At 50.3% G+C, this 115343-nt stretch carries 112 protein-coding genes and 2 pseudogenes (1 of these 114 running past the window's edge); 42 read left to right on the forward strand and 72 right to left on the reverse strand.

Annotation, left to right across the window (positions count from 1 at the left end):
- Positions 1 to 879, forward strand: partial view of a LysR family transcriptional regulator gene (locus HV346_RS11815; protein WP_181619548.1) — the 3' portion only. Its footprint begins 30 nt before the window's first position; the window shows 879 of its 909 coding nt (coding positions 31-909); the start codon falls outside the window, past its left edge; the stop codon is at positions 877 to 879.
- Positions 880 to 945: 66 nt separating this feature from the next.
- Here the strand turns inward: HV346_RS11815 and HV346_RS11820 are convergent, their stop codons facing one another.
- Both HV346_RS11820 and HV346_RS11825 read right to left on the reverse strand, forming a co-directional pair.
- Complete coding sequence (locus tag HV346_RS11820) at positions 946 to 1536, reverse strand: nuclear transport factor 2 family protein (protein ID WP_220131470.1); 591 nt, start codon at positions 1534 to 1536, stop codon at positions 946 to 948.
- Entirely contained in the window at positions 1523 to 3016 is a 1494-nt protein-coding gene (locus HV346_RS11825; protein WP_249415074.1) for an aldehyde dehydrogenase family protein, read from the reverse strand. Before HV346_RS11825 ends, HV346_RS11820 begins: the two co-directional genes overlap by 14 nt.
- A 106-nt stretch (positions 3017 to 3122) precedes the next feature.
- Here HV346_RS11825 and HV346_RS11830 point away from each other — a divergent pair, with 106 nt between their 5' ends.
- The 4 genes from HV346_RS11830 to HV346_RS11845 all read left to right on the forward strand — a co-directional run bounded on the left by HV346_RS11830 (position 3123) and on the right by HV346_RS11845 (position 6889).
- Positions 3123 to 4019, forward strand: a complete 897-nt coding sequence (locus HV346_RS11830) for a LysR family transcriptional regulator (RefSeq protein ID WP_181619550.1) — start codon at positions 3123 to 3125, stop codon at positions 4017 to 4019.
- A 234-nt stretch (positions 4020 to 4253) separates the two neighbouring features.
- Positions 4254 to 4940, forward strand: coding sequence for a heavy metal response regulator transcription factor (locus HV346_RS11835; protein WP_181619551.1), 687 nt, complete (start codon positions 4254 to 4256; stop codon positions 4938 to 4940).
- Between the two features lie 13 nt (positions 4941 to 4953).
- Positions 4954 to 6330, forward strand: coding sequence for a heavy metal sensor histidine kinase (locus HV346_RS11840; RefSeq protein ID WP_181623759.1), 1377 nt, complete (start codon positions 4954 to 4956; stop codon positions 6328 to 6330).
- A gap of 157 nt (positions 6331 to 6487) precedes the next feature.
- On the forward strand, positions 6488 to 6889 hold the full coding sequence (locus tag HV346_RS11845) for a DoxX family protein (protein WP_181619552.1): 402 nt from the start codon (positions 6488 to 6490) through the stop codon (positions 6887 to 6889).
- Between the two features lie 49 nt (positions 6890 to 6938).
- Here HV346_RS11845 and HV346_RS11850 read toward each other — a convergent pair whose 3' ends face one another.
- Positions 6939 to 7196 (reverse strand): DUF1471 domain-containing protein, encoded by a 258-nt coding sequence (locus HV346_RS11850; protein WP_181619553.1) that lies wholly within the window; start codon positions 7194 to 7196, stop codon positions 6939 to 6941.
- Between the two features lie 226 nt (positions 7197 to 7422).
- Positions 7423 to 7818, reverse strand: coding sequence for a hypothetical protein (locus HV346_RS11855; RefSeq protein ID WP_181619554.1), 396 nt, complete (start codon positions 7816 to 7818; stop codon positions 7423 to 7425).
- 358 nt (positions 7819 to 8176) lie between these two features.
- Here HV346_RS11855 and gspG point away from each other — a divergent pair, with 358 nt between their 5' ends.
- The 14 genes from gspG (at position 8177) to HV346_RS11925 (ending at position 21395) form a co-directional block, all read left to right on the forward strand.
- Positions 8177 to 8551 (forward strand): type II secretion system major pseudopilin GspG, encoded by a 375-nt coding sequence (gene gspG / locus HV346_RS11860; protein WP_249415077.1) that lies wholly within the window; start codon positions 8177 to 8179, stop codon positions 8549 to 8551.
- Between the two features lie 2 nt (positions 8552 to 8553).
- Positions 8554 to 9000 carry a lytic transglycosylase domain-containing protein gene (locus HV346_RS11865; RefSeq protein ID WP_181619555.1) on the forward strand — a complete coding sequence of 149 codons (447 nt, stop codon included), beginning with the start codon at positions 8554 to 8556 and terminating at the stop codon, positions 8998 to 9000.
- A 92-nt stretch (positions 9001 to 9092) separates the two neighbouring features.
- A complete protein-coding gene (locus tag HV346_RS11870; protein WP_249415078.1) occupies positions 9093 to 10181 on the forward strand; it encodes a type II secretion system F family protein in 1089 nt (362 codons plus the stop codon).
- The gene (locus HV346_RS11875; protein ID WP_220131471.1) at positions 10181 to 11806 is read left to right on the forward strand and encodes a GspE/PulE family protein; all 1626 of its coding nucleotides are present in this window, start codon (positions 10181 to 10183) and stop codon (positions 11804 to 11806) included. Before HV346_RS11870 ends, HV346_RS11875 begins: the two co-directional genes overlap by 1 nt.
- A complete protein-coding gene (locus HV346_RS11880) occupies positions 11790 to 12500 on the forward strand; it encodes a hypothetical protein (protein ID WP_181619557.1) in 711 nt (236 codons plus the stop codon). The genes HV346_RS11875 and HV346_RS11880 overlap by 17 nt, the downstream gene beginning before the upstream one ends.
- Complete coding sequence (locus HV346_RS11885) at positions 12497 to 13000, forward strand: hypothetical protein (RefSeq protein WP_181619558.1); 504 nt, start codon at positions 12497 to 12499, stop codon at positions 12998 to 13000. The genes HV346_RS11880 and HV346_RS11885 overlap by 4 nt, the downstream gene beginning before the upstream one ends.
- Positions 12984 to 13502, forward strand: a complete 519-nt coding sequence (locus HV346_RS11890) for a hypothetical protein (RefSeq protein WP_181619559.1) — start codon at positions 12984 to 12986, stop codon at positions 13500 to 13502. The genes HV346_RS11885 and HV346_RS11890 overlap by 17 nt, the downstream gene beginning before the upstream one ends.
- A complete protein-coding gene (locus tag HV346_RS11895; protein WP_181619560.1) occupies positions 13499 to 14014 on the forward strand; it encodes a hypothetical protein in 516 nt (171 codons plus the stop codon). Before HV346_RS11890 ends, HV346_RS11895 begins: the two co-directional genes overlap by 4 nt.
- Before the next feature lie 192 nt (positions 14015 to 14206).
- A complete protein-coding gene (locus tag HV346_RS11900) occupies positions 14207 to 15889 on the forward strand; it encodes a secretin N-terminal domain-containing protein (RefSeq protein WP_181619561.1) in 1683 nt (560 codons plus the stop codon).
- 4 nt (positions 15890 to 15893) lie between these two features.
- The gene (locus HV346_RS11905; RefSeq protein WP_181619562.1) at positions 15894 to 16364 is read left to right on the forward strand and encodes a type II secretion system protein; all 471 of its coding nucleotides are present in this window, start codon (positions 15894 to 15896) and stop codon (positions 16362 to 16364) included.
- A complete protein-coding gene (locus HV346_RS11910; protein ID WP_181619563.1) occupies positions 16351 to 16716 on the forward strand; it encodes a prepilin-type N-terminal cleavage/methylation domain-containing protein in 366 nt (121 codons plus the stop codon). Before HV346_RS11905 ends, HV346_RS11910 begins: the two co-directional genes overlap by 14 nt.
- The gene (locus tag HV346_RS11915; RefSeq protein WP_181619564.1) at positions 16697 to 17194 is read left to right on the forward strand and encodes a type II secretion system protein; all 498 of its coding nucleotides are present in this window, start codon (positions 16697 to 16699) and stop codon (positions 17192 to 17194) included. The genes HV346_RS11910 and HV346_RS11915 overlap by 20 nt, the downstream gene beginning before the upstream one ends.
- A gap of 232 nt (positions 17195 to 17426) precedes the next feature.
- On the forward strand, positions 17427 to 19367 hold the full coding sequence (locus tag HV346_RS11920) for a S8 family serine peptidase (protein WP_181619565.1): 1941 nt from the start codon (positions 17427 to 17429) through the stop codon (positions 19365 to 19367).
- 216 nt (positions 19368 to 19583) lie between these two features.
- A complete protein-coding gene (locus HV346_RS11925) occupies positions 19584 to 21395 on the forward strand; it encodes a lytic polysaccharide monooxygenase (RefSeq protein ID WP_181619566.1) in 1812 nt (603 codons plus the stop codon).
- Positions 21396 to 21504: 109 nt separating this feature from the next.
- Here the strand turns inward: HV346_RS11925 and HV346_RS11930 are convergent, their stop codons facing one another.
- Both HV346_RS11930 and HV346_RS11935 read right to left on the reverse strand, forming a co-directional pair.
- Positions 21505 to 22251: an A24 family peptidase gene (locus tag HV346_RS11930; protein WP_181619567.1), complete on the reverse strand. Its 747-nt coding sequence runs from the start codon at positions 22249 to 22251 to the stop codon at positions 21505 to 21507.
- Positions 22252 to 22444: 193 nt separating this feature from the next.
- On the reverse strand, positions 22445 to 22993 hold the full coding sequence (locus tag HV346_RS11935; RefSeq protein ID WP_249415079.1) for a cytochrome b/b6 domain-containing protein: 549 nt from the start codon (positions 22991 to 22993) through the stop codon (positions 22445 to 22447).
- 514 nt (positions 22994 to 23507) lie between these two features.
- On the opposite strand from HV346_RS11935, the gene HV346_RS11940 reads away from it, so the two are divergent.
- From HV346_RS11940 to HV346_RS11950, 3 genes are read left to right on the forward strand one after another with little or no spacing between them, the layout of a single operon-like run.
- Positions 23508 to 24104, forward strand: coding sequence for a response regulator transcription factor (locus tag HV346_RS11940; RefSeq protein ID WP_181619568.1), 597 nt, complete (start codon positions 23508 to 23510; stop codon positions 24102 to 24104).
- Between the two features lie 16 nt (positions 24105 to 24120).
- Positions 24121 to 27513 carry an ATP-binding protein gene (locus HV346_RS11945; RefSeq protein WP_181619569.1) on the forward strand — a complete coding sequence of 1131 codons (3393 nt, stop codon included), beginning with the start codon at positions 24121 to 24123 and terminating at the stop codon, positions 27511 to 27513.
- Between the two features lie 55 nt (positions 27514 to 27568).
- Complete coding sequence (locus HV346_RS11950) at positions 27569 to 28255, forward strand: response regulator transcription factor (protein WP_181619570.1); 687 nt, start codon at positions 27569 to 27571, stop codon at positions 28253 to 28255.
- Between the two features lie 47 nt (positions 28256 to 28302).
- Here HV346_RS11950 and HV346_RS11955 read toward each other — a convergent pair whose 3' ends face one another.
- Positions 28303 to 30249 carry a TonB-dependent copper receptor gene (locus HV346_RS11955; RefSeq protein WP_181619571.1) on the reverse strand — a complete coding sequence of 649 codons (1947 nt, stop codon included), beginning with the start codon at positions 30247 to 30249 and terminating at the stop codon, positions 28303 to 28305.
- Between the two features lie 302 nt (positions 30250 to 30551).
- Here HV346_RS11955 and HV346_RS11960 point away from each other — a divergent pair.
- Positions 30552 to 31663 (forward strand): IS3 family transposase gene (locus HV346_RS11960; protein WP_181619572.1). Its coding sequence is split into 2 segments (ribosomal slippage): positions 30552 to 30813 and positions 30813 to 31663, totalling 1113 coding nucleotides; the frame shifts between segments, so codons are not numbered across the junction.
- A gap of 222 nt (positions 31664 to 31885) precedes the next feature.
- Positions 31886 to 32287 carry a DNA-binding domain-containing protein gene (locus tag HV346_RS11965; protein WP_181619573.1) on the forward strand — a complete coding sequence of 134 codons (402 nt, stop codon included), beginning with the start codon at positions 31886 to 31888 and terminating at the stop codon, positions 32285 to 32287.
- Between the two features lie 64 nt (positions 32288 to 32351).
- Here the strand turns inward: HV346_RS11965 and HV346_RS11970 are convergent, their stop codons facing one another.
- The 42 genes and pseudogenes from HV346_RS11970 to HV346_RS12170 form a co-directional block, all read right to left on the reverse strand.
- Positions 32352 to 32831, reverse strand: coding sequence for a hypothetical protein (locus tag HV346_RS11970; protein ID WP_181619574.1), 480 nt, complete (start codon positions 32829 to 32831; stop codon positions 32352 to 32354).
- A 39-nt stretch (positions 32832 to 32870) separates the two neighbouring features.
- Positions 32871 to 33362, reverse strand: a complete 492-nt coding sequence (locus HV346_RS11975) for a hypothetical protein (RefSeq protein ID WP_181619575.1) — start codon at positions 33360 to 33362, stop codon at positions 32871 to 32873.
- A 207-nt stretch (positions 33363 to 33569) separates the two neighbouring features.
- A complete protein-coding gene (locus HV346_RS11980) occupies positions 33570 to 34892 on the reverse strand; it encodes a VasL domain-containing protein (RefSeq protein ID WP_181619576.1) in 1323 nt (440 codons plus the stop codon).
- A 22-nt stretch (positions 34893 to 34914) separates the two neighbouring features.
- A complete protein-coding gene (gene tssE, locus HV346_RS11985; protein WP_181619577.1) occupies positions 34915 to 35364 on the reverse strand; it encodes a type VI secretion system baseplate subunit TssE in 450 nt (149 codons plus the stop codon).
- Between the two features lie 70 nt (positions 35365 to 35434).
- Entirely contained in the window at positions 35435 to 35686 is a 252-nt protein-coding gene (locus tag HV346_RS11990; RefSeq protein ID WP_181619578.1) for a bacteriocin immunity protein, read from the reverse strand.
- 145 nt (positions 35687 to 35831) lie between these two features.
- Complete coding sequence (locus HV346_RS11995; protein ID WP_181623763.1) at positions 35832 to 36098, reverse strand: bacteriocin immunity protein; 267 nt, start codon at positions 36096 to 36098, stop codon at positions 35832 to 35834.
- A 67-nt stretch (positions 36099 to 36165) separates the two neighbouring features.
- Positions 36166 to 37142 (reverse strand): annotated as a pseudogene (locus HV346_RS23535) (S-type pyocin domain-containing protein); the annotation flags it as partial.
- Positions 37143 to 37144: 2 nt separating this feature from the next.
- Positions 37145 to 38157, reverse strand: a pseudogene (gene vgrG / locus HV346_RS12005) (type VI secretion system tip protein VgrG); the annotation flags it as partial.
- A complete protein-coding gene (locus HV346_RS12010) occupies positions 38158 to 38874 on the reverse strand; it encodes an Imm52 family immunity protein (protein ID WP_181619579.1) in 717 nt (238 codons plus the stop codon).
- A complete protein-coding gene (locus tag HV346_RS12015; protein WP_249415084.1) occupies positions 38871 to 39626 on the reverse strand; it encodes a Tox-REase-5 domain-containing protein in 756 nt (251 codons plus the stop codon). Before HV346_RS12015 ends, HV346_RS12010 begins: the two co-directional genes overlap by 4 nt.
- Positions 39626 to 39928, reverse strand: coding sequence for a hypothetical protein (locus tag HV346_RS12020; RefSeq protein ID WP_181619580.1), 303 nt, complete (start codon positions 39926 to 39928; stop codon positions 39626 to 39628). The genes HV346_RS12015 and HV346_RS12020 overlap by 1 nt, the downstream gene beginning before the upstream one ends.
- A 35-nt stretch (positions 39929 to 39963) precedes the next feature.
- Positions 39964 to 40467, reverse strand: a complete 504-nt coding sequence (locus tag HV346_RS12025; protein ID WP_181619581.1) for a DUF4123 domain-containing protein — start codon at positions 40465 to 40467, stop codon at positions 39964 to 39966.
- Entirely contained in the window at positions 40464 to 42785 is a 2322-nt protein-coding gene (gene vgrG, locus HV346_RS12030; RefSeq protein WP_181619582.1) for a type VI secretion system Vgr family protein, read from the reverse strand. The genes HV346_RS12025 and vgrG (HV346_RS12030) overlap by 4 nt, the downstream gene beginning before the upstream one ends.
- Positions 42786 to 42789: 4 nt before the next feature.
- Positions 42790 to 43287, reverse strand: a complete 498-nt coding sequence (gene tssJ / locus HV346_RS12035) for a type VI secretion system lipoprotein TssJ (protein ID WP_181623765.1) — start codon at positions 43285 to 43287, stop codon at positions 42790 to 42792.
- 78 nt (positions 43288 to 43365) lie between these two features.
- Positions 43366 to 44100: a hypothetical protein gene (locus HV346_RS12040; RefSeq protein ID WP_181619583.1), complete on the reverse strand. Its 735-nt coding sequence runs from the start codon at positions 44098 to 44100 to the stop codon at positions 43366 to 43368.
- A complete protein-coding gene (locus tag HV346_RS12045) occupies positions 44084 to 44539 on the reverse strand; it encodes a hypothetical protein (protein WP_181619584.1) in 456 nt (151 codons plus the stop codon). The genes HV346_RS12040 and HV346_RS12045 overlap by 17 nt, the downstream gene beginning before the upstream one ends.
- A gap of 56 nt (positions 44540 to 44595) precedes the next feature.
- Complete coding sequence (locus HV346_RS12050; protein WP_181619585.1) at positions 44596 to 45405, reverse strand: hypothetical protein; 810 nt, start codon at positions 45403 to 45405, stop codon at positions 44596 to 44598.
- 38 nt (positions 45406 to 45443) lie between these two features.
- Positions 45444 to 45929 (reverse strand): DUF4123 domain-containing protein, encoded by a 486-nt coding sequence (locus HV346_RS12055; protein ID WP_181619586.1) that lies wholly within the window; start codon positions 45927 to 45929, stop codon positions 45444 to 45446.
- The gene (gene vgrG / locus HV346_RS12060) at positions 45922 to 48252 is read right to left on the reverse strand and encodes a type VI secretion system Vgr family protein (RefSeq protein ID WP_181619587.1); all 2331 of its coding nucleotides are present in this window, start codon (positions 48250 to 48252) and stop codon (positions 45922 to 45924) included. Before vgrG (HV346_RS12060) ends, HV346_RS12055 begins: the two co-directional genes overlap by 8 nt.
- A 4-nt stretch (positions 48253 to 48256) precedes the next feature.
- On the reverse strand, positions 48257 to 48781 hold the full coding sequence (tssJ, locus tag HV346_RS12065) for a type VI secretion system lipoprotein TssJ (protein ID WP_181619588.1): 525 nt from the start codon (positions 48779 to 48781) through the stop codon (positions 48257 to 48259).
- A 35-nt stretch (positions 48782 to 48816) separates the two neighbouring features.
- Positions 48817 to 49899, reverse strand: a complete 1083-nt coding sequence (gene tssG / locus HV346_RS12070; RefSeq protein ID WP_181619589.1) for a type VI secretion system baseplate subunit TssG — start codon at positions 49897 to 49899, stop codon at positions 48817 to 48819.
- Entirely contained in the window at positions 49863 to 51632 is a 1770-nt protein-coding gene (tssF, locus tag HV346_RS12075) for a type VI secretion system baseplate subunit TssF (protein ID WP_181619590.1), read from the reverse strand. Before tssF ends, tssG begins: the two co-directional genes overlap by 37 nt.
- Positions 51633 to 51665: 33 nt before the next feature.
- Positions 51666 to 53273 carry a type VI secretion system protein TssA gene (gene tssA / locus HV346_RS12080; RefSeq protein WP_181619591.1) on the reverse strand — a complete coding sequence of 536 codons (1608 nt, stop codon included), beginning with the start codon at positions 53271 to 53273 and terminating at the stop codon, positions 51666 to 51668.
- Positions 53270 to 54289: a hypothetical protein gene (locus HV346_RS12085; protein WP_181623866.1), complete on the reverse strand. Its 1020-nt coding sequence runs from the start codon at positions 54287 to 54289 to the stop codon at positions 53270 to 53272. Before HV346_RS12085 ends, tssA begins: the two co-directional genes overlap by 4 nt.
- A 2-nt stretch (positions 54290 to 54291) precedes the next feature.
- Positions 54292 to 57663 (reverse strand): ImcF-related family protein, encoded by a 3372-nt coding sequence (locus HV346_RS12090; protein WP_181619592.1) that lies wholly within the window; start codon positions 57661 to 57663, stop codon positions 54292 to 54294.
- Positions 57656 to 58864 (reverse strand): hypothetical protein, encoded by a 1209-nt coding sequence (locus HV346_RS12095; RefSeq protein ID WP_181619593.1) that lies wholly within the window; start codon positions 58862 to 58864, stop codon positions 57656 to 57658. The genes HV346_RS12090 and HV346_RS12095 overlap by 8 nt, the downstream gene beginning before the upstream one ends.
- 2 nt (positions 58865 to 58866) lie before the next feature.
- Positions 58867 to 59130: a PAAR domain-containing protein gene (locus HV346_RS12100; protein WP_181619594.1), complete on the reverse strand. Its 264-nt coding sequence runs from the start codon at positions 59128 to 59130 to the stop codon at positions 58867 to 58869.
- 62 nt (positions 59131 to 59192) lie between these two features.
- Positions 59193 to 59594 (reverse strand): lysozyme inhibitor LprI family protein, encoded by a 402-nt coding sequence (locus tag HV346_RS12105; RefSeq protein WP_181619595.1) that lies wholly within the window; start codon positions 59592 to 59594, stop codon positions 59193 to 59195.
- 119 nt (positions 59595 to 59713) lie between these two features.
- Positions 59714 to 60136: a hypothetical protein gene (locus tag HV346_RS12110; protein ID WP_181619596.1), complete on the reverse strand. Its 423-nt coding sequence runs from the start codon at positions 60134 to 60136 to the stop codon at positions 59714 to 59716.
- Positions 60137 to 60143: 7 nt separating this feature from the next.
- Complete coding sequence (locus tag HV346_RS12115; protein WP_181619597.1) at positions 60144 to 60500, reverse strand: hypothetical protein; 357 nt, start codon at positions 60498 to 60500, stop codon at positions 60144 to 60146.
- Positions 60490 to 62838 carry a hypothetical protein gene (locus HV346_RS12120; RefSeq protein WP_181619598.1) on the reverse strand — a complete coding sequence of 783 codons (2349 nt, stop codon included), beginning with the start codon at positions 62836 to 62838 and terminating at the stop codon, positions 60490 to 60492. Before HV346_RS12120 ends, HV346_RS12115 begins: the two co-directional genes overlap by 11 nt.
- A 15-nt stretch (positions 62839 to 62853) precedes the next feature.
- On the reverse strand, positions 62854 to 65211 hold the full coding sequence (gene vgrG / locus HV346_RS12125; protein ID WP_181619599.1) for a type VI secretion system Vgr family protein: 2358 nt from the start codon (positions 65209 to 65211) through the stop codon (positions 62854 to 62856).
- Entirely contained in the window at positions 65208 to 67880 is a 2673-nt protein-coding gene (tssH, locus tag HV346_RS12130; protein ID WP_181619600.1) for a type VI secretion system ATPase TssH, read from the reverse strand. The genes vgrG (HV346_RS12125) and tssH overlap by 4 nt, the downstream gene beginning before the upstream one ends.
- 164 nt (positions 67881 to 68044) lie before the next feature.
- Positions 68045 to 68536, reverse strand: a complete 492-nt coding sequence (hcp, locus tag HV346_RS12135; RefSeq protein ID WP_090087170.1) for a type VI secretion system effector Hcp — start codon at positions 68534 to 68536, stop codon at positions 68045 to 68047.
- A 2-nt stretch (positions 68537 to 68538) separates the two neighbouring features.
- Entirely contained in the window at positions 68539 to 70218 is a 1680-nt protein-coding gene (locus HV346_RS12140) for an OmpA family protein (protein WP_181619601.1), read from the reverse strand.
- The gene (gene tssL, locus HV346_RS12145; RefSeq protein WP_181619602.1) at positions 70218 to 70907 is read right to left on the reverse strand and encodes a type VI secretion system protein TssL, short form; all 690 of its coding nucleotides are present in this window, start codon (positions 70905 to 70907) and stop codon (positions 70218 to 70220) included. Before tssL ends, HV346_RS12140 begins: the two co-directional genes overlap by 1 nt.
- The gene (tssK, locus tag HV346_RS12150; RefSeq protein WP_181619603.1) at positions 70904 to 72253 is read right to left on the reverse strand and encodes a type VI secretion system baseplate subunit TssK; all 1350 of its coding nucleotides are present in this window, start codon (positions 72251 to 72253) and stop codon (positions 70904 to 70906) included. Before tssK ends, tssL begins: the two co-directional genes overlap by 4 nt.
- A gap of 12 nt (positions 72254 to 72265) precedes the next feature.
- Positions 72266 to 73813 carry a type VI secretion system contractile sheath large subunit gene (tssC, locus tag HV346_RS12155; RefSeq protein ID WP_181619604.1) on the reverse strand — a complete coding sequence of 516 codons (1548 nt, stop codon included), beginning with the start codon at positions 73811 to 73813 and terminating at the stop codon, positions 72266 to 72268.
- Positions 73814 to 73848: 35 nt separating this feature from the next.
- Positions 73849 to 74346, reverse strand: a complete 498-nt coding sequence (tssB, locus tag HV346_RS12160) for a type VI secretion system contractile sheath small subunit (protein WP_000785632.1) — start codon at positions 74344 to 74346, stop codon at positions 73849 to 73851.
- An 862-nt stretch (positions 74347 to 75208) separates the two neighbouring features.
- Entirely contained in the window at positions 75209 to 75535 is a 327-nt protein-coding gene (locus HV346_RS12165; RefSeq protein WP_181619605.1) for an AlpA family phage regulatory protein, read from the reverse strand.
- 58 nt (positions 75536 to 75593) lie between these two features.
- Positions 75594 to 75770, reverse strand: a complete 177-nt coding sequence (locus HV346_RS23300) for a tyrosine-type recombinase/integrase (protein ID WP_220131472.1) — start codon at positions 75768 to 75770, stop codon at positions 75594 to 75596.
- A gap of 14 nt (positions 75771 to 75784) precedes the next feature.
- Entirely contained in the window at positions 75785 to 76426 is a 642-nt protein-coding gene (locus tag HV346_RS12170; protein WP_220131473.1) for an integrase arm-type DNA-binding domain-containing protein, read from the reverse strand.
- Between HV346_RS12170 and HV346_RS12175 the strand changes: the two genes are divergently transcribed.
- The gene (locus HV346_RS12175) at positions 76400 to 76627 is read left to right on the forward strand and encodes a hypothetical protein (RefSeq protein ID WP_181619606.1); all 228 of its coding nucleotides are present in this window, start codon (positions 76400 to 76402) and stop codon (positions 76625 to 76627) included. The genes HV346_RS12170 and HV346_RS12175 overlap by 27 nt on opposite strands.
- A gap of 23 nt (positions 76628 to 76650) precedes the next feature.
- Here HV346_RS12175 and HV346_RS12180 read toward each other — a convergent pair whose 3' ends face one another.
- On the reverse strand, positions 76651 to 78267 hold the full coding sequence (locus tag HV346_RS12180) for a peptide ABC transporter substrate-binding protein (protein ID WP_181619607.1): 1617 nt from the start codon (positions 78265 to 78267) through the stop codon (positions 76651 to 76653).
- Between the two features lie 183 nt (positions 78268 to 78450).
- Between HV346_RS12180 and mpaA the strand changes: the two genes are divergently transcribed.
- Positions 78451 to 79164 (forward strand): murein tripeptide amidase MpaA, encoded by a 714-nt coding sequence (gene mpaA, locus HV346_RS12185; RefSeq protein WP_181619608.1) that lies wholly within the window; start codon positions 78451 to 78453, stop codon positions 79162 to 79164.
- On the opposite strand, the gene ycjG is transcribed toward mpaA, so the two are convergent.
- Positions 79155 to 80120, reverse strand: a complete 966-nt coding sequence (gene ycjG, locus HV346_RS12190) for an L-Ala-D/L-Glu epimerase (RefSeq protein WP_181619609.1) — start codon at positions 80118 to 80120, stop codon at positions 79155 to 79157. The two genes, mpaA and ycjG, sit on opposite strands and share 10 nt — an antisense overlap.
- 104 nt (positions 80121 to 80224) lie before the next feature.
- Here ycjG and tpx point away from each other — a divergent pair, with 104 nt between their 5' ends.
- Positions 80225 to 80731, forward strand: a complete 507-nt coding sequence (gene tpx / locus HV346_RS12195; protein ID WP_181619610.1) for a thiol peroxidase — start codon at positions 80225 to 80227, stop codon at positions 80729 to 80731.
- Between the two features lie 336 nt (positions 80732 to 81067).
- Positions 81068 to 82276 carry an aldose 1-epimerase family protein gene (locus tag HV346_RS12200; RefSeq protein ID WP_181619611.1) on the forward strand — a complete coding sequence of 403 codons (1209 nt, stop codon included), beginning with the start codon at positions 81068 to 81070 and terminating at the stop codon, positions 82274 to 82276.
- A gap of 38 nt (positions 82277 to 82314) precedes the next feature.
- Here HV346_RS12200 and tyrR read toward each other — a convergent pair whose 3' ends face one another.
- From tyrR to pspA, 10 genes are all read right to left on the reverse strand, one after another.
- Positions 82315 to 83856 (reverse strand): transcriptional regulator TyrR, encoded by a 1542-nt coding sequence (gene tyrR / locus HV346_RS12205; protein ID WP_181619612.1) that lies wholly within the window; start codon positions 83854 to 83856, stop codon positions 82315 to 82317.
- A gap of 96 nt (positions 83857 to 83952) precedes the next feature.
- A complete protein-coding gene (locus tag HV346_RS12210; protein ID WP_181619613.1) occupies positions 83953 to 84615 on the reverse strand; it encodes an alanyl-tRNA editing protein in 663 nt (220 codons plus the stop codon).
- On the reverse strand, positions 84612 to 85532 hold the full coding sequence (locus HV346_RS12215; protein WP_181619614.1) for a pyridoxal-phosphate dependent enzyme: 921 nt from the start codon (positions 85530 to 85532) through the stop codon (positions 84612 to 84614). The genes HV346_RS12210 and HV346_RS12215 overlap by 4 nt, the downstream gene beginning before the upstream one ends.
- A gap of 25 nt (positions 85533 to 85557) precedes the next feature.
- The gene (locus HV346_RS12220; protein WP_181619615.1) at positions 85558 to 86259 is read right to left on the reverse strand and encodes a PAS domain-containing protein; all 702 of its coding nucleotides are present in this window, start codon (positions 86257 to 86259) and stop codon (positions 85558 to 85560) included.
- 144 nt (positions 86260 to 86403) lie between these two features.
- Positions 86404 to 87453 (reverse strand): YcjF family protein, encoded by a 1050-nt coding sequence (locus HV346_RS12225; protein ID WP_181619616.1) that lies wholly within the window; start codon positions 87451 to 87453, stop codon positions 86404 to 86406.
- A complete protein-coding gene (locus HV346_RS12230; RefSeq protein ID WP_181619617.1) occupies positions 87450 to 88847 on the reverse strand; it encodes a YcjX family protein in 1398 nt (465 codons plus the stop codon). The genes HV346_RS12225 and HV346_RS12230 overlap by 4 nt, the downstream gene beginning before the upstream one ends.
- Before the next feature lie 115 nt (positions 88848 to 88962).
- Entirely contained in the window at positions 88963 to 89181 is a 219-nt protein-coding gene (gene pspD, locus HV346_RS12235) for a phage shock protein PspD (RefSeq protein WP_181619618.1), read from the reverse strand.
- Between the two features lie 12 nt (positions 89182 to 89193).
- Positions 89194 to 89553, reverse strand: coding sequence for an envelope stress response membrane protein PspC (gene pspC, locus HV346_RS12240; protein ID WP_181619619.1), 360 nt, complete (start codon positions 89551 to 89553; stop codon positions 89194 to 89196).
- Positions 89553 to 89777 carry an envelope stress response membrane protein PspB gene (gene pspB / locus HV346_RS12245; protein WP_181619620.1) on the reverse strand — a complete coding sequence of 75 codons (225 nt, stop codon included), beginning with the start codon at positions 89775 to 89777 and terminating at the stop codon, positions 89553 to 89555. The genes pspC and pspB overlap by 1 nt, the downstream gene beginning before the upstream one ends.
- Positions 89778 to 89831: 54 nt before the next feature.
- Positions 89832 to 90500 carry a phage shock protein PspA gene (gene pspA / locus HV346_RS12250; RefSeq protein ID WP_181619621.1) on the reverse strand — a complete coding sequence of 223 codons (669 nt, stop codon included), beginning with the start codon at positions 90498 to 90500 and terminating at the stop codon, positions 89832 to 89834.
- Between the two features lie 166 nt (positions 90501 to 90666).
- Here pspA and pspF point away from each other — a divergent pair, with 166 nt between their 5' ends.
- The 10 genes from pspF (at position 90667) to pdeR (ending at position 103427) form a co-directional block, all read left to right on the forward strand.
- A complete protein-coding gene (pspF, locus tag HV346_RS12255; protein WP_181619622.1) occupies positions 90667 to 91644 on the forward strand; it encodes a phage shock protein operon transcriptional activator in 978 nt (325 codons plus the stop codon).
- 88 nt (positions 91645 to 91732) lie between these two features.
- On the forward strand, positions 91733 to 93373 hold the full coding sequence (gene sapA, locus HV346_RS12260) for an ABC transporter substrate-binding protein SapA (protein WP_181619623.1): 1641 nt from the start codon (positions 91733 to 91735) through the stop codon (positions 93371 to 93373).
- On the forward strand, positions 93370 to 94335 hold the full coding sequence (sapB, locus tag HV346_RS12265) for a putrescine export ABC transporter permease SapB (protein WP_181619624.1): 966 nt from the start codon (positions 93370 to 93372) through the stop codon (positions 94333 to 94335). Before sapA ends, sapB begins: the two co-directional genes overlap by 4 nt.
- On the forward strand, positions 94322 to 95212 hold the full coding sequence (gene sapC, locus HV346_RS12270) for a putrescine export ABC transporter permease SapC (RefSeq protein WP_181619625.1): 891 nt from the start codon (positions 94322 to 94324) through the stop codon (positions 95210 to 95212). The genes sapB and sapC overlap by 14 nt, the downstream gene beginning before the upstream one ends.
- A complete protein-coding gene (gene sapD, locus HV346_RS12275) occupies positions 95212 to 96204 on the forward strand; it encodes a putrescine export ABC transporter ATP-binding protein SapD (RefSeq protein ID WP_181619626.1) in 993 nt (330 codons plus the stop codon). Before sapC ends, sapD begins: the two co-directional genes overlap by 1 nt.
- 1 nt (position 96205) lies before the next feature.
- Positions 96206 to 97012, forward strand: a complete 807-nt coding sequence (sapF, locus tag HV346_RS12280) for a putrescine export ABC transporter ATP-binding protein SapF (RefSeq protein ID WP_181619627.1) — start codon at positions 96206 to 96208, stop codon at positions 97010 to 97012.
- 124 nt (positions 97013 to 97136) lie between these two features.
- Positions 97137 to 97925, forward strand: coding sequence for an enoyl-ACP reductase FabI (fabI, locus tag HV346_RS12285; protein WP_181619628.1), 789 nt, complete (start codon positions 97137 to 97139; stop codon positions 97923 to 97925).
- A gap of 154 nt (positions 97926 to 98079) precedes the next feature.
- Complete coding sequence (locus HV346_RS12290) at positions 98080 to 99087, forward strand: CMD domain-containing protein (protein WP_181619629.1); 1008 nt, start codon at positions 98080 to 98082, stop codon at positions 99085 to 99087.
- 88 nt (positions 99088 to 99175) lie between these two features.
- Positions 99176 to 101110: an exoribonuclease II gene (locus HV346_RS12295; RefSeq protein WP_181619630.1), complete on the forward strand. Its 1935-nt coding sequence runs from the start codon at positions 99176 to 99178 to the stop codon at positions 101108 to 101110.
- A gap of 325 nt (positions 101111 to 101435) precedes the next feature.
- Entirely contained in the window at positions 101436 to 103427 is a 1992-nt protein-coding gene (gene pdeR / locus HV346_RS12300; RefSeq protein WP_181619631.1) for a cyclic di-GMP phosphodiesterase, read from the forward strand.
- On the opposite strand, the gene HV346_RS12305 is transcribed toward pdeR, so the two are convergent.
- Positions 103424 to 104293: a crotonase/enoyl-CoA hydratase family protein gene (locus tag HV346_RS12305; RefSeq protein WP_181619632.1), complete on the reverse strand. Its 870-nt coding sequence runs from the start codon at positions 104291 to 104293 to the stop codon at positions 103424 to 103426. The genes pdeR and HV346_RS12305 overlap by 4 nt on opposite strands.
- 193 nt (positions 104294 to 104486) lie before the next feature.
- On the opposite strand from HV346_RS12305, the gene HV346_RS12310 reads away from it, so the two are divergent.
- The 3 genes from HV346_RS12310 (at position 104487) to osmB (ending at position 105943) form a co-directional block, all read left to right on the forward strand.
- Complete coding sequence (locus HV346_RS12310; protein ID WP_181619633.1) at positions 104487 to 104672, forward strand: hypothetical protein; 186 nt, start codon at positions 104487 to 104489, stop codon at positions 104670 to 104672.
- A gap of 44 nt (positions 104673 to 104716) precedes the next feature.
- Positions 104717 to 105469: a DNA-binding transcriptional regulator YciT gene (locus HV346_RS12315; RefSeq protein WP_181619634.1), complete on the forward strand. Its 753-nt coding sequence runs from the start codon at positions 104717 to 104719 to the stop codon at positions 105467 to 105469.
- Between the two features lie 255 nt (positions 105470 to 105724).
- Complete coding sequence (gene osmB, locus HV346_RS12320; RefSeq protein ID WP_181619635.1) at positions 105725 to 105943, forward strand: osmotically-inducible lipoprotein OsmB; 219 nt, start codon at positions 105725 to 105727, stop codon at positions 105941 to 105943.
- Positions 105944 to 106048: 105 nt separating this feature from the next.
- Here osmB and yciH read toward each other — a convergent pair whose 3' ends face one another.
- The 5 genes from yciH to pgpB all read right to left on the reverse strand — a co-directional run bounded on the left by yciH (position 106049) and on the right by pgpB (position 109698).
- On the reverse strand, positions 106049 to 106375 hold the full coding sequence (gene yciH, locus HV346_RS12325) for a stress response translation initiation inhibitor YciH (protein WP_181619636.1): 327 nt from the start codon (positions 106373 to 106375) through the stop codon (positions 106049 to 106051).
- The gene (gene pyrF, locus HV346_RS12330) at positions 106375 to 107112 is read right to left on the reverse strand and encodes an orotidine-5'-phosphate decarboxylase (protein WP_181619637.1); all 738 of its coding nucleotides are present in this window, start codon (positions 107110 to 107112) and stop codon (positions 106375 to 106377) included. The genes yciH and pyrF overlap by 1 nt, the downstream gene beginning before the upstream one ends.
- Positions 107113 to 107297: 185 nt before the next feature.
- On the reverse strand, positions 107298 to 108467 hold the full coding sequence (lapB, locus tag HV346_RS12335) for a lipopolysaccharide assembly protein LapB (protein WP_181619638.1): 1170 nt from the start codon (positions 108465 to 108467) through the stop codon (positions 107298 to 107300).
- Positions 108468 to 108473: 6 nt separating this feature from the next.
- Positions 108474 to 108782 carry a LapA family protein gene (locus HV346_RS12340; RefSeq protein WP_181619639.1) on the reverse strand — a complete coding sequence of 103 codons (309 nt, stop codon included), beginning with the start codon at positions 108780 to 108782 and terminating at the stop codon, positions 108474 to 108476.
- 148 nt (positions 108783 to 108930) lie between these two features.
- Positions 108931 to 109698, reverse strand: coding sequence for a phosphatidylglycerophosphatase B (gene pgpB / locus HV346_RS12345; RefSeq protein ID WP_181619640.1), 768 nt, complete (start codon positions 109696 to 109698; stop codon positions 108931 to 108933).
- A gap of 196 nt (positions 109699 to 109894) precedes the next feature.
- Here pgpB and ribA point away from each other — a divergent pair, with 196 nt between their 5' ends.
- The gene (gene ribA / locus HV346_RS12350; protein WP_181619641.1) at positions 109895 to 110485 is read left to right on the forward strand and encodes a GTP cyclohydrolase II; all 591 of its coding nucleotides are present in this window, start codon (positions 109895 to 109897) and stop codon (positions 110483 to 110485) included.
- 46 nt (positions 110486 to 110531) lie between these two features.
- Here ribA and acnA read toward each other — a convergent pair whose 3' ends face one another.
- The 5 genes from acnA to cysB all read right to left on the reverse strand — a co-directional run bounded on the left by acnA (position 110532) and on the right by cysB (position 115235).
- Positions 110532 to 113207, reverse strand: a complete 2676-nt coding sequence (gene acnA, locus HV346_RS12355) for an aconitate hydratase AcnA (RefSeq protein ID WP_181619642.1) — start codon at positions 113205 to 113207, stop codon at positions 110532 to 110534.
- Positions 113208 to 113373: 166 nt separating this feature from the next.
- Positions 113374 to 113490, reverse strand: coding sequence for a small membrane protein YmiC (gene ymiC / locus HV346_RS23420; RefSeq protein ID WP_239006444.1), 117 nt, complete (start codon positions 113488 to 113490; stop codon positions 113374 to 113376).
- A 119-nt stretch (positions 113491 to 113609) separates the two neighbouring features.
- On the reverse strand, positions 113610 to 113780 hold the full coding sequence (locus tag HV346_RS12360) for a hypothetical protein (protein ID WP_181619643.1): 171 nt from the start codon (positions 113778 to 113780) through the stop codon (positions 113610 to 113612).
- A gap of 2 nt (positions 113781 to 113782) precedes the next feature.
- Positions 113783 to 113923 (reverse strand): YmiA family putative membrane protein, encoded by a 141-nt coding sequence (locus tag HV346_RS12365; protein WP_220131474.1) that lies wholly within the window; start codon positions 113921 to 113923, stop codon positions 113783 to 113785.
- 337 nt (positions 113924 to 114260) lie between these two features.
- Positions 114261 to 115235: an HTH-type transcriptional regulator CysB gene (cysB, locus tag HV346_RS12370; RefSeq protein ID WP_181619645.1), complete on the reverse strand. Its 975-nt coding sequence runs from the start codon at positions 115233 to 115235 to the stop codon at positions 114261 to 114263.
- Positions 115236 to 115343: the final 108 nt, after the last annotated feature.

Genomic DNA, 115343 nt, shown 5'->3' on the forward strand with positions numbered 1-115343 from the left:
CAGCACTTGCAGATCCTGGTTGCCCTGGCAGAACAGGGTAATCTGACGCAGGTTGCCCGGATGATGAATATCACCCAACCTGCGCTGTCAAAATGGTTAACACAGTTTGAAAATGACGTCGGTGTCACGCTTTTTGAACGTCACAGCAAAGGATTACGCCCCTCCGAAGGGGGCAATCTATTGTTGCAGCATGCCCAGCGACTCCTGAACGACCTTGAACGTTCACAGTATGAAATGGCGCGTTTTAAGCAGGGTGGACTGGTAGGAAGTCTGAAAATTGGCTGTTCCCCGGTGGCTACAGACTGTGTTTCTCAGGCTATCCTCAGCTTGCTCAGCGAAATGCCTGGCCTGCATCTGGATGTCGAAGAGAAAGTGATGACCCCACTTCTGCAGGATCTTCTTGCTGGCGTGGTCGATGTGGTGGTGGGACGGGTCGGCGGACGAGCGTTAACCCTTCCACTGAATTACCAGGTGTTATACACCGAGCCCGTCTGTTTCGTTGCCCGCCCGGATCATCCCCTGGCAGGACATCACACGATCTCGTGGGAAGACCTTATGTCATGGCGCTGGATTATCTGGCCAACCGGAACACCCATTCGTCTCAGCATTGATAATGCGCTGGCCGATAACGGCATTATGCTACCGGACAATATCATCGAATCCGCCTCAATGAACGTCAGCATAAACTTACTGCAAAGCAGCGATATGATATCAATTCTTTCTCTGCGACTGGCTAAGCGCTATGCCGGCCAGGGACAACTGGTCATTCTGAACTTACCGGAAATTGAACAGAAAGGCAGTGTGGGCATGTTCTGGCGTAAAAACGAAATCCCCTCCGTTGCACTGGAGCGTTTTTTACATTTTCTTATTCAGGTGTAATGGCTCGATAAATAAGGCACAACCCTGTACCCAGATGAATACAGGATTGTGCTGCAAAAACAGGTGCTATTCCCCCACACGGTAAGATGCACCGTCAGGGTCCGTCTTCACTTCCCAGTCCCCACTCACCCGGAATGAACTGGCCGAAGCATAAGTATCTTCCATAAACTGAAAATAGGTAATTTTTCCCGCTTTCACTTTGGCATGGATGGAAAATGGTGAGTTAAATTGCTTACCAATGCCTGTCGAGCGATAAGTAAAGTTCCCAAACACGGCCACATTGTCTCCACTGGCGAATATATCCTCGACAGTGAAGTCCACTATTTTCCAGTATTTCGCCACACGGCTAAACGTACTGACAAAGGCTTCCGGACCTTTTGACGTTCCCGCCCAGGGTTCAATTTTCTTCAACTCTGGGTTGTTAAAATTCAGCGAGATATAAGTCGCATCGGGTGCAACCAGTTGCTGTGCTGCTGATGAGACTTTATCCGGTGCGGTGTTCATTAAAAACGCATTGACGACATCCAGCGGTTGACGGGTCTTCAGCGCGGTCGATATAGCCTGTTCTGATGTTTGCGTCTGTGCACCAACAGGTAAGACGACCATTGCCAGCAACCCCACCAGAATCATCTTCACTGAACGGCTATTGATGCTCATTTTCCACCTCTGTCTCTTTCTGGCTCATTGCGCCAGGTTGTAAAACGATATGTTTGTACTCCACAAAATCATCCAGTTGCGCTAAACCACGTAACCGCCCTTGACCACTTTGTTTATATCCCCCCTCCTCAAACTCATCCCGTATCGTTGCCCAGTCATTAATCCAGACCGTTCCTGCATCGATATGCGCGGCAACTCGCAATGGACAATTAAGGTCAGATGACCAGATGCTGGCAGCCAGGCCGTACTCGCTTTGGTTTGCAAGCGCCACCGCCTCTTCTTCTGTATCGAACACCTGAAGAGTCAACACCGGGCCAAAGACCTCCTCCTGCACAATGGCTAATGCCGAAGAGTCGACCTCCAGAAAAGTAGGAAGGTAAAACGCCCCCGAAGCTAATGGCCCCTCCCTGACAGGACCGCCGCGTACCAGTGCCACAGCACCGTCTTGCAATGCACGCTCAACCATGACGTCCACCCGCTCAACGTTGTCTTTATCAATCAACGGTCCCATTTCACTGAAAGCCTCGCTGGCAGGCCCTACTTTCAGTGTGGACAAGCGTGCAATCAGTCGTTCACGGACCCGGTTGGCGACGCCACGTTGCACAAGTAAACGGCTGCCTGTCATGCAAAATTGACCGGCAAAGGTCGTGAGTGCTTTCTCGGTTTTGAGCAGTGCCGCATCCAGATCGGCATCATCAAAAATGATGATCGGGGTTTTTCCGCCCAACTCCAGACCAAAGCGTTTCAGGCATGCCGCACCTGCCGCCTGAATTGCCCTGCCAGTCCGTGTACTGCCGGTAAAACTGATCACCGGGACATCCGGTGATTCCACCAGAAAACTGAGCACGTCCTTTTCACCGGTCACCATGTTGACCACCCCCTTCGGGAGTAAAGGTGAGCTGCTGATGATGCGCGCAATCAGTGCGTTGACTTGCGCCGTCTGCCCTGGCATTTTTATGACGACGGTACATCCAGCCGCCAGTGCAGGTGCAAGTGAGCGACTCAGCAGTGCCACTGGCGAATTCCACGGAACACTGATACCCGCCACACCGACAGGTTCGCGGATCACCAGCGAAAAACGACCGTTACCCCACTGTGCCGCGCGCCCTCCATCCTGAAAAACAAGCCCCGCGCAGTAACGCAGGCCGGGGGCCACCAGTGATATTTCAAAGCGGGCCTCTGGTAAAATTTTCCCATTTTCCAGGCTTAATAACTGCGCCAGTTTTTCGGCATTCGCCTCAAAACGGTCTGCCAGATCGTGCAAAACCAGGGCCCGACGTTCGCGGTCATGTTTCCAGTTGGTATGGTTGAAGGCGTAGGATGCCGCCGTCACCGCCGCCCTGGCAGTATTCATATCACCAATGGCATAATCGCCGATCTTTTTCCCTGTTGCAGGGTTGATACTTTCACCATGCTGTTCGCTGTCCAGCCAGTTGCCGTTGACCCAGTGCAATGCGCAAGAAGCCTCTGTCTGTTGCATATTCATTACCTATCTATCAATGTAAACACAATGTGACATTACGCCCTTTACCCCGACGGATTAAGCTACTAATGTGGAGAATACTGTTCCCCTGATGGAATAATTCATGTCTCTCAATCCCGGTGATTTATTGCTGTTTGTGCGCGTTGTTGAAGAAGGCACTTTTACCCATGCTGCAGAAAAAATGGGGCTACCAAAGTCGACGCTTTCCCGACGCATATCGCATCTGGAAAATGCTCTGGGTGAACTGTTGTTACGGCGTTCAACACGTAAACTTTCGATCACCGATTTTGGTCATGAATTTTATTTGCAGGCTAAACGCGTCGCTCAGGAGCTGGATATCGCCTCTGCCATGGGCGATCAACGCCAGTTACACCCCACAGGCTCATTGCGTGTTTCGATACCGGGAGATTTTACCGGCGATATGCTAGGGCATTTTCTGACAGAGTTCGTGGCACGCTATCCTGCAATTAGACTGGATATTGACGTGTCTCAAAGGCGTGTTGATTTACTGGGTGAGAATGTCGATGTGGCAATAAGACTGGGGGCACTCATTGAAGATTCAACGCTGATTGCACGGCGCATTGCGACTTTCCAGCCGGGTTTATTCGCCTCACCCGCGTGGCTGGCGATAAATGGCGAACCGCAGACACCAGCCGCACTGCTCAACCACCCGGTCCTTGCACTTTATATGCATACCAGCAGTTCTCCACCGTGGGAATTAACGCACAATAACGAACGCTGGCAAGGTTCTCCTCCGCTACGAATTACAGCTAATGCGCCCGGTATTCTCAGGTCTATGGCCGTTGCCGGAGCCGGAATCACCTGTCTTGCACGACATTTTGTCCGCCAGCAGGTTGGCGAGGAAAAACTGAAACCGCTACTGGAAGACTGGAAAATGGCGGGAATACCCGTTTGGGCCGTCTTCCCCGATCGGCGATTGCTGCCTGCCCGCACCCGCATATTTATAGATGAACTGGAACATCATCTACGTCACATCTAATATAAAACGCTGTTCAGACTGAGCGCTTCCGCCACAAAAGGCGGAACGGTGGCAGCCTGCATACTGTATTACATGAGTTGCAAGGTAATATCCTCTGTATTTCTAAAATTCATTTCACTCGTTGAAAATTAATCGGGCTTTCTGACAAATTTGTTAGTGAACAGTCAAATTATTGACAGCTGTTTTTGTTTACAGTAAGGGAAAATATACGGTATGTAATAGGAAGGATAACCGATGAAACTTCTGTTAGTAGAAGATGAGGAAAAAACCTCTTCATATATCAATCTGGCGCTTAAAGAACAGGGATACGTGGTAGATATAGCGTCAGATGGACGCGAAGGATTATATCTTGCCACCGAATTTGATTATGACGTCATTATTCTGGATATCATGCTCCCTTACCTGGATGGTTACCAGTTACTTGATAATCTTAGAAAATCGAAACAAACGCCCGTACTCATGCTTTCAGCGAGAGGAAGTCTGGATGAGAGGGTCAAAGGCCTTAACCTCGGTGCTGACGATTATCTTGCCAAACCCTTCTCGTTAATTGAACTGAGTGCACGGATCCAGGCTCTTCTTCGCCGCCGGGCGATTGACAACCAGGGGATCTCCCTCTTCCAGTTGCACGATCTACAGATAGATCTTTTATCCCGTAAAGTTACTCGTAGTGGCGCACGACTCGATTTAACGCAGAAGGAATTCGCATTGTTGAGTTTGCTTGTCCGGTATCAGGGGCAGATACTCTCAAAAATGATGATCGCCGAACGAGTCTGGGACATGAACTTCGAGAGTGATGCCAACGTTGTCGAAGTAGCGATCAAACGACTCAGGACTAAAATTGATACTCCCTTTCCCGTCAAACTCCTGCATACCGTCAGAGGTATGGGATACGTGCTGGAGCTGCGCCCTGAACATGATTAGGAAAGCAATAGCCTTGTTGAGAGGTTCAATTTCGCGAAAACTGGTCATCATGTTTGGTCTTACGACACTGAGTATAGCGCTGACCTACGCTGTTTGTTTACGTGAATCACTGCGGGAATCCCTGAACAAACAAATGCATAACGAACTTCAGTTCCGTTTTACACTGATGGAGCCGTTAATTACATCCAGAACAGCGCCAACAGAATGGTCTCAGTTGGGTACGCGTATGGCCAGCCTGTCTACCACAGAAGGTGGGCGCGTTCAGTACTGGATCACCAGTTCGGATCCTGCCTATCACATCGGTGGCCCGCCACCGCAAGGAATTACATTATCGCAACTCAAAGATGGGTTTAGCAAAATCGCCAAAGACAATCCCGCAGAGTGTCCACTTTATCTTTTAACAAAAACCATTCCTGCCCATGGCATCATACCCTCATTGCACTTTATTGTTGCTATAGATTCAACACCTTATATAAATACTCTTAATGAATTTACGCGGGTTTTAATTTTTATCACTACCTCAGGTGTACTACTGGTGACAGTATCAGGTTACATTATTTCGCGAAGAGGCTTGCGGCCTGTCGAATTACTCAGTAAGCAGGCCAACCAATTGGTACCTGGTGTCGATGGGCAGCGATTAAACACGCAAACCCTTCCCTGTGAACTTCGCCCACTGGCAGTGGCATTTAACGGGCTATTGGCTCGTCAGGATAAAGCCTGGTCTCAGCTTGAATGCTTTAACGCAAATGTCGCACATGAGCTAAAAACCCCCCTGACCAACCTTATTGGACAAACGCAATTTTCACTCTCACGAAGAAGAACAATAGAACAACTTGAAGATGCGCTTGAGTCCAATCTGGAAGAAATGTCCAGAATGGCTTCTATTGTCAATGATATGCTTTTCCTATCCCATGCGCAGACAGGGAAATTTACCACGCAATGTGAAAAAATATCCCTCAAAACGGAAGCAGTCAAAACAGTAGAATACATTGAACCTATTTTTTCAGACAAAAATCTCCACCTGAGCATTGAAGGTGAAGCAACCGTATTTGCCGATCGTCGTTTGTTCAATCGGGCGCTGGCAAATTTACTTGAAAATAGTGCCAGGCATGCTTTTGTTGATTCCATGATCACCATCAGATTAAGCGAAAAAAAAGATACGGTCTATATTTCAGTAGAAAATGCAGGGGAGCAAATAGAATCCCATCATCTTGAAAGGCTCTTTGAACGTTTTTACAGAGTCGACAGTTCAAGAACTCAAAGTGATACCAATCATGGATTAGGCCTTTCGATAATAAAAGCCATTGCGTATATCCATGGAGGCGATGTTTTCGCGACCAGTTCTCATGGCATTAATACCTTCGGGTTTACCATAAGCAAAAAATCGTAAAATCACCGTCAGCTATAATGATTAATTTATCGTTATCAGCAGAAAACTGACGTAAATAACGGAATAATGTCAGCTTCCTGCCAGTTTGTATTGATATAGTCACATCGTAATTACACCAATTACCTGTTTTCTATTCCTATAATCAGGAGAATAACTCATGCAAGAACGTACAGTTATGCTTATTGCAAGAATAATAATGACACCACTCTTTATCTACAGCGGATTTAGCAAGATATTTAACCTCACAGATAATGCACTGAAAACACCGTTTGGTGACACGTTGCCAGGCGAAATGATGATCGTTGTAGCCATCATTATTGAAATTGGAGGGAGCCTGGCGCTGATCATGGGATATAAGATGAAGGCAGTATCATTACTGCTTATTTTTTATGTATTACTGACGAGTATTATGTTTCATCCGTTCTGGTTTTATACAGGTACACAACGAACCGGACAAATTATCCAATTCACAAAAAACCTGAGCATTTGTGCGGGATTAATCTATTTCTGGGTCTTTCAATCAGGGGCGGAAAAGAGTCCGCCGTCTGCCGAGAGTTAATCGACCGCAAGGTGCCTTAAAAAGGCACCTGATTAGCAGACGATGGTGTTTATCGATATATTACTGCAGTTCCATATAATCGGTTATCACCGCTGGCAGACACTATTTTAAAGTATCTGGCATTGCGTTGTTCTGCTTTTGCTTTCAGCAAAGATTCAAGATCGCTTAGCGTACTTGCATTAGCAACAGAAATCATCCCTAATCGTTCAAGCCCAGTGACATCCCGAACCGGTTCGGCGGCTGATGCACTCGCGACTCCCCCCAATAGCAGGGGAAAAATGAATACAGCATTCAGTATGACTTTCATAAAACCTCCTCGTGTATGTTCCATCTGTACAAATAACAACCTCGAGGAAGTATTATATTAACGGTCCCTGTCCACTTACTGTCAAAATAATGACAAGACCGTCATTAACATGGCATTTACATTACTTTAGCTTACCCTACGCTAACTGAATAAAATAAGGCAAGCCAGGTTAACTTATTTTTTATTCGTTATAATTGCATCTTTCCCACTCACTGTTCCATTTTCGTTAATGTTGCAATGGCAACACCTGAGCCGGAAGAGGATGCTTATCCTCAGCCAGAGGCGTAATAAGAACCTCTTTTTGCGCAGGCAAATGTTCAGGACATGCACCATAAACCTCTAGCGTTTCTCCCGGCAAAATCGTTGTTTTCCGTAACGACACCACCATTTCATCAGGCAACAGGATGAGATCTGTTGCTATCTGCACGGCAACCGTTCCCGTATTAGTCACCGTCAGTTGGTCTTTGGTCGCCTTCCAGAGCAGTGAGTGCCAGGGACGATGAGTCTCATGCGTTAACCCCGACGCGCGGGGCTGCACATTTACGATTTCAGCCCTTACCGGGTAAGTTGATACCACCAATAACGCTAATATCCCGGACAATAATTTACCAGAAACGCTCATTTACTCCCTCCTTTCTCAGACTCTTGCCATGTGCATATCCGTCTGGTTGTGCGTATGACATTGTTGTCGATGCGCAAAACCCTCAGTTTTTAAATATTGAAAGACACTATATATCTTGTGATTTATTTCAGAAGCCAGCAGAACACCCGAGCAAACACACCAGACCAACACACGCATGAACAAGAACTTTCTTAATCTGAATGCCGTATTTCTCATCTACAGCAAGATTATCAAACCTGTTCACCGCTCTGATTTTATGGACAATATCGTCAGGCAAATTACCCGAATTTAAAAAGGAATTTAAACTGTGGGAAAACACAATCACCTGTCTTCACCAAATTATCAGCAAGGATTCACATTGCTGGAACTGCTGGTGGTTCTTATGATTATTGCCCTGCTGGCTGGGTTCGTTGGCCCAAGAATTTTTTCAAACGTCGATTCCGCAAAAGAGAAAACCGCATTGCGGCAAATGCATTCTCTTGCCGATGCGTTGGGGCAATATCGACTGGATACAGGCAGTTATCCCACTGAATCCCAGGGACTTAACGCACTCACGGAGCAACCGTCAGACAGCACGTCCTGGCACGGGCCTTATTTAACGCAGCAAGTGCCGCTGGATCCATGGGGAAACCCTTATCAATGGCATAATCCGACAAGAGAAAAAAACTCAGTCAATGAAGTGGACATTACCTCTGGTGGTAAAGACGGTAATAGCATTGTTTATGGTTTTTAATAATGTACCGCTTATTCTTATTGCTATTGATACCATCATTCCTGACACATGCACACTGTTGGAAGGTAGCGGGCGATCGCTATGGTATTGAGCCAGAACTTTTGCACGCCATTGCTATGGTAGAATCAAATGTTAATGCACAAGCAACGAATAAAAACAATGACGGGACAGTTGATGTTGGCTTGATGCAAATAAATAGTCGCCATTTCGCATCCTTGCGTAAATTTAACATCCGCAAAAGTGACTTACTGAATAACACGTGTCAGAGTGTCATTGTCGGCGCATGGATCCTGGCAGGTCATATCCAGCGATTCGGGTATACATGGGATGCAGTTGGTGCTTACCACTCTGGTTCGTCAAATAACCCCATGCAACTAAGACTACGTAAAAAATATATTCACAAAGTTGCTCCCATCTATTCCAGGTTGAAATCATCACAGCCACAATAATATTAAAACCTATGAAACAATTCATTATTACATCTCTTGAAAATGGAAAGCGCGTAACAAAATCTTATATGGCGACCTCTGCGCAGGAAGCCATGTTTCGTGTAACAGGAAAAGGCGTTGTTATTCTGAAGATTATAGAGACGCCGACACAACGCGAAAAATGCTTTCCCCTTTCTCTTTTTTTGCAAGAACTGATTGCATTACTTGAAGCCGGACTGGTGGTCATTGAAGCCATAGAAGCACTCCGGGACAGCCAAAGAGATAAAATGTCGCACCTTGTTTTGACCACGCTAACCCAGAAACTTTATGAAGGTGCGCAATTGTCGCAGGCAATGAGCGCCCTGCCGACAATTTTTCCACCGCTACTCATTAATACGGTCGCCTCATCAGAACAAACCGGACACCTGTCCACCGCGTTGTCACGCTTTCAGTTCTATGAGTCCCGGATGGAGGAATTACGAAAACGGGTGAAGTCGACACTGCTTTATCCAATGATCGTCCTCTCGGCTGGCGGTGTCATAATGTTCTTTTTACTCGGCTTCATCATTCCCCGCTTCTCCGTGGTATTCGAAGGTATGAAGCATCCTTCCGACAGCGCCCGTTTAATTATGTGGTGGGGAAAACTCACGCAAACGCACGGAACGCTATTGCTCACCGGCTGCGGCATAACCATTTTTGCCATCGCAATGGCGGTGCGTTCTGCGCACTTTCGTCAGGGCGTGATGAACATCGTGTTGGCTATCCCACAACTTCGCCAACAGCATCATCTTTCTGTGCTGGTTCGTTTCTATCGCACTCTCGGCCTGCTGCTACAAGGCGGGCTTGCCGTCCCTGTGGCGCTGGCGTTAGGCCGCGAAATTTTACCTCACAGCTACCAGCAGCACCTCGAAGCGGTGATCCGTGATGTCAGTGCGGGTGAATCATTCTGCCAAACGCTTGTACAGCACAACATGACCACGCCAGTCGCGGCCCGCCTGTTACACGTTGGCGAACGTGGCGGCGAGCTTGCGACCATGTGCGAACGCATCGCCGCGTTTTATGACGACGCCCTCGACAGAGCGATCGAGAAATTCAGCAAAATCTTTGAACCCGTACTGATGATGATCGTCGGTGGCCTCGTAGGCCTGGTGGTTTTTCTGCTGTATATGCCTATTTTTGAACTTGCTGAAGGGGTGCAGTAATGACCGATTCACTCGCTGAGTTTATGTATCAGTTAGAAACGTACCTGCCCGAAGCACGCTGCGAAAAACTGACCGAATGGCTGGAACATGCACCGCTCACTCTTGAGTGTGTTGCGCAGAGACTGGGGCTCACGCCGCTGTCTGCTTCTGACTGCACTGAGGAAAATGAATACTTTAAGCAAATTCCACTGACAGTTGCACTGAATCAGCGCGTTCTGCCTTTTCTGCTCGCGGGCAAATGCTATATCGCGCTGGCCGACCCCTTCTCTCTGGCAATCCGTCAGTGGGCCTGGAGTGTCAATGCCTTGCCCGCATTAATGCCATTAGCAGCCCTCAACGCCCGTTTGCAGGTATTGGCAAAACAGCAACGAACCCTCGATCAATTAGAACAACTGCAAAGTGACGACAGCGCAGAGATAAAATGGCTTGAAATTACGCCCGCCTCCATTAACAGCGAGCCTCACGCCGTCGTTAAGCTGGTCAACGCCACACTCTTCGACGCCTTACAAAGCCGCGCCAGCGATATCCACCTCTCTGCAGTCTCTGATGGATTAGTGGTGAAATACCGGATCGACGGCGTGCTGCAAAGTATTCGCTTTTGCCCAGGCATTCAACATGCAGAACAGGTCATCTCGCGAATCAAAGTTCTGAGTTGCCTGGATATTTCTGAGCGAAGGATCCCACAAGATGGACGCTTCAAAGCCATTATTTTACAACGACCTGTGGATTTTCGTGTCTCCATCATGCCCAGTGTGCATGGCGAAGATGCGGTACTGCGCGTCCTGGATAAATCCCACGATCAAAATTTGCGCCTTGAAATGCTGGGCTTTGATGACCATACACAACGCGCTATTCGCCAGCTGACTCAGTTGCCTCACGGTATGGTTCTGGTTACCGGGCCTACGGGGAGCGGAAAATCCACCACCCTCTATTCAGCGCTCAGTGAGCTCAATAAGGGTGAAAGTAAAATCATCACCATTGAAGACCCGGTGGAGTACCAGCTCAATGGCGTTCTGCAAATCCCGGTCAACGACAAGAAGGGACTGACATTCGCTCGTGGGCTACGTGCGATTCTTCGCCACGATCCTGACATCATTCTGGTTGGAGAAATTCGTGACAGCGAGACGGCAGGTATTGCCGTTCAGGCCGCACTGACCGGGCACGCCGTTCTCTCATCCGTTCATGCCAACGATGCGTTTAGCGTACTTGAACGTTTTCTGTATATGCAGGTGGAATCCGCCAGCCTGATTACCGCATTAAACGGCGTCGTCGCGCAGCGTCTGGTGCGACGAGTATGTCCTGACTGCGCTATTCCGGTTGCCCCTGAGAACACGGTCACAGAAGCCTGGAAGGCGAGCCCTCTCCATCATCTCCCCATACGCTGCCACAAAGGAATGGGCTGCGAGGCCTGTCGCCAAAGTGGCTATCGCGGAAGGCTGGCGCTTGCTGAAGTCCTTCATTTCAACGATGCAATCAAAGAAGCGATGCTGGCCCGGGTATCTTTGCGCCAGTTGCGGGAGGTTGCACTCAATAGTGGCTTTGTGCCGCTGACGGTTGTTGCTTTGCGAGCAGTACTGGAAGGACAAACCACCTGGGAGGAGATTACCCGTGTTATTGCACATTAACATCTGGCAATGCGATATCTGGCCACACATGATTCGGATCCGCAGAAACAGCCAGACTCTTACCACACATACCCGACTTGTTGGCGAAACGCTGGAAATGTCTCTCTCCACAGTACTGGAACAATATGCACCGGCCATTCCCTGGCGCGATGCGGTCGCGTTTTATCTGGATACTCAGGAGATTACCTTTCTGGTTCAACCCTGGCAGGACGGAATCGCCTCACCGACTGAGTTACGTCGCCTTGCTCACTATCGGGTTGCAGAACGCTTCTCGCAGAATGCGCATCCCGATGTCGATCAAATATTGCAATTAGAAGCCTATGCCTGGCAGCGTACGGCACTGGTCGCGAGCCTGCAACAACGCTGCTGGCAGACGCTCATCGCTGTCGCACGTCGTTTGCGTTTGCGTTTTTCCGGTGTGATTACGCCCTTTCAGTTACTTTTGCAGCCGTACAAGAAAGCGTTACCCGAAATGGCTCTGTTCGTTTGCCTGAGTCAACAGCACACACGGATTGCCATTCGGCGAGAAAACAACTGGCTGGATGCCTGTACGCTTAATCTGCCCAACCCGACGCGCACGGCGAAGCTCGAGATTATCTCTCAACTTAGTGGAATGAAAAATTGCCCCTGCTATCTCCTTGATATGCCAGAAGATAAACCCATCATCACTCATTTATCAGGCCTGCACGAATGACACCACTCTTTTCTGTACAAGCTCGGTGGGCGAACAGGACGCTTCTCGGTATCCTGCTGTTATCCCTTCCACTTATAGGGTTTATCATCAATGAAAAGCTGACTCAGCGAGATATCAGCATGCAACTTGATCTTGCTCAGCGGCAACTCACAACTCAGCAACGCCTTCATCAACAATGGCTACATGCCCGGCCACAAAAATCGCCGTTTCAACACAATAGACCCTGGGCGCTGATTATGCTCGATCGTCTTGGCTCGGTTTTGACGTCAGAGATTTCCCTGTCAGCCATCGATGTGGATGCGAAAAAAAAAGAGATGAGACTCAGTGTAAAAGCGACATCGCTCACATCGCTTCTGACGTTCACCGCGCATTTACAGTCACTGGCAACGGTCACGCTGGAAAATCATCAACAATCCGCTGACGACAATCCTCTCTGGCCACTCACAGCCGCGGTCACATTACATTTTGACGCGGAGAAAGCAGATGTCCGTGCGCATTAATATTCCATTGATCCGTTGGCGCGTCGCCGAATTAACAGAACGTTGCGGCCGGATACCCTTATTCCTGTGTCTGCTACCCTGCGTACTGGTCATTTTTTGGCTTTCCGTCATGGTTCCATCTACTGCTGCGCAGTATAAAACCCTGTCCGACATCCATGCACAATTGAAAAAGATGCTGCCAGTCGAGCGTCTGCACCCCGATCTCAAAACACATGTCACTACCAGCGAGTATCAACAAGTCAATATTCTGTTTGACCAACTCCAGGAGCATCATCTACGGATTCGGGCCAGCCAATATCAACGGGATGAAAAAGCCGGTGCGGAATCTCTGGTGCTGGATATTCCCGCTGAAGGCGAATACCTCCCGCTCGTGGACACACTTTGGCAACTGCAGGAATCGTTGCCAATTGATATCGAAAATATCACGCTGCAACGCACTGCTCCTCAGGGAACCTCCCTCGCGATAACCCTGCGCATCCGGCTTCGTAAGGAGGGGCAATGATCGTCCCACGTTATCTCCAGGTGACTTTGGCACTGACTCTCGCATCCGTTATCTGGAGCGTGGTTTCCGGTGATGAGCGTGATGATGCCCCAGTTCGTCCCGTTGCTCCGGCCCACAACCAGCCTACTGCACATCGAAAATCAGCAGATTCGGTAATGGCTGTACACAAAGATCTCTTCGCGTTATCTCATGCAGACAAAGAAAATCCCGCGACAACTCAGGCAAAGGCTGAACCGCCCCCTCCACAACACATAACACCCGCACTTCCCCTTTCACTGCTGGGCATCTGGTGGGAAGGACACCAGCGGATCATTTTATTGACTGATGGTCGAGATACCTGGCCTGTCTGTCATCACTGCCGCGCGGAAAACGCCATCTGGATTGGCAATGAGCCTGTCGAAGGCTGGAAGCTGAAAGCGGTAAATAAAGATGACCTGTTGTTTGAATGGCAACTCACTCATACGTCACAGCATCTGGAAATTAGTGATTTACAATCGGAACCGACACAGTAGATGAACCTGAAAAATACTCTCGCCTTCACATTATCATGTACGCTCCTGGGGGGATGTGCACAAAAGAATATTGCCCCACCCGAACCGGTTCGGTCAGATACGCCCCAGGCGATAATCAAACGCTTAAATGAGATTGATCAAGCTCGTACCACCCGTCCGCAGAGTATTGAACTGCGCGCTGAACAGGCGCTTTTGATAAAGAATCTGGTTAACGACTATCTGCGAAAGGCCGAACAGGCCAGTAAGCAGAATAATTACACCCGTGCCGCAGACATGTGGCGTAGCGTATTGCGCTGGGAACCCGGTAACCTGCGGGCACAGCAAGGGCTCCGCAAACTTGATGCCCGCTACGCACTGGAAACCCTGTATCGTGAAGCGGTTTCTGAAAGTCATCATGATCCCGAGCAGGCGTTAGACACTATTCAGAAAGTTATTGAAGAAGATCCTAACTGGCCACAGGCACGTGCCTTACGCGACCATTTACTGCGCGAAGCTGCAGTATTTAATCAACCGGAAACCCATCTTAAACGCGAATTGCAAAAAGCGGTCTCCGTCAATTTTCGACAGCACAGTATCTTCGCTATTTTCAATACCATCAGCCAGTTAACGGGCGTTAATTTCATTTTTGATAAAGATGTTCCGGACAGTAGCGCCAGTCTGATCGCCAAACATACCACTGCAGAAGATGCGATAAATCTCCTGTTAATTTCCAACAATCTGCGCAGAAAAGTACTCAACAAAAATACGTTATTAATTTATCCCGCCACACAGCAAAAAGAGAAACTCTATCGTGACATTGTCGTAAAAACGATTTTTCTGGGTTATGCCAGAGCCAAAGAGACCAATGTTGCTCTGCGCAACATGATCAAGGTTAAGGACATCCACGTTGATGAGCGCACTAATTCCATCACGCTACGTGGACCGAAAGAAAATGTCGAGCGCGCAGAACGACTGCTAATGACCCTTGATCGCCCCGAAGCTGAAGTGACGCTGGCTGTCGAAGTTCTCGAGGTTAATTCAAGCGACATTGAGGCACTGGGGATCAATATGCCGCAAAAAATCAGCATGGGCTTTGGCAAAATTGACGGTGAAAAAAGTGAAGCTGGCAGTATTCCTTTGAATAACATTAATTCCAGCCATATCCTTGTGAATACTGATAACCTTTCTCTTGATCTAAAAAAAGTATTGGCGAATGCCAAAGTGCTCGCCAACCCACGGATCCGGGTCAAAAATAATAAAAAAGCGATCATCGAAATCGGGGAAACTATTCCGGTATTAACCAGTAATGTGTCCGATGGAATCTCCCAGCAAAAAGTTGAATATCAGGATGTCGGACTGAAGCTGGAGGTCATACCGGAAGTCAGTATGGATGACAATATTTCCATGGATGTTAAGTTCAAACTTAGCAGCCTTGGTGCGCCAGAAAAAGGTGAAAAAGGAACGGTTTATTACCGCACAAATAAGCGTGAAGCCAACACCACGCTCAGCAGTATGAATGGAGAAACACAAATGCTGGCTGGCCTGATAAAACAGGATGAAACCCGTTCACACAGCGGTGTTCCATTACTCAGCGATATTCCCGGTCTGGGGCGACTTTTTAGCAGTAAATCAGACAATAACCAGCGTACAGAAGTCATTCTTCTGATTACACCCACAATTGAACGCAACCTCGACCTTCCGGGAAGCCATATCAGCACCATTGACATCGGCAGCGATGAGGTTACCGGGGACAACATTCAGTTACATGACGCTGACCATGATGATACGAAGCAAAACTTCAGTGCCCCACCGCTTGCGCCCCCCGCTCAACTTCCCGCAAGAACCGCGGTATTACCGCCGCCAACGCTGGATCCTCTCCCTCAAATAACGGAGTGAGCCGATGAAGAAGAATGGGTTTACGCTAATCGAAATGATGGTGACATTAGTGCTGCTCAGTACGCTGGCCGCCGCCGTTGCGCCACTGGTGCAACGCTACCAACAGCGTCAAAAAGAAGAGCAGCTTCGGGAAGCGTTGCGCGATATTCGCAGCGCTATTGACCGCTATAAACAAGCGAGTAGCGAAGGACGCATTGAGAAGAAAACTACAGAATCGGGTTATCCCCCCTCCCTTAAGAGTCTGGTTGAAGGCGTTCCTGATGAAACATCACCGAACCATAGCCAACTCTATTTTCTGCGTCGGATCCCACGTGATCCGATGTGCGATTGTGCTTCCCGGCCTGCTGACCAGACCTGGCGTGTCCGTTCGTCCACACAGGCATCGGGGGAATTCGACGGTGGGAAAGATCTCTTTGATGTCAGCAGTAGTAATAATGACAGCGGCTTAAACGGGATCCCTTATGCGCAGTGGTGAAAAGGGTTTTACCCTGATTGAATTGCTGGTCGTCATGGCGATCATTGCAACATTATTGACCCTGGTCGCCCCGCGTTTTTTCCCACAAGTGGACAAGGCGAAGAAAGTGGTGCTTGAACACAACCTGCAGACCCTTCGTCAGGCTCTCGATTACTTCCGACGCGATCGCGCAGAGGGCCCCAATCACCTCGATGAATTAGTTGATGCTGGCTACCTCAGGCAATTACCGCTGGATCCAGTCAGCAATAAGCGCGATGACTGGCAAGTCATAACAGACGACACAGGGCAAATTATTGATGTCAAAGCTCCCTCACCGCGCACACAGGCAGAAAATGATGAGTCTGAATACTGAACATCAGCAGGGTTTTACCTATCTGTTGTTACTCATTGTACTTACCGTAATGTCTGTATTTCTGCTGAAATCCAGGGAAGGACAAGAGATGTCTTTCCGCGCACAGCAAGAGAGCGAATTACTGTTCCGGGGGGAACAAATCCGTTCAGCAATCGCGTCGTACCGGGAAAAAAGTGGCGTCTCCGGCTGTTTTCCCGTCAGCTTCGAACAACTACTGATCGACAAACGCGGTCTGACCCCCTCTTACCACTTACGCCAGTTTTACCCTGATCCACTCACCGGAAAAAAAACGTGGGGCATGATCTACGATGCAAAGGGGCGCTGGATTGGCGTATACAGTCTGGGTACAGGTATCCCACGGCGGAAAAGTGGATTCCTGAGCGATAGCGAAAAATTTAAAAAAGCGACCCGTTATCGCGACTGGGCATTTCAGGTTGAGGGGGATCCCCTTGCCCCGCTACCTACCGTTTGTCGGTAATAATTGTCTGAATAATATTACTTGTCTTGTGTGCTTCACCCTAAGACTGCTCTCGGCCAGCAGGGAAAACCTGCCAACTATTCACAAACATTATTTATAGATATTTCTGATAAGCCTGTAGAATATTCCTCCCTCTACGTATAGCTTGTCTCATTTATTCTTTTATTCATTAGAATATTATTGATTCTGTAACATTTTGGAATATTAATTATATTTTAGGGACTTTGTGATCATGAAAAAAACGTTACTGGCACTCTTTGTCTGTACTGCAGTTTCTTTTTCTGCGCATGCCACTGTCAACGACTATGCCAGAGAAGGAAACACTTACCTTTCCGTTATTATAAAATTCAAAGCTATCCCATCATTATTAAAATCAAATTCACAACAACTCCTTAATGATTCTACCTTAACGAACAAGCCGTTGTTCCACCCTAATCGTTTACGTAGTACCGAATTAACGGAACTTACTGAGCTAAACCAAAAATACGGATTTGATCGTTATCAGCGTATTACGTTACCGTCAAGTAAAAGTCACGACATTAGATATATTAACAACATCATCAATGAACTTAACAAAAATCCAGATATCGAAATTATTTATCCTGAAATACAACCAGCGTCCTTAGAGTTTTTCAACAATGAAAAACACAATGCCAATAACAATTTAAGTTATTCATTCTCTCATGATGAAAATGGCATTATTCCAGACTTCCGCCAACTACAGGATTATATGAAATCTCCGGATGATAAACGTCCAGGCTATTATATGGGAGGGGTAAACCGTGATGCTGCTTACCAGTACAATGGTAATGAGGGGGACGGAATATCTATTGTTTCCATGGAGAATGAACCCTGGAATGAGCAACATGTCAATTTACCTGAAATCAGTTTTCATGAAGGCAACAAATACCACCGAACCGATGATCATGACACCAGTTCAGTCGGTATCATGGCAGCAAAAGACATTGGAACAGGCGTCAGAGGTCTTACGACAAGAAGTCGCATTGGTTTTACCAGTTGGCAAGCTAATAACCTCTATAACATGATCCCCCGTCTAAAAGCAGGCGATGTTGTACAAATGGGTATGCAGACGGGTGGCGGTGAGATTACAGGGTGTAAAACAAGTTGCTTTGTTCCACAGGAAAATGCTCCAGATTATTACGATCTCATTAAGGCGCTGACAGACAAAGGTGTATACGTTATTGAAGCTGCAGGAAATGGTAACGTTAATCTAGACCATCCGGCGTTTAAAGGTAAGTTTGACGTTAATAAACGCGACTCCGGCGCAATTATTGCTGGCGCCTTCTGCGCAAAAGAGGGAAAAAAAGCGTACTTCAGTACTTACGGTTCACGTGTAACCAGTTCTGCGTGGGGGTGCTGGGACGTCGTGACAACGGGTACGGGCGATTTATATAACGCGAAAAACATGGAATATACCGCCTCTTTTGCCGGAACATCTTCAGCGAATCCGATTATTGCGGGAGTTGTCGCCAGTTTATCGTCTATTGCTAAAGCGCATAATATCCATGTGACACCGGCAAAAATGCGTGAAATTTTGCAACAGACAGGTACTCCGCTGGCGATGGGGGATTCATCACGTGTTGGTACGCAACCTGATATGGAAAAAGCTGTCGCCAAAATTCTTGCGCTTAGCGACGAGGATGATCGCCCAGCAGCCCCCGTCGCGGATGCGGGTGCTGACTTTACCGTCGAGGGAACCACCGATATTGCCCACGCCTGGCCACTTGATGCCAGCGCAAGTCAAAATGCTTTGTCATATACATGGACGATCGCTGAAGGAAGCGGCATCTTCTGGTTACAAGAGAAACAAGGAGGCCATGCTGTTAAGAAAGTAAACGGTCCAAAAGCCTTTGCCTTTATTCCCGCGAATACTGAAGGAAAGGTAACTTATCTCCTTACCGTAAAAGGTAAAGATGGTCAGGTTTCGCATGATGAAATAACCGTCACCATTACAAAAACAGAAAAGCCGCTTGATAATATTGAACCTTATGACGGTATGAATTCTTACCCTATAAAATGTACTGCAGTATCCCATAATGGGAATATTTGGTTTAACCAGTGGTACGTAGATGTCATGCAAGAAGAACCAGGAACAGGAGGTAAATGGGGCGCATGGCGTGAAAAAAATGCGTCCAATAATAACTGTCGCTAGTTAATTAATAACGAGCCAAGTTTAACAACACCAATGTTATTCTTGCTTAATATTTTAATGACAGATAGATATATTTCAGTCAAGCAATTCTGAGAATTACTACATTTAGAACAAGGAGACATGTTCATGTTATTTCCACAAAAAAGAATACTCGCTATTTTAATTGGGAGTTCCCTTTTCTCTTCATTACCAGGAACAGTGTTTGGACATGGCGCAATGGATTTCCCCAAAGCACGCCAGTATGAATGTAAATCACAAGGTAATCACTGGACTCCGGCTACCATGAAGAGTGCGGCTTGTCGGGCTGCGCTGGAAAATAGTTCCGCAAAACAGGCTGCTTTTGATAACTGGAATGGTTATACCGGTTTTGCCATGGCGCCACACAGTCAACAGGATGCCCGAAAAGCAGTACCTGACGGCATGCTTTGCACCGGAAATCACCCAGAATATTCAGGCTTCAACCAGCCACGATCTGACTGGACCACGACGACATTGCAACCAGACAGCAGTGGTAAGGTCGGCATGAAATATTACTACACAGCACGGCATGCCCCCTCATTTATTGAATTTTATATTAATAAAAAAAATGTCGATCCCACTAAAAAAGCACTCGGATGGGATGATGTTGAACTACTAAAACGCTTCGAGATCGAGCCAGGTGATGCCAGCTCAACCCATACCGTCAATGTCTCTATCCCCTCAGATCGAACAGGAAAAGCGATTATTTTCACCCGCTGGCAACGTTATGACGCCGCCGGTGAGGGTTTCTACAACTGTAGTGATGTGAATATCAAAACCCGTGATGGTTCGGAAATCCCGGATGAAAACGGTACAGGAGATGACGATCAGGTCTCCGGATGGGTTGATAAAGGTGCTTTCATCACCACGGCTGATAATCCGGCTGTCGGCGAACAAGTTCGCTTTCGTTTGATGGGGGGCACACGCGGCGACAATATTGTCGATGTGAGTCTCGCTATCTCCGCTGCGAATGTTGCTAACAATAAATGGATTGTCGAACTCGGGCAGTTGCTGAATCGCGAGCACAGTAATTTACTGCAAATTGGGCAGCAGACCGCAGATGAAACGATCACTTTCAACGAACAGCAACCGCGACTGAATCACGTTTTCCTCAGTGACCAAAGTTATGGTTACGCCGTTGAAATTGTGAAAAATGCAGAAACGCCGGTGATCGTCCTTGATAGTTATACGCTTGAACCCATTGCGACTCTCAGCACGACTTCTGGCTATCCAGTGACCGGTAGCAGCAAATCGGAAGTAAACTGGCAATGGAAACGTATCGCAGGCGATAGTCGTATCGTTGCAGCCCCAGCCAATCAGGCGAAAACCGAGATACGCATACCTGGCGGGGTTCGGGGTGGAACCGTGGCGACATTTGAACTATCAGGAACCAGTCCTAAAGGTTCTGTCGGTAAAGCAATACTGAAGGTGAACGTACTTGCAGCAGAAGTTATTGCGACTGGACCAGTCAGTATTGCGGCGGATAAAGGCGGTCAATATCGTGCCAGGGCTAATTTTGACAACAACAAAGGGGAAGTCACATACCTTTGGTCTCTGCTGAAGAATAGCACTGAAGTTTCCGGAGGTATTGATAACAGAGGCAGTATAAAAACGGGCTTGCCTGCCGGAGACTACCTGGTAAAAGTCGTTGCAGAATCTTCTGATGGGGAACGTAAAGCAACCCGCACCTCAGCGCTAAAAATAACGGCGAGCGATGACAGTGACAAAACGGGTGACTACGAGGGATGGAAAGCCAGTAAAACCTACACAGCCGGAAATACGGTGACCTGGAACGGGGTGAACTATATCGCCCGAAACTGGACCAGAAGTGAACCCGGGAAAGGTGGCGACTGGAAATTGCATCATAACCGGGTTGCCGTAGAGTGGCAGTCAACGATGGTTTACGTTATGGGTAATGTCGTCAACTATCAGGGGCAGGAATATAAAGCCAGCCAATGGATCTCACAGAATAATGTACCCGGTGTGAGTGTACTCTGGAAATTGCAGTAAATGATCTGCTCCACCCGTTGTGGTGGAGCGTTCAGAATGCTTAATAATAACAATACGATTCGCCCTCTATTTTTTATGCCGGACAGGGAGGAGGTCTGTCCGGTTTTTTTTACATGATTGAGGAATGAATTAGCATCCAGCTAATTGCTGCGATCACAGGATAAGGGCCGAAAGGAAATGGCTGGCTGGGCCTGGTTTTCAGCAAAACTAAAGCTACCAGCAGTGCTGAGACTGAAGACCATAATATAATATCCAACAACGCCTGAGGTCCCAACCAGGCCCCCAGGCCTGCAAAAAGTTTCATATCCCCTATTCCCATACCTTCCTTCCTGCATAAACCACTATAAATACGAGCAACAAACCAGGGGATGCCAAAACCAGAAATCGCGGCAATAAATGCCTGATGGAATTCCACTACAGATCGCCCACTGGCCGAAAAGGCAAGTGCAAGGAGCAAAAAAGGTAATGTCAAGCGATCAGGGAGTAACATTGTATCAATGTCGATAAAGAGAAGCGGTATTAACATTGCCACAGCAAACAAGTCAAAAGTGCTTTGCCATGTTATTCCCTGTTGCCAGATAATAATAGTAAACAATAGTGCCATGGTTATTTCAACCGTCAGATAACGCCAGGAAATTGCCCGACCGCAGCACGCACTACGTCCCATTAGCATGAGCCAGCCCAGAATGGGGATATTGTGACAAATTCTGATCCGCTGCCTGCAACCAGGACAGTGGGAAGGCGGCCACGAGAGAGTGAACTCTTCACCGTTAAGCATTAGGGGTAAACGATAAATCACCACATTACAGAAACTGCCAATAATAGCCCCCGTGAGGGTGAAAAAGAGAATAACCATATGATATGTTAGCCTTTGATTTAAGCGTATGAACGATCGTCAGCAGGAAAAAACTGTCTGGCAAAATGAGGATAACGTGACGAAGCGTTTTCTCTGAAGAGAGGAATAACTTCATGCGACTTACTTCTGATTCAATATATTCATGGCGAACGTATCTGATTAACGGAGCCCACCATGAATATTTTATCAGGCATTAAATCATACGATGAAGAATATCACGAGAACCACCTTTCACATGATGAATTACAGCAGTGACATGTATCAACAAAATAGCCCCTAGCACAATACAACTAATACGGTGCAACTTAAAAAAGAATTCGTTAACTTCTACTGTTTTCACGGGATGCGTAATATGAACCAAGCCGAATAAATTATAATCACTTTGCAACATCAAAAAACCACTGATTAATACAATGAAAATCGCAAGATAAAAAATCTCATGAACAAATACGACAATTTGTTTTTTACGCACGCCCAACCATGCAGGATAGGGAACAGATTTACGAAAAAATCGCCAGACAAAACGCACAATCATGACAGGTGTTGCAATCGTTCCTAACGACATATTTAAGACGGAGAAAAAGTTGAACCATCGCGTTCCTTCTATGGCGTGTAAAATATAACCCATCGCCATTGCATAAATAATCACGATGGCGACTAACCAGTGTAATACTCGAGTAAAGATATCGTAACGCGTATTTCCCTTACAATTCATATGTTCCTCCGCTCTCATTTTATACATTCCATTGCTTCCCTGAATTAGACAACATGATCTATTATCCATGGAGCCCCAGGCATTGCTATAAGATTACAATACAGCGGATCAGAGAACTGTCTTATGATATATTATCGTAATAGTTTATGAAGAATCATTCATCAAAATTATGATTGGCGATATTAAAAACAACCGAGCAGTAAAGATTTTTCTTATGACCTGCAGAAGGTTCCTGGAGAATCACGCAATTTCGATATAAAACGCCAGAACATTGCGCAAGTAATTTCACGTTATTTATCCTTATCATCCCTATCCCAGTTGCGCAGGCATGCGTTTGCGCAATCAGGTATTACCCACAAAATTTTCACATCGCTGTCTTTGTTAATAAACAGAAAAACAATTCATGATCCCCTCATTTGTTACACCTGTACAGGCGGCTATTTTTGCCATATCATTATTAATTCATACGAATATCCGATGAGTAAATCCTTTCAATAGGGTCTTCTCATTAAAAAATAAGCGACTCGCCTGATCGAATACCATGCAAAAAACCATTCTTATTGCTGATGATCATCCCGTTTATCTTTTGGGATTACGTACGTTATTGCAAACACGTAGCGATCGTTATCGCATCATTCATGAAGCGCTCAACGCCGATGACATGATGGACAAACTGGCGCAGACGCCTGTAGACATTATCATTACCGACCTGAGCATGCCCAGTCATCGTTACCCTGATGGCTTAACAATGATTCAATTACTCACCCGCCGTTATCCTGAAAGCACCATTGTCGTAATCACCATGATCACCAATCCAGATTTGCTGGCATGTTTGCGCCGCTGTGGTGTTAAGGCCGTACTGAGTAAAAATAGCCTATCATCCACATTATTAAACAAACTACATGGCACAACGCAGGGGGCAATACCTGCAGAAATACCGCAACTCCGGCTTACATTGCGTGAAATTGAAGTGACACGTCTATTGCTGCGTGGCATGACCGTCAATCAAATTGGTGAACATCTCAATCGCACCAAACAAACAATCAGCGCGCAGAAAAATAGCGTGATGCGTAAACTGGGTGCGTCCAGTGATTTTCAGCTATTTCAATATGCACAACGGCTGGGACTGGACAACTGACAGGCGAAATTAAAAAATGAAATATCCATTTCCGCTGTTGCGATATCAGTTCATAATATTATTAATTATTGCCCTCAGTCCCATAATCAGTACCGCCACGACATTACGTATAGGTTTAATCCAACCAGAATCGTCTGTTTTTAAACAAGGTACTATCCCTGCTATTCTCAGCGATCAAATACAACTTATGTTCACTACCCCTCAGCAAAGTGAGTCATATCAGTTTGGTTCGACAGAACTGGCACTAAAGGCGTTAAATGATCGAAAAATAGACCTCATTATTACACCTAAATTACCCGTAAATACTCTTCATGCAAGCATCCCATTACTCCGTTTATCTCTGGCAGAGGTACAAACGCGAGGGAATACCGGTGGGACTCTCTGTTCGCCGGAAATATCAAAAGACATGATGGTTGCATGTAATAAATACGGATCAACCTCTCTGACAGGAAATATTCAGCGACTTATTCGTGGTGAATATCATAGATTTATTGCTCCCGAGTACCTTCTTAAAACCTGGTTTATTCATGCACCCGTTACGACATTTACGTTCACACCGCTGCAGAACATTGCACCTGTGCATTATTACGCGTGGGCGCTGCCCGATCGCCAGGATATTATAGCCGATATTAATACACATATTCTCTCGTTATCGTCCAAAGATGCCCGTTGGCTGGAACAGAAATGGTTTCTACCTGCAGGCAGCGTCTATAGCGCAGACGACCTACCGGCAAGTAGGTCAGGATCAAAAACACAAATACAGGTACTTTTACCATTATCCCCACCACCATTTGTCCAGATTACTAAAAGTGGACAGATCCACGGTGTCTGGCATGATTTACTGATGCATCTTTTTCCAGCTAACCGTTTTGATTTATCTTTCACACAATCACCAGACATTAACGCACCTCCCCCGCAGGGCCATCAAATACAACTGCGTATTATTGCAAGCAATATCTCTCCCTCGACAGAGGCGTTAGCTTTTGACTCGCTGAGTTGGGGGCTTGTCAGCCCGACCTATCACCCCTTAACGGGTGATCTACAAAAACTACAAAATACACGCATTGCGGTAAAACGCACTTCAGCAATAAATTCACTTCTTCACAAATGTATTCCCGCAAAAAATTTGCTGCCTGTAAGCAATCTTGAAGAGGGTATTGAATTAGTCAAAACCGGAGGGGCTGATGGACTGGCAGGTGACGCGTTTTCATTGCACACATTACTCAAACAAACGAATAGTCCGTCACTGCAACTTACACCGCTGAGTATTCCCGATACTACGTTATGGTTTAGCGTTAACAGTAAAAACAAAGAGGAATTAGCACGAGTCAGATCCATATTAAAGTCTGTTACGCCGGGAGATATTTATACCCATCGAGTCCAGTTGAAATCTGGTGTTCCTGTGTCGCCCCCCCCATCAGAAGGATCATCGTGGCCTCTTTTACTTAGCCCTCTATTGATATGTGTCATTCTCACCGTTGCTTTCGCTTATTTCTATGCTTGTGCACAGCGACGTCAACGAGAACAGGATACATCGGCACTTACTAATACGCTTTCACTATGGCAAACATTACTGAATAGTGCGCCTGTCCCGCTTTTTATATGCGATGTCGCAGGAAGGCTAATCCGCTTTAATGAGGCATTCGAACAATCGCAACAATGGGATCGAATACTAAAGGAAGGCGCCTTTATCGGTCGATTGCCGCTCAACGAGTTGGCATTGCAGTTTCGCCTCCCGCAGCGGTTGGCACTCCTCAATACGGAGAGCCCCATTACCGGTGAAGCCATCCTCCGCCACAATGTGACTATTTACTGGTGGTTATGCAGTTACACGGATAAGTATCAGAAACCCTGTGGCATTGTTGGCGGATGGGTGGATATCAGTGAAAAAGCGGCACTGACCCTGGCGCTGCATAAAGAGCTCAGCAAGGCCGAACACGCCAGTATGGAAAAATCAAATTTTCTTGCACGCATGAGCCATGATATTCGCACACCATTAAACGCCGTATTAGGGCTGCTGGAAATGGAACAGAGTAAAAGTAAATCGCTCAATATTGCCTGGCAAGCTGCAGTGACACTACAGGATTTAATTGGCGAAACACTCGATTTATCGCGTATTGAAGCAGGCCAGTTACAACTGGATCTCAGATGGCATAATCTTTATGACGTGCTGAATACTAACGCGAATATTTTCTGTAGCTATGCGGCTACAAAAAATCTGGACTGGCGCTGTACGCTGGAAATACTGCCAGAAAGCCAGTTTTTTTTGGATAAAATACGTCTGAACCAAATCATTGCAAATTTACTTGGTAATGCAATTAAGTACACTGCTCATGGTGAGATTGGTTTCACTGTCTACTACCAACACAATCACCTTTTTATTTCGATTACCGATACAGGTATTGGCATTCCTCCAGATGCACGCGCACATCTGGGAAAACCGTGGTTTCAAATTAACCCTGCAGCCCAGCAGGGTAGCGGTCTGGGTTTAGCCATTTGTTACCAGTTAGTCGGACTGATGAAAGGTACTATCAGCATTGATAGCCAACCCGGCACAGGCACTCAGGTACTTGTCAAACTGCCACTGGAGCAGCAAACTTCAGACAAGGATTTTTCAAATAATGGTGATGTGCAGCACCCTGTACTGCTACCCAATCTGCGAGTGCTGGTTGTCGATGACTTGCACGTTAATCTCTCCGTTATGACGCTACAACTTGAAAAAATGGGGCTAAACACCGTTTGTTGCAGTGGTGCTCAAATGGCTCTGGAAATAATGAAGAAAGAGCAATTTGACATCTTAATCGCCGATTGCCAAATGCCTGAAATTAATGGGTTTGAATTCGTGCGAAAACTGTTATTTCTGGATCTATACGGGCAAGTTTGTGCTCCCCCACTTATTGTCGGCAGCACAGCCTGCGCGTTACCAGAAGAAGAACAACGAGCCATTCACGCCGGAATGGATTGCTTGCTGAGAAAACCGATAACTACGCAACGACTGAATGACATCGTATCCCAATTTTGCAAGTCAATCTCACAAGAAGGGCCTGATTTCAGTGAGATTAAACGTCTGTCCGATTCCCGCCCAGAAATTATGATATCAATGCTTCAGCAGATCTACGAGGTCATCGCTCAGGATATCCACCAGGTGAGGGGGACTAAACCGTCACTTGCCGCAATTGGCACAATCGCGCACCGACTCAAATCGTCCTGGAGTCTGGTCGGTATGCAAAGCGCCGTCAGAGGATGCTTAGTGCTGGAAACACTGGCGGAACCCTCTCCCCCTGAGTTGCTGAATGAGGACGAGATCGCCACCCTGCTCGCACGCTTTGTCATAAGCATGCAAAGTCACCTGGAGACTCTTGAACGTTATCGGCAGAATTATCTGACAAGTACTAAAGAAAGTACTTAGTTAGGTAGGTATGATTCTCTACAGCAGACAATGCAAACATATGGAGAAGGTCATAATGGAAGTAAGAATTGCTATTGCGGATGAATATACCTTGATTCGCCGTGGCGTGTTATCAATGATTATGAATATACCTGCAACGACAAAATCCACATATACTGATACAAAATTTACCGTTACCGGCGACGCCTCTACCCCCACGGAGTTGCTGGTATTGCTGTCAAAAAATGCAATTGATATTTTGTTTCTCGGGTTTTCATTGGCCACGTATCAAAGTCCAAATCCACTGAGTGGCATGGATGGTGTATTACTTATAAAATGGCTCAATCATAAATATCCCAAACTTAAAATTGTGGTGCTGTCACCTTATAAAAATAAATTATTGGTTCGTATGGCAATGGAGGCCGGAGCAAAAGCTTATATCAGTCGTGATATTTGTGAAAAAACACTTTGGCGGACCCTTATTTCAGTTACCAATGATGAAGTTTATATAGAACGTGAATTGATGAATTCACTTTTTCGTAACACAAAGCAAGATAATCAGGAACTTACTCCCCGAGAAATCGATGTCCTAAGAATGTTATGCAAGGGTCTGAACCTGACTGATATCGCTCAGCAGATGCATTTAAGTAATAAAACAGTGAGTGCTCATAAGTTACGAGCAATGGAAAAACTGGGGGTTCAGAGTGATTGTCAACTCTATTGTCTGATGGCCAAAATGCAAATGTTCGATATTGCCATTTAACGGAAGTTGCACCCATACTCCAGATATTCAGGCGCATGGGTGCAGAATTAAAATGCGTAGCTCGCTTCCAGCCACCAGGTTCTTCCTGGCTCCGCTATTTTTTCATGCGTAGAGTAGCCAAATTGTTTAGCACCTGCCAGGTTCAGATGCTCGCTATAATATTTATCAAACAAGTTATCAATACCAGCACTCACGGTTAACTCTGGCGTAATAATATATTTCGCATTCCATGATAACACGCCAAAACCTGCCGCTGGCCCCAAATCTTTCCCAGTGACATTTCCCTGATCGAGCGCAACGCGATACTGACTGGCTACCATCCGCCAAATCAGTCCAGTGTTCCATAAGGCATGAGAATAGTTGATACCAAGACGGCCTTCCAGAGGAGGCATCTGCGGTAATGCCTGATCGGCGGTTGTATTCTCTCCCCAGCTATAATTAAGGCTGCCTTCCAGCATCCAGTGCGCTGAGACATGCCAGTTACCGCCCAATTCTCCACCCCACGTGGCAGCATTGACATTGTATGCGCTTGACTGATCATTAGTATAATCAAACAGAATATAGTTGATTATCCTCGCCGCATAGACGGAAGCCCAAAAACTGGCGTTTGGGCCATTCATTTGCAGACCGCTATCCCACTGGAGCGTTTTTTCTGGATTAATGCGATTAAAGCTATTTTTACCCGCTTTTCCGGAAAAGAGTTCCCAGTAATCAGGAAAACGTTCGGTATGCCCAATACCGCTATACAGCATCAGGGGCATATCAGGGAAAGTATATTCATAACGCGCAAATACGCCGGGTAAATTACTTTTGCGGGCCATGCCAGACTCGGCATTTTTATTATCAACATCGTAATGATCTATACGAACACCGGTGATAACCGTACTTGCCCTGCTTATCCCTTGCCGTAATTCACTGAAAATGCCAATTTGCCTGAATACGGCGTCATCCTGCCAGCTTCCCGCTTTTTTTTTCCGGTGCGTCTTGTGCATAAAGTCCGAACCTGACGTTAATACTGTGGCATCTTTTTCCCATTCCAGACTTAAACGACTTCCCCATGTTACTCCACCGACTTCGCTTTTTCGGTCCGGGCCTGAGACATCACGTAATGTGTAATTGTCCATCACATGATCGGTATCGTTATAATAGCCTTGCCAATTTAGTTGTGAAATATGTTCGCTGAGGTGATATTTTTCCAGTTTGAATGTTGTACTTTGCCGGGCAAATCGACTGCCATCCATCATTCTCCCGGCATAGCGGGCCTTACCATTACCGTCCCCCGCCCCCATTTCTATCAGGGTATCGTCATCCGGTGTTAAGCCAAGGACGGCGTTACTGCTCCATTTTCGCCACAACCCTGGCACTCGTTGACCATGGCCATCCTTGTAATCATCAGCAATGGAATTGTTGCCATCAAGACGGATATAACCGTTCTCATTGCCAAACGCGGTATTCAGGTTCTGGTCAGAACGGCCATTAGCCCCTTGCAATAAGTCAGCATTGCCCTTTATTCCGGGCGTAGAAAACGTCTCAGGCTGGCGTTCAAAGCGCAGCGTTCCCGCAGAGCCCATCGGCCCCCACAGAACCGTTTCCGGACCTTTTACAACAGTCAGAGTATCAAAGCTTTTGGGGACGATATATGACGTTGGCGTATCCATGCGTGAACCACATCCCCCCTGAATGGAAGCACCATCCGCAAGGATATTAAGCCGGGAACCAAACATGCCACGCAATACTGGATCGCCATTACTCCCGCCACTGCGCAGCACGGAAAAACCCGGAATGGTCTTCAGCAGGTCGGCTCCATCGCTTGCCGGAACGGGCTGACGAGGCGACCAGGTTGAGGTCACGATCTTACCGGAATTATTCTCAGGTGCTGTTACGGTCATTACTTCATCAGCCTCTACAGAGCCAACAAAAATACAGCATGTAATGAACAGCAAGGGGGGGAATACCACACGGGAACAAACGCCATACCCTGGACTCACAGACATTCTTAAATTCCATTTAATGTACAAAAGAAATCGAGATGTCTATTTTTATAAAGGTTTTATCAGGAATACATTCCTTACTCATGAGAACGCCACAGCGAGCATTAAGATTTATCTGCTTGTAGTGCTTTTGCTGCTCATCCAAGCGATCATGGAATCTAAGCGCATCACTGAGTCTACTGCTGAAACCTGCTGCCTCACGCTCCCGTCGTCATCATTCCGGGAATGTAAGCATCCCGGTAAACCGGACCATTCACATTTAGAGATCTTCCGGCATACTGAATATGTCCCCGGAGGAGATCGCCATGCGCAAAGTCCGATTCACCGAACACCAGATCATCGCCGTTCTGAAGTCTGTCGAAGCCGGACGTACCGTCAAGGATGTCTGCCGCGAAGCCGGTATTTCCGAAGCCAGCTATTACAACTGGAAAGCGAAGTTCGGCGGTATGGAAGCCTCTGATATCAAAAAGATGAAGGACCTTGAGGATGAAAACCGCCGGCTGAAACAGATGTTTGCGGACCTGAGTCTCGAATGCCGCGCCCTGAAAGACGTTATTGAAAAAAAGCTTTAAAACCAGCGATAAAGCGTGAGCTGGTCAGCTATCTGACCGCACAGTTTGCCATGAGCTTACGTCAGGCCTGCAGGACGTTATCGCTGAGCAGGACGGTATTTCGTTATCAGCCGGATACGCGACGTGATGAGCCGGTGATTATGGCGCTGACCGTGGCGGCTGAACGCTATCCGCGATACGGATTTAAAAAGCTTTTTCAGGTACTGCGCAGGCAGGGCAACGCCTGGAACCATAAAAGAGTTCACCGTATTTACTGCCTGCTGAAACTGAATTTTCGCCGTAAGGGAAAACAGCGCCTGCCGGTGCGCAATCCGGCTCCGCTGGCTACACCAGAGGCGATGAACCAGAGCGGGTCCATCGATTTTATGCACGATGCGCTGGTGTGTGGCAGACGTTTCAGGACCTTCAACGTGGTGGATGATTATAACCGGGAAGCGCTGGCGATCGAAATTGACCTGAATATCCCGGCGCAGCGGGTTGTCAGAGTGCTGGACAGGATCGTGGCAAACCGCGGATATCCGCTGAAGATGCGGATGGATAACGGTCCGGAGCGGGTCTCGCTGACGCTGGCACAATGGGCAGAAGAGCATGGTGTGATGCTGGAATTTATCAGGCCCGGCAAGCCAACACAGAATGCCTTTATCGAACGATTCAAGCGGACGTACCGGACAGAAATACTGGATTTTTATCTGTTCAGAACCCTGAACGAAGCACGTGAAATTACAGAGCGCTGGCTGGCTGAATATAACAGCGAGCGCCCCCATGAATCCCTGAATAACCTGACGCCGGAAGAATACCGGCTGATGGCTGAAACCCCGGAAATCTCAAAAAGTGCGTGGAACTAAAACGGGTGCGCTTACAATTCCACTGGCTGGACGCCAGGCACACCGCTGACGCTACTGAAGCTGTCTCCCGCCACCCTCTGGCCGGACGTTTTGCTGCGGCCTCACGTCTTTCAGGGGGAAGTCATTCCGGAAATGGTGTCCGGCAATACGAATGGAAATACTGACAATGATTGCGAGCCTCTCCCGCAGGAAGCGCCAGCAATACCAGAACAGGGGGAAAATGTGACAACGGAGAATCCCTTTTTCGCCAGGCTCAAAGCCGGGATCGCCACCGGCTCGCTCACACTGAATGCCGCTCGTTCACTGGCGCATCTTGTGGACGGTAAACTGTTTCTGGTGTCGCCAGGTATTTTTAAGCAGTACCATAAAGAAACCTGCGGCGATGCGGGCGATAAATGGACACAGACGCAAAAAGACTTTCAGAAACTCAAACTTCACCTGCGCGGCGAGGACGGTATCAATATCTGGAACTGTACTGTCAAAGGTCCGAGAAGCACGAGAACTCTCCGGGGATACCTGCTGGGCGACACCGCGACAAAAGAACTTACGGAGTCCGCACTGATCGCAGATAATCCGTTTCTTCGTCTGGAAATTACTCTCTTTCAGAAGACGTCTGGAATTTGATCATGTAAAACCATCACATCTGTCACCCCGGGTAATTTCTCACAGGCATTCACATGCAACATCTTCAGGCCAGCTTGTCGATAGCCCGAAAAAAAATGGCTTCCGTCATGACGGCCCTTTCTTTTGCGCTCTGGTGCTCCCCGCGGATAAACCAGCAGGTTTCCGGCGCCATGCTCAGGTCAAACACCTGGCGGATTCCGGGCGCCTCAACGCGCATTGCCACACATCCGGTTTCCGTTCCCCGGCACAGTTGCTCAGGCGTGATAGTGACGCGGCGATCACCATTCTGCAGACGAATGACAGTGATGTCATACCGGCATATGCCGCTGCTGAGGCTGTAACCCACGGTACTCAGATCATGAATGTGTTTTGTTGATAACGCCACCTCGATGCCGGAGCCCGCAAACCACTCACAAACCTGCTGCGCCAGCTCATCCATTCGCGAGCAGAACGCGCGGATTCCATCTTCTGCCGTTTTCTGGCCGGACGGTATACCAGCAGTGTTTTGCTGCACTTTCCTGAAAAACCGTTCTCTGGCTGTCATATTCTCATCCCTGCCATCCTTTCATCGGTTGAACCGCCCTCATCCCGCCCTGCGTAGGGCAGCCATTTTATTCTTTCTTCTCAGCCGCTCCCTCGCCTTCTTCACCGACAGCCTGCTCCGGTGCGGGAAGAGTTTCAGCAGCTCCGCAAAGATCAGATGGTCATTCCGGGCAAGGCACATCTGCTCCTCCCGGCTCCACATCTGCTGGCCTGTGTATTCGCCGCCCTGGTATTTTACACCCATATCGCAGGCCTTAATCTTCACGGCTTCTGGCGTACGTCCGTATAACTGCCCTGCCACCGCTGTGCCCAGTGCCGGATACCCGGCTACCAGAATCAGCTCCTCTTCCGGCGTCCAGCTTCTGGCGCAGATCACCCCGAGTTTTCCCGCCATCCACTGGATGGTACCCCGCGTGCGGTCTGGCAGCAGCGCCATTACGTGCGCATAACCTTTTTCATAGTGTGTGCGGACAATCTCTTTTTCTGCCTCACTCCAGGTTTCTGAGGGCTTATTGCCGGACGAGCAGCCCATCGCATGCGCTGCGCTCCTGACAGAGGTGGGGTGCGCCCGATTCGCTCTGCTATCACCACGGACGCCATGCTGCCGTAGTGCTTTTCAACAAAATTCAGCTCGCGAGGGGCCATCGTGCACGGTGGTTCCGGTAACGGGAAGAATGACTCATCTGAAGCGGGTTCGTATTGTGGCCTGTGAAAATACTGGCTCAGAAATATAGCAGAGCTACTCCGGTGTTTTTTGACGCAGCAGGGTGTAACGGGCAATAAGCTGCTGTAGGTGCTGCTCCGTCTGGCTCTGCCACGCTTCGGGTCGGGGTTGCCCTTCCGGTATGGCGGCTAACTGCCGAAGCTGCTCCTCCACCGGAATGGCACGGTTAAACGACTGCGTCACGGCAAACACCTGCGATTTCAGTTCACTGACCGTCATATACTTACCGCGCTTTTCATCCAGCGCGTTCAGCTGGTTCGCCAGTTGTTGCAGTTGCGCCATTCCCTGGTGCCAGCCGGTGAGATTTTCCACCGGTAGCGCGGCGCCTGCCACTTGCTGCTGCCACTGTTGCGCCAGCAGTTTTGCCTGCTCCGGCCACAGCGCGAGGGCCTGCCGCACCAGGCCGTCGCCGTAGCGGAATGGCTGGTCGGGCGCTGACTGTGAGAGTCGTTCCAACTGCTGCTGCGTCTGGCGGATACCTGGCTCCGATGGCAGCGGCTGTTGCCGGAGCGAGCGGAGCTGTTCAGCAGACAGGGCGGCGGGTAACGGTGCGAGGGTTGCCGCAAACTGCGCCTGCGCCGGGTCTTTCTGGCGCATCATCTGCCATCCCCATCCCGCAGTGCCTGCCAGCACCAACATGGTCAGCATCCCGGCGGCAAACGGCTTCCAGGGTTTTGCGGGCGGGGCCTGTTCCGTCACCACCGTCACCTTCGGCTGGGGTTCAGGCAACGCCACGTACACCCATTTCACCGGCTCAGGTGGCTCAATGGTGCTGACCTCCCCCGGTATTGTCACCCCGGTCTGCGGCGTGTTATCGCTGTTTTCCAGGCGTACTGCCGCGTTATGCATCAGGGTGCACAGGGCATCGAGCTGGCTGGCGTGCTTCAGTTCCAGCCGCTGTAACAGCTCGCCCAGAGTGTTCAGATGCGCTTCCGCCTGGTAAAGCTGGCTCAAACCGGCATACGTCAGGGTCAGCGTGCGCATCGTCTGCTGCAGCCGTTTACTGAGCGCGCTGAGGATTTCCATCCGCGCATGAACCGGTTGCGGCCACAGTGCGCCCCACTGCCGGGATACCAGCGCTTCCAGTATCGCCAGCCCTTCGTTCAGGCCGTACAGCCCGGCGAGCTGTGTGCGGGCAAGCGTATACCAGGCCGCGGTCTGCAGCTCCACGCCGTTGTGCTCAAACAGCGACAGGCAGAGTTTTTCCGCATACTCCCAGTTAACATCCGGGCGCGCCGGATGGGTCAGTTTGTTCATTTCATCGCGAAGGCGGGCGTAATCCGTAAGCAAACGCGGGTCACCGCCGGTTTTCAGGTGGCGTTCAGAATGTGTTGTCATGGTGATTTCTGTGTGTGAAAGCTTAGATGGTGGCGCGGGTGTCGAGGTACTGCTGCTGTTTCAGGTGGCGGATAAGCACCCGGCCTTCGGGCATAAAGTCGGTGCCGTAGCGTACCAGGCCGATACCCTTCAGTTCTGCGTCAATGGCGTAGCGCAACTCACCTGGTACTTGCTGTTCGAGTAGGGTCACATTGAGTGACTGCAAACGAGGTTCATACTTGAGCAGGACACCGGCCAGCGTTTCGATCAGCTCGTGGGCTGTCCCGGGCATGCCTTGCAGAATTTTGGTCATATCCGGCAAACCATAATCTGGGAGATGGGATAGGGTCCCGGCCCGGGCGTTCAAAATACTCTGGATGTTATCCAGCACGGATAAAATGACCTGGTCTTCTTCGTTTACAGCTTCAAGGGGAAGGTCCCCTGTAAAGTTGCCAGTAAGTATTTCATATAAAGATGGGGATTTACGGTCCATAATAATAACCTAATTTGCATTGCCATCATGTTAAAGTCTAACTTAAGGCTGCTATGCAGCAATCATGATCTTATTCTATAACCCAGGAGTCTTTAAATAATGGAAGCCCTTGAGATTCCCTCCATTTAATTATCTCATTCAATGCGCCTTCAGGTGAATCATTTTCAGATGTATCTGGATAGTATATAAAGTCACTGACTCCTCCAGTTCCAACCAGTACAGCCAGAATATCTAGAAGATTATCCAAATAAATTTCTAGCTCGTCACTAGTAGTCGATGGCGATGATCTATGCTCTGAATAAAATTCATTCAAGATTTCCATAAATTCATTTTTGGTATAACCTTCCAGGTTATCTTTACACAATTAATGTCAATCATAATAAACTTGGCATTCCTCATAATGTTCGAGCGGAAATGTTAGGTTATATTGCCCATCGTACAGTTACATTGAGTTCTGGCATTGATTTCTAACTATCTTTAAAAAGCGGAAGCCCTTGCGATTTCCTCCACTCCTTCACAATTTTAATAATATTCTTTGGTTCCCTAGCTTCTGGTGATTCAGGATAGGCTATTAGGTCTCCTTGCTTAGGGTGCTCAGTAATAACTATAAAATGGTCCATGAACTTATCTAAGTAAGTATCTAATTCTTTCCCTTTTAGAGAATTATTCTTCCTGGTTGCTCGTCTGAATTCATGCAAAAATTCGATGAATTCATCTTCAGTATAATCGTTAATTGTTAATTGTTAATTGTTAATTGCTAATTGTTAATTGTTAATTGTTCTTTTAAATTCTAACATCATCTTACCTTCTATAGTGAATTTCATCATGCAATCGCGGTGTAACTATTCTTAAATTATCAATGTCATATACACCGCCACCATTTTCTATGGTTTTATCATGATGTATCTGAAATTTTTTCACAACTTCATTTGGACCATGATAATATCCAGCAGAAGGAACCCATGGAGCTAAACCGCCACTAATTCTTTCTTGGTTATCCTCTCCAAATTGAGCCATGAGCTCTGGGTCATTGCTTATCTCTATCCATATGTCTTCGCGTAACCCATTGAAAGAAGCATAATTCCTTCCTCGTAATTTATCAGCAATATGGGCCGGGATTTTCGCACCTTCTCCGCTATTGGTAACTGATAAATCGAGCCAATTTTTCCCATTTTCAATTTGAGTACCAGTCCCAGTTGCTGTTCCCGCTGAGTCCTCGGATCATCCTTCAGATAAACATAAATCGGCTTAATCCCGGAGTCCGCAGGGAATACCAGAATGTAATCGTTAAGATCGCGTTCTTCCGGCACCGGGAATGGTGGTGTCGTGTATTCATCCTTACCGTCAGGAATTGGCGTGACGAGTATTGTAGCCTGGTCTATTGGCTTGATGTCGCTGCCGGTATGTGAGAGAAGGTCACTGCCTTCTGGTCTCTCAGGCGTCCAGGTAATCAGCGGACCATCGGCACCGTGAGCTGGAGTGAACTCATATTGATTATGTTCACTATCCCACACCATGTTTGCCGTACGGACACCATCATACGGGATACCTTCACCCGTATGGACGCCATAGACCCGCATGTTGCCCTGCTCATCCTGGCGCCAGAAGAATCTCACCCGGGTTGTCGCTTTTACCCCGGTGATGGCTTTCTGCCGCAGCTCTTCCTCGTATCAGAATTCATCCCGGCCAGGAATCCTGTCACTCCCCTCGCCCGCAGATGGAACGTAGAGCGCGGACATCATTGCTCCGACATACGGAATTCCCCGGGCCGCGCCCAATTTGAGTTTGCCGGTGTCCGAAGGATGTTCCGGGTGTGATTGTCCCGGTTCACAAGGTCGGGATGTCCGGAGTCATGTAATGCATAGGCGATGTACGGCAGATCAATATCGCCATTGCTGTACGCAATCGCCACTTCGGTGCCATCGGTGAGCGGCGTATGCCAGCCCAGCGTTTCACCGGCATAAGGTTTCGCCATCCGCAGCCACAGGTAACCGTAACCGGGTTCCGTCCCCTCCCGGTCGAAGTCCAGCTTCACCCGGTAGCGGCCCTGCTCGTCCAGATGTGCGTAGATATCATTTTTTTCGCGACTTTCGATCCGGGCCGGAAGCGTACCCGGGATGACCGGGCGAGGGACCTCTACCGGACGGAAGCAGTAACGTTCGGTGTAAGGCAGTCCCCAGACCGACACATGCAGACGGGAATCACGCGCGCCACGGAAGGTCACCAGCGTGAGGAGCACACCCTCTTGCAGGGCCGTATGACGACACCCTGTGGCTCCAGCACCTGCGCGAGGTGGGCCGCATTGCTGAACAGGTGAATGCGGGCCGACCTGTTGAGCTCCCGCTCGTGGTGAAGTCGGGCCCAGAACGCACCAGATTCGGTTTCCGGCTGCGGACTGGCATCATCACCTGCTTCACGATAAGGCGCTGCGTAACGGTAATGCTCTCCGGTGGTGACTGCATTATTACGCACACTCACCGCCGCATCCATCGGCGTGGAGGCTGTCCGGTAGTTGTAATCCCGCGTGGTGACGGTGCCGGTGGCAATGTTGTGCCAGGTCCGCACATCCCAGACCGATTCTGCCGCGCCGTCAAACAGGCCTGATGGTTCGCTGTACGGCAGGCGCACGTCAAACCGGTAGTTAAGCTGGCTGTCAGCAAAAATGTACGTATCCAGACCGCGCACATCGTCCATCATCGTGCGCCAGTAAATCCCCACCTCAGACAGAATGCGCTGGATGAACTGCAGATCCGTCTCCTGCCACTGAGTGATAATTTCACGTGGTGGGTAGGATTAAAGCTCCGTCATCAGAGGTAGCAGCCCAAGATCCAGAAGCCTTATTTCGATGTCATTAGCTTTGCCAATGTGATCTTTGTTGTTTCCATCGAATATTTCTTCGGTTGAAACAACAATAGTTCCCTTTTGCTTCTCACTATCGAAAATCGGTACTATTTTTGCGGCTTCTGGGATTAATTCTGGTAATATTATTGCAGGTATGTAAATCATCCACCCCACGCAAATTCGATCAGGGAAAACATTGCATTCATTATTCCAATAGCCATTCGTATTTATGGATGCATATATTCGCCCCTTATCACAAACTAGAGATGTTAATAAAGCAACAACTTTGTCTATACTTATGTCTGTTTCATTGCAGGTAATGCTAACATCCAAATTTGTTTTTTTGATATTGTCAACATGTTTTTTTATATAGTTAATTGAGCATATTTTGCTGTCAACTTCTCCATCCCAGACACCTTCTATAATCAGCGGATGATTTTTTTTTACTTGACTGCGCCATCTTTCAATGACACGCGGCTCGGCTTTTTTATGATTAAACACTATATGATCAAGTGCTTGCTTCCTTGAATATCCTTTCTCATACCACTTCTTCTTTGTTCCTAACAACACATCAATCAACTCGGAAATATAAAAAAGCTCATCAAGACATAACTCAACGCTAGGAGTCTGAGTATCTTCATAGTAAGCATTGGCTGATATTCTTATCATGGCACCCACCTTGTGATTATATCCTTAAAGTCTTTAAACATTTTTGAAAAATACCGATAACTCACTGGTTGCATAAATATCCACACAACTTTTAAAGGTTGATTAACTGTCGCAACAGCCTGATGTCTTCCAGCTTGACTCAAGCCACTTTTGTAGCCTTTCCACCAGCCTTTAGGATCACCAAAAGCATCAAAAAACTGATCATATCTCGCTTTAGCTTCCCAGAACTGACACAATTTGTCTTTCCAGCCATCAAACGATACGCCACAATACTTAAATTCCTTTATCTGTTTAGTTTTTGGATTATAGAACGTGCCACATATTCTCGTCTGGTAACTAATCGTCACCTCACTCCAGCGCGAACAACGCCTCACCATCGGTATCACTTTTCCTTCTGCTGGGCAGTTCTCACAGGTCTTTTCATCTGTTTTCGCCTGTGCTCCTGCCCTGGTCTCGACTCCCTCATAACTTACCGTTTCTGAGTGATCCATATCGTCTTCCCAGAAATCACCGTGTGTCTCCGCGCTGACGGCCATCGGTTCATTCAGAATGGGATCATACTGTTTTCCTTGATAATCAAATCCTCCCTGACTCCGGGACTGCGCACTCCCTGAACCCGGATAAGACATATCATCTTCTTCCCAGCCTCCATGATTTCCAGCTCCGGGAAAGGTTGCTGTTCCGCTTGAGCCACCGGCCACACCGACACTTCCGGCTGCGGCCCCGCCCATTCCCCCTGTTACCACCACCATCAGAGCCCCCTCCTTTCCCCGTTTATCATCACATGCTTATAATCTTCAACCCGCTGCTCAACTGAATAACCATTCGGTATTCTCAGCCATTTATCCACTTCGGACTTCAGATAAAAACCAGGCCAGAACGCCTCCAGGAACAAAAAATCCCGCTTCACATTCTTTTCTTTCAGCGGGAGCATGTTTGCGTAATCCAGTGCTTTTCTCAGGCGAACATGGAACGTTTCATTCGGTTCAGTAATTCCCGGAAATTTCTTCTTCAGTCTCTGCGCGCTATCGCGGACAAAATCATCATCTTCCATTTTGTCCACTCCGGCGCACTGTTCTTCAGACAGCTTCAGCATATGAATTCCCTTTGTTTAAATGACCAGACTTTTCCGTCCACTGTTGTCAGCCATTCACGCATTAAACCTGTCATTTCACGGTGCTGCTGACAGTTCAGCATCGTCCCCAGACGGACCTGAACCCGCGGATCCTGAACACGCAGTAAAGCCGCCCGTCCGTCCGGAAGTTCTGCGTTCATATATCGCTGTAAATGCGTAACCAGCTCCTCCGGCATGGAGCCTGACACTATCCAGGATACGCCGGGTAATGCGGTTTCCAGGGCTTCCAGTTGCTCCCTAATTTCCATTGTTTCATTCATCCTGATTAGCCACGGTCTGGCAAAGGCAATACGCGAATCCGGCCAGCTATCCAACAGGGGGATCGCCGTCGATTTTTGAGCTGACAGTTCTTCACCGAAATACCGCTCATATTGCAGCCCATCCACCAGAGCAAAGACTGAAACGTCTGAGGAATGAATCAGGTGTTGCGCAGCAAGACTGAAGCTGAGGTTGCTCATGATTCACCCCTTACGACAAAAGTGTCGCCATTCATCGCCGCCTTCATCAGACAGCTCAGGCAAATGCCACCGCCCGTCACCGTCTTAACCGGTATTGATGCCGCCCCAGCAAACAATGTCCTTTTCACCTTCCGTATATACGACGCCGTCGTACCATACTCGACCTTCCCGGCCTCAAGCTTCAGGTAACTGCCACCACCAATTAGCGTGATACGTTTTTTTCCGGCCAGGGAGATGTCACTCGCTGAGCTCAGCGTCAGCTTCTTCTCAGCGAACAACCGCATACTGGCGTTTTGCGCCTGGACATCCACTGGCCCTTCTCCGGATTTCAGGCTCAGTTGACCGGTGCGGGCAAAGAGCCCCAGCTTCTCACCGGTGAGCAGTGTCGCATTGCCCATCACTCCAGTACTGAAGTCTTCTCCGGCGTTAAGCGCAAGGTTCCGGCCAGCGGCCAGCTGCATATCTTCCCCGCTGGTCAGGGCCACGCCTTCCGGCGCTGAGAAAAGCACTGCTTCATTGAGCGGTTTCAGGCGCTGCTCAAACATCTGTATCTGGCTGTCGACATCCCCCTTCAGCGCCAGGGCCTTTTCTGCGGCCATTTCCAGCTGTTGCAGTTGCTGATTAAGCCGGTCGATTTCCTTCAGCGCGGCATCCATGTCCAGAGCATCACCCTGGGCTTTCGCCTGCGCATCCGCAGCGACAAAGAGTCCCTTCCCTGCTCTCAGGGTTCCCCACTCATCAGTGCGCAGCTCTGTGCCTTTACCGCGAAGCTGTCCCTTACTGTCCACCAGATTCCCGCTGTTGAGCTGCGTCTTGCCGTATTCCGTGGCGAGTTTGATGTGCTCTTCACCACGCTTGTCTTCCATCCGTAATTTTGAGTTGGCAGGTGTCCGGAGGATGTTCCGGGTGTGATTGTCCCGGTTCACAAGGTCGGGATGTCCGGAGTCGTGCAGCGCACAGGCGATGTACGGCAGATCAATATCGCCATTGCTGTACGCAATCGCCACTTCAGTCCCGTCGGTGAGCGGCGTATGCCAGCCCAGCGTTTCACCGGCATAAGGTTTTGCCATCCGCAGCCACAGGTAACCGTAACCGGGTTCCGTCCCCTCCCGGTCGAAGTCCAGCTTCACCCGGTAGCGGCCCTGCTCGTCCAGGTGTGCGTAGGTATCATTTTTTTCACGACTTTCGATCCGGGCCGGAATCGTACCCGGGATGACCGGACGCGGGATCTCTGCCGGACGGAAGCAGTAACGCTCGGTGTAAGGCAGGCCCCAGACCGACACATGCAGACGGGAATCACGGGCGCCACGGAAGGTCACCAGCGTGAGGAGCACACCCTCTTGCAGGGCCGTAATGACATCGCCCTGCGGCTCCAGCACCTGCCCGGGTGTGAGGTGGGCCGCATTGCTGAACAGGTGAATACGGACCGACCTGTTGAGCTCCCGCTCGTGGTGAAGTCGGGCCCAGAACGCGCCAGATTCAGTTTCCGGCTCCGGGCTGGCGTCATCACCCGCTTCACGATAAGGTGCCGCGTAACGGTAATGCTCCCCGGTGGTGACCGCATCATTACGCACGCTGACCGCTGCATTCATCGGCGTGGTGGCTGTCCGGTAGTTGTAATCACGTGTGGTGACAGTGCCGGTGGCAATATTGTGCCAGGTCCGCACATCCCAGACTGATTCAGCCGCACCGTCGAACACCCCCGACGGCTCGCTGTAGGGCAATTGCACATCAAACTGGTAGTTAAGCTGGCTGTCGGCCAGTATGTAGGTATCCAGACCGCGCACGTCGTCCATCATCGTGCGCCAGTAAATGCCCACCTCAGACAGAATGCGCTGGATGAATTGCAGATCCGTCTCCTGCCACTGGGTGATAATTTCACGCGGCGGGTACGTATGCTCCAGTCTGAATTCAAAATCAGGACCTTCCAGACCGTGTTTACGCAGCACCTGCTCAACCACCTCAGGAACGGACTGGTTCTGATAGACCGCACACTGTCGGGTGTATCCCAGGAGCGCCAGGCGCGAACTGAGCGTAAGCCGGTAGTGAGACTGGTCCTTTGATGTGGAAAGCCATTCCAGGCGGGTCACCATGCCGTGAACACTTTTACCGCTCCGCAACCGGAAAGAGGCATATTTCATCAGCACCTGTTCAGGGGGAATATTCGCCTGAAGCGTGGTGAACTCGATGTCCCAGCGGAAGGGTTCACTCAGTGCTTCCCTGCCGTAAAAGCGCAGAACATCCGGCTTCACTGAACTGTCATTGATATCCAGAAAATATCGGGTCTGTCCGTCAAAAAGCGCTAACCAGTTATCCATCACGTCACTCCTTCACCGGCACGAGGCTGAGCCAGCCATCACCCAGTTCAATCGTGCGGGGTTTGTCCGGGTCCAGGTCGTCACGGGTCAGCACCAGGCGCCAGCGGTTGTCCTTCTGATCCGGGCGGTTAAACAATCCCACCACCGCCACGAACTGAGCATCTTCATCCATGGGAATATTGAGCGTCACGCTGCCTTTGGGCATTACCAGCAACGATTTTGACGCCAGTACGTCGCCTTTAAGTACCGTATCGGCATTACGCAGCAGCGTCTGGTAATCGCCGGCATCAACCGCTTTGCGATCCCTGAGTTGATAGACTCTCACCATCGTCGCCAGCGGTGTCTGTGCGCCATCGGCGTTAATGGCCGTTCGCGGGGTAAAATCCAGATGCAGCGTTTTGATTTTTTTGTAAAAGATGGATTTCGTGATGCTGACCGTACCGTCCGTGACAGTCTGAGTCAGACCGCAGCCAGCGAGCGCTGAATAAAATGCCGAAAGCAGGTATGCCTGAAAGCGTGTGTATTGCCTGAAAACACAACCAACTACGGGGATACATACCCGAAATCTGATTTATTAATTCTATAAAACCAGTGCATTAATGAACCGTGCAATAAATTCTTTGGATCTTAATATATAAAAATCATCATCATGAGCATTACTATTGAAAATATTCTCATTCTGATGGAATAAATCCTTTTCAAAGCCATGCCCGATAACAAACATTAACATAATATATATAGCTTGTATCTTTGGCCTAGTATTATCATATTTGAATTTTTTAGTGCCAAGCTCTATCAGTGTATTTGTTTTATCTCGCCCCAAGAATTCGTACTTCTGAGGGTAAATATCACATAATAATTTATGCATACTTTCTATAAAATTAATTCCATGTATGTTTGAGAATATCTCAATTTCTAACCGACCAAGAAAGTATTTTGCATATTGGCTATCTTCCCCAATGACATTCTCGATATAGGTGCTAAATTTTTTATGAAGAGATAAAGATATTTCCAATTGATTTTCCGTCGGGAATTGGTCTGGCTTAAAACTAAAATCTGAGTACATTGGATCAGTTTCAAACTCAGAACCTAGCGTAACAGCCATATCGAAGTAAAGCTGAAGGGGGCCACGTTGAGTAACCTTTGATATCCCTGCCGTCTCAATTAGTTTTGCAATATTAGTTCTTAATGTTTTTTCATTCAGTGAATAATATATCAACGGAAAGATAGACTTGCAATGTTTCACTAGTTCACTAGCATAAGAATTAGATGAGTACGAATCTAACAATGCGAGTTGCTCAGCGTTTATCTTCATTTAGGTTACTTCCCCTTATAACTAATTTTGATTTGGAAATAAAATCACCAATTTCATTTTCCTTATTTTCATATATTTTTGTTCTAATCTTGAATTCAGCATCAATATTAATGTTTCCATCATTTATAAATGGTGTAATATCTCTATCCAAAAGAGTCCAGGTAAATTCAATATTTCCACCTTCAGGGATGTAAGCCATTTTTTTCTTTAAATCCCAACTAACTAGATTTGGCTTGAGTGGCATGCTCTTTTTATTGCCGCGATCAGTTAATTTGATACTGGGTCCAGTTTTCTTAATATATTCCAAAGGGATATAAAAACCTTTGGCATATATATTCTGAAAGCTCACAATGACATGAATTTCACTCTGATTATTGTATGTACATTCTTTCTGACCGCTGCAACTAACACTAATGGTGAAAAAATTATTATCTGTCATTTTTGAATTCTCTGCTAAAGAAATTGATGTATATAAAGGGGTTAATAAGCTTAATATTAGACAATATCGCATACTATCCTCCTCCCTAAACCTCGTTCATTAAAAATCTCATTCGCTTCAATAGCTATAAGCCATCCATGTCTTTTCAGAATAATAGTATTCCCATATGCAGCCATTATCGTTGAAGCTGGGTCACTCGGATCTCCTCCATTATAGGGAACAGACATTGGTGTATCAAGAGTCCCATCCGGTTTATAGTATGCGACTTGATCATTCTCTTCCGTATCAGGATTGTATCCATATTCATCAGGCAACCCATAGCAATGACCAAACTCGTGGGCATATGTCCATGGACCAGTATCCTTCGATACATCGAGAACATATCCCGTGACACCTTCACGATCATATTTATCGTGAATTTTGAATATATAGTGTTCATCAGACTTAACAAATAGTACCTTAAACTCAATTGGTAATATTTTTGTACCACATTTAGGGTCGACAACCTTTAATGAAAACTGATTGTCCCAATATTTTTTGACCCCTTCTATTAATGATTTTTTAGCTTGTGTAACAGACACTTTATTTACCGCATCATCTGATTCAATTTTGAATCTGATCTCAACAACAACTATATTTTTTGTTTTACAGAGGATACTTAATTTATACTGAACTGTTCCAAAATTATAATTATATGATTCGCCAACCGCGTTTAACTGATCCGAATACCTTTTCCCAGTGTGTACTTTAATCTCCTTTGTATAATCCTTGCTCCAGCATGAAGCACATGGTAGCGTAGCACTTATTGCAGGGTCTTCGCACCTAGCGACTTCAGACGGACTTTGAACGCCTCCACTTATTGCCATTAAATAAATCCTTTTTTATCAGAATTACAATTCGAAAGTTACACAATGTAATGATATTCATCTTCGTACAGAAATCCCCACGCGACTACTCCAGTTGTAAATAACTGAAATTGTTGTTTCGTCAACACCTCAGGTAAGTATATAAGTACACGCGGATCATAATATCGCAGCATGGCTATTTTATTATTTGGTAGGATAATATTTAAATTCCCATTCAAATAAAACAATAAATCTCTGGTATTCAATGAACTTAACAACCAAGAAACTGAAGGGTATTTCAGCTCAAGAGCATTTATTTTTCTCAGCCAGTCTTCACCTAAGGTTGAGATATTAAGCAACCAAGGGCCTGCAAATGCAATTTTTTTATCTTCAGAATGTTCGAATAACGATTTAACACCGTTGGTTTCATATAACTCATCTGAATACAATCGCTCATATTGTGCGCCATCAATAAGAGCATATAGCTTTCGTGAATTATCTTCACATTGCAACGTGTACATATGTTCAGTCATATCATTAATCATAATTACTCCCCCCAATTACTATTGGCGCACCATTTTCCGCAGCTTCAAGAAGACAACTCAGACATATTCCGCTCTGACTAAAAGAGGGCGTTAAGCTAAGAGATGATGGCCCCGCAGCCATCGTCCGCTTCACTTTGCGCAAATAAGACGCTGTCGTGCCGTACTCGACCTTCCCGGCCTCAAGCTTCAGGTAACTGCCACCACCAATTAGCGTGATACGTTTTTTTCCGGCCAGGGAGATGTCACTCGCTGAGCTCAGCGTCAGCTTCTTCTCAGCGAACAACCGCATACTGGCGTTTTGCGCCTGGACATCGATAGGCCCTTCCCCGGATTTCAGGCTCAGCTGACCGGTGCGGGCAAAGAGCCCCAGCTTCTCCCCGGTCAAAGCGGTCGCATTGCCCATCACTCCAGTACTGAAGTCTTCTCCGGCGTTAAGCGCAAGGTTCCGGCCAGCGGCCAGCTGCATATCTTCCCCGCTGGTCAGAGCCATGCCTTCCGGCGCCGAGAAAAGCACTGCTTCATTGAGCGGTTTCAGGCGCTGCTCAAACATCTGTATCTGGCTGTCGACATCCCCCTTCAGCGCCAGGGCCTTTTCTGCGGCCATTTCCAGCTGTTGCAGTTGCTGATTGAGCCGGTCGATTTCCTTCAGCGCGGCATCCATGTCCAGAGCATCACCCTGCGCTTTCGCCTGCGCATCCGCAGCGACAAAGAGTCCCTTTCCTGCTCTCAGGGTTCCCCACTCATCGGTGCGCAGCTCTGTGCCTTTACCGCGAAGCTGCCCCTTACTGTCCACCAGGTTCCCGCTGTTGAGCTGCGTCCTGCCGTATTCCGTGGCGAGTTTGATGTGCTCCTCACCGCGCTTATCCTCCATCCGAAGCTTGTTGTTCGCCGGGGTGCGCAGCACATTACGGGTATGGTTGTCGCGGGTGATGTGGTCGGGATGTCCGGAGTCGTGCAATGCACAGGCGATGTACGGCAGGTCAATATCACCATTGCTGTACGCAATCGCCACTTCGGTCCCGTCAGTGAGCGGGGTGTGCCAGCCGTATGTATCACCAGAGTACGGTTTCGCCATCCGCAGCCACAGATACCCGTAACCGGGTTCCGTCCCCTCCCGGTCGAAGTCCAGCTTCACCCGATAGCGCCCCTGCTCGTCCAGGTGAGCATAGGTATCATTTTTTTCTCTGCTCTCAATCCGGGCCGGAAGCGTACCCGGGATGACCGGGCGAGGGACTTCTGGCGGACGGAAGCAGTAACGTTCGGTGTAAGGCAGGCCCCAGACCGACACATGCAGGCGGGAATCACGCGCGCCACGGAAGGTCACCAGCGTGAGGATAACGCCTTCCTTCAGGGCCGTAATGACGTCGCCCTGCGGCTCCAGCACCTGCCCGGGGGTGAGGTGTGCAGCATTGCTGAACAGGTGAATGCGGGCCGACCTGTTGAGCTCCCGCTCGTGGTGAAGTCGGGCCCAGAACGCGCCGGATTCAGTTTCCGGCTCCGGGCTGGCGTCATCACCCGCTTCACGATAAGGTGCCGCGTAGCGGTAATGCTCCCCGGTGGTGACCGCATCACTGCGCACACTCACCGCCGCATCCATCGGCGTGGTGGCGGTCCGGTAGTTATAATCCCGCGTGACGACAGTGCCGGTGGCTATGTTGTGCCAGGTCCGCACATCCCAGACCGATTCTGCTGCGCCGTCGAACAACCCCGAGGGCTCGCTGTAGGGCAATTGCACGTCAAACTGGTAGTTCAGTTGGCTGTCGGCAAAAATGTACGTATCCAGACCGCGCACGTCATCCATCTCCGTGCGCCAGTAAATCCCCACTTCAGACAGAATGCGCCGGATAAACTCAAGGTCCGTTTCCCGCCACTGGGTGATAATTTCACGCGGCGGGTAGATGCGCTCCAGGCGGAAGTCAAAATCAGGTCCCTCCAGCCCGTGCTTGCGCAGCACCTGCTCCACCACTTCCGGAACGGACTGGTTCTGATATACCGCGCACTGTCGGGTGTATCCCAGGAGCGCCAGGCGCGAACTGAGCGTGAGCCAGTAACGGGACTGGTCCCTGGATGTGGACAGCCATTCCAGGCGGGTCACCATGCCGTGCACACTTTTACCGCTCCGCATCCGGAAGGAGGCATATTTCATCAGCACCTGTTCAGGGGGAATATTCGCCTGAAGCGTGGTGAACTCGATGTCCCAGCGGAAGGGTTCACTCAGTGCTTCCCTGCCGTAAAAGCGCAGAACATCCGGCTTCACTGAACTGTCATTGATATCCAGAAAATATCGGGTCTGTCCGTCAAAAAGCGCTAACCAGTTATCCATCACGTCACTCCTTCACCGGCACGAGGCTGAGCCAGCCATCACCCAGTTCAATCGTGCGGGGTTTGTCCGGGTCCAGGTCGTCACGGGTCAGCACCAGGCGCCAGCGGTTGTCCTTCTGATCCGGGCGGTTAAACAATCCCACCACCGCCACGAACTGAGCGTCTTCATCCATGGGCATATTGAGCGTCACGCTGCCTTTGGGCATCACCAGCAACGATTTTGACGCCAGTACGTCGTCTTTAAGAACCGTATCGGCATTATGCAGCAGCGTCTGGTAATCGCCGGCATCAACCGCTTTACGGTCCTTAAGCTGATAGACTCTCACCATCGTCGCCAGCGGTGTCTGTGCGCCATCGGCGTTAATGGCCGTACGCGGGGTAAAATCCAGATGCAGTGTTTTGATTTTCTTGTAGAAGATGGATTTCGTGATGCTGACCGTACCGTCCGTGACAGTCTGAGTCAGACCGCAGCCTGCGAGCAGGCTACAGGCAATAAGCGTCAGCGCCCACCAGCGGGTTACTGTTGCCATTCAAAAGTTCCTTTATTGAGAGTGGGAGTACGTGATTATTCGAAACGGTAGTGCCCGTCTTCAGCGGACGGTAACGCAGAACATTGCAACCCTTCATAGCAGCCCAGATTGACGGTCAGACTCTCCCGATTGTTGCTGAGCTTGCCAGCTTTCAAGCCCAGCAGGCCGGTGCGACCCAACTGGATACGCCTTCCTTTGCCAAGGCGAGGCTCAGGCAGTAACCGTACAGGTACGGTGAGACGCAGTCGGGCGTCACTGCGGTAGCCGAGATAAACGCGCAACAGGACCAGTAAATCGGTATGGAGAAAACCACCAGGTAACCACCCTTCGGCTTCCTCCGGATCTTCTGTCTCCAGTGTCACCAGTACCCGACTGCATGCTTCTTTTGCCGTTTTACCCAGCGTGGCTCGCTGAGAAAGACGGATCCGATTTTCGGCACCCAGCCCGCTACGGTTATCGATATGGACCTTAACCGGGTCCGGTTCGGTGATAATTGCCCGGGTATTCGGTGCCAGCAGACTCACCAGGGCCCGAATGCCTTCCGCATTGCGGGTGGGTAATCGCATGGAGCCCAGCAGGGCCAGAAAGCGGGAAACCGGCGTTGCCACCTGCTCAGCCGTGCCCGGTATACCAAGGCCGACCAGCCCCAGCAGACACTGTGATGTGGCATCGCGGCCACCAGACTCAAAGGTGGCCGGATATGCGTATTTTCGCCAGATCCGGTAATACTGCGTGGTGATGCGGTGGCTGAAAATATCCAGAAACGAGGTGACCGCCTCGTGCCCTTCACGGCGCTGCGCAATATCGTCCAGATAGGACGTTGGCAGAGGGGAGTCCACGCCATACATCCCCAAAAATGTCGTACGGACCGTTGGGGGCAATGCCGGGTTGTCTTCGTCGGTCTCCACCGCCTTGAGAGTACTGACCGGGAATCCCATACCAGGCCAGGGCCTGAATCGTACCGGATCGTCGCCCGGATGGCTGGTGGTGCCCAGTTTCGGCGCGTCCGGATTTTCCTGTTCCAGCAACTGGCAGAAACGATAGAAATTGGCCCGCCAGATATCTTTATTTATGGCCAGCGTCAGCCCGGTACGTGCTGGCTGTGATTCTCGCGCCATCTCAGTCGTTTTCCTGTCGGTTGCAGCACCAGCGTGAGCTGGTTAAAGAGGTGAATATCCGCGTAAAGCGCAAAGAACCGGTGCAGCATCTCGCCGAATAGATTCACATCGCCTTCGCCTGCAAAATTGTCCATGTTCAGCGTGACTTCTATGTCCACACCCCGAAGCATAAAGCCCTTCTCAAAGCGTCGGATCAGGGTGTGCTTCACCGCGACGATAGCTTCGAGCCGACGGCGATTCATTTCATCATCGGTCCAGTCGTACAGCGCCAGTGTTCCCCGCAGCACCTCAGGATTGTCCATCATGCTGAGGAAGTTTGAGCCGAGGTGGCTCATCACTCGCCAGTGAAAACGGTCGTTGGCGGGCGGGTACAGCGGCATTGTCGGCGCGGAGACGTTCAGTACTCTGACGGGCACCTTCCCGGTTTTGACCACCCTGTCCAGCAGGGTACTTTCCAGTGCCTTACGCGGAAGTTGACCATTGGTACCGGTGATCCGCATCGAGAGGGACTCTGGTTTCTCAGACATCTGATCCAGCTCGAACGAGCGGCCGCCGAGGATCAACCAGGTGTCATACAGCCCGGAGGGACCCCGCTTCACACGGGTATGGAAATAACGCTCTGGTGCATCATGGCGCATCATTCCGCCACGGTGCCGGAAGCTGGTGAATGGCACCCAGGGGTGTTTGCCATTCTTCACCGCGCCATGAATATTATCGACGCTGTAAATCTCGGTGTGACCATCCTGAAGACGCAACGGCCTGAGCAGGTATTCGTTATCCAGCGGGTTAAGCGTCAGCGGGTCGGCTTCCAGGGTGAAGAGGTTGATGACCGGCGCACAATGCAGCCGGAAGTTTTCCGTCTCAAAAGGCAGATCGGATGACCAGGCTTCACTGAGCACGATGTCGATTTCAAACCAGGAGCTGGCTTCAGTAAGTCCGATGGTGTCAAGACCGCGCAGCTCAACAAACATAAATTTCTGACGGAAGCTAAAATATTCCAGCAGCAGCTGGTAACCGCTGAAGGCTGTATCAGCTTTCTTCCACAGGCCGTCATTGTCATCAAAGCCCATGGGCTTGCACCAGCCATCAAACTGATGACGTTCGGTGTATGTTCCTGCATGGCGGGCATACATGGCGTGGACGCGACGGGTCATTGCCAGATGCAGTGCTGAACTGATCGGACTCTCTGCGTTGAGGAATATGGCGACTTTGTCGATCCCGGCTTTACTCCAGTCCACTTTTTCCGGGCATTCGAAGCGCAGACGGATAGCAGAGCGGCCATCAGTTTCCGTATGCAGGCGGGCGTCCGCAAGATGCAGTGGTTGCAGGGGAACATCGCGGGTCGTCCGATACTGGCAGGCGGTTTTATGCGGCCCCACAGGGCGTGAAAGCACGGAGAAGCCTTCAGCCAGCATTTCGGCCTGACGCAGGCCACGCCAGTCTGGTGAGAATTCGACGATGGCCAGCGATGGGATGGTTCGCATATAGTGCGGCCACAGCAGACTCACCAGCCCTTCTGTCAGTTCCGGCAGGTCATCATCCAGCTTTTCACGCAGACGGCCCATCAGGAAGGCAAAGCCTTCAAACAGACGTTCTACATAGGGATCGCGGGCACCGGGTTTATCCAGATTAAGCATCGCTGCCCGATCCGGATGGGCTCGGGCAAACTCTTTACCCGCCTCACGCAGGTAGCGCATCTCAGCTTCGTAGTAGCGTAGAGTTAAATCATCCATGCATGGCATTCCTGAAAATGATTAATTAAAACATTAGCCACAGAGCACCATGGCACGGGCCGGATCGATGGCGATCAGACCCGCCAATAGCGTATCCATCTCAGGCATCAGACGGGCTTTATCGGATTCGCTGCGACCGGCTTTCAGGCGCAGCAGTTTCAGGCGGCGAGCCTGGACTTCAAACAACAGAGCGGGCTCCCAGTCTTCCAGCGTCAGCTGTGGTGCGCTGGTGGTCAGTTCGCCAAGCAGATGAAGCGCCATATCGTTTCGTCCATACTGCTCTGCCACCCGGGCCATCAACAGGCGTATCAGCCAGCGATGGCGTGGTGTGTCCATCCCTGGTCGGGACTGAAGCCAGGCAAGCGCCGCTTCGGGTCCTTCCGCGTCACCTTTTTCCATAGCTTCGGATTCAAGAAGCAGCACATCGTCAGACTGGCTATTAACAACGGTAGCGGGTTCATCACCGTACAGCAGGCCATCCTCATTCACTTTTTCAGCGATCCAGGCGGTGGTGACTTCATCAGCGAAGGGAGTTCCGTCATTCCATGCCAGCCCTTCAAGGCCCGGAAGGCGTTGAAGGAGCAGCCGCAGATCGAGAAGAACGGAGTCTGTCCAGGCATCCCACGGGTGACCGGCATGACTGAGTCCCTGCCAGAGATACCACTGTAGATCGAGCCAGAAATGATTCACTCCCTCGCAAAACATCTGGCTGGCCTGCTCAACCAGTTCAGTCCAGTTTTTCTGAAGGTAGAGCCGCTTGAGTTGAGCCCGGTACTCGGCCTTCGGCGGTACCAGACGGGTGCGCCCGCTACTGTCCAGCGGAGGGATCTGGTCGACCGTATCCCATCGCACGGTCTTTATCAGCCGGTGAGAGGCAAGCCAGCCCTGCGGCTGCTCGCTCAGCCAGCGGGAAAGTAACTTTGCCTGGTCGAGTAAATCGCGTCCCGATTTCACCGCTGACAGTTGTGGTGAATCCGAGTGGGCGGCTTCACGCCCGTGTTCCTGAGTACTGCTGTTCTGGGGGACCAGCACTTCCATACCGCCTGAGCGAGCCAGGCGGTTTTCCAGTGCAGTACACAGGCCAGCAAAAGAAGGCTTTTCAGCTTCCGGCCAGTTGGCAACGGCAGACTCAAGCAGGTTTATGGCGCCGACCGTCAGACCGGCATCATGACTGTCGACTTCCGGCCATAAAGAGAGTGTGTCGATAATTTTTGTACTGTTCAGCCATTCCAGGGCCGCTTTACGGGCAACCGGGCGTTGTGGATGACAGGCCTGCCCGAAGCGGGTCAACATCGCGACAAGAAGCAGTAAGCCCTCAGACAAGCCTTTTTCTCCGTCTCGGCTGAGGCGGGCCTGAACGTACCAGGTGACAACACGAATATCTTTGGCGCATTCGCAAAGACACTTCTGGGCCAGTTCGCACAACCGCGCTGAATCGGTACCCGAAAGCTTATTAATCTCTTCACGCATCAGCTGAAAATTATCATCGTATGCGGGATCGTCGCCGGTTTCAGGGCCGGAGGTGAACGGGTGCAGCCAGTTATCCCAGAGCGACAGGGCGTCATTTGCCCGGGAGAGGAGACGCTGCCTTTCTTCTTCGCTGGTGGCGCAGGCGGTTAACAGATCTTCCGGTGAACTCATTCTTTTTCCCGTTTGTTAGTCTCTTTCATAAATCTCACGACCGCTTCCAGAGAATCGTCGTCCTTGCCATTGACGATTTGCGGTGGCTTCCATTTCAGCAACATACTTTTCTCTTCACCCTGAGTGGGTTTTCCCTTCCAGTAGCTTTGCCAGTGGGCTTTTCTGACATGGGGGCGCAGGCGCCGATGGGGTGTGGAGGGACTGTCCCCTGATGTACTGGCTTCCGGCGCTCGCGGTACCTGCCTGAGCGCGGAACCGGCCCGGACACCTGCAAAAATCTGCACAGGCTTGTCCGGCGGGATGAGGCGTTGATGCTTTCCGACGCGTCTGGGCGCGGGTCTCACAGGTTTCCCCTGTCTTCCCCACTCACTGTTCTCCGAGCAAAGCCAGAACAGCACCGGCAGCACGGCGTGCCAGAATCCTCGGATCCCCTCCTCCTGCTGATTGATGGCAGTGGAGACAGGATCGGTTAAGGCGAGATACTCCATTCCCATCGGAATGTGCTCCCGGGAAAGTGGATCCTGAGCGAGCGTCAGGGCGAGCAGTGCATCCGTCTGGTTATCATGATCGGCAAGGGTGAAAAATGCGCCCATCAGCGCACCCTGGCCTTCAGCAAAAACCATGTCAGCCGGAAAATCGAGCCAGAATCCCCAGAGTGGCAGGCGGCGAAGCATTTCGCCTGACAGAGCATCGGTCTGACGAGTTTCACCCAGCATCCGGAAGAGAGATTCATCGCAATGAAGTAGGGTTTTACCGGTTCGCCAGGCCGCAAGCGTCATATAAACAATATGCGGCGGGAAACGCTTCATAATTTGAGGACAAAGGAACCCTTCTTCTGGCGCCGGGTTACGCTTCAGCCAGTCCGCAAGCCAGCGTTTACACTGGCGAAACGTCATAAACCGCCATGGGGAAAGTGAATCGGTCTCCCGCCACTTATCAACCTGACTGAATACGCCCGGAGACCAGCCCTCTACCTGTTTAGCAAAGGCCAGCGCAGGATGAATGCCCCTGTTCATCTTTACTCAACGCCTTCGGTGCCAGCGGCAACGTTAAAAATGGACGCTGGTAGCGTAAATCCCTGTAGCTTCAGTAAGGCAAGCGGACCGTCGCCCAGCTCGCTGCGCATGACGAACTTCAGAGGATTGCCATCGGCGGTGATCCACACCAGCTGTGTACGGCTGGCATCGAGTGGAGTGATCAGGGCTTTGTCCAGCAGGCGAATGAACCCCCAGTTGCCCTGATTGTTAGCATAGAGCTGCATACCACTGTTCACACTCCGCCAGCTGAGAGACACGCCTGGATACCAGGTATTCCCCGGCCAGGTGAAGCTCTGCCAGCTTTCCATCTGGTTGAAGTAATCCAGGTTTTGCTCATCAAGGGTAAGCTGCACTCTGGCAACATCCCGTGAAGGACGCGCCATCAGTTCGAAGTGAACACCTGCATCGCCCTGAGAGAACACAATATCTGACAGTTCTGCCAGCTGGTTAATCGCCCGGAGAAAATCCGGACTGACAACTATTCCCTGACTTGCGGAAGGATCAACGACCCAGCGATTCCCTTCCTGGTGGAGGATCCCGCCGAGATTCGTTTTCAGGAAGGTCGTGATTCGACCCGAGTCGCTACGCAGGAACTGTGCCAGCAACGGCAGGGAGGCATCGCTGCCGGTGGCTTTAAACGGATACCGTCCCGCAAAGGCTTTGTTCCACTGATCGACAATGGTCGACTGCCAGCGAACATTGAGACTTCCCGCCGCCGGGGCAAGTACCTGCCGCCAGGCCAGATCCAGCGGTTGCACAAATAACGACTGGCCAAATCCGTTCCACTCCTGCCCCAGGCTTGCCGCAACCAGGCTGCCGTAATCGCGGGTGTCCGTCAGGTCGATGGCTTTACCCTGGAACACAGTCTGGGCCAGCATCTGCGACATAGCCTGCGGATCCGGGGCGCTGGTGACCTGCTGAAGCTTCAGTCGCACCTGGGTAACACGAGCAAGCCAGGACTGGAAACTGAGATTACCGTTGCTACCGGTTCCCTCTTTACCTTCCATCAGGCCCATCAGTGGTCCAAATACCCCATCGAGCGGGCCTTTAGGGCCCTGTGCCTGTTCAATAAATTGTCTGGCATTTTTCTTCTTACCGATCAGCTTTTTCGCTGAGTCCACTATCGAATCAGCCAGTGCCTCACCCTTCTGTCCTGTTTTTCCCTGCCAGGCCAGTGTGTTCATCAGAGCAACCAGCGGTGACTGGCGGACATCGCCGATCAGATTGAGCTGAGCAATTGCTTCAGAAAGTGATGTAGCTTCCTGCCACTGAATGCTGTTGACCATGTTCAGCCAGGCATTACCAAAATCGGTAAAATAGCGTTCAGTCAGACGGGCTTTCAGCGCCTCCGGGGAGATATCGCCCCCTGTCTGGTGCGTCTTATCCGTCAGTACCCAGTCAATTTCATCACGGCGGGTTTTGACAACCTCGTTAATCGCATCCTGAACCTGCTCTTCCCAGGCCTGGCGTGTAAACATTCCCGGGACGACTTCGTCAGTGCTGAATACCGTTGAGGCATCGGTGTCGCCGGTCATATCTGCCAGCGTCAAATCAGGCCAGTTGCTGGCAACGCGCTTCAGCATGTCCTGGTACAACCCGGATTCAGCGTTACGCTGGCCAATCTGCTTGAGCAGGATCTGACGGACCGTGCTGATTAATTCAGCGTCGGGCTTAATTTTCCATTCCGGATGCGCCGGGAGGTTCTGCGCATAGAAGCCCAGCAGTTTCGGTGCGAGGTCCTGCCATGTGCCATCTGGCACATTCTGCCGTTTCGGCCAGGCGACCAGTACGTTTTTTGCCAGCCAGCCTGCGTCCGCTTTATCCGGACGGGCGAGCATCAGATAACTTTTAAGCACGTCCCAGGTGTGCTGTGTGCCCTGCGTACGGGCATCACTGGCAGGAAGAAGTTGAACAAAGGCATTCAGCTGCTGCCTGAGATTCTCTGCGGTGGCATCCCTCATCAGCTGTGCGTTGTTTTTCGCATACAGCGGCCAGAGCGCGGCCAGCGTGTCGCTGTCCTGATTAAGCCCAAATCGGGTGTACCACGGCGCGCCGGTTACTTCACGATGTTGCAAACGGGCGATAGATTGCTGTAGTACGAGCTGGTTGTGCAGGCGTTCAGCCAGGGGTTTTGCAGTATCCGCTGCCTGCCTTGCCGTCTCCTGCGCCTCATAAATCTGAGCCCGGTTAACGACGAGCGACAGCAGAGTACCGGCTCCCCATAAAAGGATCAGGGAAAGCAGGAGTAATCGCAGCACCTTCAGCCAGTTGAAGCCCAGCTTTCTGCCGCTGACGGCATCACAGTCATCAATGACAGCCTTCCATGTCGGGTTGTCGAGACGTGTGTTCGGCACCGTTCCGACACCGGCCAGTTCTGGACTGAACATGACCCCGCGTAAACGCCAGGCCGCAGATCCCTGCATCAGCCCGCTGAGTAAAACGGTCAGGCTGGCCTTCAGTTCGTGTCGCAGGCGTGAGGACAACTGAAGCAGGCCGTCATGTGCCGGATTCTTCAGTATCTGTGCCATTCCGAATTTTTGCAGGCGTTGTGCCAGTGTAGAAAACGCTTCACGCGCCCCTTTTACAGTGCCTTCCGGACCAAAAATAACCCCTGCTGGCGTCGTTTCCGCGTCCGGCTGAGCGCCTGTCGCTTTGTCTGTCAACCACAGCCAGACAGGGGCCTGCCAGCCCAGCAGATGATCTGCTTTCTGGCGGCAACGCAAAAAAGCATCCCGTTCGCTATCTGTCGGGAGGGTTGAGGTATTCATCACCTGAATGATGCCATCAAGCGGGTGATCGGGACGCAGGCGTTTCAGTTTTGACAGGAAGATCTCATCCGGGAGTGATTGTGCGTCACCGCCATAAATCAGTACGTTGCCGTCGCCTTCCTGCCAGAGGTCATGACACAGGCCCGGAGCAGCTTTGTGAACGTCGTCCTGGTTGCCCATAACCAAAAGGAGACGCACTTTACGCTTCCAGCGACGTCCATAGCGAAAGCGCAGGTGTTCGGACACGACGTCTTCGCTGAAAACAGGTTCATCGTCGTCTTCTTCACAGGGAATTGGGTTCGTCAACGGAGCGGCACTCTCAACCTTTTTCTGCCCCCACTGGAAATACAAACCGGATTTACCCGCGTGGTCGAAAGCCTTCTCTATCAGCCAGCTGAGTAAAAATATCGCGGCAACCAGTATGGCGCAGAATGTGAGTATCCGTTGGCCATCATACGGCCCGAAGCCGGTGGCAGAGGCCACATTTTCCGGAAAGGCATAAAACAAAAATGCCACGATGACTGTCAGGAAAAAGGCGACAGTCACAACGGAGCCGATGAGTGTTTTTACTTTTACCTTAGACATTCTTAGGCGATTCCTTGCGAACTTCTTCTTTGGTGATGACGGCAACCCAGATGTCGTCCTTGTCAGCGGCGGGTTGTGCGGCGATAACCTGCGGCCCGCGTTGTTCAACGTCAGCATTGGCAAGCGTGATAGCCAGCCATGGAGCCGCATGGCCTGTGTATCCCAGCACTGGATCGATACTGAAGTTGTCCTCAGAAAGACTAAATGCCACCCCGCTCTGCTCGCAGGCATTATTCCAGCCGCTTCCAGAGGTCAATGTAGGACCGGAGATCCAGCTTCCTTTGAGTTCATCGGGGCTGGTCTTCGCCCAGAGCAGCGCCCGGGTGAGTGTCTTTGTGAGCGTTGTTTCTGCTCCCCTTTCGGGGCGACTAAGGCGGAGTGCATCCGGCCAGGCGTGGGCTTTACGGTTGCTCAATACCACCATCGAGACGGCATCTGCGTCATCTTCCCGGGGGGACGCCGGTAACGACAGCGTGATGGCAACCAGAATGCCTGGATTGTCCCATCGCTTGTCCAGCCAGGCATCGAATGCGCTCAGCCCTTTTCCGGACATCAGACGAAAAATCCTGCCGATCTTTAGTGATAGATCGGCCTTAAGCTGCTCTTCAATCAAGGGGTACAGGTCGTTATCACAATCCAGCACCAGCCAGCACGGCAGCTCCGGCGGAAGCGGCTGAACGATCCCTTCTACACGCGTGGTCAGTTTAGTCACAGCCGCCGTCAGGGCCTTTGTTAAATCAGCCTGGTATTCTGTTAATGCCGCGTATCTGACCGGTTTGTCACATCCTCTCGGGTGGGAGAAGTCGATAGCCGGGGCTGCGACTTTCATTGCCTCAAGCAGGTCATCGGCTTTGTTTCCGGCCGGGGCCTGAATGTATGTACCGAGGATCCATGCGCAGCGCTGACCGCGAAGAATTTCACTGTCGATGAGAGCTTCACGGTCGACATTACGCGACTCAGCTCCAACCTGCTCTGCTTTATAGGCAACCCTGCGTAAACCGAAAAGAAGCCCCCAGGTGCAAAAAGGAAGGCCCAGAGCGGTGAACCAGAAGACAAATCCGGTTCGCTCAGATGCCCAGCACCACAGTGTAAGTGCTATGCCCCCCAGCATAACAAACGCGAGAAAGAGCAGCCAACGCCCGGTGCCGGGACGCGGTATCTTAGGGGCCTTTTCAGGGATGGCATCCAGCCAGACGGGCATAATCAGGCAACCTTTGCTACGGCAAATGAACTGATCAACGTGCAACCACAGGCGCATTTGTGACCGTGAAAGGCAACCGGGATACCATGATCAAGATAATCAGGATTGCCTTCTACGATGGTTGTTGGTCCGTGTCCCTCGACCGGGCAGGACACTCTGTCGCCTTTGCGGGCAACGCCGATACCACCGAATTTCATTGTTTCAGAAGCGGTCAGTACAGAACCGCCGTGAGTTGTTTTATCGCCTTTACGGATAATCTGGAGCATATATAAGGACCTCAGTGAGTTGATAATTATAGTTAGGTTAAAGTAACTGGCCTCTAGGACTATTAATCCTGAATCTGTTCCAGCAAGTCATTTAACTCATTCACTCTTGAAATATTCAAGTCCATACGGCATACGCTGTACATCGGCGAACCGATTATAAATCCCTGAACATCACACCAATTTTCACGTGATGCAATCCAGTTTTTTTGTGCCGCCTCAAATTTATTTGTAATGTCAGGCATTTCACGCGCCTGAATGATTTTGTATATTTTCTGGTAAACAATGTTCATGTCTTTCTTTGCAGCGTCTGATGCTTGATCGGCACAACCCATTACAACAGAGTTATTTATATCTTGATTCTTTTTGCGACAATCAGTTTCAATCTTGGAATAATCAGTTAGTGTGGCATGTGAAACGCAAGGGAGTATTATAAAAAAAGCCAGTACTTTATTTTTGAATTTCATTATATTTTATTTAAATATCCCAATAAAGGCGCTAATAATTTAACCCGCCGATAAGTGTTTGGTTCTTGAATTTAAGAGGCTCATTCTATACTCAATGGTATATAAATGCTTTTGAATATTTATTCTGTATCATATTCTTCACCATTCCATTGTAGGATATATTCAGGTCCGCAAAAAATATCTTTTAACCCTTTGTGTGATTTTTTTGATATTCCAATGGATGTACACATATATGCTGCATCTATTGATTTTCCATCGTGCATTGTGATTTCAAATGTTAAAGTAGGAGAGTTGTCGAGATTAGACATACAGTCCGATTGATCACAAGTACCTGGTGGTGTTGAACTCAGAAACGTATACTCGATGATATCTTTTTTACCGTCACCATTTAAGTCAGTAGTAACGCGACCTGTTTGCCCATCGACAAAACCAGAGTTTTTCACCTTACTTGCCGTTACCAGCATATCAACATCTTTGGTTTGAGAACATTGAGCATATGTTGCCGATGCCATTAAAATTAACATAGCCAAAGAGAGTTTCATGTCCATTTTAATAATTATCAACCGTCTTCATATAGGTTTTAATAAAATCATTTAGTTGCTCTACACCATCATATTCGCATTGGTTTTCTATCAAATCTGTTCGTTGACCTTCCATCGAGTTATATAAGCTGCATCGTTCAGAAATAGACTTCCGTTGACTATTATAAAACGCCATATCAATTGAATACTCCTTACCAGATTTGGTAATAATCTCTTTAATGGAGTCCTCTATTTTTTTTGTGCTGGTTTGTATGCAGTCGATCATATCCGGATGAGATTGCATCGAGGAATTGCAAGTTTGTGGTTCCTTTGCAAAAGAAACAACAGGCAAACAAATAAGTAATGCAAGTAATTTAATCTTCATTTTTTAACTCCAGATTCAACTCATTTAACTTTAATAAATCTTTCTTCTCTGTCAGAGCTCGTGTTTTTAGATCGTCCCACCAAGTCGGGGATGATGGGAAAAGATCTTCAACATGATTTATTTTATAGTCCTGAACAATAGTTATCACATCTGCATCTGTTAATGTTTCAAAATCCTTCCCTTTCAACGCTCTCGAAATTAAACCAGTTGAAGGGCCATATTGAACGGAAGTCGACCAAATCATATCATTGATTGCGGCACGAGAATGTGAGAAATTTAGCCCTTTAGATGCTAACAAGTCTATTTGTACTTGATAGTGTGTTTTTTCAATGAAAAGATGCTGATCCTGTGCAAATTCTTCTTTGTGATCGACCGCAATTTTTTCCCATACTTTATTGAATTCAGGTGTGGCGGGTACTTTGCCTTCGAATAAATCTTGGTATTTTGACACAGCAATATATTTATTAACCGTTCCCATTTTAGAAGATAATTGATACATTCCATATGACACACCACCATGATCTCCTTTTCCAGATGAAATTACACCAGGCCCCCTTCCTCCAGATTCATATCGCTCTGAAGTTTTCCCAAGCAGCCATGTTCCTGATAATTTTTTCATAAAGCCTAAGAACATAATCGGATGCATATGCCACAGTGAAGGTCCTAGTTTTTCGGATGTAACATCCTGCATCCATGCCATTTTATCGATAAAATCTTTACTGTATTTCTTCCATTCTGGGGCATCTTTTTTCAGCGCATTGAGAAACGGTTGCCAGATAGCATCGCCCTTTTTGAAATACCAGTCGCTAGGATGTTTTACGATTGTTTTCTGATTAACGTCACGATAATCAGGATTATGAAGTGCTCTCCAGTACTCCATTGGCGAATATTGGTCACTTCCGCTGTCAATTTTATCCAGCAGGCGCTGATAATTATGCTTCACGAGAGCATGACTGGTTCGCGGATCATTTGTCGCGGCCTGATAGAGTGAGTCGATGAGGTTACGGAAGAATCCTGTAGGCTGGTTTTTCCCATCCAGATAATCAAAGCTGGAAGGTTCTGCGGTTTCAGTTCTGAAGCCCATCTTTGCCAGATCATACCGCGACAAAAGTTGAGGTTCCGCCTGACCTTTGGTGACATAGGCATTTTCTGGTCGCAGCTGCCAGTATTCCTGTTTGGTCGACTTATCGACTTCCGTTTGTACCTGACTCAGTGGAAGGGTCCCTGCTCTGGTTGTTACCCCTGTATCCTTTGTGAATGTTCCTGTTGCAACATCTTTTTTGTACAACGCAAGGCCCGGAGAGTACTTCAGCCAGATTGGATTTTTTTCTCCCACTTGCTCAGGGTTGGTCAGGAACTTTTCCAGGTTGCCGTCCATACTCGTGCATTCGATATGTACCTGGTATCGCGCTTCATATCCACCGTCCTTAGGTGCCTGGTAATACCCCATATGACCAACAGGATCACCGGCACTGATAGCATAGGGAGTCGGGCATACTACCTGGTCAAATTTCAGCGCTTCTTTTGCTGGTGGCATAAGTTTCTGCCACCAGGAAGGCTGTACCGCCCCATCAGTGCCAGGAGACAGGTTGTTTTTGTCCACAAGCATCCAGTATTGCTGCCCTGGCTTCAGGGATGTTTTCTTACCCTTTTGCAATGCCTGTTCTGAGAGGCTGACAAATGTAACAAGGCCATACTCTCTCTTGTTAAATGCGACGGTATGGAGGCCGCTGTCTGTTTTATCCCACTCGACAATGGACCCTTTTGGTATCGTACCTTTTCGGTAGCTTTCGCTGGTACTTTTATTATTGGTACTGGCGGTCATGACCCATTCGGGATCGTAGGCGGAAAGCGTATCCTGGACTGTCCACTTTGTTTCCGCCGGATTAACGTTATAGGCTGAATATGGGGCCAGGTGCATATACAGGGTGTAGAAATGCAGCCCGCTGGATTCTTTCTCCCCCGGTTGAATAAAGTGTTTAACCAGAACAAACGAACCGGAAAAGCTCAATGGGCCGGATTCCCATGCAAGCGTCAGATAATCCTTGCAGACACGATAAGCAACCACTTCACCGTCAGCCATGCATCGCACAGCCTGCTCACCTTTAAAGGGGACCGGGAAATCCAGTGCTTCAAGAGGCGACCTGCCGCTAAGAGCACACCACGGAGTCGTGGCTTCCGTGATATGGATCCCGCCATGCCACATCCCACTTCGGCCAATCATATACTGCCCGGTGGATTCCCCCCCGACATGAGAGAGGATCTCTTCCTGATTTTTGAACTCACTTCCCCGACTGTTGGAGGAGATCGGCCAGACAATTTTGGGTAATACAGACACGATTCACACTCCTTGTCAGTCGTTAAATGACTTGCTGCTGATTTTGCTTTCCTGGGTGATATCCGTCAGGCTGAAATTGGGTGTTTCGTTGGGAAGATTTGCGCCCGACCCTGGTACCAGGTAGTCGGACGTTTTCATGATGAACTCACCAGATGAACCATGCTCAATGCCGTTTTTACTCAGCCTCAGGTAAGATCCGCCGCCGTTCAGCGTAAGCGTTTCCGGGGTGCTGATAATAATTTCGTCTTCACTGCTGGTCACTGTCAGCTGCTTTTCAGAAAACAGTGCCATCGTGTTGTGCTGAGCCTGAATCTCGATGTCTCCCTGGTTGGCAACCAGCTTCGCCCCGTCTTTATGCACAAACATACCCAGGGCTTTTTCTACCGTTACAGACAGATTTTTCATCGCACCGATATCAAGATGTTGACCGGCATTAATCATGGTATTGCGGGTACTGCTGAGCTGAAGATGTTCACCTGAGGTCAGTGCCACCCCCTGCGGCGCGCTACCCAGCAGCACCGCAGACTGGAGGTCTTTGATTTTGTCGGTCACGAGACTAATCTGGGTATTGATGTCGCAGACCAGCGCTCCGGCGGCTTCAGCTGCGCTGTTCAGCGCCTGCATCTGGCTGTTGGCCTGGTTAATCTGACTTATCGCAGGGGCCATTTCCAGCACCGATCCCCGGGCTTTGGACTGGGCATCCGCCGTCAGGAACAGCCCTTTTGCCGCACGTACAGCGCCATGCTCATCCGTACGCAGTTCAAAACCGGCGCCGCGCTTTTCACGCTGGCCATTGACCAGGTGTCCCATGTTCAGCTGCGTTTTGCCATATTCCGTCGCGAGCTTGATATGCTCTTCCTGGCGCTTATCCTCCATCCGCAACTTATTGTTCGCCGGGGTACGCCACACGTTCCGCGTATGATTGTCACTGGTGACAGGGTCCGGATGTTCTGAGTCGTGCAGGGCATAGGCGATGTAGGGCCGATCCGGATCCCCGTTGTCAAAAATGACGGCCACTTCCGTTCCGTCGATAAGCGGAGAATGGAAGCCGTAGGTATCACCGGCATAGGGTTTAGCCAGCCGCAGCCACAAATAGGCATAACCCTGTTCAGGGCTGTTACGGTCAACGTCCAGTTTCACACGGTAGCGTCCTTCCGGGTCGAGCCAGGAATAGGTGTCGCCTTTTTGTGTGCTTTCCACCCGGGCTGGAAGCGTTCCGGATATCACCGGGCGATTGAGTAACGCCGGACGGTAACAGACGGTTTCGCTATACGGGATGCCTTCAAAGGTCAGGGTAAAGCTACTTTTTCGTGAGCCGCTGGTGCGCACCGTGGTGATGACGATGCCTTCTTTTACGGTATCAGGAAGCGTTCCGTCCGTTTCCAGTACCTGACCCGGAGCCAGATGAGGGCTGGAGGAATGCCCGGTGACGTGATATTGCGCATTCAGAATGCGTTCGTGACGCAGACGGGCGAAATATGCTCCGGTCTCTGTGCTGTCAGTATCACCTTCTGTCAGGAAGGGTTCCGCATAATGGTACGTTTCCCCGGTGGTGATCCCTTCCTTACTGAAAATGCTTTCGGAACTGTCCTGACGTTTCAGTGCTTCACGGTAGTTGTAGTCACGGGTGGCCACACTCCCGCTCACGACATTGTAGCCAGTCTGAATATCCCAGATGCTCTCCTGCCCGCTGTCGCTCATCCCGGCCTGATTACGCAATGGCAGGGTGACACCAAATTCATACTGCTGCTGGCTGTCCTGGAAAATAACCACGTCCTGTTCAAGACGGCTGTCCATTTCATAGCGCCAGTAAATGCCCACTTCAGCCAGCAGACGCTGGATAAACTCAAGGTCGGTTTCCCGCCACTGGGTGATGAGCTCCCGGGATGGATACTCCCGGGAGAGCCGGAACTCAAAATCAGGACCTTCCAGACCGTGCTTACGCAATACCTGTTCAACCACCTCGATAACCGACTGATTGAGGTAGATCTCGCTCCCTTTCGTATAGCCCAGAAGGGCAATACGGGGAACGATCGTCAGTGCGTAATGAGTGTCATCATTCGAGGTGGACACGCGGCGGAAGGACTCCACTACGCCAAAAACCGTCCGTACCGGCAGAGCCGGTGTCCCGTCAAATACCGGGGTCTGGAAGGTAAATGACGCCGGTTTCAGCAATAACGTCTCACAGGCGATATCTTTAGAGGAGCAGGTGACCGCCACGTCATATCGCCATGGCTGGCTAAGTGATTCAACGGCGTTGTAACGCAGAACATCAAGGAAATCGCTGCATTCATGCACATCTACCCGGTAACGAGACTGGCCTGACAGCTGTTGCACCGCGTCGGTTGCTTTCCTGATAAGTGTTCCGCTCATGACGCCTCTCCTTCTGCCTGTTCATCAAATTCCAGCACAATGCCCTGTTCGTCATCCCAGGTCAGCTGTAGTGAGGACGGTTTTTGTTTCGCCGCCATATGGCTTAACAACTGTTGACTCAGAACCGGCAGGATCTGCTGGTTAAGCAGACTGTCCACGTTGCGGGCTCCGGTATCCGGCAGCAGACAGGCTGTCGTCAGGGTGTCGATGAGAATTTCGCTAGTGTGAGTGGAGATGCCGTAGTGGCGTTGCAGACGCGTACTCACCTGCGCGAGCTTCATGCCGACGATGGTGCGCATGGCATCCATTGCCAGCGGGCGGTATATCACCGTCTGGAAGCGAGCCAGCAGCGCTGGCTGGAAATGATCGCGCAGAACCGGGCGTAACAACTCATGCAGATCGCTCTCAGTAGCTTCTGGTTGCTCTTCCAGTAACTGCATCAGCGGGTCACTTCCCAGGTTGGACGTCATCAGGATCACGGTATTGCGGAAATCAATTTCACGCCCTTCTCCGTCCCGCATAAAGCCCCGGTCAAAGACCTGATAAAACAGGTTCATTACATCCCGGTGGGCCTTCTCCACTTCATCGAGCAGCACCACGCTGTAAGGACGCTTACGGACTGCCTCGGTGAGAATGCCGCCCTGACCATATCCGACATAGCCCGGAGGGGAGCCTTTCAACTGCGAGACCGTGTGCGGCTCCTGGTATTCAGACAGGTTGATGGTAATGAGCGATTTCTCACCACCGTACATGACGTCAGCAAGCGCAAGCGCGGTCTCTGTTTTGCCCACCCCACTTGGCCCCACCAGTAAAAACACGCCCTGTGGCCCGTTTTCCGGCGTGAGACCGGTTTTTGACGCTCTCAGTCGTTGCGCTATGGCATTCAGGGCAGGGCTCTGTCCGACGACACGGGTTGCCAGTTGTTCTTCCAGCGTCAGTAATTCGGTCTGCTCATCCTTCATCAGCGACGAGAGAGGAACCCCTGTCCAGTCTGAGATAACGGTCGCAACGGTGCGGACATCAACATCCAGCCCCAGTAATGGGCTGTTATTCTGAATTTGGGAGAGCTCCTGCTGGAAGGCGGAGATCTCTTTCTGGCGGCTGATGTCTTCCCGGCAGGCTTTCAGCGAGTCGGTGAGCTGCTTTTCGGTCTCATACTGTGAGTGAAGAGAAGCTTTTTGCTGATTGAGCTCCAGTGTGAGTTGTTCGATCTGCGGCAGGCGGCTGGCATCAACGGTGTTACCCAGGGAAATATCTTCCAGTAACTCCTGCTGCTCCATGGCAAGCGCAGTCAGTTGGGCCTGCAACCGGGTGAGCTGTTCAGGCAGCGTGTCCAGGCTCATCCGTACCCGGGCTGCTGCGGTATCCAGTAAGTCCACCGCTTTATCAGGCAACTGGCGACCGGTCAGGTAGCGACGGGAAAGCGTCACTGCTGCGCGGACGGCCTCACCGGTAATATGCACGCCATGGTGTTCGGCATAGCGGGATTTAAGCCCGCGCAGCATCAGGCAGGCCGTATCATCATCAGGCTCATCAACCTTAACCATCTGGAAGCGGCGCTCAAGGGCTGCATCACGTTCGAAATACTGCTTGTATTCACTCCAGGTAGTGGCCGCAATGGTACGCAGTTCGCCGCGAGCCAGAGCCGGTTTTAGCAGGTTAGCCGCATCTGCCCCGCCCGCCTGATTACCTGCTCCGATGATGGTGTGTGCTTCATCGATAAAGACCAGCACCGGCACCGGGGATTGCTGGACGGCGTCGATGATATTTTTCAGACGTTGTTCAAATTCACCCTTTACACCAGCGCCCGCCTGAAGCAAACCCAGATCCAGCGTTCTGACGATGACAGGTTTAAGGCTTTCGGGAACATGACCTTCAGCTATACGGAGTGCCAGGCCTTCAACCAGGGCCGTTTTGCCAACGCCAGGTTCGCCCACCAAGATAGGGTTGTTCTTGCGACGTCTGGAGAGAATATCCACCATCTGACGGATTTCATTATCGCGTCCAAAAACAGGGTCAATCTTTCCTTCCCGGGCACGGGCAGTCACATCAACTGTAAAACGATTGAGAACGGACTCTTCCTGTGAAACGGCAGGCAGGGCACTTCCGCTTTCAGCCTGATTTTGTGCTTCATGTTGTAACTGTGCAGCCCGGCCAATAATGCTGACATTGCCAGCCTGTTCACTGAACGCAACGTCATGCCGCTCATCCGACTGGGCTTCCAGCAGGGGACGTAACCTTTCCAGTTGGCTGGTGGTCAGCGTCATCAAAGGCCAGAGGCCATCGCAGCGTGTCAGTCCTGACGTTTCAATCATGGCCGAGAGCAAATGTATGCTGCGGATCTGCTCATCTCCCGCGAGCGTGGCGGCAAGCCAGGCCTGTTTCAATAGGGTCTGGAGGGAAGCAGAAAGCTCTGGACGTGTGCGAACTGAACGAGGCTGTGCATCCAGCCAGCTCAGAAGTGACTGCCAGACGGCATCCATATCCCATTCATACCGCCGGGCAAGAACGGTCAGGTCACCTTCCCCCTGCTCCAGCAGTTTCAGCAGCCAGTGCTCAGGCGTGATTTCTGCATGTGCACGGGTCTGGCATAAAGAGGCTGCCCCTTCCAGGGCTTTGGCGCAATATGGGTTAAGTCGTCGTAGCAGGACTGCTGAATGATGTTCCATGTCGTTCCCTCTTGTTCAGGCACGCTACCGCCCCTGGCCGTCAACCGATGCCCATAAGGTTCATGCCGATAAATTGTGAGACTGCTCTGCAAAGCGTCCGTCTGACAGGCGCTGTGCGGAGCAAAACAAAAAAGGCGGACAGAAGGGATCTGCCCGCCAGAGTCTTATGCTGTAGTGCGTTCGTTCCAGGAATCGGAATGAATGATGTTGCCGTCTTTGTAGGTCCAGGTGATTTTTTCGTAGCGCAGCTCGATCTGCTCAAGGTGGTTATGCTTCTCGAAAGAAGGATCCTTGATGTCGTGCATTTTCGGCGCAACTTTCACCAGCTTCACGTTTTCCAGTTTGGTGTTGAAGTACTCAACTTCCTGGCCTGCGTCGTTGATTTTGTACCACTTGAACTCAGCAGATTTCAGGGTCTGGCCAGTGGTCACCGCTTTGTACAGATACGGGCTGGAAGAGTCGATTTCTTTGGTAAACAGAAACGGCGTGTGAATACGGGTTCCGGTCAGCTTGCCAGTGTTGTTATCAGTCGGGATGTACAGGTTGTGTTCCTGAGCAACAACTTCGATGCTTCCTTCGCGATCTTTCACATCTACAGAACCCTTGATGTCAGCGCCGCCATCGTCTTTCAGCCACAGATAAACTGGGATTGCCATGTTTACTTCTCCATTTCTTTAGTTGAAACGTCACGTACATCCTGTGACGCGTGTTTTGCGCCTGGCAGACGACAGGCGTCAGCCTGCGGTACCAGACTGATCTCGACACGCCGGTTATGCGCACGTCCATCAGGCGTGTCGTTTGATGCAATCGGTCGGCTGTCTCCGTAACCCTGCACGGCAAAACAACTTTCCGGCACGTCCCCGGTATCACGCATCCAGTTACGAACGGCCTCTGCTCTTTGCAAAGACAGAGTCTGATTTAACTGAACGCTGCCGGTATTGTCTGTGTGGCCGCTGACCACGATAAGCCAGCCTGGTCTGGCTTTGATTCCGACCAGCGAGTTGACCAGCATTTTGGTGGAGCCCGGTTTCAACACGGACTTACCGGAATCAAACAGCGACATGCTGTCAAGACGAACAATTTTCGGTACTGGTATTGGTTCTGGTGCTGGTGGAGGCGTCCAGGTATCGATAGCCTGCTGCAAGGCCAGCCACAGACGTTGGCCCGGGTAATAGCCCAGGCTGTAACGCAAAGGCTCTCCCTGACGCTGCCAGCGTTCAAGCAGGAGCGCATCCAGTTTCAGGGCGGCCAGTGATTCTGCTTTAGGGCGATAGTGGTTCATCGGGATTGCATTCCAGCGCTGTAAATCGGTACTCACCTGACGGATCAGGTCACGGTTATTGAGCGCAGAAATACCCAATGCGGTCAGGGCACACAGCCACATCAGCAGGATCAGGCGACGGGTACGGGCGCCCCCCTGCACGGTTGATGCAAAGGGTGACAGTAGCGGCAGAACTGCATCCGGAAACAAACTTGCCGGATCTCTCTGCCCTGGTTTTCGGGAAAACTGCAAACAGGTGCGGGAATATAGCCAGTCGGCCCAGACTGACTGTGTTTCGGGAAGGACGGTACCGAGGCGCATTACCACGGAAAATGCTCGTTCAGGGGGCGTTAACCGATCGGGCTTCTCAAGCTCATCAGTCAGGGTTTTACGGATAAATGAAAATGCCTGACTGATCGCGGGCAGCGCCGTAATATTGTCATCAGCCTGCTGCCAGTCGATGAAAGCCTGCGGCGAATCATTTGCCGGACACACAATCGGCTTGTCACCCCGAACAATTATCCACGGTGTCTCAGGTCCGGAGAATTCGGCACTCACCACCACCGGTGGTGTAAAACCCGTCAGGGATTTAATCTGTTTACTCTGCTGGCGGAGCGTCTTCAGAGTGGAGCGCAGAACCGCTTCATCCTGATGATTATCTGGCAGGCAGCGGTACATCACCGAAAGCTGACCAACCTGGCGTGGGAACTGCGTCTGTATGCTGCGGACAACATCCGTTAACCGGCTGACGTCATCGACCCGTAGCCACCAGCCCTGAGCTGTTTTACGCAGAGGACTCACCTGAAACAGCGCATCCAGCCTGTCACCGCATACCAGTACAACGGGGCCCTGGGTGTCGGGTAGTGGCAGGTCAGCAGCTGAAACGGTGGTGTCGGATACCGGCGGATACCGGCGGCAGTTCTTAAAAACAGTCCAGCCTGCCAGCAGGAGGATCAGCACCGTGGTCAGACCTTTAAACACGTTTCCTGTTGGGATGAAATACCAGAGCAACCACAGCAACGTGGCAACAGCGGCTAAGGTATGCAGGGCAACCGGAATAATGACTGATCTACGCATTAGCCATGCAGCTCCGGTATTTGTGCTGACAACAGTGCCTGGAGCCACAGATGACCACCCCACCAGATAACGCCGGTCAGGATGATGGCAAGCGTTATCCAGAACCAGACTGAACGCATCAGACTCCAGCGATGTTTCCCCATCCGGTGAACAACAAGAGACAGACCAGCATCAGGCGGAGAGACACGCTCAGAAAGGGCTTTGACGACTTCATCCCGCTGCGACTGACTGACCGCCTTCAGGCCATACAGTCCCTGAAAACCCAGTGCAATTACCCGGTGATAACATGTCAAAACGGCCGGGTTCGGTGAGGACTGACGCAGAACCTCTGCAATGCGATCCCATAGGGCCTCACCTGCCCGAAGTGAACCGAAAAATCGGGCCTGAAGTGGGGCTTTACGCCATGCCACCTGACCCTCATCAACTTTCGGCTCTTCTCCTTCTTCGCTGTTTTCAGGCTTACGGCTCATCACTGTTTCGTCCAGCAAAGCACATTGTGCGTAGGAAATATGTCCGATGCTGGCCTCGTCGTAACCGGCACGCTCCAGCGCTTCCCGCACACTTTCAACCTGTTTAACGCACTTGTCGTAAAGTGCACTGCCATTGGGCGTGACAGCGCCTTTCTTCAGCATGGTGACGGTAAGCCAGGTATCCGTCATCAGCTGGTCGATATCGATATCCTGTCTCATGAGCGCAATACCGCAAACAGCTCAAGTTCCAGTGCGCCAAGCATTTCAGGCACGTAGAACATACACACGCCCTGCTCCTGCATTTCATGTGCAGCGGGGCTTTCCATATCAAGCGCGAAGTACTGATTTTCCATGCGTACAGGCAATGCGGCCGGAACTCTGTTCACCGGGATCAAAGGGATACCCTTGAGTGCAACACCATAGATCTCATTGACGTCATCAGGTGAACCTGCCTGACAAAGTGCAGGGAATTTATCGGCAACCTGCCAGGCCGGAATATCAGAGCGAACAGAGAGATAGAGGTCGGCCTCTTCACGCAGACGAATATCGTGAAGGTTTGCTTTCCATGTCTGTCCGTCCGGGCGGGACATTTCCAGAGCAATGACGCGGGATGGCAGACTTGCCTCCAGCAAACCCGTGATCAGATCAAACAGCGGAGGAAACGCATTAGCGGGTTCCTCGTGGTCATATCCCGGTATGGCGTCAAGATCATGGTCCAGGGAAAAGGTCAGCATGCTTCCGGCCAGACGTGCGAGCTCAGCCCACACCTGTTCAGGCGGACGGGAAGGAAAACGTTCGTATTCCGTCAGCACTCTGGCGTGGGAATTCAGCGCATTCAGCAACCAGAAAAGGGAAACATCGGCGACGGCAAAATCGGCAAGCCTTTCGTTACTCTCTCGACGCATTGTCATCAGACGCTGGCGTCGGGAGCGTAGCTGGCGGTTGAGCAGCACCAGACGTTCGCGAAGAACCGGACTTGCCGCAAATGACGCAACAGGAGGAATGAAAGACGGATCCAGTCGCCATGCGTTATGACCATCCCGGATCAGCCTTGCGACAGGGCAGAATTTCCATGAGTCATTACTTTCATGGGCAAACCGGATGGTGAAATTGAACCGGGCAACGGCCATGGATTCTTCTTCAGACCCGAAAGCATCCTGCAAAGTCACCCATTCCTCGCGATAGCGAAGCGGTCGATCCGGGGAGATACCTTCCTGCTCAACGTTGGCAACACCCGGCTGCATGTGAGGCAGTGCGATAACGACAGTTACCGCATCAAGACCTGCCAGCAGGCTGGCATTTAACTCACGTGGTGCAGGAGGCAGATCGCTCCTTTGTGCGTCAATCAGCGAACCATCTTCCAGCCAGAGACGTAACTGCGTAATCTGGATCAGACCGGACGACAGAAGACTGTCATTAAACTCAATCTTTTCCACGCCCCAGGGGAATGGGGATGCCAGCGCTGATGCACCGGCACTGCGAAAAGACTCCCATTCAGCCTGTTGCTGGAACTGCTGAGGGGACAGTAAAGCCCCCTCGTTCCACAGTGGACGATAAATTTTCATCCCTGTCCTGCCTTATGCTTTTGCTTTAGGCATCTGGGATACCAGCGACAGGTTGACGTCCATGCCTTCAACCTGGAAGTGAGGGACGGCAAAGAGTTTCACGCGGAAGAAGCCTGGGTTATCCTCAATATCTTCGACGATGACTTTGGCATCGCGAAGCGGGTGTGAAGCCTGGAGGTCATCGCCCGGATCGGTCATTTCAGTGACCAGTCCTTTCACCCAGGTATTGAGCTCCAGCTCAAGCAGGCGACGGTCTTTGGTGGTACCGATATTTTCACGCTGGATGAGCTTCAGGTAGTGCGCGATACGTGACAACAGGAAGATGTATGGCAGACGGGCATTGATGCGGCTGTTGGCGGTCGCATCCGCAGTGTCGTACAACGCAGGCTTCTGGGCGGAATTTGCGCTAAAGAAACAGGAATAATCTCTGTTTTTATAATAGCTTAGCGGAATGAATCCCAGATTCGAGAATTCAAATTCACGGGTTTCCGGTATCATCACTTCGGACGGGATTTTTACCTGATTGCCGGTACCGAGGTCGTACAGGTGGATAGGCAGATCCTGAACTGCACCGCCAGCCTGAGGGCCACGAATTTGGACGCACCAGCCATTATTGATAAAACTTTTCACCATATTGGCAGCAAAGGCAAAGGATGCATTCGTCCATAAATACTTCTCGTGATCAGGTCCCTTCACTTCCTCCACATAGTTGAAACTGCGCACCGGGACGGTATCCGGACCATACGGCAGACGGCCCAACACTCGTGGCATAGTAAGCCCAATGTAGCGGGAGTCCTCAGAGTCACGGAACGCTTTCCATTTGATATATTCTGCCCGATCAAAATAGTTCCCGATGTCTTTGATGGCCGCAACCTCTTCCATGCTGGATTTATGGAAGAATTTCGGTCCTACTGAACCAATAAACGGCATATGCGCGGCTGCTGAGACTTTTGATATATTACGCAGTAATGCGACATCCTGAGGGGACGAGTCAAATTCATAAGACGAGATTATTGCAGCAATTGGCTCTCCGCCGGGTTGATCGTATTCCATAGAATAAGTATGGTGATAAAGACCACTCTGGATAATCTCCGGGGCATCCTCAAAATCCTGGCGCAGCTCGTCTTTAGAAACATCAAGTATTTCTATTTTTACATTCTGGCGGAAATCTGTGCGATCAACCGTATGCTTAAGCCCGCGCCAGAGTGACTCTACGCGTTGAAACTCCGGGTGGTGCATAATTTCATCGAGCTGGCGACTAATTTGATAATCAAGCTCTGCAATATGCGAATCAAGCAATGATTTATCAAGCTTCTCAACTTTTTGGCCTGATTTTGAAATAACCTGCATAAAAACCTGAATGGCTGCGGTCACTCGCTCATCTGCCGAGGCATCGGCCATGACGCTGTCGTCCTGATATTCAGTAATGTCACCCAGGCGAGAAACTGGATTCAGATTAATTTTTTCAAACAGCGAGGCATACACGCTGTCTGGGTTATTCTCAAGTACAGTAGTGTTCCCCTGCACCGATTGTGTTTCAGTATTCACTGACATCAGCATCCTCTCTGTTAATCCATTAAAAAAGCATTTTGCTGTTATTCGGCTGGTGCAAGAGCATTCAGCTCTTGTCTTAATTCTTCGCTCAGAGCCGGGTCTTTCAGTATGGTTTCAAGAGATCTGCGGAACTCGGCGTTATCCAGGAGGTTTGACTTGAGGTCTCTAAGGAGATTACGCATGGCTAACATGGCACGAAGTTGAGGTATTTGCTTTGCTATTGCTTCAGGCTCGAAATCTTTCATTTCAGAAAAGCTAAGTTTGATATTTTCTTCAGAACCATCACCTCTCAGGGTATTAGCAACATCAATGCTGACCTCTGGGTTAAGCTCGGACAGAACGCTATTAAAGTTGTTTTTGGAAATATTTAACTTACTGCGTTCAGAAAGCGGGAGGGTTTCTTTGCCGTTGCTGAAATTTCCCACCGCGAGAAGTTTTAAGGGCAACTCGACTTTCTTTTGGGCGGAACCCGTGTGCAGGTCAAGTTGGATGTTGACGCGTGCTTTTGGCACTTCATTCTGGAAGCTGGAATCTGCCATATCATTCCCTTTGTTGGACAGTGGTGATAGTTACCACAAGGTATCTTTACAAAGCGATGATAGAACATACTGCTCACATAGATCAACTTTACAGATCAAAAAACTGTAATTAGAAAATTCTTAAGAATTTCACTCTATATTGTAACAGGGTGCGCCAATAAACCATGGGGTAAAAGTTGAGCTGCTAACTACTTATAGCGTCATTTTTAGGCGTATTAACTATTAGTAACTATCTTGATGGTTGAATGTTACACATATGATTTTTTATTGATTTAAATCAATGCAATAACCTCAATACATGCGAACTGCGGATATGCACCACAGTAAAAACAACATGCAGAAACAATTACATTTTCTGTTACATGCCATTATGATGAAAAATCCAAAAATGGACTCCTCGACTATTTGGTTTGCGGTAGAACACAGTTATTTTTACCTAAGGTGACTGTGATAATCACAAGCCCTTTTTAGTAATCAATTGTGTCATACAGTGCCTGTCACAGACGATTTTGTGATAGTATTTCCCCTCATGAAAGCATAAAAAGACATCTCGGCTGGTATGACTCAAGTCAGGAGCAGAATTACATTGCAAGGAGTGTACAACTACTCTCAAGCCCCCTCTTGGACTGACTTCATTCGATATCCAATTGCTTATATTGGTACTGAAAGGAATAAATTAACATCGCCCTTAGCACAACTCCGGTTTGCCCGCATATTAAATGCGAAGGTCATTCCCTGTCCCGGCAAACATCTTTACTCTTTACACTATTCCCGGAAACTGGGAACAATACTGTGAGCTATCTATTCCAGAACGGATTAAACAGCGTCAGCCATTCTTCCATCACTTGTCGCCCCCCGCTAGTTATCCAGGTGGCATCGTTTCATCTTTCCGCCCGGAGCTCTCCTCTGTCTCACGAGCTGCGCGCTGACGTTTTGCTGCAAACTTTTGCCTGTGTATCTCCCATGTTTTTTCCAGACCTTTCATCATCCCCGCGTCACGCTCAATTAAGTCGGGGTTTTGCTGACGCGCGTCCAGCCAGGCTTCCACCTCATCCCGGTTCCAGGCCACAACTCGTGGCGTCAGTGAGAAACGTTTCGGAAAATCGCCGTCTTTTTCCAGTTTGTCGATGGCATAAAAAGACAGCGGCACTAACTTTATCAGTTCTTCTTTCCTGAGTGCTGCACGCATGATTCTCTCCAGAAGTTGGTTATCTGTCGTCACATTCTGTTAAATCAGGCTCACTGTTTTAAGCAACAAGAATCTCTTGCGCCTGCCGGGAGAGATAAACGCGATGTGGGCGCGACATTTTCATGATGGAGGACGGGAGCGTAAGCGTCTGTTCCTCCCAGTCCACCTGTTCCCAGCGCGCCAGACGGAATTCTTTCTTTCGCAGTAATGTCAGAAGAACAAATTTCACTGACATCTGGATCGTCTGCGCTACGCCAGCGCGTTAAAGAACACGCCGATCTCCCGTTCACTTAATGCCCGCCCTTTTGGTTTAAACGTGGCGATCGACTTTGCCTTGACACGTAATGCGGGATTATCAACCTCAACGCCGCGATCAATAGCAAATTCAAAGACCTTACTGACCAGATGTCTGACATTCAGAGCAGTGGACGGCGCACCGCGATCGCGGATTTCTTCGCACAGGATTCGGAGGTCAGTTGGGCTAATCTCTTTGAGGGTTCGCTTACCAAAATAAGGCAACACTTCTTTATCCATAATGGATAATCTGAGGGCTTTGGTACTTTCAGCAACATTCCAGGTTTTACGCCAGTGTTTCTCATATTCCCTGAAGCTTAGCACCTTCCTTATCTCCTGCTTTTTAATCGCCGGAGAAATACGAGCAGTGATAAGTTTTTTAGCTTCCGCCAGCTTTCCTCTTGCTTCAACAAGGTTAATGCCTTCAGAGCCATACCGCCCGATGGTCAGCGTTTCACGTCGGTTATTGATACGATAGTCGTACCGAAATGTCACCGAACCCGCAGGCGTTACCAAAACATACAGGCCATCACGGTCTGCAATCTTGTAGTTTTTCTCTCTGGCTTTCAGATGCTTAAGCTTGGTATCAGTCAGCATGACGGTATCCTCTGCTCAAATCTACCGTCATTTCAGGGAGGCTGTGACGGTATAATCCGCAATTTACCGCAACCGCTTTTTGTTGAATACGTCAAAAATACCGTCAGAAAAGTGATGCTTTCTGCTGTGGCGGAAGATGGTCAGAAAGAGAAACTGGCGCTGCAAGCCTCGCCAGTTCCGGGTTTAGTGATGGTTGCCTGATGCTAGCGGGAGACCAGTACGCATTAGTGCTTCTCGATATACATGGTACGGCTGTAAGCCACATCCTCAGGATTATTAATTGGGTATCCTTTCACCCACGGTTTAATAAGACGACCATTGGTGTACTGGTAGATTGGTGCAATAGGGGCCTTCTCAGCAAGAAGTTTTTCAGCCTTGTTGTAATCAGCATTACGCGCTTTCGCTGTTGTTTCCAGAGTTGCCTGATTAATGATCTTATCGTATGCCGGGTCGTTAAAACGTGAAATGTTGCCGCTGTGAGTCGAGGTCAATAACGACAGGAATGTAGAGGGTTCATTGTAATCCCCTACCCATGACGCACGAATCACGTCAAAATTCCCGGTATTACGACTATCAATGTAGGTTTTCCACTCCTGGTTCTGCAGTTTAACGTCCACTCCCAGATTTTTCTTCCACATTGAGGCTACCGCAATAGCAATTTTCTGATGATTTTCAGACGTGTTGTACAGCAAGTTCAGTTTCAGTGGACGCTGTGGGCCATAACCCGCTGCCTGTAAGAGCATCTTCGCCTGCGCGTTAAGTTCCTGCTGCGACATCTGCTCAATCTGTGACGTTTCTGGTGTAAATCCGGCCGTCACGTCAGGGGTAAAGTGCCATGCTGGTTTCTCCCCTGTACCTAACACTTTCTCAGCCATGATGCGACGATCGATAGTCATGCTCAGTGCCAGACGCACGCGAGGATCTGCTGTCGGGCCCTTCTGCGTGTTAAATGCGTAGTAATAGGTTCCCAACTGTGGTGGCGTATACACCTGTCCTGGAATGTCTTTGAGTAACTTCTGATACAGATTTTTCGGGAAGGATTCGGTGATATCAATGTCACCTGCCAGATAACGCTTCGTTGCTGAAGATTCCTGGTTAATCGGGATAAAAGTGACTTTTTGCAGTACCGTTTTGGCATTGTCCCAGTAATGCGTGTTCGGTTCGACAACCAGTTTTTCATTCACCACGCGATCCGTCAAAACATAAGCGCCATTGCCCACCAGCGCGCCTGGCCGCGTCCACTCTTTACCACTTTCAACATTCGCTTTTTGAACGGGATAAAACGCAAAGCTGGCTGTCAGATTCGCAAACCACGGAAGCGGCTTATCCAGCTGGACACGCAGCGTCTTAGCATCAACCGCTGTTACGCCCAGTGTGTCAGGCGCAGCTTTACCATCAATAATGTTTTGCGCATTATTGATGCCGGCAAGGGCTGCAAACCAGGCAAAAGGCGAAGTCGTTTTCGGATCAACAAGACGTTGCCAGCTGTACACAAAATCTTGCGCCGTCACAGGAGTACCGTCTGACCATTTTGCGTTGTCACGCAAAACAAAAGTCCAGACACGGTTATCATTACTCTGCCAGCGCGTTGCCACGCCCGGTGTTAATTCCCCTTTCTCATTCTGATTAACTAACCCTTCAAAGAGATCCCGGATGACCTGAATTTCAGGCAGTCCCACCGCTTTTGCCGGATCAAGTGAGGCAGGCTCATCCTTGATATGCCGCACCAGCTCCTGTTTTGACGCCAACACAGTACCCTTTGGTATATCAGCAGCATAAGAGAGTGAAGAGAGCCCGCACAGCCACAGCGCAGAACAGAGCAACGAAACAGGATGCTTCATGAGATCCCCTTTGAGATGTCAGGTAAAAACAGATGGGTAATTATTTGTTTCGAATCAGAGAAATGCAAATATCTTAACCCTGAAAGTTGATATCTGACATTATTCCAGTGTTACGGAAACTATTTGATTAACAGCGATTTTTACACAACACTGCCAATGACGACCTCTTAATCAGGATTTCCTATGTCACTTACCCGACCAAGAACAGAACGCGGCGCATTTCCACCAGGAACGGAACACTACGGCCGTTCATTCTTAGGCGCACCGCTAATATGGTTTCCGGCTCCTGAAGCCGATCGCAACAGTGGCTTGATTATCGCGGGAACACACGGCGACGAGAATTCATCCATCGTCACGCTGTCGTGCGCACTGCGTACCCTGACCCCGGAGTTACGTCGTCACCACGTGATATTGACTGTGAATCCGGACGGCTGTCAGCTTGGACTCAGGGCAAATGCGAGGGGGATCGACTTAAACCGGAATTTCCCGTCAGCAAACTGGCGAGCGGGTGAAACCGTCTATCGCTGGAACAGTTCAGCAGAAACGCGTGATGTCGTGTTACTGACCGGAGAGATACCGGGGTCAGAGCCTGAAACCCAGGCCCTGTGCCAGCTCATTCATCGACTCCACCCTGCCTGGGTTGTCTCTTTCCACGACCCACTCGCCTGCATTGAAGATCCTCGCCATACCGCGCTGGGACAATGGCTGGCGGAGGCATTCGCGCTTCCACTGGTGACCAGCGTGGGCTATGAGACACCCGGCTCATTTGGGAGCTGGTGTGCAGATCTCGGCCTGCACTGCATTACTGCTGAGTTCCCACCCATTTCATCTGACGAAGCCAGTGAAAAATACCTCAAGGCCATGGCAGCGCTTCTGCGCTGGCAGCCTCAAAGATGAAGCAGGCCAGTGGTAAACGTCAGGGCGGGTGAGACATCAACTGCCAGCCACGTCGGGCCATCAAGATCGGCAAAGCTCACCTGGCTAACGAGCGGTAACGCGGCACTGATGGCACGCGATGTGCACAGCATACATCCCAGCATTAGCGAAAAACCTTCAACTTTCGCTTCTTTTGCCAATGCCAGTGCTTCCGTCAGCCCACCTGATTTATCGAGCTTAATATTCACCATCTCATACCGACCTTTAAGCCCTGCCAGGCTTTCGCGAGTGTGGCAGCTTTCATCCGCACAAACAGGCAGCGGATGGATAAAATTCTCCAGGGCCGCGTCATCATTTGCGGGCAATGGCTGCTCTAACATGGCGACACCCAGGTCGGCCAGCAACTGACAGCGCGCGGCTAACCCTTCGCTATGCCATGACTCGTTTGCATCAACAATCAGAGTTGCCTGCGGCACTGCCGCGCGAATGGCAACCATTCGTTCGCTTATCAGGCGATCGTCAAGTTTTACCTTCAATAGCGTCGCACCGGCCTCATAAAGTGCTTTTGCACTTGCGGCCATCTGTTCCGGCTCACCAATCACCACAGTCTGCGCCGTCACGACGGATTCTGGCAACGTGACGCTCAGCAATGTCGGTAAAGTGAGGTGTTGTGTAACCGATTCAAGGCTCCATAGCGCACAGTCGATTGCATTACGGGCCGCCCCTGCGGGTAACCGCTGTTGCAGTGCCTCACGCGTGAGTCCCTTTTGCAGCTCCGGCACTAACGTCATGATCTGCGCCATCACCGAGGCAATACTCTCTCCATAGCGAGGATAGGGAGTACATTCCCCCACCCCCTTCACCCCTTCTTCTTCTATTTCGACCACCACAACGCACGCTTCGCTGCGGCTACCGCGGGAAATCACAAAGGGGGTATGCAATGGCCAGGCTTCTTCATAGACCTTTACGCTTCTCATCACTGACTCCTTGCCACCTGTGAGACAAAAATTGGTTTGCCGTGTTATCCGCTGTTGGCATACACTAGCCTCGACGTTAACTATATGTAAACAGGAAGATATCTATGTCACAACTCGTTCATTTCCAGGGCAACCCGGTTGCTGTTGCAGGTTCCATTCCGCAGTCTGGCAGCAAAGCTCAGGCTTTTACTCTGGTGGCTAAAGATCTGTCTGACGTCACGTTGAGCCAGTTCGCCGGCAAACGTAAAGTCCTGAACATTTTCCCAAGCATCGATACCGGTGTATGTGCCGCATCCGTGCGTAAATTCAATCAACTGGCCACTGAAATGGACAACACCGTTGTCCTGTGTATTTCTGCTGACCTGCCGTTTGCACAATCTCGCTTCTGCGGCGCAGAAGGTCTGAGCAACGTCATTACCCTGTCAACACTGCGCAACCCTGATTTCCTCGAAAAATACGGTGTTGGTATTTCTGAAGGTGCGCTGAAAGGCCTGGCCGCGCGTGCGGTGCTGGTCATTGATGAAAACGACAACGTCGTATTCAGCGAGCTGGTCAATGAAATCACCACCGAGCCAGATTACACTGCGGCACTCGATGTGCTGAAAGCGTAATAACAACGCTACGCTTTATACAGCTTAGCAAAGTTATGAAATAAAAGGATTTAGAACGGTTCTTGTCATTATTCTGACGGACTGGATACTCAGAACCTCGCCACGGCGGGGTTTTTTAGTCATTAAAAGCTGAATCGTTAAAGCCATCATCATCAAAAATCACATTCCCACTGCAATAACACAGCAATTATTTCTATATTAAGAGATCTAAATCTCATATTTCATGCCAAAAATGCACATTTCCTCATCAGGTGAGGAACATCACATTTATCAATGCCACGAATCATTAGATTTTCCTTGAAAAGAACATAATCGTTTCAGCAAAAAGGATGCAAAATGAAAATAAAATTGGCGTTAACGGTACTTGCGGTGCTTATTTCCGGCCATGCTGCGGCTAAAACCTGGGTGCTGACAAGTGCTGAAGACAGCATAGAGAAAGGAAACTGGAAGATTTCAAGCGAAGAGCTGAAGGTCAATGATAAACATTTCAGCATTGAACAGAACGTGCTTCACGGCGGCAAACAAGAAGGCAGTAAAGTCATCATCATTCGCAGCAAAGATGGCCTGACTATCACGTTAAGTCCAAGCCGTGGAATGAATCTGTTACGAATTGAAGGCTTTGGCTCGAAGATGGGATGGGATTCCCCTGTCAAAGAGGTCGTCAATCCGGCCTTTATAAACCTCGAAAGCAGGAATGGTTTAGGCTGGCTGGAAGGTTTCAATGAAATGATGGTCCGTTGCGGATATGAATGGACAGGCCACCCTGTTACGGCGGACGGACAAATCTACACTCTGCATGGTAAAGCCGGGAACACGCCAGCGTCACGGGTAGAAGTTGAGGTTTCGGACGTCGCCCCACATGAAATCCGAATCCGTGGTCTGATAAAAGAGAGTACCTTTAAGAAAGCCGATTTACAGACGATGACGGAACTGCGTTACGTACCGGGTAGCAACAGTTTCAGCCTGCATGATGTTTTGACCAATCATGCGGACTACCCGCATGATTATCAGATCATTTATCACAGTAACTTCGGGACCCCCATTCTGGAAGAAGGCGCTCGTTTCCTGGCCCCCATATCAAGTATCAGTCCATTCAATGAGTATGCAAAAGCCGGTCTGAATACCTGGCAGACCTATGCAGGCCCCACCAAAGGCTTTGATGAGATGGTCTTCAATATGAAACCCCTTGCCGATGAAAACCATGAAACGCTTGCAGCAGTGGTGAATAAAGCTGGCGATAAAGGCGCTTCTATCCAGTTCGATACACGCCAGCTTCCGGTATTGACCTTATGGAAAAATACTGACACCCATAAACAGGGCTATGTTACAGGAATTGAGCCGGGAACCAGTTACGCCTACCCGGTGACGATTGAACGCGAACAAAAACGCGTGAAACAACTTCAGCCCGGCGCCAGCACTCAATTTGATCTGACCTATACCCTGCTTTCCGGCAAGGATCAGGTTGCTGCGGTAGAAAACAGAATCGCAAAAATTCAGGGCAATACGAAAGTGGAGGAAAGCGCCACTCCAATCGCGACGGAATAATTCAAAAAAAAGCCTCCATCACGGAGGCTTTTATACTCTTATTCATCGCCCTTCTTCTGATTCAGCCCGTACTCGCGAAGCTTGTTCGCAATCGCGGTATGAGACACACCAAGGCGTTTCGCCAGCTTACGGGTGCTTGGATAGCTACGATAAAGCTGCGTCAACACCGAGCGTTCGAAACGGCTGGTAATGTCATCAAGCGAACCTTCCATTGCCTCTTCACCTACTGATACTGTCCCGGCATCATAGTCTGGCAGAAGAATATCCTGTGGACGTAACTCGTAGCCTTCCAGTTGCGTCAACGCGCGATAGACGGCATTTTTAAGCTGACGAATATTGCCCGGCCAGCCATAACGCGTCAGTACCACGCCCAGGTCGGCGGACAGTTTCGGCCGCGGCACGCCTTGTTCGTCGGCGAAACGCGCCACAAATAGCTCTGTCAGCGGCATGACATCTTGTGGGCAATCACGCAGTGGCGGAATATTAAGCGTCAACACATTCAGGCGATAATAGAGATCCTCACGGAATACCCCTTTCTGCACCAGCTCGACCAGGTTTTTCTGCGTCGCACAAATCACACGTACATCAACATGAACTTCATGATCTTCCCCAACACGACGGAACGTCCCGTCATTCAGGAAGCGCAGCAGTTTTGCTTGCATGCGCGGCGACATTTCACCGATCTCATCCAACAGGACAGATCCGCCATTTGCCTGTTCAAAAAAGCCTTTTTTCCCTTCAGGGGCATGGCCGAACAACTCGCTTTCAACAGCGTCTTCAGGTATGGAGGCACAGTTAAGCGCCAGGTAAGGTTTTGCCGCTCGCGGGCTGGCTGAATGCACTGCATGAGCCAAAAGATCTTTACCCGTACCGGTATCGCCGGTAATCAACAAAGGTGCCGTCAGATTGGCGAGCTTACGTGCCTGCTCTACCACATGGCGCATTTTAGGACTGACGGCAATGATCTGGCTAAATGCTCCAACATCCTGGCTGGACAGGTTTTGCAGTTGACGCCCCATGCGAACCGTCGAACGCAGCATGATCACCGCACCGGTCAGCACTCTGGTTTCATTTTCCCCTTTCAGGTGAACCGGCGTAATTTCCATCAGGAAATTTTGTCCATTAATCACGACATGCTCGCTGTGCGTTCCTTGCGGATTACTTTCCAGCCAACGCTGGAAATTAAAACCGGGGATCAACTGCATCGCATGATGGTGAGTGAGCTTATCCTGGCTTTGGGCAAATAACTGGCAACTCGCCTGATTCACACGCTCGACTTTGCTTTTTAAATCCAGCGACAAGAACGGCTCAGGCATGGCTTCCAGCAAGGCACTCAGTGCCAGGTGCTCACGTTCAGAAGGCATCCACGGAATGGTTCGGACATCCGTAACGCCAGCGATACGGCGGATCTCCGCCATCAGGCTGCTGAAGGTATTAAATTCAATTTCGGCAAAATTGAGGTAAATTCGCCCGACAGGATCGATCTCAATGCCACGTAAATCAATGCTACGTAAAACAAGCAGATCGAGTAACTCGCGGGTCAGACCGAGACGGTCTTCACAAAACACTTCCAGACGCATGGGAAATTCACCGTTTAAGCCATTAACATTAAAATAATAAGTCAGAATGCGGTGATCGGGAAGATGGCTGTCAACAAATATTGACAGCCTGGTGCTTTATTGGACTATTTCAGTTCCGTGGGTGGGATGATCATGCAAAGCATACTGTACGGTGAGCTCGCCTTTTTTCGCTTTGACTTTGGTGATCAGTATTTCGCCCACATCACCAGTATTGACGACATGCGTTCCTCCACAGGCATAGTCCGGGAGCGTCCCCCATGTCACTTTTCGTCGCCCCTCTTCTTCACGCAAACTCCGCGCAAGATGACGACTGACAATCTCGTTAGCGCCGACAGAAAAATCGTCTGCTGTTACGGGATGCGTTACATCGGCGGGTTTAAATACGATCCGGCCCTCACCCGGTTTATGGTTACCCTTGTAGCCAAACCAGCCGTATTGCTCACCAATACAAGCGATAATGTGTCCTGCCGAGTGATAACGCGAATGGAGGCTTCGGCGCTTGCCATCAATCTGAATACTTACCGGGCCAGGTTCAACCGCCTTTTCCGTGAAATGGATGACATCCCCCTCCTCCTGAACAGCCTGCAACATGATTGCCGTGTCAATCCGCCCAGTATCAGACATCTGGCCGCCGCCCTGTGGATGGAAAAGTGTCGCGGCCAGGACAACCCGAAAGCGTCCATCATCTGCGGGTGTACAGCTCAGCACCTGAGTCTGCATGCTCAATTCGTCGCTGTAGTAATAGGCCCTTTCAGTCATTTCTCGCTCTTCGTAAATTGCTGGAGTGCAGAAAGCGTCGTTGTCGACCCGCCGCAAACAATAACCAGGACATCGTTCATTTCGTGCAGTGGTAATTTTTGTGTGTAAAGCAGCGCAAGAGCTGCGCCGCACGCGGGTTCAACCAACGTGCGGTGGTCGTCAGCAAAGGAGAGGCATGCGTCCACAGCTTCCTGGTCGCTGACCGTCCAGGGTTCGATGCGCATTTCTCTGGACCACTCAACGGCACGCTGGCACACCTGCCGCGCGCCCAGGGATGTTGCCACCCCTGTCAATGCGGGCAGCATGACCGGATATCCCGCCTGATGCGCCGCCTTAAACGATGCCATTCCTTCTGTTTCTGCGGTAAATACCGGTATATGCCCCAGTCCGTTACGCTGTAGTCCCTCACACACACCGGAAAGCAAACCACCGCCGCCAACCGACAAGATGACTGCGTCTGGCTTCACGCCATCAGAGGCCACCTCGTCAATTAAGGTCGCATGCCCTTCCCACAAAAGAGGGGAATCAAATGGATGAATAAAGGCGTCGTCTTTGGTCGACACGGACAAGGCAAACTCATGCGCTTCAGCCCACGATTGCCCATGAACCTTCACCCCAGCCCCCTCCAGACCCAGCAGATAGCGGGCGCGTTCAGACGTCGTTTCAGGCACAACGATGAGGGCAGGAATGCCCAGTTTTCGCCCGGCATAAGCCACTGCCAGCCCCGCATTACCGCCAGAAGATGAGATAAAACGCTGCGCCCCCTGTGCGGCGTAGTATTCGCAGGCGTGCCCGACACCGCGCATTTTGAAGGAGCCAGACGGTTGCATGGCCTCCATTTTCATCCATACACGTGTGTTATTCCGCTGGCCCAACGGAAGAGATTCAAGAAGTGGAGTATTAATGCTTAACGACATGATTTTTGATCCCTGAGGTAACGGGCTACTTATTGTAGTTTTTGAGTTCATCGAGGTAGTTATAGATGGTGTAACGCGTCACACCCAGTGCTTCAGCCGCTTTCTCGACGCCCCCCTTGATCAGGAAAATACCTTTTTCCTGCATGCTCTTAACCGCCATCATGTTGGCGCGTTTCACATCAGTACGACGATGGCCGGGCTCCAGCGCGGTGGTCGTTTTAATTATGTCCTGCATCAGCCCCTCGATATTGCCAGGTGCGGTTTCCGTCTGCGGTAGGGTGTCGGCGCGGACAGCCTGTTCAGGTGTCACCCCGGTCAACGTGAACAAGGTTTGCAACGCGTCCTCTATGCCAGTGTTGTCGACGTTGATACAGAGCGCGGCGTAGGGCATTCCCTTCGCATCACGATAGATCGCCGTACTGCTGCGCATGGGTTTGCCTTCTCGCGTCCAGGTCACGTAATCCAGTAATAACGTCACAGGCTCATCCCTGTTTTCCATCGCATCGATAAACGCCCTGTCAGTGCGCATGCCAGCCAGGACAGAGTCCCCTTTCTTGCGCCCGGTGACATGAGCGTTGGCAATCTCAGCAATGGAATAATCAAGATGGCGTAAATCATGAAGCACGATTTCTGTATTGCGTGACACCACGCTACCCATTACACGAATAGCGGCCGACAGTGCCTGAAGTAATGCTTGCAGGTGTTGTTCTTCCGGAATGCTTGCCATAACGTCTACTTAATGTTGAGATGACTTAAACAATATGTTGAAGTAAATTAGCATAGCGCGCCTTAGTTGATCAACAAATCGTTTATCAATAGGGGAAAATGCGCTGACTCATCAACATAGTGTTGATGAGCCAGAATAGCGGAATTACGGTGTTTTTTTGTTTAGGGTGTCTTTGAGTTGGCCGACTAATTCGCGACGAAAATCACCCAGTCGCGGCTTATCGCCGTCGATCCACGGCAGCGGCCGGCAAAGCTCCATTGCTTTAATCCCCAGTCGCGCTGTCAATAACCCCGCACCAATACCTTGTGCCGCTCGCGCGGAAAGACGCGCCGCAAGATCCTGCGACATCCAGTCCATCCCGACTTCGCGAACCAGTTCACTCGCGCCCGCAAAGGCAATATTCAGCAGGACAAGCTTAAACAGTCGCAGACGGCTGTAGTAACCCAGTTCAATGCCGTACAGGGTGGCAATGCGGTTAATCAGACGTAAATTGCGCCAGGCAATAAACGCCATATCAACCAGTGCAAGCGGGCTGACGGCAATCATCAGCGTGGATTCTGCGGCCGAGCGGCTGATCTCCCGCCGGGCCTGTGCGTCCAGAACGGGCTGTACCATATGGGAATATAATGTCACCACTTCCCGGTCATTTTGGGTTTCATGGATGGCGGCGTACCAGCGCTGAAGCGCGGGATGCGACTGGTCTATCCCGGCCTGGCTCGCCAGTTTTTCACAAAATGCACGGCCTTTACCGGCGGCGTGGCTGTGCAACAGGTCGCGCGCTTCATCACGCTCTTGCGCGCGCTGGCGCAGACGCCACAGCCGACGCCACTCTGTGGCAACGGACCCTACGCCAGCACCAATAATCAGCGCCCCGGCGGCACACCCCCCCATCGCCACCCAATCCTGGGTTTGCCAGGCCGTGGCAGCCCACTGCACACCCTGTCCCACCACACTCACGCCGAAGAGTGCTAACCCCGCGGTGACCATCCTGCGCCAGAGACTGCGCTTAGGCCGCAAGGCGGCTTCAACTGCGGCTTCAGCCTGCCCTTCGTCCGCAAGTTCCTCTTCCTTCAGTACAGGTGCAAAATGTTCGGCTTGCGGGCCACTAAACGTTTTCGCCATTTTTAACGCGTCGTTCTGCCCGGGCTCAAGCGGCCCGGAAAAATCAATCCGTGGCTTCAACGGTTCCGTCATCGCAGTTTATCTCCAATCAAAAACTCCAGCGCGGCATCAAGACGAATATGCGGCAGCGGCTGGTCAACATTCATGGCCTGAGGGCGGAATGCCTCAAACTGGAAGCCCTGGTTTTGCCAGAATGCCTGACCAGGCAAACGTGCAGGCACTTCCCCAGGATAGACAGTGAGCGGCTCTCCATCGCTCAGTCGGTTTCCCCGCAACGCCGGGATCTTCTCGCCATTCAGATCAATCAACCCACTCTGCGTGGCTTGCACCGAGGCCAACCCCAGGCAATCCATGCTGATACCTTCAAAGGCAGCATTTTGCCAGGCGTCCTGTACCAATTGCTGTAACAACGACACCATATTAGCGTGCTGATCAAGGGTCACATGGTCCGCTTTCGTGGCAGCAAACAGCAATTTGTCGATAACAGGCGAGAACAGACGGCGGAATAAGGTCCGTTGCCCATAGTGAAAACTTTGCATCAGTTGCGTCAGTGCCAGACGCATGTCATTGAACGCCTGTGGCCCGCTGTTGAGTGGCTGGAGACAATCCACCAGCACAATCTGACGATCAAATCGCAGGAAGTGATTTTTATAAAAACCCTTCACCACTTTTTCGCAGTAATAGTTGTAACGCTCGCGAAGCATACCGGCATTGGTGTGTTTGCCCGCTTGTGCCAGCTTCGACTCTCCTGTGGCATCCACTCCCGGCCACGGGAAAAACTGCAACACCGGCGCTCCAGCCAAATCCCCCGGAAGGACAAAGCGCCCCGGCTGGATAAAATGCAGCCCCTGCTCTTTGCATTGGTGCAGATACTCTGTCCAGGCTTCAGCAATCAATGCCAGACGGTTTTCATCCGCAGGTGCGAGCGGGTCCAGGCCGTCACACAGCTCACGCCATTTTGCCGACCACTCCGCGCGGTGACCCTGTAACAAACCGGTCATTTGCCGCGACCAGCTCAGGTAATCCTGCGCCAGCATCGGTAAATCCAGCAGCCATTCCCCGGGGTAATCCACAATTTCGAGGTAGAGCGTGGAGGTTTCTTTAAAATGACGCATCAACGAGTCATTGGAGCGAAAACGAAGTGCGAGTCGGATCTCGCTTACACCGCGTGTGGGTGTCGGCCATGCAGGGGGCGAACCGTACAGTTGCGCTAATCCTTCATCATAGGTGAAGCGCGGAATACCAAAATCTCGCTGTGGCACGCGTTTAACACCCAGCAGCCGTTCTTCACGCACCGCACTGAGCAGAGGCAGCCTCGCTCCGGCGTGCAAATTAAGCAGTTGATTAACCATCGCAGTGATAAAAGCCGTTTTACCGCTACGGCTCAGTCCCGTAACGGCCAGGCGTAAGTGACGATCAACACCCCGGTTGACCAAAGAATTGAGTTCGTTTTTAAGTCGCTTCATCGCCGTCCTTTTTGCCTGAAGGCGTTTGTGTTCTTAAAAATATGACATGGGGGCTATGTGAAAGGAATAAAACCTTAGTGAATATCGGCACGCACCGTTGCGTGCCACAGGAAAGTTACTTCAGTTTTCCAGAGAGTCGACCCGCCAGTTTTCTGAGCATGGGCTCCAGCACCACAGCCAATAACATCCTGACCGGCTTGCGGGCAACAGACTTCACCGCCCAGCCGGCAACACCTGCGGGGCCATAGCGTAATGCAGTCAGCAGGACCAGTTTACCTGCTATTTTCAGGCCGGGTTTAACCCTCTGCCCCGCCTGTTGCCAGGAATAATTCATTCATATCCTCTCTTAAAGCTGACGGAAACGACTTCTCAACGTAAACGTATCAGACGTTACATAGCGTTCCATTTCGCGCAAACGGCGCTCTCCGGCTGCCAGTTCAGCATCAACAGCACTCAGTAAATCGCTGCTGGTTGGTCCGCGTTCTCCCGCCAGTTCAGCATCAGGCATAGGATCAAGCACGAACGATAAAATGATGTAGGCCACCAGAGTGATGAACGCCAAACCAAAGAAAATCGACAGTACCGTCACAACGCGCACCAGTTTCACCGGCACGTCCAGATAGTGGGCCAGTCCGGCGCAGACGCCGCGAACCATGCCTTGCTGTGGGATACGCCACAATTTTTTGTTCAGATTCAGTCCTGCCATTAACGATCCCTCCAGTTCGGATGCTCCGCGTCCAGGATGGCTTCCAGCGCCTGAATGCGTTCGCGCATTTTTTTCGCATCATCAGATAGCTGCGCCAGACGCTGCTGTTCACTCTGAGACAACTCACCTTGTGAAGAACGATTGCTGTAGTGCAACCATAACCAAATCGGCAGCACAAACAGCACGAAGATGGTCAGGGGAATAGCCAGAAAAAGCGCGCTCATGTGTACTCCTTGTCTTTCGGTACGCGGCGGCATACTCAGATGCCGCACACTTTATTATTCGTTATCTTGCTTCATTTTGGCTTTCAGCTGCGCCAGTTGCTCACTGATTGCATCATCTGCTTTCAGATCAGCGAATTGTTGATCCAACGTTTTTTGCTTACCAAAGCTGTGACTTTCCGCTTCGGCTTCCATCTGGTCAATCCGGCGTTCAAAAGACTCGAACCGGGCCATTGCTTCATCAAGCTTGCCGCTGTCCAGTTGACGGCGTACATCGCGTGAAGAATTTGCCGCCTGGTGTCGTAACGTCAGTGCCTGCTGGCGTGCACGGGTTTCACTGAGTTTATTTTCAAGCTCCGCAATCTCTTTCTTCATGCGTGAAAGTGTATCGTCTACCAGCGTCACTTCATGCTCCAGAGAGGTGACTAAATCCGTGAGCTTCTGTTTTTCAATCAATGCTGAGCGGGCCAGATCTTCTTTATCTTTGCGCAGCGCCAGCTCGGCTTTTTCCTGCCATTCGTTGAGTTGCGCAGTAGCCAGTTCAATGCGGCGTGTTAGCTGTTTTTTCTCAGCCAGCGCCCGCGCAGAGGTGGAGCGCACTTCAACCAGCGTATCTTCCATTTCCTGAATCATCAGGCGCACCAGCTTTTGCGGATCTTCCGCTTTCTCCAGCAGAGAGTTGATGTTGGCGTTCACGATGTCGGCAAAACGAGAAAAAATACCCATAATTCAATCCTCACAGTTCTGTTATCGGGCGATGCCCTGCTGTAGAGATAATTCAATTTACGTGCCAACTTTTTATCTTATTGATTTACCTAATTCTGTTTGATTTTAGAACAGTAACACTCTACTCTCACCTGGTGAATATCACTAATGAATGGTGAATTTAACCATGGCCGAATTTAAAGATAATCTGCTGGGTGAAGCCAACAGCTTTATTGAAGTACTGGAGCAGGTTTCCCGCCTGGCCCCCCTTAACAAACCGGTATTGATTATCGGAGAGCGTGGCACGGGCAAAGAGCTTATCGCCAACCGATTACACTTTTTATCTTCCCGCTGGCAAGGGCCGTTTATTTCCCTCAACTGCGCGGCGCTGAATGAAAATCTTCTCGATACTGAACTCTTCGGCCATGAAGCGGGCGCATTTACCGGCGCACAAAAACGCCATCCGGGTCGCTTTGAACGCGCCGATGGCGGCACGCTGTTTCTGGACGAACTGGCGACAGCCCCGATGCTGGTGCAGGAAAAACTGCTGCGTGTGATTGAGTACGGCGAGTTGGAGCGTGTGGGCGGAAGCCAGCCTTTGCAGGTTAACGTCCGGCTGGTTTGTGCCACCAACGCCAATCTGCCGCACATGGTGGCTGAAGATAAATTTCGCGCTGACCTTCTTGACCGGCTGGCCTTTGATGTCGTGCAGTTGCCGCCGCTGCGAGAACGCCGCAGTGACATCATGCTGCTGGCGGAGCAATTTGCGATCCAGATGTGCCGCGAACTTGGGCTGCCGCTCTTTCCCGGTTTCAGCGACTATGCGAGCGAAACCCTGCTGGCGTACCACTGGCCTGGCAACATTCGTGAACTGAAAAATGTTGTGGAACGTTCTGTCTATCGGCATGGCAGCAGTGAGACGGAGCTAGACAATATCATTCTTGATCCTTTCCAGCCCACGACCCGCCTCAGCACGTTGCCAGCACCCCCAACGGATGCCCCTTTACTCCCACTGGATTTGCGCCAGTTTCAGCACCATCAGGAACAACGGTTACTCGAACAGAGTCTGAAGCAGGCGAAATTTAACCAAAAACGGGCGGCTGAACTGCTGGGTCTGACCTACCATCAATTAAGGGCATTGCTCAAAAAGCATCAAATGCGCTGACATTATCAGCACTTACCCGCAGACATTTTTACGAAGCAGGTGTAAGTGCGATACACTTTGCAGATCGAACCTAAAAACCTTAAAAATTATGCGTCTGGTTTTATCGTCCCTGTTTGCACTCGGTCTGTACAGCAGTCTGGCCTTCGCTGCGCCTGAACGAGCTGCGCTTCCTGATATTCGTGATAGCGGTTTTGTCTATTGTGTCAGCGGACAAGTAGACACCTTTAACCCGCAAAAAGCGGGCAGCGGGTTGATTGTCGATACCCTCGCGGCTCAGCTTTATGACCGTCTGCTGGATGTCGATCCTTATACTTATCGCCTGGTCCCGGAGCTTGCCGAAAGCTGGGAGGTGCTGGATAACGGCGCAACCTACCGTTTTCATCTGCGCGATGACGTTGCTTTTCAACATACGCCATGGTTTACCCCAACCCGTAAGCTTAATGCGGATGATGTCGTCTTTACCTTCCAGCGTATCTTTAATCGCAACCACCCCTGGCATAACGTCAACGGGGGCAGCTTCCCCTATTTCGATAGCCTGCAATTTGCCGACACCGTCAAAAGCGTACGCAAGCTGGATAACCGGACGGTAGAGTTCAGCCTGACACGCCCGGACGCCTCTTTCCTGTGGCATCTGGCAACACACTATGCATCCGTCATGTCTGCTGAGTATGCCGCGCAGTTGACCAAACAAGACCGCCAGGAGCTATTGGACAGACAACCTGTTGGCACAGGCCCATTCCAGATGGCCGAGTACCGTTCCGGGCAATATATTCGCCTGCAACGCCACGAACATTTCTGGCGGGGCACACCGTTGATGCCGCAAGTTGTGGTTGATCTCGGCTCCGGTGGAACGGGCCGACTCTCCAAACTGCTGACCGGCGAATGTGATGTTCTCGCCTGGCCTGCTGCAAGCCAGCTCACCATCCTGCGTGACGATCCGCGCCTGCGTCTGACATTGCGCCCTGGTATGAATATCGCTTATCTGGCGTTTAACACCGATAAGCCGCCACTGAATAACCCAGCCGTTCGTCATGCACTGGCGCTGGCGATCAATAATCAGCGTCTGATGCAGTCGATCTATTACGGCACAGCAGAAACGGCTGCATCGATTTTACCTCGCGCATCATGGGCCTATGACAGTGAAGCAAAAGTCACTGAATACAATCCGGCGAAAGCCAGAGCACAGCTCAAGGCTCTGGGTGCGGAAAATCTCACGTTACAGCTCTGGGTTCCGACCAGTTCACAGGCGTGGAACCCAAGCCCGCTGAAAACCGCTGAACTGTTGCAGGCTGATATGGCGCAGGTTGGCGTGAAAGTGATCATCGTTCCTGTTGAAGGCCGTTTCCAGGAAGCGCGTCTGATGGACATGAATCATGATTTAACTCTGGCTGGCTGGGCCACCGACAGTAATGACCCGGACAGCTTTTTCCGTCCATTGCTGAGCTGTGCAGCCATTAACTCGCAGACTAACTACGCTCACTGGTGTAATCGTGAGTTCGACGCAGTGCTGCAAAAAGCACTCTCTTCACAACAGTTGGCCTCACGTATCGATGCCTACGATGAAGCGCAGAACATTCTTGCGAAAGAATTACCCGTGTTACCGCTTGCCTCCTCTCTGCGCCTTCAGGCATATCGCTATGATATTAAAGGGCTTGTTCTGAGTCCGTTCGGCAATGCCTCCTTTGCGGGCGTTTCACGCGAAAAAGAACAAGAGGTGAAAAAACCGTGATTATTTTTACCTTGCGTCGGTTACTGCTGCTGCTGATTACGCTCTTTTTTCTGACGTTTATCGGTTTCAGCCTAAGTTATTTCACCCCACATGCCCCGCTTCAGGGCTCGTCATTGTGGGACGCATGGCTGTTTTGGTTTAATGGTGTGCTGCACTGGGATTTTGGCGTCTCCAGTATTAATGGACAGCTCATCTCCGAACAACTGAAAGAGGTTTTCCCGGCAACCATGGAATTGTGCATCCTGGCGTTTGGGTTCGCACTGATGGTCGGTATTCCCGTTGGTATGCTGGCCGGGATTTACCGCAATAAATGGCAGGATAAGTTTATCAGCGCCCTTGCCCTGCTTGGCTTCTCGATTCCTGTCTTTTGGCTGGCCCTGTTGCTGACGCTGTTCTTCTCGCTAACGCTAGGCTGGCTGCCAGTTTCTGGCCGTTTTGATCTGCTCTATACCGTAAAGACCGTGAGCGGATTCGCGATCATCGACGCCTGGCTCTCAGACTCGGTCTGGCGGCATGAGATGATCATTAGCGCACTGCGCCATATGGTGTTGCCGGTTCTGACGCTTGCCGTTGCCCCCACAACGGAAGTGATTCGGTTGATGCGAATCAGCACCATTGAGGTGTTTGATCAGAACTATGTGAAAGCTGCTGCTACGCGAGGTCTCTCTCGCCTGACAATTTTGCGCCGCCATGTGTTGCACAATGCTCTACCCCCAGTGATCCCCCGTCTTGGACTGCAATTTTCAACCATGCTGACACTGGCCATGATCACTGAGATGGTCTTTAGCTGGCCTGGACTGGGACGCTGGTTGATCAATGCCATTCGTCAGCAGGACTATGCCGCTATCTCTGCGGGTGTCATGGTCATTGGTTCGCTGGTCATTATTGTTAACGTGCTCTCCGATATTCTGGGCGCGATGGCTAACCCGCTGAAGCATAAGGAATGGTATGCCTTACGATAGCGTTTACAGCGAAAAGCGCACGCCGGGTGCGCTACGCACCGTGTGGCGTAAATTCTACGGTGACACGACAGCAATGATCGGCCTTTACGGCTGTGCCGGGCTGGTATTGCTGTGCGTCTTCGGTTCATGGTTTGCACCTTACGGTCTGGATCAGCAGTTCCTTGGCTATCAGTTACTGCCGCCATCCTGGTCCCGCTACGGCGAGGTCTCTTTCTTCTTAGGCACAGACGATCTCGGACGTGATGTGCTGAGCCGCCTGCTGAGCGGTGCTGCGCCTACGGTAGGCGGGGCATTTGTGGTGACGTTAGCGGCCACAATTTGCGGACTGGCACTGGGCATCTTTGCCGGTTCGACTCGTGGCCTGCGTTCGGCGGTGCTGAACCATATTCTGGATACGTTGCTTTCAATCCCGTCTCTGCTGCTGGCCATCATTGTCGTGGCGTTTGCCGGGCCACATCTTTCCCACGCCATGTTCGCCGTCTGGCTGGCAATTCTGCCCCGTATGGTTCGTTCGGTTTACAGCATGGTGCATGATGAACTTGAGAAAGAGTATGTTGTTGCCGCCCGACTGGACGGCGCGACGACGATGAATATTCTGTGGTTTGCCGTACTGCCTAATATCGCCTCTGGTCTGGTGACAGAAATTACACGCGCCCTCTCAATGGCGATTCTGGACATTGCCGCACTTGGTTTTCTTGATCTTGGTGCTCAACTTCCGTCTCCGGAATGGGGTGCAATGCTCGGCGATGCACTGGAACTGATTTATGTCGCCCCCTGGACGGTCATGTTGCCCGGGGCCGCCATTATGGTCAGCGTGTTGTTGGTCAACCTGCTTGGCGACGGAATTCGCCGGGCGATTAATGCGGGGGTGGAATAATGCCGTTACTCGATATCCGCAATCTGACCATCGAATTCAAAACCAGTGAAGGCTGGGTTAAGGCTGTTGACCGGATCAGTATCACGCTTGCAGAGGGTGAGATTCGCGGTCTGGTCGGTGAATCAGGATCAGGAAAGAGTCTGATCGCCAAAGCCATTTGCGGGGTGGCGAAAGATAACTGGCGCGTGACGGCAGATCGTATGCGCTTTGATGACATTGACCTGCAACGCCTCTCCCCGCGCGAACGCCGCAAGCTGGTGGGACACAATGTCTCCATGATCTTTCAGGAGCCGCAATCCTGTCTCGACCCGTCAGAGCGGGTGGGGAAACAGCTGATGCAAAATATCCCCGGCTGGACATATAAGGGGCGTTGGTGGCAGCGTTTTGGCTGGCGTAAGCGTCGGGCAATTGAGCTATTGCACCGTGTCGGGATTAAAGATCACAAAGATGCAATGCGTAGCTTCCCGTATGAACTGACCGACGGTGAATGTCAGAAAGTGATGATTGCCATTGCGCTGGCTAACCAGCCACGTTTGCTGATTGCCGATGAGCCAACAAACGCGATGGAGCCGACCACTCAGGCGCAGATTTTCCGACTGTTGACTCGTCTGAATCAAAATAACAACACCACCATTTTGCTGATCAGTCATGACCTCCAGATGTTGAGCAAATGGGCTGACAAGATTGATGTCATGTACTGCGGGCAGACGGTAGAAACGGCCATCAGTGAAGAGCTGGTCACTACGCCACATCACCCATATACCCAGGCATTGATCCGCGCGATTCCTGATTTTGGTAGTGCAATGCCGCACAAAAGTCGTCTTAATACCTTACCTGGCGCAATCCCATTGTTAGAGTCACTACCGATTGGTTGCCGCCTGGGGCCACGTTGCCCCTATGCCCAGCGCAAGTGTATTGAAACACCGCGGTTAATGGGGGCCAAAAATCATCTTTATGCCTGCCACTTCCCGCTGAACATGGAGAGAGAGTGAAATGGTCGAAACGTTGCTGGAAGTGCGTAATCTGCGTAAGACCTTTCGCTACCGTACCGGTTTGTTCCATCGTCAGACGGTTGAAGCCGTGAAGCCGCTGAGCTTTACCCTGCGTGAAAAACAGACGCTGGCGATAATTGGCGAGAACGGCTCCGGAAAATCTACGCTGGCGAAAATGCTCGCGGGCATGGTAGAGCCTTCTGGTGGGGAAGTCCTGATTGACGATCATCCCCTGACATTTGGTGATTACTCCTTCCGAAGCCAGCGCATTCGAATGATCTTTCAGGATCCCTCGACGTCGCTTAACCCTCGCCAGCGCATTTCACAGATTCTGGATTTTCCATTGCGCCTGAATACCGAACTGGAGCCCGAAGAGCGCCGTAAACGGGTCATCGAAACGCTTCGTTTGGTCGGGTTACTGCCGGATCACGTCAGTTACTATCCGCATATGCTGGCGCCAGGGCAAAAGCAGCGTCTGGGACTGGCCCGCGCGCTTATCCTGAGGCCGAAAGTGATTATTGCTGATGAAGCCCTGGCCTCACTGGATATGTCGATGCGTTCGCAGTTAATTAACCTGATGCTGGAATTACAGGAAAAACAGGGTATCTCTTATATCTATGTGACCCAGCATTTAGGCATGATGAAACATATCAGCGATCAGGTGCTGGTCATGCATCAGGGTGAGGTGGTTGAACGCGGAAGCACTGCCGATGTAATGGCCTCTCCGCTTCATGAACTGACAAAGCGCCTGATTGCCGGGCATTTCGGTGAAGCATTAACCGCCGATGCGTGGCGAAAAGACCGATAACTACGCCGCCTAAAAGTGGTCGGATTAACTATGCACGCGACACGTGATATTATCGCCGCGTTTTAACGACGATTGTCCCAACGAGATGACGATCGCCACAACAATGAATATAAGGATTAAAGCTATGGGTTTTCTTTCCGGTAAGCGCATTCTGGTGACCGGCGTTGCCAGCAAACTGTCCATCGCATACGGCATCGCACAGGCTATGCATCGCGAAGGCGCTGAGCTGGCGTTCACCTACCAGAACGACAAGCTGAAAGGCCGTGTTGAAGAGTTTGCCGCGCAGCTGGGTTCCAGCATTGTTCTGGAATGTGATGTTGCTAAAGACGAAAGCATCGATACCATGTTTGCCGAACTGGCAAACGTATGGCCAAAATTTGATGGTTTCGTACACTCCATCGGCTTCGCTCCTGGCGACCAGCTGGACGGTGACTACGTGAACGCGGTAACCCGTGAAGGCTTTAAAATCGCTCACGATATTAGCTCCTACAGCTTCGTTGCGATGGCAAAATCATGCCGTACCATGCTGAACCCAGGTTCTGCACTGCTGACCTTGTCCTACCTGGGTGCAGAACGTGCCATTCCTAACTACAACGTTATGGGGCTGGCAAAAGCCTCACTGGAAGCAAACGTGCGCTATATGGCGAACGCGATGGGTCCTGAAGGCGTACGTGTTAACGGTATCTCTGCTGGCCCAATCCGTACTCTGGCGGCATCTGGTATCAAAGATTTCCGTAAAATGCTGGCGCACTGCGAAGCGGTTACCCCGATTCGTCGTACTGTTACCATTGAAGATGTGGGTAACTCCGCAGCATTCCTGTGCTCTGACCTTTCCGCGGGTATCTCCGGCGAAGTGGTTCACGTTGACGGCGGTTTCAACATCGCAGCAATGAACGAGCTGGAAATTAAATAAGTTGTCACTCTCTTCCCTTTTCGGGAAGAGAGTTTTCTCCTCTGTGCAATCTCTTCGTTATTCCGTTCTGCTATTTGTTATCACCTAACAATATTTTTCCCATCACTCGCCTTACGCCAGGATATTGATCGCCATTTGAGATCAAGGAACGCCCATGGAACAGCGCCGTTTTTCCGGCAAAGGCCACTGGTATCATGAAACCCAGTCGAACCATTCACAGGTAGATGTTCTGCCTTTAGTGCCTGAAGCCGCTAACGTCGACGATCGTTTTTTGCTCGATTTAGCCTTACCCAATGAGATTGTTGCCTCCTGTGAGCGCTGGCTTACCCCTGCCAGAGCCTTGTGCCAGCTTCTGTTTCCGCCTCAGGTTTCGGTAAACCGCCTGCATACGTTAAGCGCCTATGACCGATTAAGCACCGCGCTAACCGTTGCCCAAGCGTGCGGCGTTCAGCGGCTTTGTAACCATTATGCCGCCCTGCTCGCCCCGCTCCCTGGACCAGACTCCTCACGAGAAAGCAACCGTCGCCTCGCCCAAATCACGCAATATGCCCGCCAGCTTGCCAGCTCACCCGATGTGATTGACAAGAAAGCGCAACAACAACTGGATGAAGTCGGCCTGACCACTGACGACATAGTGCTGATCAATCAGATTATCGGCTTTATTGGTTTTCAGGCCCGAGTGGTAGCCGTTTTTCAGGCTCTGCTGGGCTATCCTGTACGTTGGTTGCCAGGACACCATATACCACCTCATGCGCTGATCGGTGATACCCATCGCCAACTGACCTCCTGGGAATCTATCCTGCCGGTAGTCGAGTTGCGCTATGCCAGTGCACAACAGCTTGAATCCCTCGCCCGCTGGCAAAACGAGCCTGAGTTGCAAGTGCTGGTTCCAGTCCTCTGCCATGAATCCAGGCTCCTGGATCTGACAGGCTTGATCCTGACGGGCGGTATTCAGCCCACGGAACAGGGCTCTGTTGACCACAGTGCGCTGCCTGGTGCGATCAACCTGCTGACATGCTCTCCCGATCGGTTCAGCGCCGCACAATTCACGCCGCTCACCGATGATGGATTATCTCCGGTTCAGGTTATTAACCTGCTGACATGGAGTGCTTTTTGCGGGTGGCTCGATCGTCTCAGGGTCGCCCTTGGCAAAGGGGAATAACCGTACTTATTACCTAAAGAGCGCTTGCTGTAGCAGTGAGAATCGCGTAAAACTGTGAGCCGCTCAATGGCTACGAAAATAGAACACTATGCTTCAGGACAACCCGCTGCTAGCGCAGCTAAAACAGCAATTGCATTCCCAGACGCCGCGTGCAGAAGGGGTCGTAAAAGCCACGGAAAAAGGCTTTGGCTTCCTCGAAGTTGATGCGCAGAAAAGTTACTTCATCCCACCCCCACAGATGAAGAAAGTGATGCATGGTGACCGCATCACGGCTGTTATTCATACCGAAAAGGACCGTGAGTCCGCCGAGCCGGAAGAACTGATCGAACCTTTCCTGACCCGTTTTGTCGGCAAGGTGCATAAAAAAGATGACCGTCTTTCTATTGTTCCGGACCACCCGCTGTTGAAAGATGCCATTCCTTGCCGCGCTGCGCGTGGTGTTGATTATGATTTTAAAGAAGGTGACTGGGCCGTTGCAGAAATGCGCCGTCATCCTCTGAAAGGCGATCGCGGTTTCTACGCAGAGCTCACTCAATTCATCACCTTCGGCGACGACCATTTCGTCCCTTGGTGGGTGACGCTGGCACGCCACAACCTTGAAAAAGAAGCACCAGACGGCGTTGCGACCGAAATGTTAGACGAAGGTTTGGCTCGTCGTGACCTGACTGCTCTGGATTTTGTCACGATCGACAGCGCCAGCACCGAAGATATGGATGATGCTTTGTTTGCTGAAGAAGCGGCAGATGGCAAATTGCATCTGACCGTTGCGATTGCAGACCCAACAGCGTGGATTGCAGAAGGGAGTAAGCTGGACAATGCTGCAAAAGTGCGTGCATTTACCAACTATCTCCCGGGCTTTAATATCCCAATGCTGCCCCGCGAACTGTCTGACGATCTGTGCTCACTGCGCGCCAACGAAATCCGTCCTGTACTTGCCTGCCGCATGACCATTGCCGCAGACGGAACGATCGAAGACGATATCGAATTCTTTGCCGCTACGATCGAGTCGAAAGCAAAACTGGCGTACGACGATGTTTCTGACTGGCTGGAAAACACCGGTAGCTGGAAACCTGCAAGCGACGCTATTGCGGCACAAATTCATCTGCTGCAACGCATCTGCCTGAACCGTGGTGAATGGCGCAAAACACATGCTCTGGTGTTTAAGGACCGTCCGGATTATCGCTTTGTATTAGGCGAAAAAGGCGAAGTGCTGGATATCGTCGCTGAACCGCGCCGTATTGCGAATCGCATCGTTGAAGAAGCCATGATTTCTGCCAACATTTGCGCCGCACGTGTATTGCGCGACAAACTCGGTTTCGGCATTTATAACGTGCATACCGGCTTTGATCCGGCTAACACTGAAGCGTTGGCGGCTCTGTTAAAAACGCATAATGTGCATGTTGACCCAGCCGAAGTACTGACACTGAACGGTTTCTGCACATTGCGACGTGAGCTGGATGCACAGCCTTCTGGTTTCCTGGATAGCCGCATTCGTCGCTTCCAGTCCTTTGCTGAGATCAGCACCGAACCGGGCCCACATTTCGGTCTTGGACTGGAAGCGTATGCGACCTGGACCTCCCCTATTCGTAAATATGGCGACATGGTTAACCACCGTTTGCTAAAAGCGATTATCAAAGGTGAGTCCATTGAACGTCCGCAGGAAGACACAACTCTGCAAATGGCCGAACGTCGACGCCTGAACCGCATGGCTGAACGTGATGTAGGTGACTGGCTTTACGCTCGTTTCCTGAATGACAAAACGGGTACTGACTTCCGTTTCGCGGCTGAAATTATCGATATCAGCCGCGGTGGTATGCGTGTTCGTCTTGTTGACAACGGTGCTGTTGCCTTTATCCCTGCGCCATTCCTGCACGCTGTGCGTGATGAACTCACCTGCAGCCAGGAAACAGGCACTGTACAAATTAAAGGTGAAACAGTTTACAAAGTCACTGACGTGATTGATGTAAATATCGCCGAAGTACGCATGGAAACCCGTAGCATTATCGCGCGCCCTGTCGCCTGATAACCTGTTAAAATGTCGGTTGTTTCACCTTAGGGCAGCCGACATTTTTAACTTTTATAGCACCCTCGCAAATTCATCATTTTTTCTTACTATTTTCCGCCGCAATACACCCAAACCCGCCAGAATTATCTACAGTAAAAGAGAGCCGTCATATTCGGTTACGTGAATTTTTATCCGGTAAGTATCCTTTTTGTCTCAACTCGTTTTAATATAATAAAACTGGTAAAAAACAATAAGTTCACTTCGGTTTTGCCGCTGCTTTATTACGGAAAAGTCGACTGCAAATGAATAATTTTCGCGCTAATGAGCAGCCGCAGGAGAAAACATGATGGACGATCTGGAGCAAAATTTGCTGTTTCGTTACATGGGTACGCACAGTCCCTGGTGGCGACTGGCAGCTGACAGTAATGCTCTGCACCTGTCCACCAGCGAAAGCGCCGATGTTATTCAGGTGATCGCACTGAGTGAAGAACAAGCAGACCGCGTTCGGCAACTCACGGTGATTACCTCCAGTATCACAATGACGCTCTCACTGTATGGTGCTGATGTCCCGGTGCATTTGGTCGGACGGAAGATCAATAAAAAAGAGTGGGCGGGTACGGCTTCGGCCTGGAACGACACGCCATCCGTTGCACGCGATCTGGTTCAGGGACTTTCTTTCGCTGAACAAGTCGTTTCTGAAGCTAACTCTGTCATCGTTATTCTCGATCAACACGGCAATATTCAACGCTTCAACCGATTGAGCGAAGAGTATACCGGTCTGAAAGAACAAGAAGTGATTGGACAGAATGTGTTTAAGCTGTTTATGAGCCGGAGTGAAGCCGCCGCGTCAAAACGCAATATTACGGGTTTTTTTCGCAATGGCAGCTCTTACGAAGTCGAACGTTGGATCAAAACGCGCAAAGGACAACGGCTGTTTCTGTTCAGAAATAAATTTGTTCACAGCGGCAGCGGAAAAAACGAAATTTTCCTTATCTGCTCAGGGACAGACATTACGGAAGAACGGCGTGCCCAGGAGCGTCTGCGCGTACTGGCCAATACCGACACCATTACCGGGTTACCCAACCGAAATGCAATCCATGAATTGATCAGCAATGCTATCGACTCGCGTGGTGAGGCACAGGTCGGTGTCGTTTATCTCGATCTGGATAACTTTAAAAAAGTGAACGATGCCTACGGGCATATGTTTGGCGATCAGCTACTGCAGGCCGTTGCGTTGGCGATTCTTAGCTGTCTGGATGAAGGCCAAATTCTGGCCCGCCTTGGCGGGGATGAATTTATCGTGCTGGCCGCAGACACCTCCCAGAGTACGCTTGAAGCGATGGCCTCGCGCATTCTGACACGACTGCGCCAACCCTTCCGTATTGGTCTGATAGAGATTTATACCGGTTGCTCTTTGGGTATTGCTCTTGCCCCACAACACGGTAATGACCGTGAAAGTGTGATCCGCAATGCAGATACTGCAATGTATACGGCTAAAGAAGGAGGCCGTGGAAAGTTTTGTGTCTTCTCACCAGAGATGAATCAGCGTGTTTTTGAATACCTCTGGCTGGACACTAATCTGCGTAAAGCGCTGGATAACGATCAACTCCTGATTCACTACCAGCCCAAAATGACATGGCGGGGTGAAGTAAGAAGTATAGAGGCGTTGGTCCGTTGGCAGTCACCTGAGCGTGGCTTGATTCCTCCGCTTGAGTTTATTTCCTATGCCGAGGAGTCAGGGTTGATTGTCCCACTTGGGCGATGGGTTATGCTTGATGTGGTTCGCCAGGTCGCGAAATGGCGTGACAAGGGGATTAACTTGCGTGTGGCGGTTAACGTTTCAGCACGTCAGTTAGCGGATCAGACCATTTTTAGCGATTTAAAACAGGCATTGAAGGATTTGAATTTTGAATATTGCCCTGTCGATGTTGAGCTGACTGAAAGTTGCCTGATAGAAAACGAAGAGCTGGCGCTCTCGGTGATACAGCAGTTTAGCCAGTTAGGCGCTCAAATCCATCTGGATGATTTTGGCACAGGTTATTCTTCGCTATCCCAGTTAGCCCGCTTCCCGATCGATGCCATTAAACTAGACCAGTCATTTGTCCGGGATATTCATAAGCAGTCGATATCGCAATCTTTAGTTCGCGCTATTGTGGCCGTCGCACAGGCACTGAATTTGCAGGTCATTGCAGAAGGTGTCGAGAGTGCAAAAGAAGACGCCTTTCTGACAAAGAATGGCGTCAACGAGCGGCAGGGATTTCTCTTTGCTAAACCGATGCCCGCAGCCGCATTCGAGCGATGGTTAAAGCGCTATCAATCACGAAAAATGCGCTAGCTGGCTTTGCGCAGTCCCGCAGCCTGGTGGCGATTTTGTAGCATGACCAGGCGCTCCATATAGGCGATATCTTTTGGCTCTAAGCAAAACGCCGCATCAACCCAATCCTCCGTGATATCCATCAACTCACTGCGAGGAAGTTGCAAAACCCGCGTACGAGCGCGAAGCATTGCCCTTACGCCGTTCATCTTCGGTTGCAGAGTGTCTATGAAGGTACGTACCGCGACATAGCTTTGCCCCGGCTCGAACAACACATCCACCAGACCATGTTGCTCATACCATTCCGCCGTGTGTGACTCCCCTTTGTAGATAAGCTCCTCAGCCATCTTCATCCCTGACCTGCGAGCCACAAGTGAGTACCCCCCCATTCCAGGAAACAAGTTAAAAGCAATTTCCGGGAATCCCAGGCGGGAATCTCGTTGAGCAAGAACAAAATGATGCGCCAGTGCAGCTTCAAACCCGCCACCTAGCGCACTCCCTTCAACCATGGCTAATGAAATAGCACCGGTATCAAACCCCCGCGATGCGGCATGTACGCAGTCAACGCAGGCCCTCGCATAAGCGCGTAGTGCTTCCCTCCGGCCGTTTTGAATGCACTCTACGAAGAACTGCAAATCCCCTCCAGCATTGTACATATCGGGCACAAGCGAACCGGTTACCCAAAAATCAACAGTAAAACCCGATTGTCGTACCAGCCAGGATAAGTTCATGATCTCTTCAATCAATGCGTGGTTAAAGCAAGGCCTTGGCTGGGCCCGTAACATCATCCAGACAGTTCGGCGCTCCTCCTCGTAGTAACCCGCGAGTTGAGTGAAACGTTCAGTATCGGTAAACAATGTGCAGGTAGCTTGGTTGATAACTGTCATAGTCTAATTCCTCATATAAAAAAGCGCCTTGCGCGCAGAATTAGACTAATCCACACATATAGATCACTGCATGAGGGTAGATAAATTTATCACTTTCATTTATGTGATTTCGTAAGTGTATTTTTTCCCTTCTCTTTTGAGACCATTTTCTGCATCATTGAAAATATTAACTTTTCGCTCCAGGAGTGAGATTATGTCTTCTATTGATGCACTAACCGTGGCACAACGTATTGATACCGTGCTAGATATACTGGTTGCTGGCGATTACCACTCTGCGATTCGTAATCTTGAGATTTTGAAATCCGAGTTATTGGCCCAGAATAACGGCGCAGATAGCACGCCCGATAGCGCTCAACCTAAAGCCCCCTGGGAAGTGTGAGCACGACGTTTCCGATCTCGTTTAGCTTTTTTTAAATGGATGCTATGAATTCCCGACAACAAATTATTCTGCAAATGGTTATCGATCAGGGACGTGTGAGCGTGGTCGATCTTGCTAAAACGACGGGCGTGTCTGAAGTGACTATCCGTCAGGATCTTAATCTTCTGGAAAAGCAGAGTTACCTGCGCCGTGCGCATGGTTACGCTGTACCGCTTGACAGCGAAGACGTTGAAACACGGATGATGAACAACTATTCACTGAAACGGGAACTTGCTGAATTTGCCGCGTCTTTAGTGAATAACGGTGAGACGGTATTTATCGAGAATGGCAGCAGCAACGCCCTGCTGGCTCGCACACTCGCTGAACAAAAAGACATTACTATCATTACTGTCAGTAGCTATATCGCGCATCTGCTTAAAGAAACTCGCTGTGAAGTGATTTTGCTCGGGGGAATTTATCAGAAGAAAAGCGAGAGTATGGTTGGCCCTCTGACCCGCCAGTATGTTCAGCAGGTGCATTTCAGTAAGGCATTTATAGGCATCGATGGCTGGCAGGCAGATACCGGATTCACAGGCCGGGATATGATGCGTTCAGATGTGGTGAATGCGGTGCTGGAAAAAGAGTGCGAAGCCATTATCCTCACCGACAGTTCAAAGTTTGGCGTGGTACATCCTTACATGATGGGACCAATATCCCGCTTCAGTCGGGTAATTACTGATGAACGCTTGAGCGCGGAGCATCGCGAAGCGCTGCAACACGCTGGGCTCTTAGTCGATATTGTTAAAAATCCCACCTAACTCACTCTCTACGCCCGACTCCCGGGCGTCCCTTCTCTGAGAGAATTCCGAGCCTTCCTTTAAGAGTTTTTACCTGTTTAACTCGCCCTAAACTCGTAAAATTAATGTTAGCGATATAACAGGAAGTGACTATCACCTGCGTGATTATGTAACACCTGCGCAACCAGCTTTCACGGGAAACGGAATTTAAGTATTCGTTTTGTCTATACTTAAACCTATCTCTTTCCGTGAATCGTTAATTCAGGAGAAAGTATTATGTCTTTAACCAGCAAAAAATTAGCCGCTACTGTTCTGGCCGTCACTTTGGCAATGTCTTTGAGTGCATGTTCTCACTGGTCTAAGCGTGACCGTAACACCGCAATAGGTGCAGGTGCTGGTGCTCTCGGTGGCGCAGTGTTAACGGATGGCAGTACGCTCGGTACATTAGGTGGTGCTGCCGTTGGTGGTATTATTGGTCACCAGGTAGGTAAATAATAAGTATCACGGCCTCCGCCGATATAACGATAATGATGAGTACATTCCAGGTCTGACTTACGCACCAAAGAAAAGAGCCACGGCATTCACCGTGGCTCATTTATTTTATCCACCGGCCAGTTTGACTTTCATTCCTTTGGCTTCAAGTAACGATTTAATTACGTCGCGTTTATCGCCCTGAATTTCGATAATGCCATCTTTCACTGCGCCTCCGCAGCCGCATTTCTTTTTCAGCTCAGCCGCGAGTTTTGACAATTCGGCATCATCCAGATCAAGACCCGTCACGAGGCAAACGCCTTTACCCTTTCGACCGCTGGTCTGACGCTGAATGCGAACTATGCCATCGCCTTTTGGACGTTCAGCCGCCGCTTTAGGCTCATCGATGCGTCCGAGGTCAGTGGAGTAGACCAGGCGACTAGTAGAGTCACTCATTACGCCCCCTTTTTCAGTGATGCGTTAATGGCTTTAAGGGTCTGGGCTGGGTTCGCAGATTGTGTAACCGGACGCCCGATGACCATGTAGTCAACACCAGCAATCATCGCCTGCTCCGGCGTCATGATACGTCGCTGGTCGCCAACGTCACTTCCCGCCGGGCGAATACCCGGCGTAACAAGCTTGAACGTCTGCCCCAGACTGGTTTTGAAGCGTACCGCCTCCTGAGCTGAACAGACGACCCCGTCGAGACCACAATTTTGAGTGAGACGAGCAAGACGCTCCGCATGGTCTGCCGGTGATGATGTCACACCAAGATCGCGCAGATCGCTCTCATCCATACTGGTTAATACGGTCACCGCAATGAGTAAAGGCGCATCTTTGCCAAATGGTACAAGCGCTTCGCGCGCCGCAGTCATCATGCGCGCCCCGCCAGAGGCATGAACATTCACCATCCACACCCCTAACTCAGCCGCAGCCGCAACTGCATGGGCAGTGGTATTCGGGATATCGTGGAATTTCAGATCGAGAAAAATCTCAAAACCGCGCTGTTGCAGGTCACGCACTATTTGAGGTCCAAACAGCGTGAACATCTCTTTGCCGACTTTAAGGCGGCAGTCTTGCGGATCGATACCATCGACAAAGGCAAGTGCGTTGTCGCGGTTATTATAATCGAGTGCGACAACAACCGGTGAATCGGTAACTACGCGGGAAGTGGAGGAAGCAACAAACGTCATGACCAGCCCTTTTCGTCTATGGGCGCTCAGCGGCGCGGAACAGATAAACGGCGAGCATTCTACCTGCCAGCGTTCAAAATTGACAGAATCGATTTCCTTTCCTGCGAGGCTGCTTGCCGCACGGTGCTGACTGAATTCATGATCTTTATTAGTATGTTGTAACTAAAATACTGTGTTTTAAAAAATCACTGGCCATCAAGGCCGCGAATCGGCTTGATTGTGGACCATGCACGGCACGAAGGACAGTGCCAGTACAGCGTATAGGCGGTAAAACCACATTTCTGGCAGCGGTAGCGCGGTTTACTGCGTACCTGTTCACCTACCATGTCGCGCAGCACCATCAGGCTCTCTTTGGCGCGCCCTTCTTCTGCATCGTTCAGATGGTAGTCCATCAACTTGTGGAACACTCGCATCGTCGGATGACGCTGTAGCTGCCGCGTAATATAGACCTGCGCGGTATCACTCCCCTCATGCTGTTCAACAATGTCAGACAGCATGAGCTCGGCGGTTGCTCCGGTATTTTCCTCTACACAACGGCGCAAGAAGGCGACCCATTCATCCTGTTTATCAAGCTGCTGATAACAGGTTTGCAGCATTTCAAGCGTTTCGCTGACGAGTTCTTTATCCTGATCGATAACCCGCAGCAGGCTCTCTACCGCTTTGGAAAACTCGCCTTTTGCCATAAACACTCGCCCCATCATAATGGAGACGCGAGCGCTATTACGGTCTGCAGCAGCACCTTTTTTCAGCAATGTCATGGCCTTGTCCATATCATCGCTGCCCATTTGTTGCAGAGCCAGCTCACAATAGAAATGCGCAATCTCGACGCGTTGCTTGTCTTTCCCGAGCTTAACCAGACGTTCTGCTGTATCAATAGCTTTCTGCCAGTCGCTGGTTGCCTGATAGATCTGCAGCAATTGTTGCAGAGCACTGATACGAAAATCCGTTTCATCAACCAGTTGCGCAAACATGTCTTCGGCACGGTCGTACAACCCTGCCGCCATGTAGTCTCGCCCAAGTTGCTGAACGGCCAGCAAACGTTGATCGTACGTCAACGACGCGCTTTCCATGAGGGTCTGGTGGATGCGGATGGCACGGTCAACCTCACCGCGCGAGCGGAACAGGTTTCCCAGGGTGAGATGCGCTTCAACGGTTCCGGTGTCCTCTTTAAGCATGTCGAGGAACAGGTCTACCGCTTTGTCCTGTTGGTTGCTCAGGAGGAAGTTAACCCCCGCAACGTAGTCACGGGAAAGTCGGTTGGCTTCATCCTGTTTTGTTTGTTGCGCACTTCTGCGGCCCATATACCAGCCATAGGCTGCGGCTACAGGCAAAAGCAGAAACAACAACTCCAGCATATTCGATTATTCCTTGACTACCGGCACACCAGAACTCTCCGGGATGTCAGTCGCGGGCGCAATTTGATGTTCAAGTCGTTTAATTTTACGATCGGCACGCGCAAGCGAAACACGAACTTTAAGCCAGAATAACCCACAAACCAGCCAGCCGATGACAAAACCCGCCGCGAACAAGACCGCAAGCAGGCTTGAAACCCGATACTCGCCTTGTGCCAGCAAATAATTAAACGTCACCTGCTGATCGTTTTGCGCACCCAATGTGACAGAAATGACAAAAATCGCCAACACCAGTAAGAAAATGAGTAAATATTTCACATTACTTCCCGTTATGTGGATTAAGCGAATAAAGTCTGTTCAACTCACCGCAATCAGCCTTATAAACTACCATTTTAGCGACGGACGCGAAACGGAAAAAGTAGCACGCCAGCTATGGATTTATGGGCGAAACATCGAAATTCAACCGTCACACACCGTGTTGTTCTCTTTCCGCGATTTCTTTCTGCTCTTCTGATGGCGGCGTGAGTGGCCCGCAAATCCTTTGTGCAATCCAGGTGGCAACTGTTACCAGCACCCAGGAGATCAACGTAGCCACGACTAAATCACGTGGCCAGTGCATGCCCAACAACATACGGCTTCCCATCACACCGGTTGCCCAGACTAGCAGTACTGTAATCGTTACGGCGCGACGACGCGGCCAAAGCAACCCTACTCCCAGTAACGCCCAGCTTGCCGCAAACATGGTGTGACCTGACGGAAACGCGAATCCGGTCTCTTTTTGCCAGTGTTTACGTAGAAATTTTGGAATATCGTGTTGTTCCGCAAGTTGCTCTTTCACCAGAACGCCACGGTCTTTACGCTTTAAATTGTAGAACTCATCTACTGAAATATGATGCGTTTTTTCCAGCCATACGACGAATGGTCGGGGTTCTTGTACATGATCTTTCACCCAGGATTTAATCCCCTGGCCGACCAGGATAGCACCGCCGAGGATCGCAAAGAGCATTAATGCGGGACGTAAACGAAAACGCAAGCACCATAAGAACCAGGCGCACAAAAGAACATGCGTAATAATCCCCCAGGGTTGAGTGACCGTTTCTGTAATCCAGTACAGCATTTTCAGCCATGTGGCATTCTGCCCTGGTTGCCAAAGCCAGCCAGAGAGCCACACGACCAAAGGCATAATGAGCAACAAAGCAGCGCCTGCTGCCGTACGAAGGGCAATTGAAAGCATGTTTTTTCCTTGTTTGCTAAGCATCGCAATCATAACTGATTTTCCCTGACGCAGGAAAATGTCGGATTGTGCGTTTAACGTTCATATAGCATGGCGGTGATTAGGCGAACGTGCTGAGCTTGTGGCAAAATGAACAAATACAGAAAGCCAAACAGGCGAAAGACACGGAACGTGTCAGCATAATCTGGAGAATCACATGCAGCTTAAACGTGTGGCAGAAGCCAAACTGCCAACCCCATGGGGCGATTTCCTGATGGTGGGATTTGAAGAACTGGCAACCGGGCAGGATCATGTCGCCTTAGTGTTTGGCGATATCACCGGGCAAACATCCGTACTGTCTCGCGTCCATTCTGAGTGCCTGACCGGAGACGCCCTGTTCAGCCTCCGTTGTGATTGCGGTTTTCAGTTGGAAGCGGCGCTTTCCCATATTGCGGAAGAAGGCCGTGGTGTACTGCTCTATCACCGACAGGAAGGCCGTAACATTGGCCTGCTGAATAAAATTCGCGCCTATGCACTCCAGGACCAGGGCTACGATACGGTCGAAGCGAACCATCAACTCGGTTTTGCTGCGGATGAACGTGACTTCACTCTGTGCGCGGACATGTTCAAGCTGCTGGGTGTCGATGAAGTACGTCTGCTGACGAACAACCCGCGTAAAGTGGAGATCCTGACGGAAGCCGGGATCAATATCGTCGAACGCGTCCCCCTGATTGTGGGGCGTAACCCTAAAAATGCGCACTACCTCGACACGAAAGCCGCGAAAATGGGCCATCTGCTCAACGAGTAATGGTATGTTATGCCCGGCAACGCCATTGCGCGCCGGGCACATCTCATCAATCCAGCATCTTGCGAATCATGTAATGCAAAATGCCGTCGTTCTGGTAGTACGTCAGTTCCGTTGATGTATCAATGCGACAGCGACATTCCAGTATTTCCGTTTTCCCGTCAGCACGCGTTAATTTCACCGGCACAGTTTTGCCTGGTTGCAACGTTTGCAGACCACTGATATCTATCAGCTCCTCCCCGTTCAGCCCCAGTGTTTTACGCGTGACGCCTTGCGGAAACTCCAGCGGCAAAATCCCCATACCAATCAAGTTCGAACGGTGAATACGTTCAAACGATTCAGCAATCACCACGCGCACGCCAAGAAGCCGTGGCCCTTTGGCTGCCCAGTCGCGACTGGAACCCGATCCGTACTCTTTCCCGGCAATTACCGCCAGGGGTGTACCTTCCTGTTGATAGCTTACGGCCGCGTCATAGATAGACACCACATCCTTGCCTGGCAGAAAACGGGTCATGCCGCCTTCTATTCCTGGAACCATTTCATTACGGATACGGATATTGGCAAAAGTACCACGCATCATCACTTCATGGTTCCCACGGCGTGAACCGTAGGAGTTAAAATCACGTCTCTCCACACCGCGCCCCTGCAGATAACGTCCCGCCGGGCTGTCGGCCTTAATACTCCCAGCGGGAGAAATATGGTCTGTGGTCACCGAATCCCCCAGCATGGCCAGAATCCTCGCGCTGCGGATATCTTCCAGCGGTTTTGGCTGCGCCTGCATGTCGTCAAAGAACGGTGAAAGCCGAATATAGGTTGAATCATCCTGCCAGCCATAGGTGTCGGACCCCACAACATCGATCGCTTTCCATTCTGGAGTCCCTTCAAACACTTCGGCATACTCTTTGTGGAACATCTCGGTAGATACCTTCTCAACAGCGCGTGCAATTTCATGCGATGAGGGCCAGATATCTTTGAGATATACAGGATCGTTATTTCGGTCATACCCAATGGGGTCTGAAACCAGGTTGATGTTCATGTTCCCGGCCAGCGCGTAAGCCACCACCAGTGGCGGCGAGGCCAGCCAGTTAGTTTTCACCAGCGGGTGAATACGCCCTTCAAAATTTCGGTTACCTGACAAAACAGCGCCAACCGTCAGATCGCCCTGTTTAATGGCCAGCTCGATAGGCTCCGGTAACGGCCCTGAATTGCCAATGCAGGTTGTGCAGCCATAACCCACCAGGTTAAACCCCAGCGCATCCAGAAACGGCGTAAGTTTCGCCCGAGCAAGGTAATCGGAAACGACTTTCGACCCTGGCGCAAGCGATGCTTTTACCCACGGTTGGGGCTTAAGCCCTTTTTCCACCGCCTTTTTCGCCAGCAATCCTGCCGCCATTAGCACACCAGGATTCGAGGTGTTGGTGCATGAGGTGATCGCCGCAATAACAACCGCGCCATCAGGCAACTGATACTGATGCCCGTTCATAACATAATCGACAGGGCGATGATCTTTTTTCGAAGCATTAAGCTCCAGTTCATTACTGGCCGCAAATGCCTTAGGTACATTGTTCAGCGCAACGCGATCCTGCGGACGTTTTGGTCCCGCAAGGCTTGGCTCTACGCTTCCCATATCCAGCTCCAGCGTACTGGTAAAGACAGGTTCGTCGCCCGGATTACGCCACATGCCCTGCGCTTTGGTGTAGGTTTCAACCAACGCTACCTGCTCCTCACTACGCCCACTAAGACGCAAATACTCAAGCGTTGCATTATCTACCGGGAAAAAGCCGCAGGTCGCACCATATTCTGGCGACATATTGGCGATCGTCGCGCGATCAGCTAATGGCAGCGAATCAAGACCGTCCCCATAAAATTCGACAAACTTGCCCACCACACCATGCTTACGCAGCATCTGGGTTACCGTCAGTACCAGATCAGTAGCCGTAATACCTTCCGGCAGTTTTCCTTTGAGTTTGAAACCGACGACGTCCGGAATGAGCATCGACACCGGTTGGCCAAGCATGGCGGCTTCAGCCTCAATGCCGCCTACTCCCCACCCCAATACGCCCAGACCATTGATCATCGTGGTGTGTGAATCGGTCCCCACAAGCGTATCCGGATATGCCACCCACGCGTCATCCTGCAATTCGCCCCAGATGGTTTTCCCCAGATACTCAAGGTTGACCTGATGGCAGATCCCCGTTCCAGGGGGAACAACGCTGAAGCGGCTAAATGCTTGTTGTCCCCATTTCAGGAACACATATCGTTCATGGTTTCTCTCCATTTCGAGGCGAACATTCTCGTTAAACGCCTCTTCATCACCGAAATGGTCAACGGTAACAGAGTGGTCAATGACAAGATCGACTGGCGAAAGCGGGTTTACTTTCGCGGTATCGCCCCCCAGGCGTTTAACGGCTTCACGCATTGCAGCGAGGTCAACAACGGCGGGAACGCCAGTAAAGTCCTGCATTAATACGCGAGCAGGCCGATAGGCAATCTCTCTGTCGGCATGGGCATGTTCCAGCCACCCCGCCAGAGCCCGAATATCATCGGCAGTAACCGATTCCTCATCCTGCCAACGCAAGAGATTTTCAAGCAGTACTTTCAGAGACTTGGGTAATCGGGAAATGTCCCCAAGTTGATCGGCGGCCAGCGGTAAGCTGAAGAAATGCCAGGTCTTATTCTTTGCCTGCAGCGTATCCTTACTGGCTTCGCGTAGGGTTAACGACATAAGCGCCTCCATAATCACAGAGATACCCTGATAATTATCAGGGCCGTAATTAAAGATAACACAAAGACGTCGTAACGTTTTGATAACAACCCAAATTGATAAATTCCTCTGGGTATTTAACTGCGAGAGAAATGTAAAAAACCCCGCCGTAGCGAGGTTTTATGATTCAGTTGAGGGTCAGCCAGAAAAGCTGACACCAGAACAAGAACGAGAGTGCAAAAGCACCGATCCAGGACCAGTATTTGAGAGCTGACACGTTATTCTTCAATGTAACACCAGACATGTATTTATTTAGCTTGTTGAGGGATGCACATTTCTATATTGATAATGTGTATTTATTAAAGAGTACAAAAGCGCAGGAACGTTCTTACAGCTATTACAGGAAAAGCCAAATTCACGACGTTATTGTTTTTTAGGTTCATCATCTGCGAAGACATCAATAAATGCCTGCTGTTGTGGTGTCAGTTTCCATGAGGCCGGTACACTTGCAACAGACTTTTCACGAACGTCATGGTTATGCTCGTTGTGCTGAGACACTTGCTTTACTGTTTCTGAACGTACCTGAACAGCCATACTTATCCCCAATATTTCCAGACCAGTAGTGCCACTATCACCCAAAACAGGGCAGAGACAAGAAACACCGCAAGCCAGGCTTTACGTTTAATCGCAGGATCCCGTTGCGGGTCTTCACTTCCTGACGGCATTGCTAACCTCATACAATCGACATCACTTATCATTTCGATACCAGACAGTGGCACAAGTAATTATGGACTGAGATAAATCCTAAAGAAACTTTAGCCGAAAAGCTAGCTAATTTACGCCTTCCCTCGAATGAAATATTCAATCTTTTGACCAGAAATAAATAATTGAAACGAATTATTTGCGGAGTCTGAATTTACTTTCTACTTTTGTCGCAAATTTGCGACAGTATAGCCTTATAGAGTAAAAGGGCTATGACATTATATGGCAGTCATGTGCAGATGATGATAATTCTAATTTAGGTTTAAGAGGATATTTCGGTATCTTTCCGTAAGGGAAAGATACCGGGAGTGATTATTTGGCTGGCAGTTTAATGTCTTTAAACATCTCTTCAATGTCTTCATTAGAACGCAATGCAACGGCAGTATCGACCACATCACGAGTTAAATGCGGAGCAAAGCGTTGAATAAAATCATACATATAACTGCGCAAGAAGGTGCTACGGCGGAAACCAATTTTGGTTGTGCTATGGCTGAAAACATCATGCGCATCCAGCCTGACTAAATCCGGGTCGGAAACAGGGTCAACCGCCATACTGGCGATAACCCCAACCCCAAGCCCAAGACGCACGTATGTTTTAATGACATCAGCATCGGTGGCGGTAAAGACAATTCGCGGGGTTAATCCTGCGCGGTTAAAGGCCGTATCCAGTTCCGAACGCCCGGTAAACCCGAAGGTGTAAGTTACCAGCGGATACTGCGCCAGTTCCTCAATCGTGACCGATCCCTTCCCTGCCAGAGGGTGTTCTGGTGTCACGACGATAGAGCGATTCCAGTGGTAACACGGTAGCATCACCAGATCGTCATAAAGATGAAGCGCCTCTGTCGCAATGGCAAAATCGGCATTACCTTTCGAAACCGCCTCAGCGATTTGCGTCGGAGAGCCTTGATGCATATGCAGAGAAACGCGCGGATAGCGCTCAATGAAGCCTTTGATCACGCCAGGCAAGGCGTAACGCGCCTGCGTGTGGGTGGTGGCGATATACAATGAGCCTTTATCCGGCCAGGTGTGTTCGCCCGCTACGGATTTGATCGCATCAACTTTTGAGAGCACTTCTCGCGCGATACGAATAATTTCCTGTCCGGCAGGGGTAACTTGCGTAAGGTGCTTACCACTACGGGCAAAGATCTGAATGCCTAATTCATCCTCCAGCATGCGAACCTGCTTACTGATGCCGGGTTGCGAGGTGTATAGACCTTCAGCGGTAGAAGAGACGTTAAGGTTGTGGTTTACCACCTCAACGATATAGCGAAGCTGCTGTAGTTTCATGCCAGACCATCCGATTTAGCGCACGCGGTCAATCGCTTAAGACGATTTGATAATAAGAAAAGGGTTAACTATAACCACTATATCATTTATAGCCTGACTGTATAGTAC

The organism is Enterobacter sp. RHBSTW-00994, assembly GCF_013782625.1.
Lineage (GTDB): Bacteria > Pseudomonadota > Gammaproteobacteria > Enterobacterales > Enterobacteriaceae > Enterobacter.

Coding starts and splice junctions, on each gene's coding strand:
- HV346_RS12140 (WP_181619601.1), bottom strand. CDS start 70,218: ATGCGTAGATCAGTCATTATTCCGGTTGCCCTGCATACCTTAGCCGCT.
- HV346_RS12210 (WP_181619613.1), bottom strand. CDS start 84,615: ATGACTGAAAGGGCCTATTACTACAGCGACGAATTGAGCATGCAGACT.
- sapD (WP_181619626.1), top strand. CDS start 95,212: ATGCCGTTACTCGATATCCGCAATCTGACCATCGAATTCAAAACCAGT.
- vgrG (WP_181619582.1), bottom strand. CDS start 42,785: ATGGATAACTGGTTAGCGCTTTTTGACGGACAGACCCGATATTTTCTG.
- HV346_RS11905 (WP_181619562.1), top strand. CDS start 15,894: ATGAAGAAGAATGGGTTTACGCTAATCGAAATGATGGTGACATTAGTG.
- pdeR (WP_181619631.1), top strand. CDS start 101,436: ATGATGGACGATCTGGAGCAAAATTTGCTGTTTCGTTACATGGGTACG.
- HV346_RS23300 (WP_220131472.1), bottom strand. CDS start 75,770: ATGTCAGTGAAATTTGTTCTTCTGACATTACTGCGAAAGAAAGAATTC.
- HV346_RS12095 (WP_181619593.1), bottom strand. CDS start 58,864: ATGCCCGTCTGGCTGGATGCCATCCCTGAAAAGGCCCCTAAGATACCG.
- tssC (WP_181619604.1), bottom strand. CDS start 73,813: ATGCTGATGTCAGTGAATACTGAAACACAATCGGTGCAGGGGAACACT.
- ymiC (WP_239006444.1), bottom strand. CDS start 113,490: ATGTCTGGTGTTACATTGAAGAATAACGTGTCAGCTCTCAAATACTGG.
- ribA (WP_181619641.1), top strand. CDS start 109,895: ATGCAGCTTAAACGTGTGGCAGAAGCCAAACTGCCAACCCCATGGGGC.
- HV346_RS12085 (WP_181623866.1), bottom strand. CDS start 54,289: ATGAACAGGGGCATTCATCCTGCGCTGGCCTTTGCTAAACAGGTAGAG.
- HV346_RS12220 (WP_181619615.1), bottom strand. CDS start 86,259: ATGGCAAGCATTCCGGAAGAACAACACCTGCAAGCATTACTTCAGGCA.
- pspF (WP_181619622.1), top strand. CDS start 90,667: ATGGCCGAATTTAAAGATAATCTGCTGGGTGAAGCCAACAGCTTTATT.
- pgpB (WP_181619640.1), bottom strand. CDS start 109,698: ATGCTTTCAATTGCCCTTCGTACGGCAGCAGGCGCTGCTTTGTTGCTC.
- pspB (WP_181619620.1), bottom strand. CDS start 89,777: ATGAGCGCGCTTTTTCTGGCTATTCCCCTGACCATCTTCGTGCTGTTT.
- tssH (WP_181619600.1), bottom strand. CDS start 67,880: ATGGAACATCATTCAGCAGTCCTGCTACGACGACTTAACCCATATTGC.
- HV346_RS12020 (WP_181619580.1), bottom strand. CDS start 39,928: ATGGAAGATGATGATTTTGTCCGCGATAGCGCGCAGAGACTGAAGAAG.
- HV346_RS11980 (WP_181619576.1), bottom strand. CDS start 34,892: ATGACAACACATTCTGAACGCCACCTGAAAACCGGCGGTGACCCGCGT.
- HV346_RS12045 (WP_181619584.1), bottom strand. CDS start 44,539: ATGACAGATAATAATTTTTTCACCATTAGTGTTAGTTGCAGCGGTCAG.
- HV346_RS12290 (WP_181619629.1), top strand. CDS start 98,080: ATGGAACAGCGCCGTTTTTCCGGCAAAGGCCACTGGTATCATGAAACC.
- HV346_RS11875 (WP_220131471.1), top strand. CDS start 10,181: ATGACCGATTCACTCGCTGAGTTTATGTATCAGTTAGAAACGTACCTG.
- HV346_RS11920 (WP_181619565.1), top strand. CDS start 17,427: ATGAAAAAAACGTTACTGGCACTCTTTGTCTGTACTGCAGTTTCTTTT.
- HV346_RS11825 (WP_249415074.1), bottom strand. CDS start 3,016: ATGCAACAGACAGAGGCTTCTTGCGCATTGCACTGGGTCAACGGCAAC.
- HV346_RS11915 (WP_181619564.1), top strand. CDS start 16,697: ATGATGAGTCTGAATACTGAACATCAGCAGGGTTTTACCTATCTGTTG.
- hcp (WP_090087170.1), bottom strand. CDS start 68,536: ATGGCAATCCCAGTTTATCTGTGGCTGAAAGACGATGGCGGCGCTGAC.
- pspD (WP_181619618.1), bottom strand. CDS start 89,181: ATGAATTATTCCTGGCAACAGGCGGGGCAGAGGGTTAAACCCGGCCTG.
- HV346_RS11970 (WP_181619574.1), bottom strand. CDS start 32,831: ATGACAGCCAGAGAACGGTTTTTCAGGAAAGTGCAGCAAAACACTGCT.
- tssA (WP_181619591.1), bottom strand. CDS start 53,273: ATGAGTTCACCGGAAGATCTGTTAACCGCCTGCGCCACCAGCGAAGAA.
- HV346_RS11955 (WP_181619571.1), bottom strand. CDS start 30,249: ATGTCTGTGAGTCCAGGGTATGGCGTTTGTTCCCGTGTGGTATTCCCC.
- acnA (WP_181619642.1), bottom strand. CDS start 113,207: ATGTCGTTAACCCTACGCGAAGCCAGTAAGGATACGCTGCAGGCAAAG.
- HV346_RS12200 (WP_181619611.1), top strand. CDS start 81,068: ATGAAAATAAAATTGGCGTTAACGGTACTTGCGGTGCTTATTTCCGGC.
- HV346_RS11935 (WP_249415079.1), bottom strand. CDS start 22,993: ATGTATAAAATGAGAGCGGAGGAACATATGAATTGTAAGGGAAATACG.
- HV346_RS11990 (WP_181619578.1), bottom strand. CDS start 35,686: ATGGAAATCTTGAATGAATTTTATTCAGAGCATAGATCATCGCCATCG.
- HV346_RS11890 (WP_181619559.1), top strand. CDS start 12,984: ATGTCCGTGCGCATTAATATTCCATTGATCCGTTGGCGCGTCGCCGAA.
- tssE (WP_181619577.1), bottom strand. CDS start 35,364: ATGGACCGTAAATCCCCATCTTTATATGAAATACTTACTGGCAACTTT.
- HV346_RS12170 (WP_220131473.1), bottom strand. CDS start 76,426: ATGCTGACTGATACCAAGCTTAAGCATCTGAAAGCCAGAGAGAAAAAC.
- HV346_RS12090 (WP_181619592.1), bottom strand. CDS start 57,663: ATGTCTAAGGTAAAAGTAAAAACACTCATCGGCTCCGTTGTGACTGTC.
- HV346_RS12175 (WP_181619606.1), top strand. CDS start 76,400: ATGCTTAAGCTTGGTATCAGTCAGCATGACGGTATCCTCTGCTCAAAT.
- HV346_RS11870 (WP_249415078.1), top strand. CDS start 9,093: ATGTTTCGTGTAACAGGAAAAGGCGTTGTTATTCTGAAGATTATAGAG.
- HV346_RS11855 (WP_181619554.1), bottom strand. CDS start 7,818: ATGAGCGTTTCTGGTAAATTATTGTCCGGGATATTAGCGTTATTGGTG.
- lapB (WP_181619638.1), bottom strand. CDS start 108,467: ATGCTGGAGTTGTTGTTTCTGCTTTTGCCTGTAGCCGCAGCCTATGGC.
- HV346_RS11835 (WP_181619551.1), top strand. CDS start 4,254: ATGAAACTTCTGTTAGTAGAAGATGAGGAAAAAACCTCTTCATATATC.
- HV346_RS12295 (WP_181619630.1), top strand. CDS start 99,176: ATGCTTCAGGACAACCCGCTGCTAGCGCAGCTAAAACAGCAATTGCAT.
- sapF (WP_181619627.1), top strand. CDS start 96,206: ATGGTCGAAACGTTGCTGGAAGTGCGTAATCTGCGTAAGACCTTTCGC.
- HV346_RS12315 (WP_181619634.1), top strand. CDS start 104,717: ATGAATTCCCGACAACAAATTATTCTGCAAATGGTTATCGATCAGGGA.
- HV346_RS11910 (WP_181619563.1), top strand. CDS start 16,351: ATGCGCAGTGGTGAAAAGGGTTTTACCCTGATTGAATTGCTGGTCGTC.
- HV346_RS12215 (WP_181619614.1), bottom strand. CDS start 85,532: ATGTCGTTAAGCATTAATACTCCACTTCTTGAATCTCTTCCGTTGGGC.
- HV346_RS12010 (WP_181619579.1), bottom strand. CDS start 38,874: ATGATAAGAATATCAGCCAATGCTTACTATGAAGATACTCAGACTCCT.
- HV346_RS11845 (WP_181619552.1), top strand. CDS start 6,488: ATGCAAGAACGTACAGTTATGCTTATTGCAAGAATAATAATGACACCA.
- HV346_RS11850 (WP_181619553.1), bottom strand. CDS start 7,196: ATGAAAGTCATACTGAATGCTGTATTCATTTTTCCCCTGCTATTGGGG.
- HV346_RS11930 (WP_181619567.1), bottom strand. CDS start 22,251: ATGGTTATTCTCTTTTTCACCCTCACGGGGGCTATTATTGGCAGTTTC.
- HV346_RS11950 (WP_181619570.1), top strand. CDS start 27,569: ATGGAAGTAAGAATTGCTATTGCGGATGAATATACCTTGATTCGCCGT.
- HV346_RS11940 (WP_181619568.1), top strand. CDS start 23,508: ATGCAAAAAACCATTCTTATTGCTGATGATCATCCCGTTTATCTTTTG.
- ycjG (WP_181619609.1), bottom strand. CDS start 80,120: ATGAGAAGCGTAAAGGTCTATGAAGAAGCCTGGCCATTGCATACCCCC.
- HV346_RS11945 (WP_181619569.1), top strand. CDS start 24,121: ATGAAATATCCATTTCCGCTGTTGCGATATCAGTTCATAATATTATTA.
- tssF (WP_181619590.1), bottom strand. CDS start 51,632: ATGGATGATTTAACTCTACGCTACTACGAAGCTGAGATGCGCTACCTG.
- HV346_RS12360 (WP_181619643.1), bottom strand. CDS start 113,780: ATGGCTGTTCAGGTACGTTCAGAAACAGTAAAGCAAGTGTCTCAGCAC.
- HV346_RS12310 (WP_181619633.1), top strand. CDS start 104,487: ATGTCTTCTATTGATGCACTAACCGTGGCACAACGTATTGATACCGTG.
- HV346_RS11975 (WP_181619575.1), bottom strand. CDS start 33,362: ATGGGCTGCTCGTCCGGCAATAAGCCCTCAGAAACCTGGAGTGAGGCA.
- HV346_RS12050 (WP_181619585.1), bottom strand. CDS start 45,405: ATGGCAATAAGTGGAGGCGTTCAAAGTCCGTCTGAAGTCGCTAGGTGC.
- tyrR (WP_181619612.1), bottom strand. CDS start 83,856: ATGCGTCTGGAAGTGTTTTGTGAAGACCGTCTCGGTCTGACCCGCGAG.
- HV346_RS12055 (WP_181619586.1), bottom strand. CDS start 45,929: ATGATTAATGATATGACTGAACATATGTACACGTTGCAATGTGAAGAT.
- mpaA (WP_181619608.1), top strand. CDS start 78,451: ATGTCACTTACCCGACCAAGAACAGAACGCGGCGCATTTCCACCAGGA.
- vgrG (WP_181619599.1), bottom strand. CDS start 65,211: ATGAGCGGAACACTTATCAGGAAAGCAACCGACGCGGTGCAACAGCTG.
- tpx (WP_181619610.1), top strand. CDS start 80,225: ATGTCACAACTCGTTCATTTCCAGGGCAACCCGGTTGCTGTTGCAGGT.
- tssB (WP_000785632.1), bottom strand. CDS start 74,346: ATGGCAGATTCCAGCTTCCAGAATGAAGTGCCAAAAGCACGCGTCAAC.
- HV346_RS12015 (WP_249415084.1), bottom strand. CDS start 39,626: ATGGTGGTGGTAACAGGGGGAATGGGCGGGGCCGCAGCCGGAAGTGTC.
- HV346_RS12165 (WP_181619605.1), bottom strand. CDS start 75,535: ATGCGTGCAGCACTCAGGAAAGAAGAACTGATAAAGTTAGTGCCGCTG.
- HV346_RS12025 (WP_181619581.1), bottom strand. CDS start 40,467: ATGAGCAACCTCAGCTTCAGTCTTGCTGCGCAACACCTGATTCATTCC.
- HV346_RS12230 (WP_181619617.1), bottom strand. CDS start 88,847: ATGAAGCGACTTAAAAACGAACTCAATTCTTTGGTCAACCGGGGTGTT.
- tssL (WP_181619602.1), bottom strand. CDS start 70,907: ATGAGACAGGATATCGATATCGACCAGCTGATGACGGATACCTGGCTT.
- HV346_RS12105 (WP_181619595.1), bottom strand. CDS start 59,594: ATGAAATTCAAAAATAAAGTACTGGCTTTTTTTATAATACTCCCTTGC.
- HV346_RS12180 (WP_181619607.1), bottom strand. CDS start 78,267: ATGAAGCATCCTGTTTCGTTGCTCTGTTCTGCGCTGTGGCTGTGCGGG.
- HV346_RS12305 (WP_181619632.1), bottom strand. CDS start 104,293: ATGACAGTTATCAACCAAGCTACCTGCACATTGTTTACCGATACTGAA.
- HV346_RS12225 (WP_181619616.1), bottom strand. CDS start 87,453: ATGACGGAACCGTTGAAGCCACGGATTGATTTTTCCGGGCCGCTTGAG.
- tssK (WP_181619603.1), bottom strand. CDS start 72,253: ATGAAAATTTATCGTCCACTGTGGAACGAGGGGGCTTTACTGTCCCCT.
- HV346_RS11925 (WP_181619566.1), top strand. CDS start 19,584: ATGGATTTCCCCAAAGCACGCCAGTATGAATGTAAATCACAAGGTAAT.
- HV346_RS11895 (WP_181619560.1), top strand. CDS start 13,499: ATGATCGTCCCACGTTATCTCCAGGTGACTTTGGCACTGACTCTCGCA.
- HV346_RS12110 (WP_181619596.1), bottom strand. CDS start 60,136: ATGAAACTCTCTTTGGCTATGTTAATTTTAATGGCATCGGCAACATAT.
- cysB (WP_181619645.1), bottom strand. CDS start 115,235: ATGAAACTACAGCAGCTTCGCTATATCGTTGAGGTGGTAAACCACAAC.
- HV346_RS12365 (WP_220131474.1), bottom strand. CDS start 113,923: ATGAGGTTAGCAATGCCGTCAGGAAGTGAAGACCCGCAACGGGATCCT.
- HV346_RS12115 (WP_181619597.1), bottom strand. CDS start 60,500: ATGAAGATTAAATTACTTGCATTACTTATTTGTTTGCCTGTTGTTTCT.
- sapC (WP_181619625.1), top strand. CDS start 94,322: ATGCCTTACGATAGCGTTTACAGCGAAAAGCGCACGCCGGGTGCGCTA.
- HV346_RS11830 (WP_181619550.1), top strand. CDS start 3,123: ATGTCTCTCAATCCCGGTGATTTATTGCTGTTTGTGCGCGTTGTTGAA.
- tssJ (WP_181619588.1), bottom strand. CDS start 48,781: ATGGCAACAGTAACCCGCTGGTGGGCGCTGACGCTTATTGCCTGTAGC.
- HV346_RS12040 (WP_181619583.1), bottom strand. CDS start 44,100: ATGAAGATAAACGCTGAGCAACTCGCATTGTTAGATTCGTACTCATCT.
- vgrG (WP_181619587.1), bottom strand. CDS start 48,252: ATGGATAACTGGTTAGCGCTTTTTGACGGACAGACCCGATATTTTCTG.
- pyrF (WP_181619637.1), bottom strand. CDS start 107,112: ATGACGTTTGTTGCTTCCTCCACTTCCCGCGTAGTTACCGATTCACCG.
- yciH (WP_181619636.1), bottom strand. CDS start 106,375: ATGAGTGACTCTACTAGTCGCCTGGTCTACTCCACTGACCTCGGACGC.
- fabI (WP_181619628.1), top strand. CDS start 97,137: ATGGGTTTTCTTTCCGGTAAGCGCATTCTGGTGACCGGCGTTGCCAGC.
- HV346_RS11885 (WP_181619558.1), top strand. CDS start 12,497: ATGACACCACTCTTTTCTGTACAAGCTCGGTGGGCGAACAGGACGCTT.
- HV346_RS11820 (WP_220131470.1), bottom strand. CDS start 1,536: ATGAGCATCAATAGCCGTTCAGTGAAGATGATTCTGGTGGGGTTGCTG.
- sapA (WP_181619623.1), top strand. CDS start 91,733: ATGCGTCTGGTTTTATCGTCCCTGTTTGCACTCGGTCTGTACAGCAGT.
- HV346_RS12100 (WP_181619594.1), bottom strand. CDS start 59,130: ATGCTCCAGATTATCCGTAAAGGCGATAAAACAACTCACGGCGGTTCT.
- pspC (WP_181619619.1), bottom strand. CDS start 89,553: ATGGCAGGACTGAATCTGAACAAAAAATTGTGGCGTATCCCACAGCAA.
- pspA (WP_181619621.1), bottom strand. CDS start 90,500: ATGGGTATTTTTTCTCGTTTTGCCGACATCGTGAACGCCAACATCAAC.
- osmB (WP_181619635.1), top strand. CDS start 105,725: ATGTCTTTAACCAGCAAAAAATTAGCCGCTACTGTTCTGGCCGTCACT.
- tssG (WP_181619589.1), bottom strand. CDS start 49,899: ATGGCGCGAGAATCACAGCCAGCACGTACCGGGCTGACGCTGGCCATA.
- HV346_RS11865 (WP_181619555.1), top strand. CDS start 8,554: ATGTACCGCTTATTCTTATTGCTATTGATACCATCATTCCTGACACAT.